Source organism: Bradyrhizobium sp. McL0615 (genome assembly GCF_049993905.1).
GTDB lineage: Bacteria > Pseudomonadota > Alphaproteobacteria > Rhizobiales > Xanthobacteraceae > Bradyrhizobium.
In genome coordinates, this window is the sequence record NZ_CP188254.1 from 2,469,615 (window position 1) to 2,581,213 (window position 111,599).

Sequence of the window (111,599 nt, forward strand, 5' to 3'; positions counted from 1 at the left end):
CGAGAAGGCGCTCGACCATGTCGGCAAGCTGACCGGCAAGGCATTCGGCGATTCGAAGAATCCGCTTCTGGTCTCGGTTCGCTCCGGCGGCCGCGCCTCGATGCCGGGCATGATGGACACCGTGCTCAATCTCGGCCTCAACGACAAGACGGTCGAAGCGCTCGCCGAACTCTCCGGCGATCGCCGCTTCGCCTATGACAGTTATCGCCGCTTCATCACGATGTATTCGGACGTGGTGCTCGGCTTCGAGCATCATCACTTCGAGGACATCCTCGACACCTTCAAGGACGGCCAGGGCTATACGCTCGACACCGATCTCTCCGGCGACGACTGGGTCGAACTGGTCGGCAAGTACAAGGAAGCCGTGGCGCGCGAGACCGGCAAGGATTTCCCGCAGGATCCGCACGAGCAATTGTGGGGCGCGATCGGCGCGGTGTTCTCATCCTGGATGAATGCGCGCGCGGTCACCTACCGCCGCCTGCACGACATCCCGGAATCCTGGGGCACGGCCGTCAACGTCCAGGCCATGGTGTTCGGCAACATGGGCGAGACCTCCGCGACCGGTGTTGCGTTCACGCGAAATCCCTCCACCGGCGAAAGCAAGCTCTACGGCGAATTCCTGATCAACGCGCAGGGTGAGGACGTGGTGGCGGGCATCCGCACGCCGCAGGACATCACCGAGGAAGCGCGCCAGGAATCCGGCTCCGACAAGCCGTCGATGGAAAGCGCGATGCCGGAGGCGTTCAAGGAGCTGACGCGGTTCTACACGCTGCTCGAAAAGCACTACCGCGACATGCAGGACATGGAGTTCACGGTCGAGCAGGGCAAGTTGTGGATGCTGCAGACCCGCGGCGGCAAGCGCACAGCCAAGGCCGCGCTGCGCATCGCGGTCGAACTCGCCAATGAAGGCCTGATCTCGAAAAAGGACGCGGTGATGCGGATCGATCCGGCTTCGCTGGATCAATTGCTGCATCCGACCATCGATCCCGCAGCCAAGCGCGACGTGATCGCGACCGGCCTGCCGGCCTCACCGGGCGCGGCATCGGGCGAGATCGTGTTCTCCTCCGACGAAGCCGCAAAACTGCAGGCCGACGGCCGCAATGTCATTCTGGTGCGGATCGAGACCAGTCCGGAAGACATTCACGGCATGCACGCCGCCGAAGGCATTTTGACCACCCGCGGCGGCATGACCTCGCACGCCGCCGTGGTGGCGCGCGGCATGGGCAAGCCCTGCGTCTCCGGCTGCGGCGCCATTCGCGTCGATTACGGCCGCGGCACCATGAGCATCGGCTCGCGCACCTTCAAGACCGGCGACGTCATCACCATCGACGGCTCGCTGGGCCAGGTGCTGGCCGGCCGCATGCCGATGATCGAACCGAAACTGTCGGGCGAATTCGGCACGCTGATGGGCTGGGCCGATCAGGTTCGCAAACTCGGCGTTCGCGTCAACGCCGACACGCCGGAAGATGCGCGCACCGCCATCAAGTTCGGCGGCGAGGGCATCGGGCTGTGCCGCACCGAGCACATGTTCTTCGAGGAAACCCGCATCCGCACCGTGCGCGAGATGATCCTTTCCGAGGACGAGCAGTCGCGCCGTGCGGCGCTGTCAAAACTGTTGCCGATGCAGCGCGCCGATTTCGTCGAGCTGTTCGAGATCATGAAGGGCCTGCCGGTCACGATCCGTCTGCTGGATCCGCCGCTGCACGAGTTCCTGCCGCACACCCAGGCCGAGATCGAGGAAGTCGCGCGCGCGATGAATACCGATCCGCGCAAGCTTGCCGACCGCGCCCGCGATCTTGCCGAGTTCAATCCAATGTTGGGCTTCCGCGGCTGCCGCCTCGCTATTGCGTATCCTGAGATCGCCGAGATGCAGGCGCGTGCGATCTTCGAAGCGGCGGTTGAAGCCGAAAAGCGCACCGGCAAGGCCGTCGGCCTCGAGGTGATGGTGCCGCTGATCGCGACCAAGGCGGAGTTCGATCTGGTCAAGGCGCGGATCGATGCGATGGCGCAGTCGGTGATGAAGGAGACCGGCAAGAAGCTCGCCTATCAGGTTGGCACCATGATCGAGTTGCCGCGCGCGTGCCTGATGGCCGGCGACGTCGCTCAGACGGCGGAGTTCTTTTCGTTTGGCACCAACGACCTGACCCAGACCACCTACGGCATCAGCCGCGACGACGCCGCAAGCTTCCTCGGCACCTATGTCAGCAAGGGGATCCTGGAAATCGATCCGTTCATCTCGGTCGATCGCGATGGCGTCGGTGAACTGGTGAAGATCGGCGTCACCCGCGGTCGCAAAACGCGGCCCAATCTCAAGGTCGGCATTTGCGGCGAGCATGGCGGCGATCCTGCTTCCGTGGCGTTCTGCCACGAGATCGGGCTCGACTACGTCTCGTGCTCGCCCTATCGCGTGCCGATCGCCCGTCTCGCCGCAGCCCAAGCCGCGCTCGGCAAGACGGTCGCGAGCCAGGCGTAAGCAAAGCGCTCACTATCGACGGATACGACGTTATGCCCGGGCTAGCCCGGGCATTTCGCGTTTTGCGCAGGCGTAAGAGCCGTCATTGCGAGCGCAGCGAAGCAATCCATTCCTCCGTTATGCCGCACGATGGATTGCTTCGCTGCGCTCGCAATGACGGCTGAACGCTTCAGCCCAATAGCGTGAATTGGAACTCGCACGCGAAGTAGCGAGCTTCGCGCGCAGATGCGCATAAATTCTTCATCTTCTTCGTTGACGGGATATTTACCACTTTCATCGCGTGCCTGTTTACCAACACTTCTGATGCGATCCGCGAAAATCACGCGGCCTCTTGCGTGTAACACGCAGGCCACGTCGATTAACTCCCCGGCAACCTAAATTCGATACCAACAAAAAAGATCGAATTGCACGGATGTACTGACGTTCGATCGTGTAAGCGTTGCGTGAGCGTACAATGTTTTTGTTGCGTAGCCAGCCGAAGGGCGCGCGGTTCGCGCTCTTCGGCCTCGGTCTTTGCGTCTTCGCATTGATGCCGACCGAGATCGGATATCAGGATATCGCTTCGCTGCTGGCGCGCCAGCCCGGCGTCGCCGAGCGCTGGCAGAAGCGGGTGTTCTCCTCCGCCGGTACCATCCAGGTCGCAACATTCTCTTTCGGCCGTCCGATCGGAACCTCTTCGCCGCAAACCGCGACCTATCGCCTGGCGAGCCTCGACAATCAGGGCATCGACATCACCGGATCAGTGACGCGCAACCCGATCGTCGCGCCGCCGCCACGTTTTCACGCCGCCGATTTTCCCAAGGTCGACCGTACGCTGAAAGGCGATCGTCTCGTCGTCACGCCGCCGCCTGCGGAAACCGCAAGCCCTACAGAGCGCGCGCCCGCGACCGAGGACCCCGCGACATCGAATTCGTCGGTCAAGGGCGCCAAGACCGCCGAGACGGCGCCGTCCGTCGAGCGTGCGCCGCTCGATCCGGAGCTGCAGGCCGCGCTGAGCGCGCCGCCGCTGGGGCAATTCGATATGTCGCTGTCGCTCGAAACCAGACCGCAGGACGATCTCAAGATTGCTCCGGAAAAGCGCGAGGCCGCGCGCACACCTGCGCCGCCGCGCAATGGTTTCTCCTTCAAGACCTCGAGCCTGTTCTTTGGTTCGTCGCTCGGCTCGCCCGAGAGCATGGAGCGCTGGCGGCCCGGCGAAGAGCCCGTCATCGTGATGCCGGGCGCCGCTCCCGATCCCGACATGAAGGTGATGGCCTCGCTGCCGGTCGATGCCGACGGTCCGGTGCGGGCCGGCGAGATGGGCGAGAGCGTTGCGCCGAAGGGCGAGGTCAATTCCGACAACCAGCGCGCCAAGACGCCGGCGGAACGTCTCGGCCTGTTCGACGACAAGTCGCGCGCCAAGTCGGAGAAGTGCCTGGCTGAAGCCGTCTATTTCGAAGCCCGCGGCGAAGCGGTGCGGGGCCAGATCGCGGTGGCGCAGGTGGTGCTGAACCGCGCCTTCTCCGGCAAATATCCGGAAACCGTGTGCGGCGTGGTCTACCAGAACAAGCACCGCCATTTGGCCTGCCAGTTCACCTTCGCCTGCGACAACAACAAGGACGTCATTCGCGAGCCCGACATGTGGGAGCGCGCGCGGAAGATCGCGAAAGCGATGCTCGACGGCCAGCTCTGGTTGCCGGAAGTCGACAAGTCGACGCACTACCACGCCTATTGGGTGCGGCCGTCCTGGGTCAATGAAATGAAGAAGATGTACAAGACCGGCGTGCACACCTTCTACCGGCCGCGCGCCTGGGGCAACGGCAGTGACGCGCCGAGCTGGGGAAGCCAGGCCGAAACCGCAGCGATCTCCGCCCGGCTCGCCGAAGCCGCACAAAGTTCGGCCGAGCAGGTGAGCGCGAAACGGTAGCTCCGTTGTCGTCCCTGCGAAAGCAGGGACCCATAACCACCGGCGGTGGTTGTTGAAACAAGATCGAACGGCAGGCACTTCCTTAATTCGCGCGGCCGCGGCGTATGGGTCCCTGCGTTCGCAGGGACGACGTCTCGGCGGGGGCTACGCCCACCAAATTGCTCTCATTGCCCTCGCTAATTTTGCAAGGCTGCCCTGCAGCGGAAAATTTTTCTCCGTGGCCCCCTTGGGCTTTTCATGCAATTGCATTAACTCACCGTAACGTTTCGCCTGGCGGTTCCGGGCGCCGATGGTCCAGGGGGAAACATAATGTCAGCAACGACCGGCGACCTCAGTCCATCTTCCGGGCTTGGCACCTGGCGCACCCCGCTCGTCATCATCATCTGTGGATGCCTGATTGCGCTGCTGAGTTTTGGGCCGCGCTCGAGCCTCGGCTTTTTCATCCAGCCGATGGGCCGCGAGTTCGCCTGGGGACGCGACGTCTTCGGCCTCGCGCTGGCGCTGCAGAACCTGTTGTGGGGCCTCGGCCAGCCGATCGCGGGCGCCATCGCCGATCGTTTCGGTATAATGCGGGTGATGATCGTCGGTGCGCTGCTCTATGCCGGCGGTCTGCTCCTGATGCGTTATTCGACGGCGCCGCTGTCGCTCGATCTCGGCGCCGGCGTGCTGATCGGCTTCGGTCTATCCGGCTGTTCGTTCAATCTGGTGCTGTCGGCGTTCAGCAAGCTGTTGCCGCCCGAGAAGCGCGGCTTCGCGCTCGGCGCCGGCACCGCGGCCGGCTCGTTCGGACAATTCCTGTTCGCGCCGTTCGGCGTCGCGATGATCGACAATTTCGGCTGGCAGGCGGCGCTGACGGTGTTCGCTCTCCTGATGCTTTTGATCGTGCCGCTCTCGCTCGCGATCGCGACGCCGCCGTCGACTGCGCCGGCCTCGAACGCGCCCGCCGCGGATCAGCAATCGTTCAAGACTGCGCTGGCGGAGGCGTTCGGCCATCGCTCCTATGTCCTGTTGGTGCTCGGCTTCTTCACCTGCGGCTTCCAACTCGCCTTCATCACCGTGCATCTGCCGGCCTACCTGGCCGATCGCGGAGTTGCCGCGTCGACCGGCGGCTGGGTGGTCGCGGCCATCGGTCTCTTCAACATCATCGGCTCGCTCAGCGTCGGCTGGCTGCAGAACAAATATCCGAAGCGCTATATCCTCTCGATCATCTACCTTGCCCGCGCGCTGTCGATCCTGGCGTTCATCTCGTTTCCGATCACCACCTTCTCGGCGATCGTGTTCGGCGCCGCCACAGGCCTGACCTGGCTCTCGACGGTGCCGCCGACCTCGGCGCTGGTGGCACTGATGTTCGGCACCCGCTGGTTCGCAACGCTTTATGGCTTTGCCTTCGTTAGCCACCAGGTCGGCGGCTTCCTCGGGGTCTTGCTCGGCGGCGTGGTGTTCGAGCAGTTCGGCTCCTACACGCCGATCTGGTGGCTCTCGATCTTCTTCGGCGTGCTGTCGGCGCTGATCAACCTGCCGATCGTCGAAGCGCCGGTCGCGCGCCCGGTTGCACAACCCGCCTGATGCGGTAAACACTCCCGACAGCGAAAAGTCTCGGGAGTATGCCGTGGGTACGTTCAAGGCCATCAGGATCGACAAGGCGGAGAAGGGCACCACCGCCGCGCTGACGCAGTTCGACGAAGCCGAGCTGATGGAAGGCGACGTCACGGTTGCGGTCGAGTGGTCGACGCTGAACTACAAGGATGGCCTGGCGGTCACCGGCCGGGCGCCTGTGGTGCGGCGTTTCCCGATGATCGCCGGTATCGATTTTGCCGGCACCGTCGAACAATCCTCACATCCGGCGTGGAAGGCGGGCGACAAGGTCGTCTGCAACGGCTGGGGCATGGGCGAGACCCATCTCGGTTCCTATGCCGAAAAAGCGCGCGTCAAGGGCGACTGGCTGGTGCGGCTGCCTGACGGCATGTCCACGCGCGAGGCGATGGCGATCGGTACCGCCGGCTATACCGCGATGCTGTCGGTTCTGGCGCTGGAGAAGCAGGGCCTGACGCCCTCGAGCGGCCCTGTCGTGGTGACCGGCGCCGCCGGCGGCGTCGGCTCGGTCGCCACCGCCGTGCTTTCCAGGCTCGGCTACCACGTCATTGCATCCACGGGGCGGGTGTCGGAGGCCGACTACCTCAAGGGGCTCGGCGCCGCCGAGGTGATCGACCGTGCCGAACTCGCCGGGCCCGCCAAGCCGCTGGCGAAGGAACGCTGGGCGGGTGGCGTCGACAGCGTCGGCTCGACCACGCTCGCCAACCTGCTTTCGATGACGAGATATGGCGGGGCAATCGCGGCGTGCGGCCTTGCCGCCGGTATGGATTTGCCGTCCTCGGTCGCCCCGTTTATTTTGCGTGGAGTGTGCCTTCTGGGCATCGATTCCGTGATGTGTCCGCTGCCCCAGCGCAAGCTTGCCTGGAACCGGCTTGCCATCGATTTGGACAAGGGTAAACTGGCTGAAATTACTCAGGAAATTAACCTTGACCAAGTGATTGGAACCGGTGCTCAAATCCTCGCTGGCCAGGTCCGCGGTCGAATCGTGGTAAAAATTTTCTAACGGCGTTCAGACTTTGCCAACCAACCTGCTCCAATGTTGCCACGGTTGGTATGGTAAGCACGGGGTAAAGGTGGGCGCCCGCGCTATTGTAAAGTTGGAGTAGCAGCATGCTTGCGCGTTTGTTTCTGGGGGCCGTTACGGCCGGTGCGATGATCTTTCCTGTGCTGGCCGGGAGCATGAATGCCGACGAGGCGCGCAGGTTCGTGAATGGCAAGGTATTCGCCTTCACGTGCTTTGACGGCACCCGTGGCGCTGGCCGTATCATGGACGATCTTGGCGCGGCTGGTTCTGTCCAGTTCAGCGGCTCGGGCCCGATCCGCCATGTGCGCCTGCCCGGCAACACGCTCCAGATTCGGGGCCAGGCCGTTTGCGCTTCAATCAAGGGTCTTCCGTTCGAGCCGTGCTTCAATCTCGACAAGCGCGACGACCGCTCGTTCCGCGGCTCCGTCTCGGGCATGGGCTTCGCCTATTGCGATTTCCGCCACCAGGGTGCCTCGCAGATGCTGATGGCGCGCTCTGTGGCGCGGCCGCGCTCGCTGCGTCGCGAGGAGCCGTCGCGCGCCGCTGATGCACGCGCCGAAGTGACGGGGCGGGTCGAGACGCCGGCGGTCGAGAGCGCCAGGCTCGAGCCGGTGAAGGCCGAGCCGAAGGTGGAGCAGGTCAAGTCTGAACCGGCCACGTCCGAGAGCGCTCCGGAATTGCGCCGCTCGACCGATTGATCGCGGAAAACCGTTTCCGGGATCGCAACAACCCACCCAGCGATTGAATGGGCGTGCCTCGGTCAGAGTGCCGGTGCCCGGCCGGTGATCAGCGGTCATCCCGGCGATTGGCGCGGCGCGAACCCGTAGTCATACGGGCTGGCGCATTCATGTCCCGGTAGCGAATCTCATTCCAGGTGGTGACCGGCGAAGAAGGCCGGGGGGCGGGCCAACACATGAGATCAATCATGCCGCTGTATTTTTTTCGGATCAGCCACGGCCGCTATGCCGGCGCGTCCGATCAGGGGTCCGAATTTGAAAGCCGCGAGGCCGCCTGGACCGAGATGACCCGGGTCTGCGGCAACCTCCTCGGCAGTCTTTCGCGCGGCTTGAAACAGAACGCCGAATGGCAGATGGAGCTTCTCGACGAAGCCAAGCGGCCGGTTTTCCGGATTCGCCTTGTCGCCGAATCCGTTGGTTAGCTCTCGCCTGCGCCTCCACACCGCGTAATTTTACGGACTCCAAGTTAACCGTCGCTTCGAACCTGATGCGTACGGTTGCCGAATATTCCCGGCGCATCGAAGATTGACGGCAATCCTTCATATTCCACGGCGCCCGTCTCGAACGTTTGAGAGAGCCAGCCATGTCCGCACTTTCCATCCGCGCCAAGGTCATCGCCGTGATCGCATTCATGCTGATCGCGATGTCCGGTATGGGCTTCCTGGCGATCCACAGCATGCAGGTGATCAACGCCCATACGGTGGAAATCGCCTCGAGCTGGCTTCCGAGCGTCCGGGTGTTGGGTGAACTGCGCGCAGACATCAATCTGTTTCGTATTGCGCTCCGCGCGCATGTGATGGCGGAAACGCTGGAGGCGAAGGCCGCCAACGACAAGAGACTGGCCGGCATCCTGGAAAGGATCGCAAAGGATCGCAAGGCTTACGAGCCGATGATTACCTCTCCCGAAGAGCGTTCGATCTACCAGAACTGGGCGAGCGCCTGGGACAAGTACATCACCGGCGTCCAGGAAGTCATCGAGTTGTCGCGCGGGAGTATCGGGCGGATTCCTCATGAGGCGAGCGAAGCGATCTCCAAGAAGGTTGCGGTCATCGCCGCCGAATCCGATACATTCCTCGAGAAGGGCATCAATCTCAACAACACGGGTGCGGACACCGCGACACGGCAGGCCGCTGAAGGTTATAATTTTTCATTCTGGCTCGTATTGAGCATTGTCGCCGCTGTCATCCTCTGCGGCGTCGGCATCGGAATGTATCTGGTCCGCGACCTTTCGAATGGTATCGCTTCCATCGTAAAGCCGATGCAGGCGCTGGGAAGCGGAGACCTCTCCGCCGAAGTGAGGCGACGCGGCGAGAAGACCGAGATCGGCGCCATGGCGGACGCCTTGCAGGTGTTCAAGGATGCGCTGATCGCCAAGAAGGCCGCCGATGAAGCCGCCGCCCGCGATGCCGAAGCCAAGATCGAGCGCGGCCGTCGCGTCGACGGCATCACGCGGGACTTCGAAGCCATGATCGGCGAGATCGTCGAAACCGTGTCGTCAGCCTCGACCGAACTCGAGGCCTCCGCGGGCACGCTGACCGCGACCGCGGAGCGCGCGCAGGAACTCGCCACCACCGTCGCCTCGGCCTCGGAAGAAGCTTCCACCAATGTGCAGTCGGTCGCATCTGCGACGGAGGAAATGGCGTCCTCCGTCAACGAGATCAGCCGGCAGGTGCAGGAATCCGCGCGGATGGCCAGCGACGCGGTGGATCAGGCCTCAAGGACCAACGATCGGGTCGGCGAATTGTCGAAGGCCGCCGCCCGCATCGGCGACGTGATCGAGCTCATCAACAATATCGCGGGCCAGACCAACCTGCTTGCGCTCAACGCCACCATCGAGGCGGCGCGTGCCGGCGAAGCCGGCCGTGGCTTTGCGGTCGTTGCGTCCGAAGTGAAGGCGCTGGCCGAACAGACCGCCAAGGCCACCGGCGAAATCGGACAACAGATCACCGGCATCCAGGCTGCGACCCAGGATTCGGTCGGCGCTATCCAGGAGATCTCGGGCACCATCGGAAAGCTGTCCGAAATTTCCTCCGCGATCGCAGCCGCCGTGGAAGAGCAGGGCGCGGCGACGCAGGAAATCTCCCGCAACGTGCAGCAGGCCGCGCAGGGAACGCAGATGGTCTCCGCCAACATCACCGACGTGCAACGCGGCGCGAGCGAGACGGAGACGGCCTCGTCACACGTTCTCTCCGCAGCGCAGATGCTGTCGGGTGACAGCACCCGCCTCAAGCTCGAGGTCGCCAAATTCCTCGAGTCGGTGCGCGCCGCCTGAAGCTGGACGTCCAACGGCCGCCGGTCGCTTCTGCCCCTTTGAGCATGGCCCCGTCGCGATCGGCGCCAGGCCAATTTGTCTCATCCCTGCGCCCGGCCTTAACATTCTCGGCCCGCACCCACGTGTGCATTTGCGTCATAAGTGTAGATTTTAGCGAAGGTTTTACGTGTTCTCGGTAATCCTACGGACTCGGCGTTAAGACTAATCAGGAAATTCAAACTGTATTGATAGTGCCTCTCAGTTAGGCATTTCCGCGGTCGCAACGGCGCAGACCAAGGATAGGCGGATTTGCGTTGGCCCGAATTGCTTCGATTTTAAGACATTAGGAAACCCTCATGCGTGGCTTTTCCGTTCGTCTCACCCACAAGGTCATGGCAATCGGCATTGTCGGACTGACCGGGCTCCTCGCATTCGGGGCAATCTATCAGGTTGGAAGCTGGTCGCAGGACGCATCGCGTACGATTGCGAACAGCGCGCGGGAAATTTCCGATCTCAGCAAGCAGCTTTCGATCGAAATGCTCGAAGCCCGGCGCAACGAGAAGAATTTTCAGCAGCGCCGCAATGAGACCTACGCGAAATCGCATTCCGAGCTGGTGGTCAAGATCGATCGTGACTTCAGCCGACTGGAAGAGTTGACCAGAGCCACTGGCCTCGGCGCACTTCAGGAAAAAGTCAGGCCCGCGCACGAAGGCTTCAAGAAATATGCCGCCGATTTCGTGAACCTGGTGGGGGCAGAGATCAAGCTAGGCCTCAATGAGACTTTGGGCCTGTCCGGTGCGTTGCGCGGCGCCGTCCATGATATCGAGACTAAGCTCAAGGAGATCGACGATCCGCGTCTGACCAGCTGGATGCTGATGATGCGTCGGAACGAAAAAGACTTCATGCTGCGACGCGACCCGAAATATGTCGCGGAGATCAAGAAATCCGCCGCCGAATTCTCTAAAGCGCTTTCCGCGGTGGCGATTGCTCCCCCGGTCATGGCTGAGATCACCGCGAAATTGGCGACGTACCAGAAAGAGTTTGCGGCATGGGCTGAGACGGCCCAGCAAACCGCGGCTTACGACGACGGCATGATGAAGACGTTTCGGGGCTTTGAACCCTTGATGGTCGAAATCGCGCAGGGCGTCGAGCGGCGCTACAAGGAGGCCGAAGCGACCGAGGCGTCGACGCGCGATGCCGTGAGAAACTGGATGCTGATTGCGTTCGCATTATCCGTGGTCCTGGTATGTGGCCTGTCACTTCTGATCGGCCAATCGATCTCAAAGGCATTGGCCTCGATGGTATCGGCCATGACACGGCTCGCCGGCGGCGATGTCGGGATGGCGATCCCGGGTCTCGGCCGACGCGACGAGATCGGCGAAATGGCCGGCGCGGTCGAGGTGTTCAAGAACAATATGGTTGAAGCCGAGCGGTTGCGCGCGGAGCAGCGCGACGCCGAAGCGCGGCAGGCGGAACAGCGCAAGGCGGACATGCGCGAGCTCGCCAATGCGTTCGAAGGTGCGGTCGGCGAGATCGTCGAGACAGTGTCTTCCGCTTCGACCGAACTTGAAGCCTCTGCCAATACGCTGACGAAGGCGGCTGAACGATCTCAGAGTCTGGCGACGACCGTCGCCGCCGCTTCCGAAGAGGCCTCCACCAATGTGCAGTCGGTGTCCTCGGCCAGCGAGGAGCTGACCTCATCCGTCAACGAAATCAGCCGTCAGGTTCAGGAATCGTCGCGCGTTGCCAGTGAAGCTGTGGACCAGGCGCAGAAGACCAATAGCCGCGTCAGTGAGCTGTCGAAGGCGGCAAGCCGCATCGGCGATGTGGTCGAGCTGATCAATACCATTGCCGGCCAGACCAATTTGCTGGCCTTGAACGCCACGATCGAGGCCGCACGCGCCGGCGAGGCTGGCCGCGGCTTTGCAGTGGTAGCATCCGAGGTGAAGGCACTCGCTGAGCAGACCGCGAAGGCGACCGGCGAGATCAGTCAGCAGATATCGGGCATCCAGGCCGCGACCCAGGATTCGGTGGCGGCGATCAAGGAGATCGGCGACACCATCGGCCGCATGTCGGAGATTTCCTCGACCATTGCCGCCGCCGTAGAAGAGCAGGGCGCGGCAACGCAGGAGATCTCACGCAATATCCAGCATGCCGCAACCGGCACGCAGCAGGTATCCTCCAACATCACGGACGTGCAGCACGGCGCAACCGAGACCGGATCGGCCTCGGCTCAGGTTCATTCGGCGGCGAAATCGCTGTCGAGCGAAAGCAACCGGCTCAAGCTCGAGGTCAGCAAGTTCCTCAACTCGGTCAGGGTAGCCTGATCGCTCGCGGCCGCCCGACTCAACCGGGCGTGAAAAGTGCCTTGCCGCGATTTTTTGAGGCCACGGCCACGGCTTGGGCGATTTGCCCGAAGCTGAACGTGCCGGCAACCGGTGAGCTGATCGCGCCCGACGCGACGAGCGGCGTCAAGCGATCGTACATCGCGGTGATCTTGTCTGATGTGGCGGCGTCGAACCAATTGGCCAGCCAGAATCCGCGGATCGATACATCGCGGAATATCAGGGGTTGTGCGGGGCCGACGAACGGCTTGCCGCTCATCGCACTGTAGAACACCAGAACACCTTTTACCGCCAGACAACCCAGCAGGTTCATCGTCGAGGTATCGGCAACGCCATCGACGGCGAGCGCGATGGGTGCGCCGCCAGTTTCAGTTGCAACCCGCTTGGCGAGATCCGGTCCATCGACCAGCACGACGTCGCCGCCGATCGCCTTGATCTCGGCGACTACATCCTCACGCCGGACCACATTGACGGTCTTCAGGCCAAGCGATTTCGCGATCGCGATCAGCGCCCGACCGACGCCTGAGTTGGCGCTGTTGTGGATGACCCAGGCACCCGATGGCAGCGCGACGTATTCGGTCAGCAGCAGGTAGGCCGTCGCGGGATTGATGCCAAGCATCGCAAGTTGATGGATGTCGCCGCCGGCAAGCGGCCGCAGCCGGCTCCCGTCCGCCTTGATCCGTTCCGCCCATGCGGCGGACGGGTAGGGTACGAGCGTCCGGTCGCCTTCTTTCAGATGCGTGACGCCGCCGCCGACCGCGACGATACGGCCGACGCCTTCCGCTCCCACGATGCTGGGTAGCTTCGGCCGGTACCCGTACCGACCGGAGATCATCAGGAGATCGCTCATGTTAATGGGTGAGGCTTCCAGCGCGATCACCACCTCACCTTCACCAGGCGCTCCGACATCGGGAACGTCGACCAACTTCATCACCTCGGCCGGATTGCCGAACGCCTCGATCTGGATCGCTTTCATGACCATTCTCCCGGTTATGTACTACAAAGTACATAATGGAGATGTGCTGTCAAGCAAGCAGTTTCAAGGCCTGATCAAGCGTGGCACGAACGCGCGCCGCATCGGGCGCATCTTTGGCCAGCACCATCAGCCCGGTATAGATCGCCATGATCGTATGCGCGGTGGCGTCCGGATCGAAACCATCGGCGAATTGCGCGCGATCGGCGCGCAGCCGGTCTTGCAGCAGTTCCTCCAGCTTCCGGTTGAAGCTTTCGATCCGCTTGCGGACTTCCTTTTGCTCGGCCGCGCCGTCGGCCGATGTATTGATCGAAAGGCATCCGCGCTTGCCTTTGACGCCCGAACAGAGCGGGACAAAGCCGGTCAGCCAGCGGTGGACCGCGTCGCGGGCCGACGGGCCGTCGTTGATGATGCGTTCGGCATGGGCGACGATGCGCGCATGATAGCGCTCCAGAACCTTGAGGAACAACGCGTTCTTGTCGCCGAAGGCGGCATAGAGGCTCGGCTTGGCGAGCCCGGTGGCCGCGGTGATGTCGTCGAGCGATGTGCCCTGGAAGCCTTTTTGCCAGAACACATCGCGCGCGAGGTCCAGCGCCTCGTCGGGATCGAAACTGCGCGGTCTTGCCATCTGCCCTATGTACGCGACGCCAGAGAAATCGCAAACCGCACCGGCTTAGCCTGGTTCAGGCGCCGCGACCTGCCTGCGGAACAGGATCCGCTGGTACAGCCAGCCGATCGCCACCAGCACCAGGCCTAAGCACATGAAGGACAGCGCGCGATAGACGCCCGTGAGCGTCGACATGTCGATCAGGAAGGCCTTCAGGATCGTCAGTGCGATGACGATCGCTGACGCCAGCCGCGCGCGCTGCGAGTTGAAGAGAATGCCGATGCCGAGCAGCACGACGCCGAACGCCAGATACGCGATCGAGTAGGTGTATTGCTCGGCGCCGGTGGTCGGTCCGGTGGACAAGATGGGGCCGTGATAGATTCTGCGGATTTCGAACGTCACGTAAGCCAGCGCGAGAATGAGCGAGCCCGCGCGTGTTGGCGTAGGCGACGGGACGGCGGCCCGCCACCGCATAGGACAATAGCAGCGCGAGCACCGCGGGCAGTGCGTAGCCGAGCAGCAGCAGGTTGATAATGGTGCCTCCGACTTCGATCGACCAGAGAACCGGGTTTTCCAGCCCCATCAGCCCGAACAGCGCCGCAAGACCCGCGAATGCCGTGAGCAGGATCGCGCCGGCATTGTGAATGACGCTGCCGGTGCGGATGCGCAGGCGTTCCAGCCCGATCGCCATTGCGAGTGCGACGCAGACCTGCAGCGCAACCTCGGTGAGGTCGGCGCCTCCGCGATAAACGTTCCCATTGTTGACGGCGTGGCGGATTTCCATGAACGCCAGCAGCACCGTGAACAGGATCGCTGCCGCCTCCACGGTTCGTAGCGGCGCATCATCGCCACCACGGCGCAACAAAATGCTGCCGGCCCAGAACGATGCCGCCGGAATGCCGTAGCCCCACAATAGCCAGTTGAAGATCGGCGTCGTGCCGACGGCCTCGCCCACGATGCGCGGATCGTCAGCGATCCGCAGTACCACGATGGCAGCCAGGATCGCGGCCAGCGAGCGCAAGAACGGAATCGGCCGCTGCGTCGAAATCCAGGCGGTACCTGCCGACATCAACGCCAGCGCAATCGTGAGCCAGCCTTTTTCCAGCGCGAAGGTCAGCGCCAGCGCTAGTGCTGCGAGCGAGCCGGTCGCAAACAGCGCGATTGAAGCCTGCAGTCCCGGACGGTCTTCGCGCTTGGCGAGGATCTCGGTCGCGGTGGCATAGGCCGCGGCGAGCGCGACCGCGAGAATCGCGAACGGGATCGAACGATCGAGATGGGCGATGCGGGCGTAGAGTGCGACCAGCAGCGCGAGCGGCGTGAAGACCGCCGCAGCCGACCAGATCACCGGAATGATGGGTCCGACGGAGCGGCCCTGCGCCAGGAAGCCCGCCACACCAAAACCTGCGGCGAAGATCGCGGCCGAAATCAGATGCAGCGACACCGACCCGTCCGTGGCGTTCGGTCCGATGCCCGGCAGCGGGCCGCCGGGCAGCACCAGCATTTCCGAATTGGCGCGAATGGCCCATTCGGCGAATACGACAAACACCAGCGCAGCCGCAGCCCCGACCGCGCCGGCGGCGGCATCGCTGCGCCACGCGACCAGCAGACTGCCGGCCACCAGAAGGCCGAACACGATCATCGCGGTGTCGGCGTGGAAACCGTTCAGCACGATCAAGGTCGCGCCGAGCAGATAGGCCGCGAGCGAACCCGACGAGATCGGCTCGACCTGGCCTTCGTCCGCGGGTGGTCCGAACATGAAGCCGCACACCACCAGCAGCGCGGCGAGAATGAATCCGGCGAGCACATGGAACGCATGCGGGCCGACCATCGACGGACCGCATTGCAGGCAAGGGAAAGTCCACAACAGCGCAAACGCGATAGTGGTGACCGCAAGCCAGCGCCACAGCCTGATGCGCGCCAGGCCGAAAGCGGCAGCCGTGACGATCGCGAGATAAATGTAGAGCGCCCAGAAGTCCGGCTTGCCGGATGAGACCAGGATCGGCGTCGCGAATGCGCCGACGACGCCGAGACCGGCGAGCGCCGGCCCGTGCAGCAGCGCGGCGGCCAGCGTCCCCAGCGCCACCAGTCCCAGCAGGATGAAGGCGGTGGCCGGCACCAGGAAGCCGTACAGCGCATAGGCCGCGTACACCGTGGCAAACGCGACTGCCGTTCCGGCGGCGGTCAGAATGGCCGGGATATTGGCGATCGGCGTTGCTTCGATGGCGGAGATGCTTTCCTTGCGGCGGGTCCATTCGCCGGCCAGCAGCAGGGCCAGTGCGAACAGGCCGCCGAGCATCGTGCGGACGCCGGGGCCGAGCAGGCCGGCCTCGATCGAATAGCGGACCATGAAGAATCCGCCGAGTGCCAGCGTCAGTCCGCCGATCCACACCACCCAGCTGGTGCCGATCGTTTCCTCGAAGCCACGATCGGGCTGTGGCAATAGCGGTGGCGGTGCCGCCGCGCCGCCCGCGGCCTGCTCTGATGTCTCGGACGGCGCAGTGGGCGCGACGGATTCTGTGTCGGGAACGATGGGCGGTGGTGTCGGTGCGGCCGCGCGCGGGATCGGAGGCGGGGTCTGCTCGAACGTGTGAAATGGCGCGAGCGGAGGAGGCACAGGCGCAGCAGCGGCTGCCGGTGCCGCCTGGATTGCCTCCAGGCGCTGGCGCAACTCCGTCACCTGGTTCATGGCCTTCCGTGCGAAGACAAGGGCGACGATCGCAATCACGAGCGCGAAGAAAACGAAGGGGTCGTCGAACATCTAGCCTCCAGGCGGGCGCGTCAAAGCGTTAACCGGCCACGTCCGCAGCCTGGTTGCAATCCTGTGTGCGTCTTTGTCCGCTAAAAGTTCAAATCAAGCCCGTGAGGCGATGTCGCAGGCTCGTGCAAAGCGGATGGTATTTTCGCGCCATCCGCTCAGTTGACGGATGAAGTGGGGCATATGTGAAGTCCTCATCCTCAGGAGCTTGCGAAGCAGGCGTCTCGAAGGATGGCGGCAACGGGACACTCGCGGCCCATCCTTCGAGACGCGCCTTTGGCGCTCCTCAGAATGAGGTTGGGGCAAGTGGATGCAGTTGGAAGCATGACCGTGGCCGGCTCGCTGGCCCTATTCCAGATCAAGCTGGAACGGTCGGCCTTCGACCGTCATGCTGCCGGGGCCCATTTCGTCGAGCGCGCGCAGCATCCGGCCCTCGCGCCCCAGCGCCTTGTCGGCGAGGCTGACGATCAGCCGGTTGGGAGAAGCGATCGGCGAGCGGGCGCGAATTTGCCGCGCGATCTCGATCTCGTCGCGATGCGGATTGAGCATGCAGGCCGCGGCAAAGGCGCTCGCCGTCGAGCGGCTGATGCCGGCATAGCAATGCACCACCATCGGCGCGCTGCGGTCCCAGCTGCGGACGAAATTCAGGACCCTTTCGATATGATGATCTGCCGGCGCGACAAAACCGTCCATCTGCTCGGTGATGTCGTCCATCGACACTCTCAGATGGTTGGCCTCGAGCACCGAAGCCGGGCGCTGCACCTGATCGACATTGGCCATCACGGTGAGGATGTGGCTGGCGCCGGTGGTTCTTACGGTCTCGGGAAGTGCGGCAAGCGAACAGACGTGAAGCATGGCGATCCTTCGAAGCGTTCCCTGGCAGGCTTTGTCGCAATTATAGGCCCGCGGGCGGGTCGGTGAAAGCAGGTTTGCGCAGGGCGATCAACCGAGCAGCAGCTTGAATCGCGCCAAAAACTGCTTCTCGGCGCGAGCTGCGGTCCACGGCGTCAGATAATCGCGCACAGTGGGCTCGGGCAGGCCTGGATCCCGGCCGAACAGGCGCGTGGCCTCGCTTTCCGAAAATCCGGCCAGATGGGTAGCTTCGAGGTAGGCCGCGCCGCGATCGGCCGCCTTGACGGCCTTGGTGATGTCGTCCGCCACCACCGGCGGCAGGCCGAAGCGAATATGGATCGCCGCCAGCAGGCGCTTCTCCACCACCTTGTAGTCGCCGCCGAGCACGGCCTTGAACGGCGAGATCATGTCGCCGATGACATATTCCGGCGCGTCGTGCAGCAGCGCGGCGAGCCGAAAGCGGACGTCGACGCGCGGCATCTGCTCGCGCATGACGGTTTCCACCAGCAGCGTGTGCTGCGCCACCGAGAAAATATGCGCGCCGCTGGTCTGCCCGTTCCAGCGCGCGACGCGTGCCAGCCCGTGCGCGATGTCGGCAATCTCGATATCGAGCGGGGAGGGGTCGAGCAGGTCGAGCCGCCGCCCCGACAGCATCCGCTGCCAGGCGCGGTTGGCGATGCTGGACGATTTGCTTGCCGTTTTTCTTGCCGTCATTTGGTCTTGAGGCGGGGCTTGCGAAGTTTACCGCTGCAGTTCTCGTGGCAGAAGCAGGTGACCAGATGGTCGTTGACCATGCCGGTGGCCTGCATGAAGGCGTAGACGATGGTCGGGCCGACGAATTTGAAGCCGCGCGCGCCTAGCTCCTTTGAAATCTTGATGGAGATCGGCGTCGAGGCCGGTACACTCGCGGTGGTCTTGAACTGGTTGACCTTCGGTTTGCCGTCAACGAAGTCCCAAAGAAACTTAGAGAAACCAGGGCCTTCCTCCATGATCTTCAGATAGCCCTTGGCGCTGTTGACGGCGCCTTCGATCTTGGAACGGTTGCGCACGATGCCGGCGTCGTTCATCAGCGCATGGACTTTCTTTTCGTTGTAGCGGGCGATCTTTTCCGGCTGGAAATCGTCGAACGCCTTGCGGAAGTTTTCGCGCTTGCGCAGGATCGTGATCCACGACAGCCCGGCCTGAAAGCCGTCGAGGATCAGCTTTTCATAGAGCGCGCGGTCGTCATACTCCGGCACGCCCCATTCTGTGTCGTGATAAGCCATATAGAACGGGTCTTCGCCCGGCCATGGGCAGCGTGTTTTGCCGTCGGGGTGCAGGCGCGCGGATCGGCTCATCGGAATTTGCTCATGCGACCGTCTGCTTCGGCGGGATGCGAACGTCGTTCGGGTCGGTCAGCCGGATCGCAAGGCCGCCGGCCGTCAACGCCTGTCCTGCATCGAGCGCGTCCGCGACGCGGTCGATCCGGACCAGCGCGAGGCCATGGCCGCCGGCGGTCGATCCCATGGTGCCGACCTGCTTGTCGCCGCCGAGAACGGTGACCCCGGTTTCCGGCGAGAAGTCTTCGAGCGTAACGCGCACGATGCGCGTGCGCGCGGTGCCGCGATGCTGCATCCGCGACACCACTTCCTGGCCGACATAGCAGCCCTTGTCGAAATCGACGCCGTGCAGGCGATCCATATTGGTCTCGTGCGGAAACGCGTCGCTGTACATGAAATCGAGCCCGCCGCGCGGTACGCCCGTGGCGATGCGATGAGCTTCGTAGGCGTCGCTTTCCACCAGATCGGCGCCGATCAGTTCGGCCACCGTGTGTGTGAGGTCCTCGGGCGCGAGGATGCGCCAGCCCAGCGTCTCATGCCGCGGATCGGCAAAGGCGAGATCCGGCTTCACGGCTGGCTCCCCGTCCCATACCGCCACCACGCCCATATCAGCGGAGATGTTCTCCACCGTCACCTTGGCGCGCAGCTTGTAGAAGCCGAGCTTGTCGGCAAGGCCCTGCGCCAGCGGGAGCGGCACATCGATCAGAAAACCGCCGCCATGGCCGGCGGGAGCTTCGGTGATCAGGAAATCGACCGTAATTTTGCCCTGCGGTGTCAGCAGTGCGCCGAACCGGCCAAGGCCGGGCCGCAGCAGCGTGACGTCTGTGGTGACGAGGCCGTTGAGGAAGGTGCGGGCATCCTCGCCACTGACCTTGACCACGCCCCGGTCCGGAAGAAACGCTGCTTTCATAAGCTAAATCGGCCTCTTTTGACGTTCTCTTGAAGTTCCGGGGGAAACGCGGGTGATGGATACCCCATGCGAAGTTAAGGCGCTAAGGTGCCGCCAACAAGCCCCGCGACAGCCTCGAAGCGGCCGCCCAAGGACGATGAATCAGCGATGAATCAACGATTTGATACCATTCTAAAATCCGGCACCGTGGTCAATCAGGACGGTGAGGGCGTCCGCGATATCGGCATTTCCAATGGCCGGATCGCCGCGATCGGCGGGCTCGGGCAGGCTACCGCCGGCGAGACGATCGACTGCAAGGGGCTACATATTCTGCCCGGCGTGATGGACACCCAGGTGCATTTCCGCGAGCCGGGGCTGACGCAGAAGGAAGACCTCGAGACCGGCTCGCGCAGCGCCGTGATGGGCGGCGTCACCGCGGTGTTCGAGATGCCGAACACCAACCCGCTTACGGTCACCGAGGAGACGTTCACCGCCAAGATCAAGGCCGGACACCATCGCATGCATTGCGATTTTGCGTTCTTTATCGGCGGCACGCGCGAGAACGTTCAGGATTTGCCTGAGCTCGAACGTGCACCGGGCTGCGCTGGCGTCAAGGTATTCATCGGCTCCTCCACCGGCGCGCTGCTGGTCGAGGACGACGAAAGCCTGCGACGGATTTTCAAGGTGATCCGCCGCCGCGCCGCCTTCCATGCCGAGGACGAATACCGCCTCAATGAGCGCAAGCCGCTCCGCATCGAGGGCGACCCGCGTTCGCATCCGGTGTGGCGCGACGAGCCGGCGGCGCTGATCGCGACGCAGCGGCTGGTCAATCTGGCGCGCGAGACCGGAAAACGCATCCACGTGCTGCACATCTCGACCAAACAGGAGATCGAGTATCTGCGCGACCACAAGGACGTCGCGTCCTGCGAGGCGACGCCGCATCATCTCACCTTGGCCGCGCCCGAATGCTACGAGCGGCTCGGCACGCTTGCGCAGATGAACCCGCCGGTGCGCTCGGCCGATCACCGGGAGGGCATCTGGTATGGCATCGAGCAGGGTATCATCGACGTGCTCGGCTCCGACCACGCGCCGCATACGCTGGAGGAAAAGGCCAAGACCTACCCGGCCTCGCCTTCAGGGATGACCGGGGTGCAGACGCTGGTGCCGCTGATGCTCGATCACGTCAACGCCGGACGGCTGTCATTGGCCCGTTTCGTCGATCTCACCAGCGCCGGCCCGGCGCGGCTCTACAACATCGCTCGCAAGGGCCGCATCGCCGCCGGCTATGACGCCGATTTCACCATCGTCGACCTGAAGCGAAGCGAGACCATCACCAACCAATGGGTGGCGTCAAAGGCGGGATGGACGCCTTACGACGGCGTGCGCGTCACCGGTTGGCCGGTCGGCACCTTTGTGCGCGGCCAGCGTGTGATGTGGCAGGGTGAGGTGATGACGCCGTCGACCGGCGAGCCGGTGCGGTTTCTGGAGACGCTGAAGGCGTAGGGGCTGTTTCCGCTCACACGACCGTCGTCACCCGCGAAGGCGGGTGACCTAGTATTCCAGAGACAGTAGCGATTGAATCGAGGAGCCGCGGCGTACTGGGTCATCCGCCTTCGCGGATGACGACAGGGGAGCTTGCAGCTACTGCTTCGCCAGCTTCAGCGAAAACTCGCCATTGCGAACGCGCCCCGACAGACCTTCCGCGAATTTCGCTACCGCATCCTCGCCATAGGTCGAGACCAGTTCGGCCAGCGCCGTGAACAGGCTCGCCTGGGCGAGGCAGTCGCCGTCGACGCCTTCGTGCCGCGCGTCGGCCCAGGCTTCGCTCAAATAGCTCAGCGCAGTCTGCTTCTGCTCGAGGTCGGGAAGCGGGTCGCAGGCGATCGGCGTAGGGGCTGGGCGGCTCATGAAACTCGACGAAATTGGCGCGCGAACCAGGGCGGAACGCGTCGTAACACGACAAGCTGTAGCACGCGGCGGTGATCCGCCTAGACCACATCTTTAGGAAAGGTTAACGGCGGCCCGAATGTGAGGCGGACGGGAAATGGCCGTTTGAACCTCAGGCCCGTCTCCCAGCGGCTCGGATTTCGTCGATGCTTCCCGCAAAATAAAGTGCTTCCGCGGGAAGGTCATCGTGCCATCCATCGAGGATTTCGCGACAGCTGCGAAGCGCATCGGTACGGCTCACGTGAGAACCCGGGCGTTTCGTGTAGGGCTCGGCCACGAAAAATGGCTGCGAGAAGAACGCCTGTAATTTCCACGCCCGTTCCAGCTCGATCGGATCGGTCTCGATGTGCTGATTTTCCTGGGCGGCCCGACTGAGCGCGATTGCCGCGCGCGCCCGCCTGGCGATATCCAGTTCCTCCGCACCCAGCAGGCTGTCATCGAGCAGCCGCGACCGAGCCGTCAACAGGTCAATTCCGGGATAGTTCTTTCGAAGGATCATGTCGCGCGTGAGGTGGATGACGGTGTCGACCGATGCCAGCTTGGCGAGTTTCTCCGTCGTCCAGGGTTGAAGCTCGCCGCCAACAAAGAATGTCTGGACCGATCCCACCGTGCCTTCGCTGTACCCTTCCGCTTTCAGCTCTGCAGCGATCGAGCGATTCTCGTCGAGCGACGGCGGCCAGATCTCCGATGGCGGCGGAAAGAGCATGAACATGGTGACCGGGCGGTCGCCCTTGCTGATCCGGCGTACGATCTCCTCCATCACGACGGTGTTGCCGCTGCCGTACTCGCCGGCAATCGCGACGCTGCCGCCGGCGCGGATTGGACACATCACGTCGATTACCTTGATGCCGGTCTCGACGACCTCATTGGACTGGCGGCCGTCGGTGGTCGCCGCCACGAGCAGCGGAAGCAGCCGGTCGAGCTGCATCTTGTTGATCGGCGCTGTCGACCTGCGGCGCGGATTCAGCACGGTGGCGCCTCGCGGCAGCGCCGGCATTGACGTAGTTGCAATACCGCGCACGAGGCCGCCGCCCGGCCGCTGCATGACCTGAATCGTAACCCCCTGTTTCCGTGCTTCGTCGCTGACAACGAGCTCGCTCATCAGATCCGGCGGCGAGGCCGGGTCGAACAGGGCTTCCACCATGTCGCCGCGGCTCTCGATCAGGCGGCCGATGCGGCTGGCGAAATCATCGGGCAGTCCATTTGCGTGCAGCGTATTGGTGACCATTGTCAGCATCCTTTGTTTCAGGCGGGTGCGTGCAGCGTGCAGACGATTGTTGATGGTCGCGACCGACAGGCCGAGGAACGTTGCGACGTCCTGATGCGAACACTCGTGAACGAAGAACAATGTCGCGGGCTCGCGCAACGAGGCCGGTAGCTCCGAAATGGCGGCGAGCGCGGCGGAGGCCTGGCGCCGCTGCTCCAAAATGCGTTCGGCCGACGGATCGTCGCTCGGCGCGTCCTCGCCCTCGGTCAGCGGCACGGTATGCAACTGTTTCCGGCGCAGCACGCGGAAAGCATGGTGGCGGACAATTCCCCGGAGCCGCCGGGGAAAGCAGAGGGCTCGGCGAGCGTGGCAAGCCCCGACCATGCGGCCACGAAGGCCTCCTGGACGATGTCCTCGGCCTGCTGGAAATCGTGGACCTGGGCCAGCGCTGAGCCGAAGGCAAAATGCTGGAAGCGCCGCGTCAGTTCGACAAAGGCGTCGACGTCGCCCTTCTGCGCCTTGCGAACCAGTCGTTCGTGATCCATCGCCATACCCTCTCACCACAAGGTGCCGGGGAGGGCAGTCTACCTTTGGAGGGGAGCAAAAAAATACTGTCGGGCGGGCGTCCGCCGGACAAACTCAGGAAATGCAGTCCAGAATCGCGCCCGGCGTCGCGCAAACATGCTGTGCGCCGGCCTCGATCAACTCATTCCGGCTGCCGTAGCCGTACAACACGCCGATGCCCTTCATGCCGTTGTTTTTCGCACCGACCATGTCGTGGCTGCGGTCGCCGATCATCAGGGTTTTGGCCGGATCGACCGACACCTCTTTCAACGCGTGTTCCAGCAGGTGTGACTTGTCCGCGCGGGTGCCGTCGAGCTCGGCACCGAACACGCGCTCGAAATGCTGGCGCAGGCCGAAATGGTCGATGATGCGGTCGGCGAACACGTGCGCCTTGCTGGTGGCGACGAACAGCCGGTGACCGGACGCGCGGAGCGTTGTCAGCACGTCGCCGATGCCGTCGTAGACGCGGTTCTCATAGAGGCCGATGTCGGAAAATCGCTCGCGGTAGAGCGCCACCGCGCGATCGGCGTCGCGATCGCCGAGCATCTTCACAAAACTCGAGCGCAGCGGTGGGCCGATGCACCAGGTCAGTTCGTCCTCGGTCGGAATCGTTGGATGATCAAGCTTTTGCAGGGCATATTGAATCGAACGGGTGATGCCCGGCTTCGGGTCCGTCAGCGTTCCGTCGAGGTCGAAATAGATCGTGTCCATGGTTCAATTCGCGTAGCGCGCGGTGAGGTCGCGCGAAATCTTCGAGCCTTCCTCGATATATCGGCGGATCGCGACCGAGGCCGCGGGCGTGCAGGTCCGGTAGGTCTGCTGAAAGCCGTTATAGCCGCGGTTGAAGCCCGCGATCATGCGGGCGCGGCGGTCGCCGGACGGCGTTTCGGCATCGATCAGCGCCTGCATTTCGTTGCGCCATTTCGCCCCTTCATTGGAGCCGCAAATGCCCCGGAGGTAGTGCAGGGTGCCGAGGATCTCGGCCAGCCGCTGCAGTTCGCCGTCAAACGGCGCGGCGGCATCCTGGGCCCGCACGGGGGCCAGATGGCATGCCGAAATGAGGATGAGGGCGGCGAGGGCGTGCTTGAGCATTTGAGCGCCGATATGCCCCCTCAATACGCCCGAGGCAAGGTGGGAGGCCCTCGACGGGACGTCTAGACCAGCTTCCGGGCGGCCTCGATGACCTCCAGGAGGCCGCCGGTGACCTTGAGGTCGCCGAGCCCGTCCGGGGCCAGCCATTTGAAATCGTCGTGCTCGTCGTTCAGGACCGGCTCCCGGGCCGTCCAGCGCGCCGCGAACGACATGATCACATAGTGCCCGCCGCCGCCGGCCGCGGGCAGCACCTCGCGCCAGCCGGCCAGGCCCAGAATCTCGATTCTCAGGCCCGTTTCCTCGTCCACCTCGCGGTGGAGCGCGGTGTGCAGCGATTCGCCGAATTCGACCCGGCCGCCGGGGAACGAGTAGAAGCCCATGCCGGGCGAGCGGGCGCGGCGGACCAGCAGGACCTTGCCGTCGCGGAAAATCGCGCCGCTGACGGCGAGCTGGGGGCGGGTCGGCTGGACGGGGGGAGCCAAGGGGTGATCCGGTACGCAGGGAACTTGCTGCGATCATGCCCGATCGGTTCGCGCAGGTCTAATCCGGCAGGCTGCGGCGAGGCGTAAAACGGTTAGTTCGACATCGCGGCTTCGACGTCATTGTCGGAGTTGCCGTTGATGACGCCACCGGCCAGCGCCACCAGCGGCTTGACCCAGGCGGTGGCCTGTTCGGCCAGCGTGGCGCGGGTCTTGTCCTGCTGGGCCTCGCGCATGGCGTTGCCCACCGCGGTCAGGATCGAGGTCATGGTGGCCGTGAGATTGTCGAAATTGGCACGGACCTTGGGATCGGCGCACTCATAGGCCTCGATCGCGAGGTCGCGGGCCTTGAAGTTGGAGGCCCAGAAATGCTCGGCGTAGGACAGCGGGGTCCAGGTGAGGAAATCCTCCGCGCATTCCGGCATGTCCGGTACCATTTCGAGCAGCATGACGGCTTCGTTGAAATGATTCAGGTAGTCGGTGGCGAGCCCGGTGCGGGGATTGATGTTGGCGGCGCGCAATTGCTCCGCGCGAGCCTGGTCTATACGGCTCGTCGGTGGCGGCATCGGGCGATCGGATCGCGCATCTGTGGTGGCCATTGAGGTCATCTGCCCCACTGTTAACATCTGGGGTTAACACTCGTTGAACAGCGGCTTATCTTGGTCAGATAATGTGCGGACGTTTTGTAATTACCTCTCCACCCGAGGCACTCCGGCAGATTTTCGGCTATCTTGAGCAGCCCAATTTCCCGCCGCGGTATAATATCGCGCCTACTCAGCCCGTTCCGGTTGTTATCCTGGAAAATGGCGGCCGCCATTTTCAGCTGATGCGCTGGGGGCTGATTCCGTCGTGGGTGAAGGATCCCCGTAAATTTACGCTCCTGATCAACGCCCGCTCCGAGACTGTGCGTGAGAAACCGGCGTTCAAGAATGCCATCAAGCGGCGGCGTTGCCTGATACCCGCGGACGGCTATTACGAATGGCAGGATGCCAGCGGCCGCAAGCGGCCGTTTTTCATCCATCGCCGCGACGGCCAACCAGTCGGCTTTGCCGCGCTCGCGGAGACCTGGATGGGGCCGAACGGCGAGGAGACCGACAGCGTTGCCATCGTCACCGCGCCGGCCAGCCGCGACCTCGCAGCGCTGCATCACCGTGTGCCCGTGACGATCGCGCCGGAGGAATTCGAGCGCTGGCTCGACGGCCGCGCGTACGACGCCGATGACATCATGCCGCTGCTGCGCGGACCGGCTGAGGGCGAATTCGCCTGGCACGAGATTTCCACGCGCGTCAACCGCGTCGCCAATGACGACGCGCAACTGCTGCTGCCGATTACCGACGAGGAGCGGGCGGCAGAGGCGCCGAAGCCCGCGAAGGCCGCGCCGCGCAAGGCGATGGTGACGCCGGAGGATGACGGGCAGGGTTCGTTGTTTTGAGGCAGTATTTGTCGGGTGGGCAAAGCGACTTGTCCGCCGTAGCTCGAAGAGCGAAGGCGGAAGCGTGCCCAATGATTGCGCTCGCTGTCAGACCTCATCCTGAGGAGCCGCGTAGCGGCGTCTCGAAGGATGAATGGCACCAGCCGGGCCACATGGTTCGAGACGGCGCTACGCGCCTCCTCACCATGAGGGGTTCAATAGTTGCCCCGGCCTCACTTAAATACGTGCAGCGCGGCGTATTGCAGCAGCATGATGGTCTTGGCATCGACGATGCGGCCGTCCGGTATCATCGCAAGCGCAGCATCGATCGGCAGCTCCAGCACCTCGATGTCCTCGCCTTCCTCTGCGAGGCCGCCGCCGCTGCTGACGCGCATCGCAGCTTCATATTCGGCGACGAAGAAGTGCAGCTTCTCGGTGACGGAGCCCGGGCTCATGAAGGCCTCGAACACCTTGCGCACGTCGTGCAATCGATAACCGATTTCCTCTTCCGCCTCCGCGCGAATCCGCTTTTCGGGCGTCTCGTCGTCGAGCATGCCGGCGGCGGCCTCGATCAGGAGATCGTCATGGCCGGCGAGATAGGCCGGCAGACGGAACTGCCGCGTCAGCACCACCGTGCAGCTTGCGAGATTGTACGGCAGCAGCGTCGCGGCATGACCGCGGTCGAAAACTTCGCGCTTCTGCGTCTGCCATTCGCCGTTGCCGCGGCGGTAGTCGAGCTCGACTTCGTTCAACCGATAATGCCGGTCGGAGAGCACATGGACGTTCTTGACGCGGACACGATCGGAGATGGTCATCGAATTCCTTTTGCCGTCACGGCGTCGGCTCGCGGCCGTCGAGCCATTTGGCGAAAACAATCGTCTGCGCTTCGGCGTAGCCGATCGATTGGTAGAATGCTCCCGCCTTCGCGTTGTCGCGCCGGACCATCAATTGCAGTTTGGCAATGCCGGTCGCACGCAGCCAATCCTCGGCCGCGTTCATGATGGCGCGGCCATAGCCTTTGGCGCGGCGATCCGGATCGGTGGCGACGTAATAGACCCAGCCGCGATGGCCGTCATGGCCGACCATCGCGGTCGCGACGATCGCGTCACGGTCACGGCCGATCAGCACGGTCGAGTGCGGCCCGCGCCGGGCGAACGCGATGTCGGCGGCAGGATCGTTCCACGGCCGCGTCAGGCCGCAGGCCTGCCACAGCGCGATCACCGCGGCCACATCCGCATCTGCGATATCGGCGATGGCGAGTGTCGGAATTGTCTTCGCAGCTGAAACGCTCACAGCACCTTCCCCGGATTCATGATGCCGAGCGGATCGAGCATCGCCTTGATGCTGCGCATCAGTTCGATCGCGACCTTGTCCTTGACGTCGGGCAGTTCGTCGCGCTTGAGCACGCCGATGCCGTGCTCGGCCGAAATCGATCCGCCCATCCGCAGCACGATCGCAAACACCACCTCGCTGACCTCGTGCCAGCGCGACATGAAGTCGGCGGTGTTGCCGCCGATCGGCTGGCTGACATTGTAGTGGATGTTGCCGTCGCCGAGATGGCCGAACGGCACCGGCCGCGAGCCCGGAATGAGTTTTACCACCGCCGCATTGGCTTCCTCGATGAAGGCGGGCACGGCTGCAACCGGCACCGAGATATCGTGCTTGATCGAGCCGCCTTCCGGCTTCTGCGCCGCCGACATCTCATCGCGGAGTTTCCAGAACCCGGCGCGCTGGGAAAGACTCGCCGCGATCACGGCGTCGTCCACGATGCCTTCTTCCATGCCCTTGGCGAGGATGGATTCCAGCGCATCACGGGCGTCGTCGCGCGACGACGACAATTCCATCAGCACGTACCAGGGATGTTTTGTCGTGAGGGGATCGCGAATATCGATGCCGTGACGCAGGCTGAAATCGACCGCGATGTCGGCCAGCAGTTCGAAGCTGGTGAGGCTGCCGGCCGCCTCGTTTTGCGAGATCGACAACAGTTTTAGCGCCTCTGCCGGCGACTTGAGGCCGACATAGGCGGTCTCCACCGCGCGCGGTTTTGGAAACAGTTTTAGCGTCGCGGCGGTGATGATGCCGAGCGTGCCCTCGGCGCCGATGAAGAGGTTGCGCAAATTGTAGCCGGTATTGTCCTTCTTCAGTTTTGACAATCCGTTCAGGATCCGGCCATCCGCGAGCACAACCTCGAGCCCGAGCGCCATTTCGCGCGCCACGCCATACGCCAGCGCCGCCGTGCCGCCCGCATTGGTGGAGAGATTGCCGCCGATGGTGCAGCTTCCTTCCGCGCCGAGCGACAGCGGGAACAGACGATCGACTTCAGCCGCGCGGGCTTGCGCAATCTGCAGCACCACGCCGGCCTCGCAGGTCATGGTGTTGGAGGCGGGATCGATCTCGCGGATCTTGTCGAGCCGTCGCAGCGACACGACGACCTCGCCATGATGCGGGGTCTGTCCGCCGACCAGGCCGGTATTGCCGCCCTGCGGCACCAGCGCGATTTTGTGCGCGCTGGCGAGCTTGCAGATCGCGGACACTTCCGCCGTCGAGCCGGGCCGCAACACCAGAGGCGAGCGGCCGTGAAACAGGTCGCGCTCCTCGGTGACGTAGGGCGCAATATCGGCGGCGTCGGTCACCGCATATTTGTCGCCGACGATGGCGCGAAACTTTGCGATCAGCTCGGGTGGGAGCGGGGGCAAGGAGGCTGGTTTGGCGCCCTGAACGATATTCATTGTCGTCTTCTCTTTTTCTTTCATTCCCGCCTGATCATTCCCGTCCAGCCGCTGCGCGGCGCAACCGGTCGTTGATCGCTTCGCCCAGCCCGTCGTTCGGAATAGGCATGACCGCGATGGTGCCCACATCCTTGCTGTCGAGCGCGCGAAGGTGGCCGAACAGGTTGGCCGCTGCCTCGTCGAGATCGCCGCGCTCCGACAGATTCATCACGATGGAGCCGGCGTCAATTCCCGAAATTGCTCCGAGGCCAAAGGCGAGCAATGCCTCGCCGGGCTCCAGCCGTTGTGCGTTGAGGCGCACTTTCGCGCGCGGCGCGTAATGGGACGCCAGCATGCCCGGCGCCAGCGGTTGTCCGCTGTCGCTCTCGGCGTCCGTGGGGGCTTGCGTCAGCGCGCGGCCCAGCACGCGTTCGATCTCGGCGCGCGGCACGCCGCCGGGGCGCAACAGCATCGGCTCATCGAAGCAGCCGACGATGGTGGATTCGACGCCGACGGCGACTGGCCCGCCATCGACGATCAGGTCGATCCGGCCCGTGAGGTCGCTCTGCACATGGGCGGCCGTGGTCGGGGAGACGTGACCCGAGATGTTCGCCGATGGCGCCACTACCGGGCCGCCGAAGGCTCGCAGGATATCGCGCGCCACCGGGTGGGCCGGGAGCCGGATCGCGATCGTTTCCAACCCGGCGGTGGCAAGGTCGGCCACCGCGCAGCTCGGCGTTTTCGGCAGCACCAGCGTCAGCGGGCCCGGCCAGAATGCCTCGGCCAGCGCGGTTGCAGCGGCGTCAAAGCGCGCGATCTGCCGCGCAGCGGCGATATCGCCGACATGCGCAATCAGCGGATTGAAGGCCGGCCGGCCCTTGGCCTGGTAGATGCGGGCGACCGCGGCCGGATTGGCGGCATCGGCGCCGAGGCCGTAGACGGTCTCTGTCGGGAACGCGACCAGCCCGCCCTCGGCCAGGACACGCGCCGCAGCCGCCACCGCGGCCTCGCCGGCGGGCAAAATCTGGGTTTTCAGGCGAACTTCCACTGTGATTAATTTCCTTAATCCGGCTGCTTGCGGTCGCCGACACCCAAGGCTATAAGCCGCGTTCCAAGTCGGAGTGTGGCTCAGCCCGGTAGAGCACTGCGTTCGGGACGCAGGGGTCGCAGGTTCGAATCCTGCCACTCCGACCATTGGCTTTGCCATTCATTTTTCAGGACTTTTTCTGATTGCTGGCGGTTCCCGAGTCAACCGCCGATTCCCTTACCTAAGCCCAACACAGGTCTGCGTTCCCGCGACGCATGGCGTCCGAGGCTTGCTCGCGTCACCCTCGATCACCATGCCCTAAGACGGGTGCAAAGGAGTTTTCTACGGGGGTGGTTCGTTATCTCGTTGGATCTGCGGTTTCTCATATAAGACCGCGTTCAACAAAGATCGGTGCACCTCGATTTTTCCGTTGTAGCTAATCAGTCCGAGCTTACGAAATTTGTTCAGGAAGAAGCTCACCCGGGACCGGGTCGTTCCGATCATTTCCGCCAAGGTCCCTTGATTGATCGAAGCGTCGATGGGTATCGGCGCTCCATCTTTTCCGAAATTGGCCAGCAGCAGGAGCAGGCGCGCGAGCCGCTTCTCGCTGGAATTGAACAACTGGTCGATCAAATCTTCTTCAACGCGATTGCCGCGGGTTACCAGGTAAGTCACGAAAAGTTCTGCGAATCTGGGTTCCTTGCGGAGCGCCGCCAGCATCACGAGCCGGCCTATGGAGGTGATAACGCATTCATCCATGGCCCTCGCGGTTCCAACGCGAACCGACTGCCCGTGCAGGCATCCCTCGCCAAAAAACTGCCCAGCTTCCAAAAGGCCGACGACTGCTTCTTTGCCTTGCTCGGAAACTACGGTCACCTTGACCTTGCCCGACTGGATATAAAGAATCTGATCGGCCTCTTCGCCTTGCGCGTAGATGATCCGGTTTTTGCGGTACTTCTGTATCGTTTTTCCGGTCCCGACTTTGGCCAGAAAGGCTGCGGGATCGAACTGTCGCTTTGTAGACTTCACTAGCCCCTCCATTGGACTCGCGAATCCCAAATATTAAAAATTGCGTGTGGTGGTCAATATTGACCAGCGGGCCGGGTTTTGGGGCGAGAGGATACCCTGTCTGGGTTCGGTGCCCGGCAATCTGTCACGCGCCCGCCTGGTCCAAACGGGGTGCCTCACATGCAAAGCGCTCACACACTGCCAACCGGTCCGCCGCTTAGCTCACTAGAACGTCCACGCTGTCCGCGCTGCCAGATCCGAACGCACCTGGCCGGCACTGCGCGTGGCCCAGCGGGCTACGAGCTCCGCACTTTCGAGTGCATCAATTGCCATCGTGCCCAACGAACCTTGGTGGTCAACGACCCGATGAGCGGCGACGTAAGTGGGTGGCTCAAAGGTCAGCTTAAATCGCCGAACTAGAATTTGGCAATCACCCTGAGATTAAAAATGGCCTCCGACATAGCCCTCTCACCGCCCCGGGTCCTGTCGACCTCACGATGTGACCGTTGCTCGGGCGTTACCAGGGTGCAACGCATCACGCCTTCGCGACCTGGGTACGAGCATTGGACGCTGCGCTGCGCGAGATGCGGCCACGTTCACGAAAGGCAGGTCGTATCCAGCCCGTCGCAAGCTGAACCCCTCGATTGGTTCGAGAGTGAATTGGTGTCACCGAAATGAGATCCGACAAGCGGAGCAGGAAGAGGGGTACATTCTTGACAGCCGACCAGCTGGAAGAGCAAGCCAATGGGGCAGCCAGTCTTGCAGAGCAATTGCCTGACGGAGAGGCGAGACAGAACGCGCTGCGTAGCGCAGCTCAGTTAAGGGTATACGCTATCATGAAGCGCGCACCCACACCGCAAGCCGCCAAATCGAAATAGTCGATGGTGGGAGGGACGCGCAACGTCGGATTATAGAGCCTTTCTTGTCGGCCCTGATGGTCATATTTTCTCGGCAATCTCTGTGAATGAGCCCCACGACGAAGCGGCAATCGCGGCTGCCAAGCAGTTGGTCAATGGATCTGACATGGAGCTTTGGGAGGGCGCCCGCAAAATCGCTGAGTTCAAGCGAGTGGAAAAACCTGCGCCCTAAACTTCGTTGGTGTCGGCAGGAGGATAGCCCGTCGAAGTCCGATCCTGGTTTTCTTTTTCCAACGCCTCTTGCAACTGCTTCTTGGCCTGGTGGTAGAATTCCTGGTCTTTATCTGGAGGCTCACCGGCTCGCTGCCAGAGTTCGTAAGCCCGCCGCACAACATCCATCTCTTTGGGTGAGGCCATGGCGTCTCGCTAATCTTCCTGCGGCCGGATAACGCCTTTCAGCGGGACCGAGTTCCGGCGTTGTGCTTTGGACATCCCTCGGGATAATTCACACTGTGGATCTGTTCAACGCAGTCGCAGGTTCGAATCGCACTCCGACCATTATATCAACTACTTATGCCAAGGTTCCTGATGGCCAGTGTCTGGAGTTTCTCGATGCATTTATTCGCCATCCTTCTCGCCGCGCTCCTGGCTGTCCCGCCGGCGTTGGCGCAGGTCGCTCCGACCGAGGCCGAATTGCGGGCCTATCGCGGCCTGCATGCCGCCGCCGCCCGTGGCGACGTCGCCGATATCGAAGCGCGGATCGCGGCTGGCGAAAACAAGGAAGCGCTCGACGTGCGTCGTCGCACGCCGCTGCATGTCGCGGTCTATCTGAAGCAGCACGATGCCGCCCGCGCCCTGATTCGGCTCGGCTCCGATCCGAACAAACTGGACATCGACCGCTATGACATCATCACCATTGCAGCGGTCGCCAACGACGTCCCGATGCTCAAGGTCGCGCTTGAAGGCGGCGGCAACCCGAAGGCTGTCACCAGCCGTTATAACGGCACGGCCCTGATTGCGGCCGCTCATCTCGGTCACGTTGAAATCGTGCGGACACTGATCGCTGCCGGCGCGCCGCTCGATCAGGTCAACAATCTGCAATGGACCGCGCTGATCGAAGCGATCGTGCTCGGCGATGGCGGCAACAGCCACACCGAGACCTTGCGCGCGCTGGTCGACGCCGGCGCCAACGTCAATATTCCCGACGGCAGCGGGGCGACGCCGCTCAAGCTCGCGCGAAGCCGCGGTTATCACGACATGGTTGCGATCCTGGAAAAATCCGGCGCGAAGTGACGCATCGCCGCGAAAGCTCTGCGGCTTTCATCTGGTTCGCAAAGCTACTTCCCCGAGCACTCCGCTTCTTCAATCTCCACTTCTTCTGCAATCTGAACGTCGAACCAACCCAGCTCAGTCAATTCGCGAGCTTTCTTTTCGGCGGCCTCGCGACTTTGCCGCTTCAAAACGATGCGGCTCGTACCGTCACGGGCAAAAATGGAATAGGTCATTTCAATTCCTATTCTTCTCATGAAAAGCGAGAGAAGAGGTCGCAGGCATTTTCGCACTGCGACCTCTGAGGCTCAAAATAAGTCGGTAATAAAAACGTCCGATCCGCCGCGCTATAAAAGTATACTGCGCTACGCGGCGTCCATACTGGAGTCATAATTGCTGTTCCAGTGCAGGAACAGTGGCGGTGTTGCGGCGAGGCGACACGATTGCATTGGAAGCGATCCAGGCTTGTCGTCCATGCGCTGTCTGACCTGCTGCGCCTTACGCCAGATTGCCGATTATTGCGCCAGCTGCGCCAATCCCTTCCAGTCGAAGCTGATGCCGTGGCCGGGCCGCATCGGCGCCAATGCCATGCCTTGCTCGAGGACGAGCGGGTGTTCGATATACCGATCGAGTCCGAAGCCATGCGCTTCGAGATAGGAGCGATTTGGACAGGCCGCGAGAAGGTGGACCGTGACGTCGTGTGCGCCGTGGCTGGTGACTGGAAGATTGAACGCTTCTGCGAGCCGCGCGATCTTCATGAAGGCGGTGACGCCGCCGCAGTTGGTGACGTCGGGCTCGGGATAGGACACCGCGCCGGCCGCGATATAGTTCTTGAACTCCCAGAGCGAGCGCAGGTTTTCGCCGGCCGCGATCGGCACGCCGCCGGCAGCCATGATGCGGGCATGGCCGGCAATGTCGTCGGGAATGATCGGCTCTTCGAGCCAGGTAAGGTCGCAGGGTTGCAGGGCGCATGCCGCGCGAATGGCTTCCTCGACCGTCCATTTCATGTTGGCATCCGCCATCAGGGGAAAACCGCTGCCGAGATGTTGGCGCATCGCCTGCACGCGCGCGACGTCGGATGCGAGATCCGCCCGCCCCACCTTCATCTTGATGGCGCGAAAGCCCTTGGCGAGATTGTCGTCGGTTTGCTTGAGAAGGGCGTCGACGGAAAGATCGAGATCGATGCCGCCGGCATAACAGGGCACACGGGCGTCGAAGCCGCCGAGCAGACGAAACAGCGGCAGACCAGCGCGGCGCGCCTTCAGGTCCCACAGGGCAATATCGAGCGCCGACAGCGCCAGCACCGGTGGCCCGCCGCGCCCACCATAATGCAGGCCCCACCAGACATGATGCCAGATCGCCTCGGTGTCGTCGGCTTCCCGGCCTTCGATCAGCTCGGGGATCTCGCGCCTGAGAATGTCGGCAATCGCGCCGCCGTTGCGGCCGACGGTGTAGGTGTAGCCGGTGCCTTCAGTCCCATCCGCATCGCGAACGCGGCATGTCACCAGTTCGAAGGCTGCGATTTCGCCATGTGTGCTGTCGGAGAGGGTAACCGTCAGCGGGATCCGATAGAGCCCGCTCTCGACCGTTTTGATCAATGCCATTGATTTCCACCCGAATTTTCTTAGTGCGTGTTCAGTTGGGAACGCCAATAGGCCGGTTTAGCTCCCTTCCTCTTCCGTCCACTTTACCGTGCTCCCGTTTAACGCACCACGCCAGCACCGCGCGCATGCGTTGCGGCCGCGCGGCGTCGCAGACCTAAAGTTTGCGTAATCTCGTTGCAGCCAAGTGCGTCTGAACCATCTAGGTGACAGGCGGGAGCGTTAAATCCTGCCCTTCAACTGACACCCAGCAGCCGTGCTCAGAAAGGCGAGCTGGGTCCTTTTGAAATATCCCGGTCTGAGAGACGAACAACGACGTCCAGCGAGATCCTAGGAACTTCCGCGAATTGCCGGCGTTTGAAGGGCATGCGTTTGAAGGCCATGAAGAGATATTATTTCGACCTGATCGGGGATGTTCGTGCCAGGGATTTCCTTGGGCATGAATGCGCATCCCGGAAGGAGGCGAGAACGCATGCCAGCTTTATCGCTCACCGCATCGGGACGGAACAGCCCCACTTCGTGAAACCCGGAAATCAAGTGGCGGTGCGAGAGGAAGGTGGAGAGGCCTTCTATCAGGCACCTATTTCTCTGACGAGCCGCACGGGTTTTCACTAATGCCTTTCTACTATTTCGACCTTTTGATTGACGGTCAGCCGAACAATCAAGGCGGCATGATTCTCGAGGATCTTGCCGTCGCGTCTGATCGAGCGGATGCGCTGGCGAGCGAGCTTCGTATTCTCAAGCCGGAGCTCCATTCAAGGAATTGCTCTGTTCGGGTCGTGGACGGGAATGACAACGAAATCTACCGCACGCCGCTGGATCCTATCCCGAACTGGTCGGTGCGTTCGCCTCAAAAGTGATATGGCGTCAGCTTCGCCAGGACGGCCGCAGGCGTTTCTAGATCCCGGCCGTCAGTCCCAATCGGCCGATGCCCGGAAGTTTTAGCGCGGGGCGGCGAACGTCCAGTCCCAGCACCGCGCCCAGGAGATTGATTTCCAGACCTTCGACCCATCCGATGGTGAGACCCAGATAACCTCCGAGGGAAGCGTATGCCCCGGTACCGGAGGGCGTCAGCCCGAACCACTCGCCCCGATAGGGGTAGTCCTTTCCAATGGCGGTCGGCGGCAAGACCGTCTTGAGTTCCGGAACCGCATCCAGCACAGCCTGGACGAAGGTATTGGAGTTCGGTCCCGGCCATGCGTTGTAGTCGCCGTAGCTACGAAACTTGTAGTTCTCGACGACGTGCCGGATTTTGGGAATGAGACGGCTGGCTTCGGGGCCGTCGACGGCGGCAATGGTTTCGGGCGCGGCGCCAAACCAGCGTGCATCGGCGGCGAATCCGTTGGTGCGAATAGGCTCGCCCCAGGCGGTATAGTCATAGCGTGTGTACGTCGAAGCATTCGCCTCCTTGACGACGATCCAGGTGTGGATGGCGAATATCGCCTTCCATCGCACCGTGCGCGCTCCGTAAACCCGGATGATTGCCTCAGTGTGCTGCGACGGCAGCGGTAACAGGCCTGCGCTGGAGCGGTCTGCCGTCTGCCAATTTCCCCGGGATTCGCCAAGCCAGTAGCGCCCGGCCGACACGCCGACCGGGAAAAACACCAACAACAGAAAGATGGCAGCTGATTTGACCAAGGGGAACGCAAGGGGATGAAGTGGAGAGGGCCACCCTGATATAGTTCGCGCCGTCGCTGACGCCATAGCCACCCGTTGACGAGGAGAACGGCGCCACAGCGCTCGGTGATCGAGCGTCGGGTCGGACGGCAGCCATAGCGCACCGAAACGTGATCGAAACCCGCGCCGCAACCCGATGCGCGCAAGCAGATTGCGATGGGCTCCATTGACGCCGCCGCGCGGGGATACGACATATCCCTGTACCGTCGATCCAGGTCACGGTTCAGGAGCAAGCCATGGACGCGCCGCTAAACGTCGATCCCGTCGCCACGCATGATGACAATGAAATCGTACACTGGCTGACCAACGGCACGCGCGATGAGCGCTTCATCGACAATATTTTCGCCGAGCTGTGCATCCGGCTCCAGCAGGCGGGCATTCCCGTCAAACGGGCGTCGCTTCATCTTTTGATCCACCATCCGCAATGGCTCGGCGCCCGGATCATGTGGGCCGACGGGATGCGCGAGGCCGAGATCGCGAGGGTAGACTACGACGTCAGGGAGCGGTCCGAATACATCGGTAGTCCCGCCAATGAAATCCATGACGGCGCCACCGAGGTGCGCGAGAATCTCGAACGCGATGCTTCGCTGGGCCGCAAGCACGCCGTCTACGACGAGATGCGGGCGAAAGGCCTGACCGACTATGTGGCTTGGCCGGTGTACCATACGCTCGGCAAGCGGCATCTCGTGACCTTTGCCACCGACCGGCCAGGTGGCTTCGACGACGCGCATATCGCCGGGCTGTTGAAACTGTTGCCGACTCTCGCACTGGTCAGCGAAATCCGCATGAAGAACCGGCTGGCGCGAACGCTGCTCGAAACCTATGTCGGGTCGCACGCTGGCGAGCTGATTCTGGCCGGCGCCACGAGGCGTGGAAGCGGGACGACGGTACGCGCCGCCATCATGATCTGCGATCTCCGTGACTTCACCAAGATCTCCGACAACTGGCCGCGCGATGACGTCATCGATCTCCTGAATGGCTATTTCGACGCGATGTCGGAGCCGATCGCGCGACATGGCGGGGAAATACTGAAATTCATCGGCGACGGCCTGCTCGCGATTTTTCCGCTCAGCGAACCCAAGGCCTGCGCCAATCTGCTGCATGCCGTGTCCGAAGCCCGTCAGGCCATGACTGCTCTGAACGAAAGCAACAGCGAAACCGGCCGTGCGCCGCTGAATTACGGCATCGGCGTCCACGTCGGGGACGTCATGTACGGCAATATCGGATCACGCGCCCGGCTCGACTTCACCGTCATCGGTCCTGCGGTCAACATGGCTTCGCGTCTCGAAACGCTCACCAAACAATTGGGCAGGCCGGTGCTGCTGTCCCGCGCGTTCGCCGACTCCGTCGAAAGCGATTTCAATCTCGAACGCGTCGGCGAATATCCGGTCCGCGGCTTCAACGATCCGATCGAGATCTTTGCGTATAACGATTAAAGGTCGGGCTATTTCTACAGCGTCATAGCACTCAGACCCTCATCCCGAGGAGCCCGCGAAGCGGGCGTCTCGAAGGATGTAGGCCACAGCTACCGCCTCATGGTTCGCCCGGCGATGCGAAGCATCGTCCGGCGACGCGCGGAGCCTGTCATCGGGCCGCGCTACGCGCGGACCCGTTGGCGCTCTTCACCATGAGGGACTTCGATCTCACGTGCCCTGCTCGGGAAGATCGCCGAGGAGATTTGACAGCTTGACCGCAAGCTTGCGGAGCCGGGCATTCTCTTCGAGCAGCACCGGAATGTTGTCGGCTGCCTGCGGCGCTTCGTCGCCCCGAAGTCCGTCGACTTCGTCGAGCAGGGGCGACAGGGCGGTGAGAAGTTCGTCGTCTTGAGGCGGCGCTTCAATGGCCTGGTGCACGCCATCGTCTTCACGCAGCGGCACGACATTGTCGGTATGTGCGACAATTCGAAAGGTCTCGCGGCGGGCCTGGCTGTCGTGCGGCGGATATTCGATACTCATGACACATTCCTGTTCACAAGGAAGCCCGGGTCGTCGGTTCCACGATGAGCTTTCCATTGAGTCGGCGGCAAATTTGCGTCGGAAAGGCAACAACGATGAGGCTCGGCAGATCGGCCACACGTCCTTTGATTCACACGGCAGATCGAATTAGGCCAAATTTTTGACGTATCGCGAACCATTCTGACGTCCGCGCGGCTGGGGAGCGAGCCATCTTATTTGAGGACGTATCGATGACCGATTTCCTGACCAATGCGGATCACTGGCGCCGGCGCGCGGAATTGACACGGGCGCTGGCTGCGAATGCTGTCAAGGACCAAGGCCGCCTGCTCAAGGTGGCGGAGGAATATGATCGCCTGGCGGCGCTGGCCGAACGGCGGCGAAGCGCTCCGGTCCCGGCCGGTCCCTACGCGCAGGCAAACCAGTCCGAGTAAATCCTCTACAATCGAAAAAAAACGCCGGGAGAAGCGGGCATTTTCGCTTCGCTCGGCGCGTGGCCACGGCCGGGGAGGCGCAGGAATGCGCCGCCAACCCCAGATGTGTGGCCCGTAAAACACAACCGCCGGGCAACGTTCAAAGCATTGTGATCATGCGATTGCAGGGGAATCAACGAATCGCCTAGACCGTTGATGGGGCTGGGAAGCGGAGAGTGTGTATGAGAGTCGCTTCCTTAGAAAGTGTACTGACGGCGGCCACGCTGGTACTGGCCATCGTCATCGTGCTGTGGGGAATCAAGATTTTCCACGGTGTATGAGCAGGGCGAGCTGGCGTCGGACTAGAAACCTCCGGTCAAGAAGAGGTTTGCGACAAAGGCGTCACTTCCGCGGCGGCGGAGGCCTTTTCATTTTGAGTTGCCGACGCATCGTTCGCCGGAGGCTTGTCCCTTCCGACGCGTACCGAGTTTGGTTTACGGCCTGTCGCAAATTAGGCACAGGCCGCGAAAGGCATTGGTTTAAAGTCCGGCATGCATTTTGGTTATTATCTGATGATCGCAGCGCTCGTTCTCATGGGGCTGGAAGTTCTTTACGCGCTTTATCAATTGACCACATTTCTCTAACGCCGTTTCGGGTTCTGCTTGAAGCGGGACCTAGCTCTAGATTGTTGTTTTGACGCGTTTTCCTGACGCGAGCGGGTGTGCAATCCGACGGCACGCTTTGCTCGAAAGCGCCACAAAGCGCACGCGCGGGATGTAGTCCCGGACCGCGGGCGCTTCGAGATTCGCCGCAATCACGCCGCTTTAGCGCCGGGGTCGCTGCCGCGCGATTCCAATTTTAGTCGCAAAATTGCCCGCCGACTCACCTCATTCTCCGCGCGCGACAAGACGACTGGGGGCACGTCTGCATTTTAAAATTGGAGTATCATCATGCGAGTAGACCATCCGCAGCTTAATAGGCGAGACCGACGCGCAGAACCCTCATTTTGGGTTGAGGAACCGACCGACGACGCTCTTTCACTGCTTGAGAATGCCCTTCGCGGGGACGAGCCCGCCCTTCGTCGCGACGAACAGGCCGACGAAGCTCACTCACTGATTGAAGAGAACGCCCGGCTTCGGGAGCTTTTGTCCCAGCTGTCTGACATCATTCGCAAAAACGGCGTTCACCCGAGATAACGCGACGATCCGACCTCGGCCCCGCCCCGGCAAAACGGTTCAACCGCTGCCTTGGGGCGGGGCCGCCGTATTTTTAGATGCTTGAATTTTAAAGCGCCGCCGGCGCAAGCCGCGGCAGATAGCCTGACCGGAATACGCGGCGCATCACGCCAGATGGCAGGCTACGAAATGCCCGTCGCTGCCTTGCTTCAGTTCGGGCGCGCTTTCCCGGCAGCCGGGCTCGGCGATCGGGCAGCGGGTGTGGAAATGACAGCCGCGCGGCGGGTTCATCGGGCTCGGTACGTCCCCCTGCAAACGGATTCGTTTGCGCTTGACCTTCGGGTCCGGCACCGGCACGGCGGAGAGCAGCGCCTGGGTATAGGGATGCTGCGGATGGCGATAGAGATCGCTCGCGTCAGCGAGCTCGACGATCCGCCCGAGATACATCACCGCCACGCGGTCGGAAATATGCTCCACGACGGAGAGATCGTGGGCGACGAACAGATAGGTCAGGTTGAGTTCGGCCTGCAAATCTTCCAACAGGTTGATCACCTGCGCCTGGATCGACACGTCGAGCGCGGAAACCGGCTCGTCGCAGACGATGAACTTCGGCTCGACCGCGAGCGCGCGCGCGATCACGATGCGCTGGCGCTGGCCGCCGGAAAATTCGTGCGGGTAGCGGCGCATGTGCTCGGCCTTCAGCCCGACCTTGACGAGCAGGCTCGCCACGCGTTCATCACGCTCGCTTGCCGAGGAGGTGAGCTCGTGGATGGTGAAGGCTTCGCCAAGGATCGCGCCGACGGTCATGCGCGGATTGAGCGACGCGAACGGGTCCTGGAACACAATCTGCATGTTTCGGCGCATGGCGCGCAGGTCACCGCCGGAAAGACTGCGCATGTCGCGACCGTCAAACACGATCTCGCCTTCGCTGGGTTCGACAAGGCGCAGCACGCAGCGTGCCGTGGTCGACTTGCCGCAACCGGACTCGCCGACCAGCCCGAGTGTCTCGCCGCGATTGACCGCAAACGATACGCCGTCGACCGCGTGAACGCGTCCGACCTCGCGCGACAACAAGCCGCCCTTGATGGCAAAATGCTTCTTCAGGCCGGTGACGCGGAGCAGGGGCTCGCTCATGCGCTCGCTCCTTGCGTCTCTCCGAGGTGACAGGCCATGCGGTGGCCAGGTGCGACGGCGCGCAGAACCGGTTCCTTTTCCGAGCAGAGCGCGAAGGCGAAGCGGCAGCGCGGCGCGAAGCGGCAGCCGGGCGCGGGGTTGATCAGGATCGGCACGGTGCCGCCGATCGCCTCCAGCCGGGTCTTGTGCGCGCTGTCGAGGTCGATGCGCGGGATCGAGCGGATTAACCCTTGCGTGTACGGATGGCGCGGGTTTTCGAACAGGCTGTCGACATCGGCTTCTTCCACCACCTTGCCGGCATACATGACGACGACGCGCTGCGCGGTCTCCGCCACCACGCCCATGGCATGGGTGATCAGCATCACCGCCATGCCGAAGCGGTCCTTCATGTCCTGCAGCAAATCGAGGATTTGCGCCTGGATGGTGACGTCGAGCGCCGTGGTCGGCTCGTCTGCAATGACGAGTTTTGGCTTGCAGGCCAGCGCCATGGCGATCATGACGCGCTGGCGCATGCCGCCCGAGAACTGGTGCGGGTAATCGTGCAGACGGCCGGCGGCATTGGGGATCTGCACCAGCTTGAACATCTCCACCGTGCGGGCGAGCGCGTCCTTGTTGGAGAGGCCCTCGTGGCGGCGAAGCACCTCGGCGACCTGTTCGCCGACAGTGAGCACCGGGTTGAGCGAAGTCATCGGCTCCTGGAAAATGAAACCGATATCCTTGGCCCTGATGTCGTCCAGTTCGTGGCTCGTGAGCGGTACCAGATCGCGGCCCTCGAACAGGATCTGCCCTTCGACGATGCGGCCCGGCGGCATCGCGATCAGCTTCAGGATCGACATGGCGGTGACGGTCTTGCCGCAGCCGGATTCGCCGACCACGCAGAGCGTCTCGCCCTTGTTGATCGCGATGTCGACGCCGTCGACCGCCTGCAGCATGCCGTCGTCGGTGGAGAAGTGCGTCTTCAGGCCCTTGATCTCGAGCAGGGGGGCCATCAGATCACCCGCCTTGCATCGAGCGCGTCGCGCATGCCGTCGCCGATGAAGTTGATGGCGACGACGGCGACGAAGATGGCGCCGCCCGGAAACAGCGCCCAGTGGGCGGCGATGTCGAGAAAGTCCTTGGCGTCGTACAGCAGCCGGCCCCAGGTCGGCACGTCGGGCGGGAAGCCGAGGCCGAGAAAAGACAGGGTCGATTCCGCGATGATGGCGGCGGCGACGTCGATCGTGCCGGCAATGATCACCGGTCCCAGCGCGTTGGGCAGGATGTGGCGCACCACCTGCCGCAGCGGGCTGGCGCCGAGCGCGCGGGCGGCTTCGACAAAATCCTTTTCGCGTAGCGAGAGGAACTGTGCGCGCACCAGGCGGGCGACCGGCATCCAGCGCAGGCCGCCGATCACGAGCACGATCAGGATGAAGATGCCGCCTTCGGGTCCGAACACGGCCTTGAGCCCGTCGCGGAACAGATAGATGAGCAGCAGCAGCAGCGGCAGTTGCGGCAGCGAGAGGAACAGGTCGGTCAGCCACATCAGCGCGTGTCCGAGCGCGCCGCGCGACATGCCGGCGAGCGCGCCGATCACCGTGCCGACGATGACGGCGACCGCCATCGCGGCCAGCCCAACCGCGAGCGAGATCCGTCCGCCGTAGATCATGCGGGCGAGAATATCCTGTCCGAGGTCGTCGGTGCCGAAGGGATGGGCGAGCGAAGGGCCTTCAAGGCGGGCGTTGAAATCGATGTCGTTAATGCTGACGCGCCAGACAAAGGGACCGAACACGACCGCCACGATCAGGACGAGCAGCAGGACCGCGCTGACCACGGCAAGCTTGTGGCGGCGATAGCGCCGCCAGGTCTCGCGCCAGGGCGACCAGGCCGGCCGCCGCTCAGCGGAGGGAGATGCGAGGGTCAAGCCAGCCATAAAGGACATCCGCGATCAGGTTGAAGAGCACGACGAGACAGGCGAAGACGAAAGTCACGGCCATCACGACCGGCGTGTCGTTGGAGAGGATGGATGAGATCAGCAGCGAGCCGATGCCCGGAATCCGAAAAATCTGCTCGGTGACGATGGCGCCGCCGAAAACAGCCGGCATTTGCAGTGCGACCAGGGTGACGACCGGAATCAGGGCGTTGCGCATCGCGTGCTTGACGATCACTCTGGCCTGGCCGAGGCCCTTGGCGCGGGCGGTGGTGACGTAGTCGAGGCGGATCACGTCCAGCATGGCCGAGCGCACGAAGCGGGTCATGGAGGCCGCCTGAAACAGCCCGAGCACCATCACCGGCATGATGGCCTGCCGAACCTGTTCGATCACCCAGCGGAAGCCGGTCGCCTTGATGTCGGTGGTGTAGACGAAAGGCAGCCAGTCCAGCGTGATCGAAAAAAGCAGGATGAATAAGAGGCCAGTGAAGAAGGTCGGCAGCGAAAAGCCGATGAAGGCGAGCGTGTTGGCGATCTGGTCGAAGATCGAGTAGGGCTTGGTCGCGGCATAGACCCCGACCGGTATCGCGATGGCAAGCGCGAGGAGCTGCGCCGAGCCGATCACATAGAGCGTGGCCGGCAGGCGCTGCAGGATCAGCGTGTCGACGTTCATCCGGCTGACGAAGGAAAAGCCCCAGTCGCCCTGCAGCATGGCGGTGATCCAGTGCAGGTAGCGGAGGTAGATCGGATCGTCGAGACCGAACTTGGTCCGAAGCGCCGCCGCTACTTCCGGCGGGACGTTCGGGTTGGTCGCCAATTCGCTGAACGGGTCACCGGGCGCAAGCGCGAGCACGGTGAACAGAACGAGCGAAATCCCGAGCAGGCTCGGAATGGCGATCAGGAGGCGACGCAGGACATACTGACTCATGAGGGAACAATCCCTTCGATGACTATCCCGTCGCCTCCCGGTACCAGTCGAACAGATTGTCGGTTTCGTTGGCCCAGCCGCTGACCACCGGGCGCAGCGTATTGGCGGCCGCTTCCACTTTCAGGCGATGCATCGCGGGGATGAACACGGTGTCCTGCCACATCAGGTCGTTGCACTTGATATAAAGCGCGGCGCGCTTGACCGGGTCGGTTTCATTCTCGGCCGCATCGATTGCCTCGTCGTAATCCTTGTTGACCCAGCGCGGGAAATTCGTGCCCTGCCACTTGTTTTCCTTGGTCGCCACAAAGCGCGAATGATAGCGGCGCATGTGCTGGGCCGGATCCGGCTGGCTCATCGGGATCTGGAACATCTCGAGGTCGGCGTAGAACTTGGCGTAGGTGTCGGGATTGGCGACGTCGGAGGAGAAGAACACCGAGGCGACGACCGACTTCAGCTCTACATCGATGCCAGCCTTCTGGCAGGCCTGCTTGACGATGGCCTGGGTCTTCTGGCGCGGGCCGTTGATCGCGGTCTGGTACAGGAGCTTCAGCTTCTTGCCGTCCTTTTCGCGGATGCCGTCCGCGCCCGCTTTCCATCCGGCATCCTCCAGCAGCTTGGCTGCCTTCTCGATGCTGAATTCCCAGCTCGTGTTCTTCGAGACGAACTGCTCGGGGCCGTTGAGGAAATTGGGCGTGACGCGTCCGGCCCGGCCGTAGATGACTTTCTTGATGGCCTCGCGATCGACCAGCAGCGAAAGCGCCTTGCGCACCGCCGGATCGGAGAACAGCGGATGCTTGGTTTTGATCGAGGAGCGCTCGCCGTCGACCTCGGTATTGGGATCGGTGAAGTTCAGCGCGATGAATTCCGTGTCGCCGCCGACCGCATAGACGGTCTTGCCCTTGCCGCCTTTTTCGAGGCGCAGCAGGACGTCGTCCTCCACCTGGATGTTCCAGCCGAAATCATACTCGCCGCTCTGGATCACGGCGCGCGCGGCCGAGACGGCATCGCCACCGCCCTTCATCTCGATCGTGTCGAAGTGGGGGCGGTTCGGCATGTGGTAGTCAGGATTGATTTCGCCGCGGATCAGATCGCCCGGCCTGAACTCGAGGAATTTGTAGGGACCGGTGCCGACCGGGGAGAGGTTATTCGGCGCCTCGCGGGACTTGGCGCCCTTGTATTCCGCGAACAGGTGCTTGGGGAGGATGGCGTTGGGGGCGCCGACAAAGGCATCGGCCCAGAACGGCGTCGGCTTCTTGAACAGGATCTTGACCGTGAGGTCGTCGACCTTCTCGACTGATATGTCGCGGTAAACGCCGATGGTCACGGTGGCGGTGGCGGGATCGCGGGCGTATTCCCAGTTGAACACCACGTCATCGGCGGTGAAGGGTTTGCCGTCGTGCCACTTCACGCCGGGCTTCAGCTTCCAGGTTACCGACATGCCGTCGGCGGCGAGCCCGCCATTCTGCAGCGAGGGAATTTCGGCCGCGAGAACCAGCTTCATGTTGCCGTCGGGATCCCAGCAGGCGAGCGGCTCATAAAACAGGCGCGAGCCGTCCTGGTCCTTGGTGCCGGTGGCGAAATGCGGATTGAGCAGGGTCGGTCCCTGCCACCACAGCAGCTTCAGCGCGCCGCCGCCGCCGCGCTTGGTCGGCTTGTAGGCGGACGGGCCCTCGGCCAGGGCGACGCCGCCGATGGCCAGAATCTGCGTGGCCATGGGCGCGGTGAGGCCGAAGGCAAGCATCCGCTGAACGAAGCCGCGGCGGTCCATGCGCCCGTCCTTTACCTCGTCGATCATGGTTCGCAGTTCGTGGTCCAGCATCGTCGTCCCCGTCTGGTTCTGATGTTGTTGTCGTGCGCCGCCGGGCGGCAGCGTGGGATGTTTTCACCGACAAGATGGCACACCAAATACCCCGGAGGTCAACGGCTGGCTGTCGACAATCGGCAGAATGGAAGTGGCCAATGATTTTAGCTTGGGCAGAAACGCGCTGCGGCGCACATTGCTTTGGCAATCCGGCGGCCCAGGCGCGCCAAAAGCGCGCGGAATAGCGCTCCGCACTGCAAAAAATTTCGCCAGACCGGTCAAGCCAAAGTCAGGTCAAGTCAGATCCGCGACATGTCCAGTGGTGGGGCGACGCTGTCCGGCAGCGGACTGACATAGGGCGTGCGGGTGGTGCGCTTGTTCAGGTCGGCCTTGGCGGCGGCGATCAGGTCCGGTTCCGTCAGCGCCCGGACGCCGAGCCCCGCCATCGCCTTGGCGGCCTGCACCATGGCCTTGTGGGCGTGCGGGCTCTTGCCCTGCGCCACCACCTGCCAGGTGTGGAACGGGGTACCGATCGCAACCGTCGGGGCATGGACCTGAACGGTGGGGACGACCCAGCTCACATCGCCGACGTCGGTTGAGCCGACCTGCGGATTACGCTTGGCATCCAAGGGCACGATGAAATCGGCCAGCGGCCGGTCGGTCGGATCCATGCCGATCGAGTAATAGACGCTCGTGATATCCTTGTCCGTCAGCGTGGAGCGGATTTTTGCGGCGAAATCCTTGTCGGTCTCGTCGAAATGCGGGGGACCGAGCTCTTCCATGATGCCATGGAGCGCCTGCTCGAGCGGGGTGTTCGGCAATATGTTGGAGACGGCGGAAATGATCTTCATCTCCACTTTGGTTTCGGTCATCAGCGCCGCGCCCTGCGCGATCTTGTGGACGCGTTCCACCAGTTCGTTCATGCCGGGCAGGTCGCGGTCGCGGATCGAATAGCGCACGCGGGCGTGGGCCTGCACCACGTTGGGGGCGATGCCGCCGGTGTCCAGCAGGGCATAATGGACGCGGGCGTCGCTCGGCATGTGCTCGCGCATGTAGTTGACGCCGACATTCATCAGCTCGACCGCATCGAGCGCGCTGCGGCCGAGATGCGGCGAGGCCGCGGCATGCGAGGTGCGCCCGGTGAAGATGAAATCGGCGCGCGTGTTGGCGAGCGACGGCGTCACCACCACTTCCCAGAAGCTCGACGGGTGCCAGGTGATCGCGATGTCGGCGTCTTCGAAGGCGCCATCGCGCACCATAAAGGCTTTCGCCGCGCCGCCTTCTTCCGCGGGGCAGCCGTAATAGCGCACGCGGCCGGGCATCTTGTGTTCGGCAAGCCAGTCCTTTACGGCCGTGGCCGCGAGCAGCGCAGCGGAGCCGAGCAGATTGTGGCCGCAACCATGGCCATGACCGCCGGTCTCCAGCGGGCGAGGTTCGGCCACGCCGGCTTCCTGGCTGAGACCGGGCAGGGCGTCATATTCGCCAAGGAACGCGATCACGGGTCCGCCGTCGCCCCATTCGCCCATCAGGGCGGTGGGAATGCCGGCGACCTGTTCGGTGACGCGAAAACCCTGATGGCGCAGCTCGGCCAGATGTTCGGCGGACGAACGCGCTTCGGTGTAGCAGACCTCGGGCATCGCCCAGACCCGGTCGGCCAAGGCAACGAAGCGCGGCTTGATGGTGTCGACGCCACGCCAGATGTTACTGCGATTATTCATCTTCCGGTTCCCGATGCTGAAGGCTTCTGAGCAATTGTTACCAGCTTCGCCAATCGACGCCAGCGCTCGCGCAGGCAACTGCCATGCCCGTCACAGCTTCATGCCATGCGGCTGGAACAGCCGGCCTTTCTCCACCACCAGCACGACCGCAAGCGCAGCCAGCGTGCAGAGCAGGAAGCCGGTTGCGAACGGCACCAGCGTGCCGTCAAAATCCTGGCCGATGGTGGCGCCGACGCTGATCCCGAGCAACGTGGTGATCGAGCCGTACAGCGAGGCGGCAGTGCCGGCGATATGGCCCTGCGGCTCCATCGCGAGCGCGGTAAAGTTCGAGATCATCAGCCCGAAGGCAAACATCAACAATACCGAGAGCACCATGAACAGGGGCAGCGGCACCATCTGCAGTTTCGCCGCCGCCAGCATGATCGCGGCGATGACCACGTAGCCGATCAGTGCGGCGTGGGAGATCACGCGCATGCCGAGGCGGCCGACGAGGCGGGAATTGACGAAGCCGGCGATGGCGGTGCCGACGGCGACGCCGGCAAACGCGAGCGGGAAATAGTAACCGAGTTGGTAGATGTCGGTGAACACCTGCTGCGCGATGAAGATGTAGGCGAACAGCGAGCCCAGCACGCCGCCGGCCACCAGCGCGTAGCCCAGCGTCTGGCGGTTGGTCACGGTCTGGCGGAACGCATCCAGCACCTGACCGGCGGCGAGCGACCTTCGATTGGCCGGCGCCAGCGTCTCCGGCATGCGCAGCGCGCTCCAGATCAGCGTCACCACGCCGTACAGCATCAATACTACGAAGATGCCGCGCCACTGCGCCAGCAGCAGCACGGCCTGGCCGAACGCGGGCGCCACGATCGGCACCGCAATGAAGATCATCATCGCCAGCGATATCACGCTTGCCATGCGCCGTCCGGCATAGCAGTCACGCACGATCGAAGTGGCGATCACGCGCGTCGCCGAGGTGCAGACACCCTGCAGCGCGCGGGCCAGCAGCAGCGTCTCGAACGAGGGCGCGGCGATCGCAAGCAGACTTGCGATGCAATACACCACCATGCCGCCAATCAGGATCGGCCGCCGCCCGAACCGGTCGGACAGCGGACCCATCACGAACTGGCCGAGGCCAAAGCCTACCAGAAAGACCGACAGCACCATCTGCGGCCGGTTGGCGGAGGTGATGTGGAAGGCGGCGGCGATGTTCGGCAGCGCCGGCAGCATCATGTCCATCGCAAGCGGATTGAGCGCCATAATCGACGCAATCACGATCACGAATTCAGGAAAACCCATCGGGCGGTGGCCTGAAGCGGCCACGGCATCGGCGCTGGTATTGGACAACTAGAAATCCCCTTGTAGCAGGCATTTTACCGGTTCTGTTGCGTTGCACAATCCGCGTTTTGGGAATAGCTGCCTGTCTGGGCCGTGCTTTGAATGGTCCTCTTCCGGCATTGGTCGGCACCATGCTGGCCCAAAGCTAAAGTCGTTGTTCTGACTGGCCGCTTGCTCTATCCCCTAACCGCCAGGCAGCGGCGGTGGACCGCTTCGAACGGAGACAGTGTGTCGGGACAAACCTTGAAGATCGGCACGCGCAAGAGCGTGATGGCGCTGGCGCAGACGGACGGGATCGCGCGGCTGCTGCGCGCGGCCGATCCCGCGCTCGATGTCGAGATCGTCAAGTTCGAAACCCGCGGCGACCAGGACCAGACCAGCAAGCTGCTGCGCCATGGCGGCAAGGGCGGCGCCTTCGTCGCCGAGATCCGCGAAGCGATGCGCGGCGGCCAACTGCAGGCGGCGATGCATTCGCTGAAGGACGTTCCCGGCAACGAGGAGACGCCAAGCCTGATCATCGCGGCGACCCTGCCGCGCGACGCCGCCAACGACGCGCTGGTGCTGCGGCCCGGCCTTTCGCTCGATGCGTTTCGCGCCTCGAAGGGCAACGGTTTCAAGATCGGCACCAACGCGGTGCGCCGCGCGGCGTATCTGCGCCGGCTGTTTCCCGAGGCCACCGTGATCCATTTCCGCGGCGCCGCCGACACGCGCGTCGCAAAACTCGATCGCGGCGACAAGCAGCGGCTGCCCGACGGCGGCGAGGTGGGGCCAGCGGACGCGCTTGTCATGGCGCGGTCAGGGCTGGAGCGGATCGGAATGGCTTCACGTATCGTCCATGACTTTTCGGTTCGCGAGATGCTGCCGGCGGTGGGGCAGGGGATCGTCGCGGTCGAATGCGTCGAGAACGACTGGCTGACGCGCGGGCGGCTGGCGAAGATCGAGGATGCGCAGTCGCGGCTTTGCGCCGAGGCCGAGCGCGAGGTGCTGTGGGTGCTGAACGGCCACTGCAACTCGCCGATCGCCGGCCACGCCACGCTGGCGGGCCGCGAGATGACGCTGACGGCCGCCGTGCTCGATGAAGCCGGCGACCGCTTCATCGAGGTGTCGCGGAGTGGTGTGGCCGACCGGCCGCGCGAACTCGGTCGTGCGATCGGCCTGGAGCTGCTGGACAAGGGTGCAGCCGAGATGATCGCGCGCACACGGCCGGACGAGCATTAGAGTCCGTATTGGGTCATTTTCGTACCTGGACGCGCGCATTTGCGATGTCCGCTTTACCCGGGGAGCAACTTCGTTGACCTCGTGCGTCCCTTCCGAAAAGTGCAATGGCGGTCATCTTCAGGGGCCGATGTCAGACATCCAACGGAGGGGATCTCGTGATATCGGGTGGTTCGATGTCACGTAGTCGATCTCACCGCGCGTAATGCCAATGTCCATAAGCTCGCTGTCCGTCAGGCGGCACAATTCGGTTTGCAGCTTCCGGCGCTTGCGCCACTCCTGAAATGTTTTCCAATATGCCTCGAGAGGACTATAGACCTGCCGGCTTTTAGTTGCGGGGTGCTGCAACTTAATGACCTCATGGATCGTGCTCATCGCGGTCCGTCCTGTTTCGACTTTCACCAGATGAACTTGCCGCACGATGCGCCCGCGCGCTTGACATCCGGCTTACATTTTCCTTACCGGCGGCTTATTCTTTGCGTCCGAAGCGCTCGAGCCCGAGGATCGAAGGCGGCCTGAGGGATCGTCAGTTGCGTTATTTCTTCGAGGAGTACGCATTCGACACCGACCTTCGCGAGCTACATCGCGGGGCGACCCATCTCGCCGCTGCCTTGGCGTTGTTTGGTCGTGTCGCTGAGGCACGGGCTGCGGTAAACGACGGGCTTGCGCTCGATCCCCATTTCACTTGCCATCGTTTTCTTGCCGACCCATTGAGCGACAACCCCATATTCGTCGCTGCCGAAAGGCGCATCTCGGGGGGCATGCGACTGGCCGGGGTGCCGGATAGGTAATGTCTCCAAAGGGACCAGACGGTCCCGCGGTGACGCTGAAAGCGGAAGTCAATTCAGAGCGTCGGCGGCCATGCTACGGGCCGCATCTGCATCATTCACTGGCGCGAAAGCTCAATTCAGAAATGCGGCGGTCGGCGCGGCGGAGCCGCCGGCAAAGTTCGCGGTTGATATTCTGCATCACGATCACATAGCCGTGGATGTCGGCCTTGTAGTACGCGTAGAGGTTTCGGGCGGTGAGCTCGTGCAGGACGGTTTCGGTCTCCGCGACGACGGTGGCTGACCGGTTCTGCATCTCGATCAGCGTCATTTCGCCGAAGAAATCGCCGGGATCGAGATCCGACATCCGGATGGAGCGCCCGAACTCGCCGAGCTTGCTCACCACGAGGTGGCCCGAGTGAACAATGAACATCGAGCGCCCCGGTTCGCCTTCCGCGACGATGGTGGCGCCGGCATCGAAGCTGCGCTCGGCCAGCATCGAGACCAGGAGATCGAGGCTTGCGTCCGAGAGGCCGCCGAAGAAAGGCGTGGCTAGCAAAAATGCTTTCAGGTCGGGCGAGCTGACAGCCATCGGTCCAATATACCCGCGCTCCCGGCGGCGGCAAGTTTGGAGCCAGCTTTCCCGGCCGCGCGTTTGCCGGTATCCTCCAATGGATCGGCAGAAGCGACGGGTGCACGCATGTGTTACGCGTCAGTTCTGGGAGCCACATTGGTCGCAACTGCGGCACTTTTCTCCCTGCCGGCGCAGGCCGGTGAGCGTTACCTCGTCACGCCAGAAGAAATCGGCATCGGCCCGCCGCCGGCGCGCTACACTTGGTTCCGCTGCACTGAGGGGCATGCGGATAATTTCTATCACGGCGCCTGGTATGCGGACAGCCGACCGCGCTTTATCGTGGTCGCGCCTACCGGCCGTATTATCGATACGCCGCCTATCGCGCGAGCCTGCGGACCCATCTCGGCTCGGAGTGACGTCAGCGCGCGCCGTCGTTCCATGCGGGACAGGCACGCTGATCGACGGGGACCAGCCATGCCTTTTAGTTGGTCTTGTCCGGTCAGGCCTTCGCCGATCCCAGCAACACCACGCCCCCGATCAGGATCGCGCACCCGACCACCCGCCATGCCGTGACCCGCTCGCCGAGGATCAGCATGCCGAACATGGCGCCCACCATCATCGACATTTCGCGCGCGGGTGCGACCAGGCTGAGCGGGGCGCCCATCTCGATCGCTGACAGCACGAGGATGTAGGACAACGGCGACAGTGCGCCGACCCCGAAGGCAAGCCACCAGTAGCCCTTCATCTTCTCCCGCGCGCTGGGCAAGTTCGACAGCACGATCGGCAGCATGATGAAGAAGCGCAGCAAATTGGTGACCCAGTCGAGCACGACCGGGTGGATGCCGAGCAGCTTGACGCCGTATCCGTCGACGACCGTGTAGCCCGCGATCAGCGATCCCGTCGCGGTGCCCCAGCGCACGCCATCGAGGCCGCGCGGCCGGCGGAACGCGGAGAGATCGCCCTGCGTGGTGATCAAGCCGATCCCGGCGACGACGGCGAGCAGCCCAAAAATGCCCTGCGTGGTCGGCGTCTCGCGCAGCAGGATGAACGCGCCGATCGACGACAGCAACGGCCCGGTGCCGCGCGCGATCGGATAGACCACCGAGAGGTCGGCGACCTGATAGCCGCGCTGCAGGCAGAGGCTGTAGGCCAGATGAATGCAGGCGCTGAGCACGAGACAGCCGGCGACCGGCAGGTTCCAGTGCAGGTCACCGTAAACCAGCAGCCAGATCATCCACGGCAGATAGACGAGGCAGGCGAACAGATTGTAGGCGAAGACGAAGGTCGGGCCGGCGTCAGCGGCGCGCTTGGAGAGCAGATTCCAGGTGGCGTGGATGAAGGCGGCGAGGACAACAAGGGAGAGTGAGACGAGCGACATGAGACCTCCGTGCCATCTGGCGCGAACAAGATCTCGACATCTCCTCCTCTGGGCTTTTGTCCCTCGGGTGCAGCCGCGGGCTACCGCGGTTTCCGCAACGCTCGGACCGGCGATGGCGGCCTCGCCATCCGGAACCCTAGTTGCCACTCAGTCGATGGAACCCTGATATCCAAGGGAATCAGGTGTGGTCAATCCGGAATTTATGCTGCAGGCGCGCAATGCCGCGCGGATCAGGCGGCCAGATCCTGCAACAGCAGCGATGAGCCGCGAATCAGCACCTTGCGTCCCTGCGCCGTGATGGCGGGCGCATCACCGTTCATAACGGCAAGTTCCAGCGCGATCAGGCCGTCGATCGTGGTGCGGCTCATGCGCGGCAGGCGCGAAGCGGGCGTCCGCAACGCTTTCAAGGCTTCCCACTGGGATGGCGTCAGTTCGTAGTCGAATTCTTCGTTCATGGTGCCTCGGCATTCTTGCAGCGCTTTGCCACAATTCTTGTGGCGCGTATTAGCGAGCGCACGTGAAATTCGTGCGACCGCAACGAGTCGGTATCGCGACGAGCGACGATGCGGCGTCACATCATCGTGTCACTGGAATCAATTGAATGTGTCGAATCACACAGATGGCCGAACAAATACGCTGGCGCAGCTCGTGTGAACATGGGGCGTCAAAAAGACCGCCCAATCGCCGCAACCCTTAAGAGAAAGTTACTAACCAAAGGTAAACGTGCGGGTATTGGGAACACGCCTTCTCGCGCCTGGGGAACGCGTGACAATACCTGTCGCTAAAGCTGAGCTTCGATGGCCACCTTGTCTATCACCGACCAAACTTCGCGAATCTTGTTGTTCCAAAACTCGTAGAAAACATTCTCAGTGAATGAAACTCTCTTCCCGCCGACCTGGAGGCCAAGGAAGGTTCCCTTCGGCGTGCAGTCGAAGCTTAGCCGGCTGGCAATATAAGGTGGATCGGCAATCAGCATCTGGATGTTGAAATGAAGGTCGGGAATTTCATCAAAGTCTCGCTCCAGCATTTCGAGATAACCTGACAAGCCGATCTGCCGGCCGTTGTGGACCGCGTCGTGATGAACGAACTGGCTCAGCATCGCCCAGTCCTGCTTGTTCAGGCAGGCAATGTAGTTTCGATAGAGGTCGGAGAGGTCGGCTTTGGTCACGTAAATGCGCTGCCTTTTTTGCGCGGGGGTAGCTGCCGTAGGGTGGGCAAAGCGAAGCGTGCCCACCATCTTTTTTTACGCTGAGAGAATGGTGGGCACGGCGCAAGTGCGCCTTTGCCCACCCTCCGATTTCTATCCCCGCCGCACGCTCGACCCGCCGTCGACAGGCAGCGTTACACCCGTAATGAAACTCGCTTCGTCGGAGGCGAGGAACAGCGCGGCGTTGGCGACGTCCCAGCCGGTGCCCATCTTGTGGCGCAGCGGAACCTTGGCGTCGCGCTCGGCCTCGACTTCGGCGCGGCTCTTCCCCCATTCGCGCGCGCGGGTGTCGACCGCCATCGGCGTGTTCATCAGGCCCGGCAGGATGACGTTGGCGCGGATGCCGTATTGCGCGTTCTGATAGGCGAGCTGTTCGGTGAAGGCGATCATCGCCGACTTGGTCGCCTTGTAGGCCACATAGGGATAGGTGGTGATCGCGGCCATCGACGAGATGTTGATGATAGCGCCGCTCTTCTGCGCCCGCATGATCGGGATGACGTGCTTGGCGGCCAGCACGCAGCTTTTCAGATTGATCGCTACGCAGCGGTCGAATGCTTCCTCCGAGATGTCGAGCAGTTCGGCATCGCCGCCGGACAGGCTGACGCCGACATTGTTGTGCAGGATGTCGACGCGGCCCCAGCGTCCTTTCGCATCCTCCACCATCGCCTTGAGGTCGGCATTTTTGGTGACGTCCGCCTTGAACGCCGCCGCGGTGCCGTCCTTGGCGGCGATCAGGTCGACGGTCTCCTGGGCGGAGGCCAGATTGTGATCCACGCACAACACTTTTGCGCCTTCGCGCGCAAAAGTCAGCGCGGTGGCGCGGCCGTTGCCGATGCCCTCGCCGGGGCTTTGGCCGGCGCCGACGACGATGGCGACACGATCTTTCAGGCGCATTTCACTCCACTCCCGGGATCGGGTACTGTTTCAGTACCTCTTTGTAGTAGGGTTCGTTGTCCATTTTCATCGTCGCCAGCACGCGGACGACGGCGCAGTAGAAGGCGATGGTGAGCACGAGGTCGACCATGTGCTCATCCGAAAGCTCTTTCTTGATCTCGGCGAACGTCGCATCCGACATCGCAAGTTCGCGCACCATCTCGCGGGCGCCGCGCAGGATGGCTTTTGCCAGCGGCTCGAGCTTTGAGGGCTTGCCGTCGGTCTCGGCCATCAGGGCGGCGATATCGTCGTCGGTGACGCCGAACTCCTTGCCGATCTTCACATGGTGGGTGAACTCGTATTCCGATTTCTCCATCCAGCCGACCTGGAGGATCGCAAGTTCACGCAAGCGCGGGTCGAGCTTGCTGTTGAAGCGGATGTAGCCGCCGACGCCGTTGAAGGCGCGCGCCATGTCGGGCGAATTCACCAGCAGCTTGTGCAGGTTCGTGTTGCGCTTGAGCATGTCGCGGTATTCGGGGGCGACCTGGTCGGCTTCGAGATAGGGCAGGCGGGCCATTTTCTTGTTGTCCTTGCTGGCGATAGTGGATGGGGCTCATTTAGCCGTAGAGCGCTTTATGATCCTGCTCGTAGTTGGCGTAGGAGTCCTTGATGCTGGCCATGTTGAGCAGCATGGTTGCGACCGGCTTGTCGTCTTTCGCGAATACGGTCGTGCGTATCCATGCGCTTTCGGTGCGGCGGCTGCCGCTCAGCGCCACGACCTCACGCTCGGTGGTGTAGGTTTCGCCCGGGAATAGCGGCCCGCTCAGCAGGCGGATTTCCTGATCGGCAAACAGCCCGACCGCCGGTCCCCGGATCGGCAGTTTGTCCTCGCGGGCGCGGTATTGAAACAGCACGCTCAGCATCTCCATGGGGATGATCGCCCGGCCCCACGGGTTCAGTTCCTGCGAATAATAGGCCGAGGGTTCGGTGATGACCTTCAGCTTCTGCGCCAGCGAAAACGGGTAGAGCTCGCCCATGTGCTGGTCGAAATCCATTCTCACCGTCTGGCGGGGCGTCTTCATGCCGACCTTGAGGTCGGCCAGAATGACGGGATCGGCAAGCGGCTTCAGTTCGCCAAGCCGCCGGCTTAATGCCGTTTCCGCCACATCGCCAACCGATGCCGTGCCGCGTAGAATTTCGGTGCCGTCGCGCTTGGTCATGCCGATCGCGCAGACCCTCTCGCCCGGCTTCGGCTTTTCGATATTGGCCTGCACCTCCTCGCCCTCGAAGGCGGGGTTGCGGTAATGTGCCGACAGGCACCCGGTCTCGAACCAGGCCCGGCCCCAGATCCGCTCGCACAGCGGCGCGAACTGGCTGAAATGGGTCGGGCCCTCGATGGTGCCGCCCTGAAAGCCGAGCTTTTGCGCGGTCGCATCGTCGTGGATCGAGGCGTGGGAGTCGTAGACCTGCGCGTGAAGCATCTGCTTGGGACTGCGCCACGGCCCCACCAGCAGATTGCCGCTTTCCAATAGCTCGGTCGTGAACGCCGCTTCTGTCATCCCTGGTGTCCCCCTTTACGCGGAAGCGTTTCAAAGAAGACGGATTTCGGCAAGAGCGATCCACAGGACAGGCGAGATATGTCCTGCGGCCATGAATTCACGCTGGGCACGCATAGCAGAACCGGTGCATTCTGGTCACAATTAGACCGGTTCAAATCACCGGCGGAACGTGCGACGGGGAGCGGACGAATGGCGTTGATGGAAGTTGGGCTGGACGACAAATATCGTCTGGATGCGAAGCGCATATTCCTCTCCGGTACACAGGCGCTGGTTCGACTCCCCATGTTGCAGCGCGAACGCGACCGCGCAGCGGGGCTCAACACGGCCGGTTTCATCTCCGGCTACCGCGGCTCGCCGCTCGGCATGTACGACCACGCGCTGTGGCGCGCCAAAACCTTCCTCAAGCAGCATGACATCGAGTTCGCACCCGGTCTCAACGAGGACCTGGCGGCGACCGCCGTGTGGGGCAGCCAGCAGGTCGGCATGTTCCCCGGGGCCAAGGTCGATGGCGTATTCGGCATCTGGTATGGCAAGGGCCCCGGCGTCGACCGCTCGATGGACGCGCTCAAGCATGCCAACTCGGCCGGCACGTCGCGCAACGGCGGCGTGATCGCGCTGGCCGGCGACGACCATGGCTGCCAGTCCTCGACGCTCGCCCATCAGAGCGAGCAGGTGTTCGCCGCGGCATTGATGCCGGTGGTCAATCCGGCGACGCTGCAGGATTATCTCGATCTCGGCATCCTGGGCTTTGCGCTGTCGCGCTACTCGAGTTGCTGGGTCGGCTTCAAGGCGATTTCCGAGACGGTCGAAAGCTCGGCCTCGATCGTCAGCGATCCCGATCGCATCAAGATCATCATGCCCGATGATTTCGAAATGCCGCCGGGCGGACTTTCGATCCGCTGGCCGGATGCGCCACTGGAGCAGGAGCGGCGGCTGCACGGCCCGAAGATGCAGGCGGTGGCGGCTTTCACGCGCGTCAACCGCTTCGACCGCATCGTGCTGGATTCGAAACCGGCGCGGCTCGGCATCATGGCGACCGGCAAGGCGTATCTGGATCTCCGGCAGGCACTGGCCGACCTCGGTATATCAGACGCCGAGGCGCAGGCGCTGGGGCTGCGCATCTACAAGGTGGCGCTGACCTGGCCGCTGGAGGAGGCAGGCGCAAAGGCGTTCGCGGAAGGCCTGCAGGACGTGCTCGTGGTCGAGGAGAAGCGCGGGTTCATCGAGGACCAGCTTCTGCGCATTCTTTATAATGTCGATGCGTCGAGGCGACCTTCCGTGGTCGGCAAGCGCGACGAGACCGGCGCAATGCTGCTGCCAAGCGAGGGCGAGTTGACGCCGACCATGGTGGCGGCGGCGGTGGTCGCGCGGTTGCGCAGGCTCGGCCACCGCAGCCCAGCGCTGGAGCAGCGTCTGGCAAAACTTGAGGCCTTCGACCGGCCGGCGGAGGGCATTGGCGCCGCAAAGCTGCAGCGCACGCCGTATTTCTGTTCGGGCTGCCCGCACAACACCTCGACAAAGATCCCCGAGGGCAGCCGCGCCATGGCCGGCATTGGCTGTCACGGCATGGCGCTGTCGGTGCCGAACCGCCGCACCCAGACCATCTCGCATATGGGCGCCGAAGGCGTCACCTGGATCGGGCAGGCGCCGTTCACCAATGAACAACACGTGTTCCAGAATTTGGGCGATGGCACCTATACCCATTCCGGCCTGCTGGCGATCCGTGCCGCGGCGGCTTCCGGCGTCAACATCACCTACAAGATTCTTTATAATGACGCCGTGGCGATGACCGGCGGCCAGCCGGCCGAAGGCGGGCTGACGGTTTCGCAGATCGCGCACCAGGTTTCGGCGGAAGGCGCCAAGCGCCTTGTCATCGTCTCGGACGAGCCGGAGAAATACCCCAGCAATTACTTCCCGTCAGGCGCAACCGTTCATCATCGCCGCGAACTCGACGCGGTGCAGAAAGAGCTGCGCGAGGTCAAGGGCCTCACGGTGCTGATCTACGACCAGACCTGCGCGGCGGAAAAGCGCCGCCGCCGCAAGCGCGGCCTCTATCCGGACCCGGCGAAGCGCGTCTTTATCAATGAGCGCGTCTGCGAAGGCTGCGGCGATTGCTCGGCTGTTTCGAACTGCGTCTCGGTACAGCCGCTGGAAACCGAGTTCGGCCGCAAGCGGCGGATCGACCAGTCGAACTGCAACAAGGACTTTTCCTGCATCGAGGGCTTTTGCCCGAGCTTTGTCACCGTGCATGGCGGCAAGCTGAGGAAGGCCAACCGTACGGCAGCCGATCCGTCGGCACTGTTCGCCGATCTGCCGGTCCCGGCCACGCCTGTGCTCGACGGCGCCTACAACATCCTCGTCACCGGGATCGGCGGCACCGGCGTCATCACCATTGGCGCTCTGCTTGGCATGGCCGCCCATGTCGACGGCAAGGCGTGCTCGACGCTCGACTTCACGGGATTATCGCAGAAGAACGGCGCGGTCATGAGCCACGTCCGCATCGCGCCCGAAGCCGACGATCTCGCGACCGTCCGCATCGCGCCGGGCGGGGCCAACCTCATCCTCGGCTGCGACATCGTGGTCGCCACCAGCATCCCGGCGCTGAGCCGGGCCGAGCGCGGTGTGACCCGCGCCATCGTCAATGCCGACCTGCTGCCGACCGCGAGTTTCGTCATCAACCCCGACATCGACTTCGAGGCGGGGACGATGCGGGACTCGCTCAACGGGGCCGTCAGCGCCTCCGATCTCGATATTCTGGACGCCACCGGGCTTGCCACCGCACTGATGGGCGACAGCATCGCCACCAACGCCTTCATGCTTGGCTTTGCTTTCCAGCGCGGCGCGATTCCGCTTTCGCTGGAGGCGATCATGAAGGCGATCGACCTCAATGGCGCGGCGATCGAGATGAACAAGCTGGCGTTCTCCTGGGGCCGGCTCGCCGCACACGACCTGCAGCGCGTCGTCAGCGCCGCGCGCTTCAAGAACTCAGGCGCGGCGCCGGCCAAGCGGACGCTCGACGAGAGCATCGCTTTCCGCGCCAATTTCCTGATCGAGTACCAGAATGAGGCTTATTCGAAGCGCTACCTCGCCAAGGTGGAGCGCGTCCGTGCCGCCGAAGCCGAGGGCTCGCCCGGTTCGCATGACCTCACCGAGGCCTTTGCAAAAGGCCTGTTCAAGCTGATGGCCTACAAGGACGAATACGAAGTCGCCCGGCTCTATTCCGACGGCGAGTTCGCAAAAGCGTTGAAGGAACAGTTCGACGGCGACCCCGGCGTCAAGGTCAGCCTCGCGCCTCCGCTGCTGGCGTCGCGCGACAAGGTGACCGGACATTTGCGCAAGCGCGAGTTCGGTTCCTGGATTTTTCGCGCCTTCGACCTGCTGACGCGGTTCAAGTTCCTGCGCGGAACGGCGTTCGATCCGTTCGGTTACACGACTGAGCGCCGGATGGAACGCGCCTTGCCGGGCGAATATTCCACGATGATGTTCCGCCATCTCGACAAGGCGAAACCGCAGGACTGGCCGCGCCTGGTAGCGCTGGCAAAATCCGCGGAACTCGTTCGCGGCTACGGCCACATCAAGGAAGCCAATGTCGCAAAATTCCGCGGAGAATGCGCGCGCCTGGAAGCCGCGATCGGCCAGCCGGTGGCGCAGGCCGCCGAGTAGGGCTGTTCATCCGGATTGTGGACTTTTCCACAGCCGGGACCAACCATCGTTCATCTTGTGACCGGGAACGGCTGGCATTGTCCGGCCGGCTTCCTACATCAAGGTGTCAGTTTCACCCTTTTGGTAGATTTCAGGAGGCCAGCGATGGGCCTGAAAACGGCTATTGCGACAGCGCTTTGTACAGGGCTCCTGATGTCGGGCAGCGCCGCGCTGGCCGACGAATATCGCGCCGACGAGTTCCTCGGCCTCGATCTTCCTCAGGCCCTGCTCTCGCCGAAGCGACTCGGCCCCGAGACGCAATTCGCTCCGGTCCGTATCGAGGCGAGGACCGATCGCAAGCCGGTGAAGACGGAACGCGTGGTGGTGGCAAAGGAAGCCGCGCCCAAGCCGCAAGTGGCGGAGCAGCGTGTCGAAAAGCCGCGCGCCGCCGCCCGCACCAAGCTGGCGCGGCGTCACAGCAACCCACTCGACGCGCAGGCGCGCGATACGCGCATCCAGACCTGGCCGTGCAAGTCCGGCGGCATCTGCGGCTGGGAGCGGTAGAGATTCGTAACTTCGTAGGGTGGGTTAGCCGAAGGCGTAACCCACCGCTTTGACCTCCCCGCAGAAACACTTTGGTGGGTTACGCTTCGCTAACCCACCCTACGAAGCGACGCGTCCACGTCATCCACCTGTCGTAAAAGCTTCAGCCGCGAGTCAAACTCAACGGGCACACCTTCGTCGTGATTCGACGAGGGTGCTTCGATGCCAATTGCGATACGCGCCGGGCAAGGCTTGAACCAACAAGGCTTGAACCGGCGTCAATGGCTGGTCCGCTCCGCAGCAACATGCGCCGTGGCCGGTCTCGGCAGCCTCGCCAGACCGTATCTCAGCCGCGCCGCGGACCGGCCGCTCATCACCAGCGGCATTCAATCCGGCGACGTCTCGGCCAATTCCGCGGTGATCTGGGCGCGCGCCGACCGGCCGGCGCGGATGCAGGTGGAATGTTCTGTTGTGGAGAGTTTCAAGACCATCATTGGCTCGGCCTCCGCCGAGGCCTTGCCGGCCGGCGATTTCACCTCAAAGGTGCTGCTCGACGGCCTGCCGGCCGGGCAGGATATTTTCTATCGCGTGCGGTTTGAAGATATCGGCGGGCAGGGTCTCGTCGGCGAGACGCAGCTTGGGCATTTGCGTACCGCGCCCGTGACACGAAGCTCGATATCGTTCGCCTGGTCGGGCGATACCACGGGGCAGGGCTGGGGCATCGACGAAAGCCGTGGCGGGATGCGGACATACCGCACCATGCTCGACAACCGTCCGGACTTCTTCATCCATTCCGGCGATCACATCTATGCGGATTGCCCGGTCGAGCGGGAATTGAAGCTGCCCGATGGTGACGTGTGGCGAAACGTCGTCACCGAGGAAAAATCCGTCGTCGCCCACAGCCTCGCCGAGTTCCGCGGCAACTACAAATACAACTGGCTCGACCAGAACTTTCGCGCCTTCCATGCCGCCGTGCCCCTGTTCGCGCAATGGGACGACCACGAGGTCACCAACGATTGGGCGCCGATGGGTACCGCCGATGAGACCGGCTATGCCGAGGACGGCAGCTCGCTTCTGGTGGCGCGAGCGCGCCGCGCGTTCCATGAGTTCATGCCGATGCGGGCCGTGCCCGCCCAAGACGGCCGCATCTATCGCAAGATCGCCTATGGACCGCTGCTCGACGTCTTCATGCTCGACATGCGCAGCTACCGCGATTCCACCTGGAATCAGCGCGACGACCTGAGCGAGACCTGCATCCTGGGTGCTGCGCAACTGGCCTGGCTGAAGCGCGAGCTGGTGGCGTCCGATGCCACCTGGAAAGTGATCGCCGCCGACATGCCGATCGGCCTCTTCAGCGAGGATGGCATCGCGCTCGGCGACGGCCCGCCGGAGCGGCGCGAGCACGAGATCGCCAATCTGCTGTCGTTCATGAAGCGCGCCGGCATCCGCAACACGGTGTGGCTGACCGCCGACATGCATTATACGGCCGCGCACCATTACGACCCGAACCGCGCGGCCTATCAGGATTTCGAACCGTTCTGGGAATTCGTCTCCGGTCCGCTGCATGCGGGCACCTGGGCGCCGGCCCCGCTCGACAACACGTTCGGACCGAAAGCGATGTTCCAGAAGGGCTGCAGCGGCGAGAATCTCGCCCCCTGTTACGGCCTGCAGTTCTTCGGCCGCGTCGATATCGACGGCAAGACCGAAGTGATGACCGTGACGTTGAAGGATGTCGATAACCGGGACCTCTGGTCGGTCGATATCGAGCCCCGCCCGGACGCGCGGCCGGGTCAGATCATGGCGCAGCATATCTGACGTCTTCGACCGCGGGATCGTCGGCACGGAATCCCGGACCAGCTTCCATGTTCGCGCCGCATAGTTCGGACAGGATCACCACGCTGGCGCGGTGGTGTGCAAAACCACATCCCGAAGTTGCGTTAGTTCTTGAACGAGGCGCAGCGGTGGCGCACACTTCGCCTGTCCCGCCCGACCGGAGCCCCGCCATGTTTGTCGCCGACAGCAAGCGCCTGACGCATCAGGGCGCGAAAAAGATCATGGCGACGGCGCTGGAATTGGCCGGCCAGGCCAACATCGCGATCGCCTGTGCCATTGTGGATGCCGGTGGGCATGTGATCCTGATAGAGCGCATGGACGGCGGCCGCTTCCATACCGTGCACTCCTGCACCACCAAGGCGGTTTGCGCCGCGTCAAACCGGCGCCCGACCACGGCCAAAGGCGCGGCCGGTCAGGACCTCGACGTCAGCCATGCGATCGGACTTGCGCTTGCCGCCGGACCGGAACGGTGGACGGCCATGGAAGGCGGCGTGCCGGTGCTGGTCGACCGCGAATGCATCGGCGGCGTCGGCGTCAGCGGCGGTGATTGGGAGACCGATTTGCGGATCGCCAAGCTGGCCGTCGAGTCGATCGGCGCCAAGTGGGAATGACATCGTAGCGCCGGAAGCCAGCTCGGGAATCACATCGTCTTGGGGAGTGCAAAGTGATGGGTGCCGATCCGCTTCGCGTGGCTTGTATCGGGATGGGATGGTGGTCTGACGTTCTGGCGGATGCCATCCAGCGCTCGGGCAAGCTCGAGATCCGCGGCTGCTATACCCGTTCTGAAGAGAAACGCAAAAGCTTCGCGGAAAAATACCGCTGCCGGCCGGCCGCGAGCTACGAGGCGCTGCTGGCCGATGGCGAGATCGAGGCGATCATCAACACGACGCCGAACGATGTGCATCTGGCGACGACCTGCGCGGCCGCAGCCGTCGGCAAGCACGTCTTTCTGGACAAGCCGATCGCCAACAGCATCTCGGATGGCCGCGCCATCACCGAGGCCTGCCGCAAGGCCGGCGTGGTGCTGGCGCTCGGCTATCAGCGGCGGCGCGAAAGCCATTTCCGCACCATCAGGCAGCAGATCGACGCCGGCCGGTTCGGCAAGCTCGTCAACGCCGAGGCGAATATCAGCCGCGATCGCCTCGGCAAGGTCGATCTCTCTTCGTGGCGCTACCAGGCCGCGGGCATGCCCGGCGGCGTGATGCTGCAGATCGGGATCCACTATGCCGACGTGCTGGCCTACCTGATCGGGCCGATCCATTCGGTGCGCGCGCAGTCGGCGCAACTGGTGCTGCCCGGCGACAATCCTGACGTCGCGAGCCTGATCCTGCAGCATGAGAACGGCGCGCTTTCGACGCTGAATGCCAGCTACGCCTCGGCGTCCGAATACTATTTGATGAATGTCTACGGCAAGGACATGACGGCGTTTTACGATTTGCATAACGGGCTCCGGCTGCTCAAGCGCGGCGAAAGCCAGCCCGTCGCGGTGCCCTGCGCGAATAACGATACGCTGGTCGAAGAGCTCGAGGAATTTGCGGCGGCGGCGCGCGGGCAGGGCCGGCACGAGGTCGGGGGCGAGGAGGCGACGCGATCGCTCGCGGTGGTGCGCGCCGGGATTCTCTCGGCGCGTGAGGGGCGCGCGGTCGAGGTCGCGGAAATATTGAACGGCGACGGAAAAATGTGACGGCGCAGCAGCCAAGGATGGGAGCGCGCGTTATGAAGCCTGGCACGGGTGTCTGGAAAGCTTTCGCGGTTGCCATGGTCTTGGTTGGCATCGTCGGGGAGGTAGTCGCGCAGGACTACCCCTCCCGGGCGATCATGGTGGTCGTGCCGTTCCCTCCCGGCGGGGCCAGCGATGTCGTTGCGCGCATCGTTACCAACCAGATGTCAAAAATCCTCGGACAATCCATCATCATCGAGAACGTCAGCGGCGCCGGCGGCACGGTCGGCAGCGCCCGCGTCGCGGCGGCCGCACCCGACGGCTATACATTGCTTGCCGCGGCGATGGGCTCGCATGTCGCCGCGCCCGTGCTGACGCCGAACCTCAAATACGATCCCGTTGCCGATTTCGTGCCAATCGGCTTCACCGCCCATTCCCCGGCGGTCATTATCGCGCGGAAGGATTTTCCGGCAAACGACCTGAAGGAATTCGTCTCGACGCTGCGCCAGCGGGGCGACGCGGTGAAGCAGGCCCATGGCGGCATCGGCGCGTCCTCGCATATGGCGTGCCTTTTGTTCACGGCGGAAATCGGTGCCAAGCCGGCGCTTGTCGCCTATCGCGGTTCAGGCCCGGCCTTGAACGATCTGGTCGGGGGTCACGTCGATTTCATGTGCGAGCAGTCGGTCAGCGTGGCTGAGTCGGTTTTGGCCGGCTCGGTCAAGGCCTTCGCGGTCTCTGCTGCAAAACGCCTCGAAACGCTGCCTGACGTTCCGACCGCGAAGGAGGCCGGCGTCAATTACGAGATGAGCGTCTGGGCAGGGCTGTTTGCGCCGAAAGGCGTTTCGCCCGAAATCATCGCCAGGCTTTCAGACGCGCTCGACCGGGCGCTGGGTGAGGATGTCGTGCGCGAGCGGATTGCCCAGCTCGGCGGCGCGATACCGGCAAAGGACGAACGCAACCCAGCTGCATTCGATCGTTTTGTCCGCTCCGAGATCGCACGCTGGTCACCCATTCTTGCCGCGGCCGGAACAGCGAAATGAGGAGCGCGCGCCCATAAAATTGGCTCAGGGCGTCACCGCGAGATAGCCGCCTACCACCATCAGCACGGAAAGCGCCACCACCACACCGAGCACGGCGGCGATGATCGCAGGCAGCTCATGGGCTGCCAGCCATTGTCGCAACGCCCTTGCCATCGTATCCCTACGCATTCCTAACCCGATCTTGATTTGTCCGCCGCCCGGTGCGCAGATTACTCAATAGCGGCCTATCTCCCCCAAAGAAATACCGTCCGCGCGCCTTTCGCTACGCCTGCGCGGCTTTGTTCTTCCTGGAGTCATCATGGAACATCTGCAGACCCAAGGTATCAGCCTGCCGAGGCTCGGGCTCGGCACCTTCCGCATGCAGGGCGATACCTGCCGCGCCGCGGTCGAAAGCGCGCTGGGGCTAGGCTACCGGCACCTCGACACCGCCGAGATGTACGGCAATGAGGAGGCCATTGGCGCTGCCATGGCCGCGTCAGGTGTTGCCCGCAAGGATCTGCATGTCACCACCAAGGTCTGGAACGAGAACCTGGCGCCGGATGCGATCCGCCGGGCGTTCGATGCATCCCTGAAGAAGCTCCGGCTCGATCATGTCGATCTCTATCTGGTGCACTGGCCGGCGCCGAGGATGAATCTGCCCGCGATGTTCGAGGCGTTGATCAAGCTGAAGGAGGAAGGCCGTACCCGCGCCATCGGCGTCGCCAATTTCAACATTGCGCTCCTGAAAACCGTGGTCGAGGAAATCGGCGCCCCGATCGCCTGCAACCAGGTCGAATACCACGTGATGCTGGACCAGACGCGGCTGCGCCAGTTTCTCACTGCGAAATCGATTCCGCTGGTCGCCTATTGTCCGCTGGCGCAGGGCAGGGTGGCTTCCGACCCCGCGCTTACGGCGATCGGGCGCAAGCACAATGCTACCGCGGCGCAGGTCGCGCTGCGATGGCTGCTCGATCAGGACGGTGTTGCCGCGATCCCGAAAGCCTCGCGAGCAGAAAGCCAACAGGCCAATCTTGACGCGTTGAAGGTGAAACTCGACGATGCGGACAGGAAGGCGATCGCGGCCTTGCCGAAGGACAGGCGGTGTGTAAATCCGGGCTTCGCGCCGGCCTGGGATTGATGCGATTCCTGACTTTTCCGCCGGCCGGAATTCGGGTTTTCGCTACACACGGGCGCGGCTCCAGTCCATACTGGATCGCATCAAAGGGAGGTCTTTCAAATGCGTGAAGCTGTTATCGTTTCCTATGCACGTACCGGGCTGGCGAAGTCCGGCCGCGGCGGGTTCAACATCACCCCGCCGATGTCGATGGCGGCCCACGCCATCAAGCACGCCGTCGAGCGCGCCGGGGTCGAGAAGGAATATGTCGAGGACTGCTATCTCGGCAATTGCGCGCATGGCGCGCCGAATATCGGCCGCCAGGCCGCGTTGCTCGCCGGCATGCCGAAGTCGACTGCGGGTGTTTCCGTCAACCGCTTCTGTTCGTCGGGACTGCAGACCATTGCAATGGCCGCCAACTCGATCCGCTCCGATGGCGCCGACTGCATCGTGGCCGGCGGCGTCGAGAGCATCTCGATCCCCGGCGGCGGCTCGCCCAAGGAATCGATCGATCCTGATTTGCTCAAGGCCGCGCCTGACATCTTCATGGCGATGATCGACACCGCCGATATCGTCGCCGAGCGTTACAAGCTCAGCCGCGAATACCAGGACGAGTACTCGCTGGAATCGCAGCGCCGCATGGCGGCCGCGCAGCAGGCCAACAAGTTCAAGGACGAAATCGTCCCGATGAAGACCAAGATGAAGGTGGTCGACAAGGCGACGAAAGCGGAAAGCATCGTCGACTACACCGTCGACAAGGACGAATGCAACCGGCCCGAAACCACGCTGGAAGGCCTTGCCAAGCTCGAGCCGGTCAAGGGCGCCGGCAAGTTTGTTACCGCCGGCAATGCCAGCCAGCTTTCGGACGGTGCGGCGGCGGTGGTGCTGATGGAAGCCAAGGACGCCGAGAAGCGCGGCCTCAATCCACTCGGCCGTTTCGTCGCCTGGGCGGCGGCGGGCTGCGAGCCGGACGAGATGGGCATCGGCCCGATCTTCGCCGTGCCGAAACTCCTGAAGCGCCACGGCCTGAAGATCGACGATATCGATCTCTGGGAGCTCAACGAAGCCTTCGCCAGCCAGTGCCTCTATTCGCGCGACAAGCTCGGCATCGATCCCGAGAAGTACAATGTCAACGGCGGCTCGATCGCGATCGGCCACCCGTTCGGCATGACCGGCGCGCGTCTCACCGGCCACATCCTGCAGGAAGGCCGCCGGCGCAAGGCCAAGTGGGGCGTCGTCACGATGTGCATCGGCGGCGGCCAGGGCGGTGCAGGCCTGTTCGAGATCTACAGCTGAGAACTTAGGCGCAGTTACGCGCACTATCGACCGCAACAACAAAGAATGGCTCCGTGAGGAGCCATTTTCGTTAGATGCGTACGAATGACGAAAAGCCCTGTTCTGATCGGATCAGAACAGGGCTTCCACGTATTTAGAGCTTAGTGACGATGCCGCTTGATGATCACGACCCGGTCGCGATGACCATGCCATCCGCGATGATAGCCGCGGTCGCGATGGCCACGGAATTCGGCGCGAGCGCCGTAGCCACGATGATGATCGCCGTGATAGCCGCCACGCTTGATAACGACAGTCTCGGCGCTCGCAATCGACGGCGCCGCGATGATGAGTGCGCCAAGTGCGGCGATAACGTATCCAAGCTTCTTCATTCCAATCCTCCTCAATAGATCGAGGATAGAACATCAAATCGCAGCGAACGTTCCCTCGGAACTTGAAGAGAATTCTGAATGGTTATTCAGACACTCATGGTTGCGAGCGAGGGCGTTAGACTTTTGGCCGGTCTGGTCGGATGAGTGGAGCGAAGCGATACCCATCGCGCACCAACACTGGCGTTGATGGGTTTCGCTTCCGCCTTCGCTCGTTGAGCTACGGCGGACAAGTCGCTCTACCCATCCTGCGTAGCGACGCCGGTGGACAGTCAGTTTGAGCTCTGGCGGCCAAACGCGCGCGTCTGCCCACACCGAGATCACCGGCGTCCCCGTTGGCTTTGCGTGGGAAGATGCACGCCCTGCTTGCGGAAAGCCGGAGCCCGGCGCATCATCCGACCCATAAAAAACACAGGGGGAGCGTTGCCATGAGCGAAGTTTCACGCCGTCATTTTCTGAGCCTGACCGGATCGGCCGCTATCGCTGCCGCGTCCGGCGGCGCCAACGCCGCGATGGGGCCGAACGACAAGTTCGACCTCGTGATCAAGGGAGGCGACGTGCTGGACCCCAGCCAGTCGCTCAGGGGCAAGCGCGACATCGGCATTCGCTGGGGCGTGATCGAGGCGGTCGAGAACGATATTCCGGCCGCGCGCGCCGCTAAGACCATCGACGCCTCGGGCAAACTGGTGACGCCCGGCCTGATCGACCTGCATTCCCACGTCTATCCTTACGGCTCGGCGATCGGCATTCCCGCCGACGAACTGGTGCAGGCGCAGGCCACCACCACGGTGGTGTCGGCGGGCGACGCCGGCGTCAACAATCTCGCCGCGCTGCGGCGCTACATCGTGGCGCAATCGCGGGCGCGGATTTACGCCTTCGTCCATATCGCCAATAACGGCCTGTCCGGCTTCCCGGTCGCCGAGCTCTACAACATCGATTATGCGCAAGTGGAAGCCTGCGCGATGGCCCTGGCGGAAAATCCGGATTTCCTGCTCGGCGTAAAAGTGCGGATGTCGGAGAACGTCATCGCCAAGCATGGCGTCGAGCCGCTGAAGCGCGGCATCAAGGCCTGCGAAATGTCCGGCTGGCCGGCCAAGATGATGGTGCATATCGGCGGCGTCGAGACCAAGGAATTGATGTCGGAGATTCTCGATTTGCTGCGGCCGGGCGACGTGCTGACCCATTGCTATTCCGGCGCGCCGAACATCGCCGGCGCCTTCACCAACATCGTGCAGGATGGAAAATTGTTGCCGGCGGCGCTTGCCGCCAAGCAGCGCGGCGTGATCTTCGATGTCGGCCATGGCGGCGGCAGTTTTGATTTCACGGTGGCGGAGGTGGCGATAGCAGGCGGCTGCACGCCCGATACGATCTCCTCCGACATCCACGTCTTTTCCGGCAATACGCCGGGCATGCCATATCTGCCGAACGTCATGAGCAAGTTCATCCCGCTGGGATTTACGGTGGAGCAGGTGGTGGCGATGGCGACCGCGGCGCCGGCGAAAATCATCAACCGCGCGCCGAAGATCGGCACGCTGCAGATCGGCGCGCCCGGCGATGTCGCGATCATGGATCTGGTGGAGGGGCAGACCTCGTTCGTCGACACCCGCAACAACAAGCGCGAGGGCAAGCTGCTGCTCAAGCCCGTGCAAACCGTGATCAACGGCGTGCCGTTCGGCCGGCCGTATCAGTCGCCGTTTGCGGTGCGGTGAGGGAGTGGACTGGATAACGCGAAGGCATGCGAACTGGATGAAGGCTGACCGCGGCCTGTCACCTAGCGTCACGTACGCTTTCGGGGCCAAATGGCAAAACCAGGAAATGCTGCAAGCCGAGTAGATGAAAGATGCAATTTCGAGTAGTTACGCTCAATCTCGAGCAAGATCATAAGCGGTGGAAGGAGCGTCGCCCGCTTATTCTTGAAGGCTTACTGACAATGAAACCAGATGTCATTGCGCTGAACGAGGTGAGTATCGTCGAGCAGTCAGCACGAGAGTTACAGAAGGAGTTAAAATCACTTCTGGGTTCGCATTATAACCTCGTTCAGCAGACGAAGGTCAACGGCCTTGCCGCAATCGAGGGAGAAGCGTTACTAACTCGCTTTGCTATAACCGAAACTGCAAACCTGGACTATCAGACACGAGACATGGTGGCCCAGGTCGTTCGCGTGATCGTTGATGATAGGCCAGTAGATGTTTACGTCACACATCTATACATGTCTCGCGGAGACGACGCGCTGCGACTGTTTCAGGTACAGCAGCTCTTGGCTTGGATCGACGCCCGCAACGATGTTTCGGACTGCATCGTTTGCGGAGATTTCAACGCGACGTTGGATATGCCCTCGGCGGCATTGATGGCGACTAGATTTCAGCCGTCTCAAACTTTGCCTACTGCGTTTACACCACTCGCGGCGGCTGATGGTTCGATATCCCATCCTTATTGGCCGCGGATGGACCGATGCATCGATTACATCTGGACGGCTGGTGCGATCAGGACAGTAGCCAGCGGCGTTTGCTTCAATCGGCCCGCTGCGAGCGATCCGTCGTTGTGGCCATCGGATCATGCGGGGGTTTGGGCAGATTTCGAATTTTGATACGATAAACCCGCGCCGATGTATGAGTGCCGTTTCGTCCTGGTCAGCCTGACGGCCGCTGCGTCCTGATATCGCCGATGATGTCGGCAATGACGGCGCCCATCACCAGGGCGCCGCCGGCGAGCACCCGCAGCGTGGGGTATTCGCCAAATCCAACCCAGATCCAGAACGGCATCAGCGGCGTCTCCAGCGTGGAGATCAGCGCCGCCTGGCCGGACGGCAGCAGGCGCGAGCCGAGGAAGAACAGCGTGAGGCCGAGCGCTACCTGAAAGCATCCGAACATCGCGAGAATGAGCAGGTCGAAGCCCGTGATCGCAGCTATCCCGTGGGCGAAGGGAATGCTGATGACGCTGCCCAGGATGTTCGACAGCGCGGCGGCGGCGACCATCGGCGTACTCCTGTGCCGCCGCACCATGACCGTCATCGCGGCGATCGCCAGCGCCATGAAGCAGGCGAGGGCAATACCGAGAATGTCGGAACCGGCGCGCGCTTGACCTACGATGATGATGACGCCGCAGAGCGCCACGACGCTCGCCAGCATGGTTCGCCGATGGGGAATTTCCTTGAGCCATATCCAGGCCAGTCCGGCCGCGAGGAAAGGGCCTGTCGCGATGATGATGGCGACATTGGATACGTCCGTGAGCTGCAGCGAAGGAATGAAGGCGATCATCGCCAATGTCGAAAACGATGCCACGAGCCAGCCGTTGATGTCGATCCTGGCCAGATCCCGCAAGCCGGCGCGGCCCTGCAACAGCACCATCAAGACCATGATCAGGCCGCCGCCGAACAACCCGCGCCAGAACAGGATGGTCCAGGAATCGTAGGGAAGCAGCCGTGTGAAGAACGGCGCGGTGCTCCAGGCGATAGCGGCGGCGACGACAAGGGCAATACCTAGGCGATGCTGGGCGCGCGTCTCCGTCATGTCGGGATCATGCTGGCCCGAGGCCCCGGCCGAGCAACTTGCCCACGAGATGTGCGGGATTGTCAGGGATGGCGTCGCCCCGCCAGGCAACGTGCTGATCGGTGCGCGCAAGAATGAGTTTGCGGGAACCGGGCGGCTGTGCTTCGCCGGCGGCGATATCGACGACCGCGAACGGCACACCGTTGGCGCGCATCGCGTCCGTCAACGGCGCAATCGTTATATCCTGATCGTAGCGCAACAGCGTGTAGCCCGGCCCGAGTGCATCATAGACCAGCCGTCCATCGGACAGCTTCGCAAGTGGAAGCCGGCAGCCCGGCGTCGAGGATGGCGTGAAATCCGCCATCGTAAAACCCGGTTGCTCGGCGCCGTCATAGACGATGATCGGGGACTGATCGTAGAAATAACCGAAGTTGAGGCCGGCGCAGCAATATTGCTGCACGTTCAGATCATAGGCGGCTTGCCCCACCTGCTTGCGCACGGCGTCGCCTTCCGGCCCCGGCTGTTCGATTTCATCGGGTACGGTGCGGCGCTGGCTCAGCACCTTGCCGGCCATGTCCATGGCAAAGCGCGACACCTGCTCGGTGATGGGAAGGCGCTCGGCCTCGTAGGCATCGAGGATGCCGATGCCCGCCCATCCCTGCAGATGGGCCGCGAGCAGCCATGCGAGGTTGGTGGCGTCCGCGATGCCGGCATTCATGCCGTAGCCGGCATAGGGCATCCACAGATGCGCGGCGTCGCCGCAGATGAAGGCGCGCCCTTTGCGAAAGCGGTCGGCGACGAGGCGGCGGCCGACCCAGTCTTCCTTGCTGAGGATCTCGTATTCGAAATCGGGACCGACGCCGAGGATGGCGCGGATCGAGGCGTCGCGATCGACCGACTCGAAGGTCTCGTCTTCCTTGTTGAGGTGGTTATGGATCAGCCATTTTTCGCGGCCGTCGATCGCAACCATCGTGCCGCAGCGCCGCGGATTGAGCGACAGCGTCATCCATGCCGGTGCGTCCATCAAAGCGAGCAGGCCGGGGGCGTGGATATAGGTCGATTGCACGCGCTGGATGATCGGCGTTCCCTGCAGATTGGCGTCGATCGCCTTGCGCACCAGCGAGCGCGCCCCGTCGCATCCGACGATGAAATCGGCGTGAATCTGCGAGACCGTTCCGGTGTCGAGGTTCCGAACGGTCGCAACGATTCCTTCATCGTGTTCGCTGAAATCCTCGAACGCGGTGCGGTTCAGGATCGCAAGCCCGTCGATGGCTGCCGCGTGGTCGAACAGCACGGGCTCCATGTCGATCTGGTTGATGCGGTGTGGCGGCTCAGCCGTCGGCCAGCCGGTGTCCGGACCGCCGGTCGCGGTATAGCGATCGCGCCGGCAGGGAATCAGGATGCGCGACAGCTCGATGCCTGTTGCGGTGGTGCGGTAGGAGCAATCATTCGGGTAGTCGGCGGGCAGTCCGGTGTTGCGCAACTTATGCGCGAGTCCGAGCCGTCGAAAAATCTCCATCGAACGTGCCGAGACGTGGTTGCATTTCACGCTCGGCGGTTCGCCCGCAGAGCGTGTTTCCACGACGGTGACACGTATTCCCCTGGTTGCAAGGTCCATCGCCAGCGTTAGTCCAACTGGACCGGCGCCGATCACGAGAACACTAGTCATTAACCTGTCGCTCACTTGTTTGTTGATTGCCGGCATGTCGCTTGTTGCCTTTGGACGTTCATGCATTACTGCTAACCACAGAGATCATCGGGGGCCTTGAATGTTTCCGTCTTTCCGGCGTGCCTTTGTCGGTGCCGTTGCTGTCGCCTTGTCGCTGTCATCGTTCGCGATTGATGCAGCAAACGCATATCCTGATCAACCGATCAAGATCATCGTGACGTTTCCGCCCGGCGGGAGTGCCGATATCGTGATCCGCGCCCTGCAGCCCGTGCTGTCGGAGACACTGGGCCAGACGATCATCATCGAGAACAAGTCGGGCGCGGGCGGCAATATCGGGATCGGGGCGGTGGCGAAGGCTGCGCCTGACGGCTACACGCTCGGTGTCGCCGCGGCCGGCGTGCTGACGGTCAATCCCCACCTCAATCCCGCAGCGATGCCGTTCGATCCGATCAAGGATCTGGCGCCGGTGACGATGCTGGCGGAAATCCCGTTCGTGCTGGTGGCTTCGCAGCAGTCGGGCATTAGCTCGATCGCGGATGTGATTGCGAAGGCCAAGGCGGAACCGCAGGGCATGTCGATCGGCCATGGCGGCAACGGCACCGCGATGCACTTGACCTCGGCGCTGTTCAATCAAAAGGCCGGCACCGGAATTCAGTTGATCGCCTATCGCGGCACCGCGCCGGCCTCGGTCGACGTTCTCGCCGGCCACATCCCGCTCGCCGTGCTGGATATCCCCGCGTCCAAGCAGTTGATCAACGATGGCAAGTTGAAAGCGCTCGGCGTCTCCGCCGCAAAACGTGTGGTCTTCCTGCCCGACGTTTCCCCGCTGGCGGAGCAGGGCCTGAGCGAGTTCGAATCCGTCGGCTGGTTCGGCGTCGTCGCGCCTGCCGGCACGCCGCCCGAAATCATCAGCACGCTGAATGCCGCCTTCGTGAAGGCGTTGGGCGATCCCGCCGCGATCGAGAAAATCCGCATCCTCGGCGCCGAACCCGCGCCGACCTCGCCCGAAGATTTCGCAAAATTCATCCAGAGCGAAAGCGCGAAATGGGGCAAGCTGATCGCCGAGACCGGGATCAAGAGCGAATAGGACGCCATAGCCCCGCAGCCGCTGGGCCCAGTCACGGGACGTCCGGCAACGCATTTGATCCCGATCAATGCGGCGGCCCTTTCGCTTCGCGATCATGGCGGGCGAAAGGATTGAGCGTGGCCCGTAGCGAAAGCCTGTCCCATACCGAGAGGCGTCTGAACCGTCCGGTCCGGCCGATCCTGCGCGACGAGGACGGCCGCCTGCCTCACGAAAGCGAGTTTCTCAGGCAACTCGGGATCCGCGTGCGCGAGATGCGCGCGCTGCGCGGCATGTCGCGCCGGGAGCTCGCCCGCCTGTCCGGTCTTTCCGAGCGCTTCGTGGCGCAGATCGAGGCCGGCAAGGGCAATGTCTCGATCGTACGGCTGTTGCGGATCGCGCTGGTGTTTCGCTGCGAATAGCGTGGCGTTGCGAAATTCATTCGCCGAGCCGCCGATCAATCGGCGTTGAGATCAACCTTTTCCCATAAGCCTCTGAACGGGGAAATCAGGCCGCACCGGCCGCCAAATCTGTTTTGTGCCGCGGTCCTCGAACCAGCGGCCACCAAAAATCATGCCTTTCCCATAGTTCGGATATGCGGTTCGCTCGAGAGCGTCTCCCGACGCCATTTGCTTTTCGATGTATGTACAAAATCTCCTGTACGCTCCCGGAGAGTTGAAGCCGTCGATCTCCTCCCAATCGTTGTTCATTTCCCTGTGGTCGTCCAGATTGCTAACCTCTTAACAGAGTTCCGTGCGGGACGGATTTATCGCTCATCCCTGCCAACGGGACCACATGAGGCTGAAGCAAAGGCCTTGCTCATGATCCATGAAAACACACCGGCATTCACCCGACGCGACTTGCTGAACATGATCGGCACGGCAGCCGGCGGTGGCGCCATGTACCAGGCGATGACATCGCTGGGCTTCGCCGCCGAATCAAACTTCTCTGGCCCACCCCAGCTGGCTGGCGCGAAGAAGGGCAGCAGCGTGCTGATTCTCGGCGCCGGACTGGCCGGCATGGTCGCGGCGCTCGAACTGCGCAATGCCGGCTACAAGGTCACGATCCTGGAATACAACCAGCGTGCAGGTGGACGCTGCTGGTCGATACGCGGTGGCGACACCTTCACCGAGCTCGGCGGCGGCGTGCAGCACTGCCGCTTCGCCAAGGGCGAGTACTTCAACGCTGGTCCCTGGCGCATCCCCTACCACCACTATGCCGTGCTTCATTACTGCCGGCAGCTTGGCGTCGCACTCGAACCGTTCGTGCAGGTCAACTACAACGCCTGGGTCCACTCGAGCACGGCCTATGGCGGCAAGCCGCAGCGCTACCGCCATGTGCAGGCCGACTTCCAGGGTCATGTGGCGGAACTGCTGGGCAAGGCCACGCGCCAGGGCAGTCTTGATTCCGTGCTGACACAAGAAGACAAGGAGAAGCTGCTCGAAGGCCTGCGCCGCTGGGGCGCGCTCGATGCCGAGTTTCGCTACCGCGAAGGCATCGCCACCAGCGCCTGGCGCGGCTACGAGATCGATCCCGGCGGAGGCCTGATGCCGTCGGCGAAGCCATCCAAGCCGCTCGAATTCAGCGAGCTGTTGCAGTCCAGGCTGTGGCGCGCTATCGCCGCCGGCCAAGCCTATGAGTTCCAAAGCACCATGTTCCAGCCGGTGGGCGGCATGGACATGATCGCCAAGGCCTTCGCCGGGAAGGTCGGCAACCTCATCCGGTACCAGGCCCGCGTCACCCGCATCGAACAGAACGAACGTGGCGTGACCGTCACTTTTGCGGACGAGGCCCGCGGCGGCGCGCTGCAGCAGGAAAAGGCCGATTGGTGCCTGTGCACCATCCCGCTGTCGATCCTGAGTCAGATCGACATCCAGGTAGGCGCCGCGATGCAGGCCGCCATCAATGCCGTACCCTACGGCTCGTCGATCAAGGTAGGGCTGCAGTTCAAACGGCGGTTCTGGGAGGAGGACGAGCACATCTACGGCGGCATCACCTATACCGACCTGCCGATTTCGCGCATTTCCTACCCCTCCACGCGCTACGGCGCGTCCGGCCCTGCCGTGGTGCTGGGCGCCTACGTGTTCGATGGGCCCAACTCCTTCGAATTCGGCGCGATGGCTCCGGAGGAGCGCGTCCGTCGCGCCGTGGAGGATGGCAGCCAGATCCATCCGCAGTACGCCCACGAGTTCGACAACGGCATGTCAGTGGCTTGGTACCGCGTGCCCGGCAATCACGGCTGCTACGGCAAATGGACCGACGCGCTGAGAGACCAGCACTACAAGGCCCTGTGCCAGGTGGACGGTCGTATTGCGTTGGCCGGCGAGCACGTCTCCCATATCCCCGCGTGGCAGGAAGGCGCTATCCTTTCCTCACTCGACGCAATCCGGCGCCTGCACGCGCGCGCCACCGCTTGATGGCGAGAGCGACCTGACCATGCACATCACCGACCGCAAATGACCATGAACGCGAGCAATATCCCATACTATCTCGCAAGCGCCATTGCCGTTCTGGCAGTGGTTGTCGCCCAGAGTGCCCAGGCGCAAAGCAGCACGCCCACAACCAGCGTCCAGCCCACGTTCTCGGTGGGACCGAAATTCCAGCAGACCACCGGCGAAGCAATCTACCGGTCGCTGTGTCAGGGCTGCCACATGCCGCAGGGCGAGGGCGCCAAAGGTGCCGGCGCCTATCCCCCGCTGGCCCGCAACAAGAAACTCGAAGCCGGCGGCTATGCGGTCTATCTTGTCGTCAACGGTCAACGCGGCATGCCGCCGTTCGGCGAGATGATGACCGATGGTCAGGTCGCCGAGGTCGTGAATTATGTGCGGACGCATTTCGGCAATAACTTCACCGACGCGGTGACCGCAGCCGACGTCAAGCAGGTGCGCCGCTAGGGGAAAAGGGAGAGGCTTATGCAAAAACGGATCATCTTCGCGCTTGCTGCACTGTTGGCGGCATGTCCGGCGGCGCGGGCCGAGATCGTGCGGCATCCGATCCCGAACTCGACCTTTCCGATCGCACAATCTGTCGAGGTCAGAGGCAACGTCACGACCTATTACGTCAGCGGTCAGGTGCCGCCGGTGGTCAACAAGGACGCCGATCCCGCGAGCCTGCAGGCCTATGGTGACACCAAAATCCAGTCGGTCGGCGTGCTGAACCGGATCAAGACCATTCTCGAAGGCCTTGGGCTCACCATGGGCGACGTGGTGAAGATGCAGGTCTTCCTGGTGCACAGCGGCACGGCGCCGATGGACTTCAAAGGCTTCATGGAGGGCTACACCCAGTTCTTCGGCGGCAGCCAGCCGAATCTGCCGGCGCGCTCGGTCGTCGGCGTCGCAGCGCTCGCCAATCCCGGCTTTCTGGTCGAGATCGAGGTGATCGCGGTCAAGGACAACAGCAAATAAGAGGGGGAGAAAGATGCGTAGATCCACAATCTGGAAGCTTCGTCAGGTGTTGCTTTCGGCGACGCTTGCCTCGACATTGATCGCAGCCGCCGTTGCCGACACTTTGACCCCGCAGCAGCAGTTTGCCTACGACATCTACAAGGAACTCGTCGAGATCAACACGGTGACCGCGACCGGCGACACCGCCAAGGCGGCTGAAGCGATGGCGGCGCGGCTTCGTGCGGCTGGCTTTGCGGATGGTGACGTGCAGGTGTTGCAGTCCGCGCCGCGCAAGGGCAACCTTGTGGTGCGGCTGCGCGGTACCGGCGCGCGCAAGCCGATCCTCCTGCTTGCCCATATCGACGTGGTGCCTGCAAATCACGAGGACTGGTCGGTCGATCCGTTTAAGCTGATCGAGAAAGACGGCTATTACTACGGACGCGGTACCGGCGACGACAAATTCATGGCGGCAACCTTCGTTGCCAACATGATCCGCTACAAGAAGGAGGGTTACAAGCCCGACCGCGATATCATCCTGGCCCTTGAGACCGACGAGGAAATCCTCGACCGTAACGAGGTCGGCATCCAGTGGCTGCTGAAGCACCATCGCGATCTGATCGACGCCGAGTTCGCGCTCAACGAAGGAGGCAGCGTCGGGTTGAAGGACGGCAAGCCGATCCGCAACAGCGTTCAGACCTCGGAAAAGGTCTCGGTCAGCTTCCTCTTGGAAGTAAAGAACAAGGGCGGCCATAGCTCGCTGCCCGCAAAGGACAACGCGATCTATCGGCTGGCGGAAGGGCTGGTCCGGCTCTCGAACTTCAGATTCCCGATGAATCTGAACGAGACGACGCGCGCCTATTTCGATCGCACCGCTCAGTTCGAGGGCGAGCAGACCGCCGCCGACATCCGCGCCGCCCTGTCGGACAAGCCCGACCCGGCGTCGCTGTCGTTCGTCCGGCTCGCGGCCAATCCAGTCTACAATGCGCAGCTCCGCACCACCTGCGTGGCGACGATGCTGGAGGGCGGCCACGCCCTGAACGCGCTGCCGCAGCTTGCGACCGCCAAGGTCAATTGCCGGGTCATGCCGGGCGAGCCGGTCGAAGGCGTCAAGGCGGCGCTTGAGAAGGTGCTCGACGACGATCAGATCAAGGTCACCCAGCTCGAAAAGGCAGTCCTGAGCGCGCCCTCGGCCCTGCACGAGGAGATCATGGGTACGATCGGGAAACTGTCGAAGGAATTCTGGCCGACCGCCGTGATCCTTCCCGTCATGAGCGCGGGGGCAACCGACGGCAGCTATCTGCGCAATGCGGGAATTCCGACCTACGGCCATTCCGGTCTCGCGGGCGACATCAACGACGTTCGCGCCCATGGCAAGGACGAGCGCGTTGCCGTGAAATCGTTCTACCAAGGGCAGGAGTATCTCTATCGCCTGGTGAAGATGCTGTCGGGCGGAGCCTGACAAGCCGCCAGCGATGTTGCCACCAGATGCGATCCTTCACAGGGAAGGACCGAGGCGGAAACCCAATATGACCGATGTGAAAAGCGCACGGGGCCTGAGCGCTCAGCTCCGCGCGCGCTTCTCTACATTCGCAATTCGCTCCGGCACGCCAAACTCCTTGCGGCACACTTCGGCGAGTACGGCGACGCCCTCGCGGATCTGTTCCTGCGAGGGGCTGGCGAAGCACAGCCGCAGCCGGCTGCCGGCATAGGCCTTGTCGGTCGACCATTCCGGCCCAGGATTGATGGCGACGCCCGCTGCAAGCGCGGCCTGATAAAGTTTCAGCGTGTCGACATTGTCGGGCAGTTTCACCCACAGGAAGATGCCGCCCTTGGGATCTTCGAATTCGGCCGCGGTGCCGAACTGCTCGTTGAGCGCTTCCATCAGCGTATCGAGCTTGGCGCGCAGGCCGCGCGTCAGTTTCGGCACATGGGTGGAAAAATGCGGTGCGCAATATTCCGCCAGCACCATCTGCTCCAGTGCGCCGCTTCCGGCATCGGTCTTCAGCGCCAGCATCCGTGACGTCATTTCCCAGGGGGCTACGATGAAACCGACCCGCAGTGCTGGCGCGATCGATTTCGAGAACGAGCCGATGTGAATGACGCCGCCGTGCTGGCTCATGGCGTAGATCGCGGGCGGACGTTCGCCTTTCCAGATCAGGTCGGCGTAGCAATCGTCCTCGAAAATCGGCACGCCATATTGCTGCGACAGCTTCAGCATCTCCGCGCGGCGCGTCTCCGGCATGATCGACCCGGTCGGGTTCTGCACGGTCGGAATGGTGTAGATGTATTTTGGCGTGATGCCGCGGCTCTTGTGGTCGGCAAGCGCTGCCGCCAGCGCGTCCATCCGCATGCCCTCGTCATCCAGGGGAATGCCGACCGCCTTGACGCCGAGCCGCGTCAGGCGGTTCAGCGCGCCCTGATAGGTCTCCTGTTCGACCAGCACGGTGTCGCCGCGCGTCAGCAAGGTCTGATTGACGAGATCGAGCGCCTGCAGCGAGCCCGAGACGATCATGATGTCGTCGGCGCCGCAGGCGATGCCGGCGTCGCGCTTGAGTTTTGCGGTGAGGAATTCGCGCAGGGGACGATAACCCTGCGGGCCGCTGGCGAGCCCGTAGGTCGCCAGCGTCTTGCCCTCGCGCCGGAGCACGGCATTGATCGCGTCGATCAGGCCGTCGACCGGAACCTGGTCGGGGTCGTTGTTGCCGCCGACGAAGCTGTATTTGGCAAGGCCCGTCCACCGCGCTGCCGGCGCCGGCAATCCGGCGGGCAGCAATGGCGCAAAATCGAAGGGGGTTGCGGTGGACATGGATATTCACTCCCGTTTTGTTTTTCGTTGAGAGGGTCTTCCGACCCTCCGGCAGGCTGGTTTTTGCAGGCTAGTTCTTCATAACCCTGATCGGCCGCCCCTGGGTGATGAAGGCATAATGCCCGGGTCCAACGCTGCCGACCATCAGCGCCTCGACCGCAGGTTCGGCGATTTCGCCCGTGGCCGCCCAGTCGACCACGAAATTGGCGCCCGTTCCGCCGCGCACGTCATTTGCGGGAATGAAGACTTCGACGGTCGCGAACGGTTTTAGCGCAACCGGCGACTTGAGGTAGCTGTCCACCATCTTGCCTGATGTGTCGAAATAGGCGATCCGCTTCAGCACCAGCGGCCGGGTTTCGGAGGCGTTGTGGACGCTGAGCGTGACCGAAAAATCCGCCCGCAGCTTGCCTTGGCTCATCGAGACGCTGGAATAGACCGGCACATAGAATGCGCCTGCGACGGCGAGATTTTCCGCCGGCACCGCGGTGAGGGAGGCTGCAAAATTTTGTTCGATGGCCCCGGCCTGCGCGCGGGCCGCCGGGCCATACAGGATCGACAGCGCGGCCAGAATCGCGAGAAAAGCCCCCATTCTATGGCTGTGACACATTGCTTGTTTGACCCCTGCGTCGGGACCTCTAGGTTGGGGTAGGGGCAAGATCGGAACCATGCACGAACTTATTCGCGATATCACCTTATGTATCCTGTTCGCCTGGGTGCTCGGCCTGTTGGCGCATTTTTCCCGGCAGCCGCTGATCCTGGCCTACCTTATCGCCGGGTTCCTCATTGGTCCATTCGGCGTGGGCTTGGTCAAGTCCCAGGATTCGATCAACGTCATCTCCGAACTCGGCCTGATCTTCATGCTGTTCATGATCGGGCTGGAAATCGACCTGAAGAAGATCGTGCGCGCCGGCAAGGTCATCCTGTTTGCCGCGGGCGGGCAGTTGATCGGCGGTTGCCTGCTCGGGATATTGTTCTTTATTGGGATCGGCCTGTCGATGGGCGGCGGCCATTTCGACGCGCTCTATCTCTGCGTCGCCTGCGCGCTGTCGAGCACGGTGATCATCGTCAAGGTGCTCTACGAGAAGCGCGAACTCGACACGCTGCCGGGCCGGGTCACGCTCGGCGTGCTGGTGCTGCAGGACATTTTTGCAATCCTGTTCCTGGCGGTGCAGCCGAGCCTCGATAATCTGCAAGTGAGCGTGATCCTGATCTCGATCGCCCGGGTCGGCGTGCTGGTGACGACCGCGCTGGTGCTGAGCCGCTACGTGCTGCCGAGGCTGTTTCACCAGATCGCGCGGCGGCCGGAACTGATCCTGCTCGGCGCGCTGGCCTGGTGCTTCCTGATTGGCGAGATCGCCGAAAAACTGCATCTGTCGCGCGAGATGGGCTCGCTGGTGGCGGGCGTTTCGCTGTCGACCTTCCCCTATGCGCTCGACGTCACGGCCAAGGTGACCACGCTGCGCGACTTCTTCATCACGCTGTTCTTCGTCTCGCTCGGCATGACGATCCCGATCCCGGGAGCGTCGGTGATCGGGCTGGCGCTGATGATTGCGGCGTTTACCGTCGTCAGTCGCGTGGTGACGACGTTCGTGCCGCTCTATCTGATGAAGCAGGGTCTGCGCGCGAGCCTGTTGCCGGCGATCAACCTGGCGCAGATCTCGGAATTCTCGCTGGTCGTCATCCAGACCGGCGTTGCGGCGCATCATATCAGCACCGAGACGTCGAGCGCGGCGTCGTTCGCTTTCGTGGTGCTGGCGGTCTTGAGCACCTTTGTGATGGGCCGCAGCGACCAGGTGACGCGCGGCCTGATCGGTCCCCTGAAGCGGATCGGCCTGCGCGATCTCGATCACAAGCATGACGCCGACGCCGGCCAAGAGGGCGGGCACGGGGAGGCGCGGCGGATCGTCATTCTCGGTTTCTTTCGCGCGGCCAGCGCCCTGTTGAGCGAGATCGAGCGGCGCAGTCCTGATGTGCTCGAACAGATCACCGTGATCGATTTCAATCCGCTGGTGTTCCGCACCTTGACCGACCGCGGGATGCACGTGGTCTATGGCGACATCAGCAGCGTCGATACGCTGGTGCATGCCGGCGTCGGCAAGTCCGAACTGATCATCCTCAGCATCCCGGACTCGCTGTTGAAGGGCGCCGACAACGAAAAGCTGGTCCGGCATGTCCGCTCGCTGAATCCGACCGCCAAGATCGTCGCGACCGCGGAGATTTTGGCCGACGTCAACGATCTCTACGAGGCCGGCGCCGATTACGTCACCGTGACCAGGCTCAGCGACGCCCACGAGCTCTATAAGGTGATCGAGGCCGCGCAAGCCGGGCTGCTGGAGGACAAGCGCGCCGAAACCGACGCGCTGCTCAGCGAGCGCCGCGAGGTGCTGCCGTAGGAGTGAGAAGCGATGGTGCTAGCTTCTCCCTCGCCCCGCTCTTGCGGGGCGAGGGTAGGGTGAGGGGCGCCTCTGCGACGGCGGTGTTCTTCGAAGCACCTGTACCCCCTCACCCGGATCGCAAGTGCGATCCGACCTCTCCCCGCAAGCGGAGCGAGGTTGGGAGTTTGCGATTTCTGACTGGGATGATCACGCGCACAGCGATTACAAACTACTGTCCTGCGCCATCGCCTCGGCAAATGCCGCGCGTCGGCGGGCGATGAAGCCGGCGATCAGGATCGCGGCGACCAATAGCCAAATCGCGACCGCGATCGGGCTCTCGACATAGATCCAGGGATCGCCCTGGCTCAGGAATAGCGCCTCGCGAAAATGCTTCTCGATGTTCGGCCCGAGGATGAGGCCGACCACCAGCGGCGCGAGCTGGAACTTCATCTTGTTGAAGAAATAGCCGAGGACGCCGGCGCCGAGCAGCACCCAGACGTCGAAGATGCTGTTGCGGACGCTGTAGGTGCCGATCACCGACAGCACCAGCAGCAGCGGAATGAACAGATAGTGCGGAATCCGTAAGAGGCTCACCCAGACGCCGACCATCGGGATATTCAGCGCCAACAGCATGACATTGCCGATGTAGGCCGAGGCGATCAGGCCCCAGAAGATTTCCGGATGCTGGGTGATCAACAGCGGCCCGGGCTGAATGCCCTGCACCAGCATGGCCGAGATCATCAGCGCCGCGATCGGCGTGAAGGGAATGCCGAGCGCGAGCAGCGGCACCAGCGAGGCGGTGGCCGCCGAATTGTTGGCGGCTTCCGGGCCGGCGACGCCTTCGATGGCGCCGCTGCCGATTTCCGCGCCGTATTTCGACGTCGCCTTTTCCAGCCGGTAGGAGGCGAACGAGGCCAGCGTCGCTGCAGGCCCGGGCACCAGGCCAAACAAAAAGCCGAGGAACGTGCCGCGCAGCCATGATGGCACCGCGCGTTTCCATTCGGTGCGTGTCGGCAGCAGCTCGCGCATCTTGACCGACTGCGGCTTGTTCGCGGCATGCGCCCGGTCCTCGACCAGCAGCATCAGTTCGGCAAAACCGTAAAGCCCGACCACGACGGGCACCAGCGAGACGCCTTCGGCGAGATCGGGAATTCCAAACGTGAAGCGGGTCTCGCCGGTGACCGCTTCCTGGCCGATGGTCCCGAGCATCAATCCGATCGTCATCGGCAGCAGCGCGGATGCCAGCGTGCCGCCCGATATCCGCGACATCACGACCAGGCCGCCTGCGGTGAGCGCGAAAAATTCCGCAGGCCCGAACAGGATCGCGACCTGGGCGAGATAGGAGGAAAACATCATGACGCCGATGACAGCGAGGGTGCCGCCGATGAAGGAGCCGACGGCGACGATGGTCAGCGTCGCGCCGGCGCGGCCCTTCTTGGCGAGCTGATAGCCGTCGATCGCGGTGACGACGGAAGCGGATTCGCCGGGGATGTTGAGCAGGATCGCGGTGGTCGAGCCGCCATACATCGAGCCGTAGAAGATGCCGGCCATCATGATCAGGCCGGCCGTCGGGTCGAGCGAGAAAGTCAGCGGCAGGATCAGGGCGACGCCGGCGACCGGGCCGAGCCCGGGCAGCACGCCGATCGCGGTCCCTGCGAATGCGCCGACGAAGGCCGCCAGCAAATTGGCCGGCGTCGCCGCAACGCTCAATCCATACAGCAGGCCCTGGAGGGAATTCATTTCATTCTCCTGCCGTCATTCCGGGTTCGACGCTTCGCGTCGCCCCGAAATGACGGGGCGTGTCAAAACAGCCATTGCCGGAACACGCCGCCGGGCATCTGCACTTTCAGAAGCCGGACGAAGAACCACTCGAAGCAGAGCGCAATGACGATGGCGTAGGCTGCGAGCCGCAGCGGCGATCGGCCGGGATCATCCGACAGCAGCCACATGCTGGCGAACAGGAACAGCGCCGAGGCGACCATGTTGCCGACGACCGGCATCACCAGGAAGTAGAGCGCGAACGCGGCGAGCAGCAGGAGCAGCCGGCGAAGATCGCTGCCGGCCGGCAGCGTAAAGATCGCCGGCATCGCTTCGTCGCCGCTGCCACGCCGTTCGAACAGCACCGACAGTCCCGAGATTGCCAGCAGGGCGCCCAGCGCGATCGGAAAGATCGCCGCGCCCGGCTTGTGCCATCGCCCGACCGACAGCGTCTGCCAGGCGTTCGTCACGCAGAGGGCGGACAGCAGCAACGCGAAAAGGGCGGTGATCCGCCGCGCCGAGCCGAGCGAAATACTTCGCACCGGCGTCACTTGTCGTCGTCCAGGAACTTGATGACGTCGCGGAACTTGCCGTCATAGCCGGCCAGTTCCTTTTTCATGTCGTCGCCGAATTTCGGATCCCAGGTGTAGCCGTTGGTCTTCAGGAAATTCTTGAACTCCTCGCTCTCGACGATGACTTTCGAGACCGCGAGCAGCTTTTCCAGCACAGCCTTCGGGAGGCCGTTGGGGGCGATCACGTAATAGCCGACAGGAAAGGTGTCCTTCCACGGCGTCTCGCCGATCGGCTTGGCTTCCGGAAGCAGCTCGTATTTGCCTTCCTGGAACACCGCCAGCACCCGCAGCTTGCCGGCGTCGATCTGGCCTTTCATGCCGGGCGCAAAGCCGGCGGTGCCGTCGACCCGGCCGCCCAGCGCCGCCAGCGTCGCTTCGCCGCCACCGCCGGTAAACGGCACCGTGGCGATGCGCAGGCCCGCCAGCTTGTTGAGTTGCTGGATGGCGATGTCGTTGATGGAGCGCAGCCCGGACACTGAAACCTTCAGCTTGCGCGGGTTGGCCTTGGCTTCAGCGAGGAAGTCGTCGAGCGTCTTCCATCGCGCCTCCGCCGGCACCGCCAGGATGACCGGCAGGTCCGACAGTTTTGCGATCGACTGGTAGTCGTTGGCCGATTTCCAGGCCAGCCCCTTCATTTCGTGCGGCTGGTACGCCAGCGACGAACTGGACCCCAGCCCGATGGTATAACCGTCTGGCGCGGCGCGGATCACCGCGCCGGTGCCGATGGTCGCGGAAGCGCCGGGCTTGTTCTCGACGATGACCTTGACCTTGAGTTGCTTCTCCAGCAGCTCGGCATATTTACGACTGATCGGGTCGGTCGAGCCGCCCGGCGCGTAGGGTACATAGAAGGTGATGTCGCGGGTCGGCCACTCGTCCGCGGCGCGCGAAGGCTGCGATACGCCCGCGACCGCCGCCAGCAGCGTCAATCCGACCCATGCCATCCGACGGAAATTCGATGGACGACGCATCATGTCTCTTCCCCGACGTCTGTTTCTTGTTCTTATGAAGTGACCATGGCGATTGATGCCTGACCTCGTCAATGATTATTGCCATGCCGGTCCGTTGTAGCAGGGCTTCCGTCAAGCCGGCCGGCGACGTTCTGCCCTGCGTATTGACGCTGGCGCAGACCATTGAGTCCGGCTAATGCACTGGCTGCAAATAGCGAGATGTTGGGAAAATGGCCGATACTATCCAGGAAGTTCTGCAAGCCTTTGCCAAGGGTGAACTCGTCGTCGTTACCGACGACGACGATCGCGAGGGCGAGGGCGATCTGATCGTCGCGGCGTCGTTCTGCACGGCGGAAAAGATGGCGTTCATCATCCGCCATACCTCCGGCATCGTCTGCGCACCGATCACCACCGACGACGCCCGCCGGCTGCGGCTCGATCCGATGGTGGCGCATAACGAGTCCAACCACACCACCGCCTTCACGGTGTCGATCGACTACAAGCCCGATGGCGGCACCGGCATTTCGGCGGATGAACGCGCCTCGTGCTGCCGCGCGCTCGCCAATCCCAATGCCGGCGCCAATGATTTTGCCCGGCCCGGTCACATCTTCCCGCTGATCGCGCGCGACGGCGGCGTGCTGCTGCGCTCCGGCCACACTGAGGCGGCGGTCGATCTCTGCAAGCTCTCAGGGCTGCCGCCGGTCGGCGTCATTTCCGAGTTGATGAACGACGACGGCACCGTGATGAAGGGCGAGCAGGTCGCGCGCTTCGCTGCCACCCACAAGCTCAAGCACGTCACGATCGCTGACATGATCGCCTATCGCCAGGCACGCGAGAAGTTGATCGAGCGGGTCGCGACCTTCACCACCGACAGCCCGATCGGGCCGCTGCAGGGTTATGCCTATCGCTCGCCTTTCGACGAGATCGCGCATGCCGCCTTCGTCTATAACGGCATCGGCGACGGCAAGAACGTGCTGACGCGGCTACACAAGCCGAACATCGTCAAGGATCTCTTCACCGGCCCGGCGCGCATGCAGGTCGTGCTGAGCCATTTTCATAAGGCCGGCCGCGGCGTGCTGGTCTATCTGCGCGACGGTGCGGCCGGAGTTCCCGTTCAGCCGGTCGGCGAACAGAAAACCGCGGAGGCCGATCGCAACCGGCAATGGCGCGAAGTCGGCGTCGGTGCCCAGATCTTGCGCGATCTCGGCATCACCTCGATCGTCAACCTCACGTCCTCGGTGCACGACTACAAGGGACTTTCCGGTTTCGGCATCGAGATCGTCTCCAACGAAAAGTTGGAAGGATGATGTGTCTTCATTCCGGGTTCGTGCTATCGCGCGCCCCGGAATGACGTTCAGAACGTTGCGCTTCGGCCGATAGCGCATTAGTTTGTCAACAATTTCCTTGAGAACAGTGATGCGAAAGGGACTTTCATGAGCGTGCGCCCTCAGACCAAGGACAAGCCGGCGGCGGCTTCCTTCCAGTGGGACGATCCGTTCCTGCTCGACGACCAGCTCACCGAAGATGAGCGCATGATCCGCGACACGGCGCGTGCCTATGCGCAGGACAAGTTGTTGCCGCGCATCGTCAAGGCCTATCTCGAAGAGAAGACCGATCGTGAGATCTTCAACGAGATGGGCGAACTCGGCCTGATCGGTATCACGCTGCCGGAGGAATATGGCTGCGCCAATGCGAGCTACGTCGCCTATGGCCTGGTGGCGCGCGAGATCGAGCGCGTCGATTCCGGCTATCGCTCGATGAACTCGGTGCAGTCGTCGCTGGTGATGTATCCGATCTACGCCTATGGCGACGAGAACCAGCGCAAGAAATACCTGCCGAAGCTCGCCACCGGCGAGTGGGTCGGCTGCTTCGGTCTGACCGAGCCGGACGCCGGTTCCGATCCCAACGGCATGAAGACCCGCGCCGAGAAGGTCGCCGACGGCTACCGGCTGACCGGCAGCAAGATGTGGATTTCCAACGCGCCGATCGCCGACGTCTTTGTCGTCTGGGCGAAGTCCGCCGCGCATGACAACCAGATCCGCGGCTTCATTCTCGAAAAGGGCATGAAGGGCCTGTCGGCGCCAAAGATCGGCGGCAAGCTGTCCTTGCGCGCTTCCATCACCGGCGAGATCGTGATGGATGGCGTGGTGGTGCCGGAAGACGCGCTGCTGCCCAACGTGAGCGGCCTGAAGGGCCCGTTCGGCTGCCTCAACCGCGCCCGCTACGGCATTTCCTGGGGCGCGATGGGCGCCGCGGAAGACTGCATGCATCGCGCGCGGCAATACACGCTCGACCGCAAGCAGTTCGGCCGGCCCTTAGCGGCAACCCAACTGGTGCAGAAGAAGCTCGCCGACATGGAGACCGAAATCGCGCTGGGCCTGCAGGCCTCGTTGCGCGTCGGCCGCCTGATGGACGAGGGCAAGATGGCCCCGGAGATGATCTCGATCGTCAAGCGCAACAATTGCGGCAAGGCGCTCGATATCGCCCGCGTGTCCCGCGACATGCACGGCGGCAACGGCATCCAGATCGAGTACCACGTGATGCGGCATACCGCGAATTTGGAAACCGTGAACACCTATGAAGGCACCCACGACGTCCACGCCCTGATCCTGGGCCGAGCGATCACGGGTATTCAGGCGTTTTCGTAACTCCGGTCGCGAGGAAGCCCGGCCGTGCCCTCATTCTCCACTGTCATCGTCCGCGAAGGCGGACGATCCAGTACTCCGGGAGATCTCGTTTCATTTCGAACGTCGGCGATTACTGGATACCCCGCCTTCGCGGGGTATGACGACTGAGGTCGTTTGACCAGTTCGCCGCTTAGGAACTTCTCATGGCCGACAACGACGACATCCCGTTCAACCGAGATTTTCCGCTCAAGCCGGGCGTCGCCGATGAAGCCCGCCCCGGCGTGCGACGCGTCCTCTGCAACAATCCGAGCCCGTTCACCTTCACCGGCACGGTCAGCTACATCGTGGGCAAGGGCAAGGTCGCGATCATCGATCCCGGCCCCGATGACGAGGCGCATGCCAAGGCGCTGCTCGACGCCGTGCGTGGCGAGACCGTGACGCATATTCTGGTCACCCATACCCATCGCGACCACTCGCCGAACACCGCGCGGATCAAGGCTGCCACCGGCGCGCCCGTCTATGCCGAGGGGCCGCACCGCGCCTCGCGGCCGCGCTTCGAGAGCGAGAAGCATAATCCGGAATCCGGCGCCGACCGCGATTTCAGGCCCGATATCGAAGTGAAGAACGGCGATATGATCGAAGGGCAGGGCTGGGCGCTGGAGGCGGTCGCAACGCCGGGCCACACCGCCAATCATCTGGCGTTCGCCTGGCCGGAGCGAAAGATCAACTTCGTCGGCGATCACGTAATGGGCTGGTCGACTTCGATCGTCGCTCCGCCGGACGGTTCGATGATCGACTACATGGCCTCGCTGGCGCGGCTGGAAGCCCGCGACGAGGATCTGTATTTTTCAGGCCACGGGCCGGAAATTCCGGAGGGGCCGCGCTACGTCCGCTTCCTGACCCGGCACCGTCAGGCCCGCGAAGCCTCGATCCTGCATCGCCTCGCCAAGGGCGAGGCGGATATTCCGACCATGGTGCGCGCGATCTATATCGGCCTCGACCCGCGGCTGACCAATGCCGCCGGCTATTCCGTGCTGGCCCATCTGGAAGACCTTGTCACCCGTGGCATCGTGGCGACGGACGGCGATCCCGTGATCGGCGGAACGTACCGGATGGCGTCCTGATTCCAAGACGCGTCAGCGCTCGCTCGCCGAGATGATCTTGCGCCAAGCCTCTGGCGTCAGCGAGTAGGGGCCGGTGGCGCCGGCGTGAAACAGGCGCCATAGCGACGGTTTGATCAATGTCGCGAGCACCGCCAGCACGACCGGCAGCGCGGCGATCGGGTCGCCGTCGACCGGCGTCAATTCCTCGGCCGCATCCTTATAGTCGCCACGGCATCGCAGCGCGGCAATCAGCTCGTGCAGCACCGCGCCGCGCCGCCCGTGCTCCGCCGCGCCCAGCACAGACAGCAGAAGTTGGCGCGAGCGCACGCCGTCTTGCCCGGTCGGCACCGCCGGGGGATGACCGCCCCGGGCGAGTTCGAGCATGGCGCCGACGAGATCGACGCCGGCAATGTGCGCGTTGATCGGCTCGACCAGCCGCGGATTGACGTCGATGACCAGCGGTCCATCACCGGTGACGATGACGTCCATCGAGATGGGCCCATGCCAATCGAGCGCCCGCACCAGCCTCTGCAAATATTCGTCCAGCTTCGGAAGCCGGATGCTTTCCTTCACCGCGGCACCGCCGCCGATGCCCTCGACCACACGCAGGTTGGCGTGATGGGCAACCAGCCGGCCGCGGTCGGCGAGCGCCTGCACCATCGCAAGCGGGCCTGAGGCCTGTGTCTGCACCAACAACTCCTCGGTACCGAGCCCGAGCGCCACCGCTGCGGCGGCGAGTTCGTCCGCCGTGGCGGCGCGGCGGACGCCGGCGCTCGCGGTCGAGATCGCTCGCTTCACGAACACGGGAAACTGCCCGATCGCAGCAAGATCCTCCTTGCTGCGCACGACGACGGAGGCCGGCTGCGGAATGCCGATCGCAAGCAAGGTGCGCCAGGCCTCGATCTTGTCCTGCACGCGGCGCAGCGTGGCGAAATCCGGAACCACGGTCGCCACCTCGAGCCGGCTGCGCTGCGCCGACAGGACCGCCACCTGCTCCTGCGTCGGCAGCAGCACGTCGATGGCGCGCAGCCTGGCGATGCGGTTTGCCGCCGCGAACCAGGCTATCGGGTCGTCGGCGAAGCGCGGCACCCGATGCAGCGCGCGGACATGACGTGTGAAGCGGGTGAGGCAGAACGGCGTCGAGGACAGGATTTCAACGTGGTGACCAAGCGCGCCAAGCCGTGTCGCGACCTGGCGGGAGGTCAGACCGGAACCTTCGCTGAGGAGCACGCGCATGGAGTCATTCCGGATATAGTGGGTTCGGTCTCGCCTCAGGAAGGCGCTAACGCGTCACTTCTTCACCGTCTTCGCCTGCAGTTTGGCCGGCGTTTGCGGCTTCTTCTGCGCTGGCTTGGCGTTGTCGACCGCCGTGTTGATGTCCTCGATCAGCTTGGTCACCCGCGCGGCGTTGCTGCCGAGGTCGCTTTCGAAATAGCGCGATGAGGAGCGGATATCGACGCGCGATTCCTCGCCGTCGGGCGTGATGCGGATCGAGATGTCCTCGCGGAATCCCATGATCGGCGTCCGCGCCACCGCCTCGATGCGGCCGATGCGACGCGGCAGCTGCGGCGGCCGCTCGTCGATCACGAGCCATTTGCGCTTGGTGACCAGCGCCAGCGCCACCTCATAGGCCCGTTGCGGCGGAACTTCGAGCTCCACGGTCTCGATATCGGGATAGGCAATGCGCTGCTGTTCGGCCGAATAGAGCCCGGCATAGACCGCGGAATTGGTGCCGTCGCCGCTGCGCAGCCGCGCCAGCGCCTCGAAGCGCGGCGGATCGATCGGATCGGTGGTGACGTCGTAGATCTTCGGCAGCTTGCGATACTGCAAAGCCAGGTAGGCCGGGTAGGCGAGCAGGACGGTGCTGATCAGGAACGCCAGCAGAATCCGTCCCATGCCGCGCGACCCGTTCTGCCAGATCGCGGCAAAGGCGGCGAGGCCGATCAGGATCGACAGTACGGCGCAACCGAGCGCGCCGAAGAAGGTCGCCAGCGCCGGCTTCATCTCCAGGAAGCCGAAGCGGACGATCAGGATCGAGACCACCACCGCGACCACGGAGAAGATGGCGAGGTTGCGCGACCAGGTGGCGAGGCTGGACACGGGCTCCGACTGGTAGGGAGCGGAAAACCTTCGGGCCATCAGTAAATCTGCCGGGTTGGAGTCCGTCTGGCCGGCGGCGGGCCGGGCTGCAAACTCGCAGCTTGAGACCACGACGGGCCGCGAATTTCAAGGTTCGTGCGCGAAACAAGTCAGGCGCTGCACGTCATGATTGCAACCTTGCCGGTTAACCATCCCTGTAAATTGATTATTAGTTGTACATTGAAGTAGGTCCAACTTTCGTCTACCTCTTGCCGCCGGGTTGTCGTATTTGCCGTTACACGGGACTGTCCTGCACGGGACACGGCGAACACCAACCCTAAGGGGAAACGGCGGGTGTCAGCCGCAAGCGCTGCAGGATGATCTCAACTTCCGGTCCTTGTTGCCGGGCGGAGCCGCAAAGAGCGGTTGCGTCCATCCGGAGTTTCAGGGATCATTCGCATAGGGCGCAATCGGCATACGTCCGCGAGGCTGGTGGATAGCCTCATGGGGGCGAGTGTTCAGTATGAGTGATGCAAAGCACGAAGGATATCTCGGTCCGAACGATCCGGAATATTATGCGCCGCGCGAGCTGAGGGACCGGGCAACCGGCGAGCAGCCGAGCCCGTCGCTCGTGCAGAATAATGATGGATGGCGTCCGCGAATGCCGACGGAAGGACCGTCCTTGCAACCATTTGGCAAGCCTGCACGTCGCCAGGATTCCGAAATTTTCACGAAGGCCGTCGCGCAGGCCATGCAGGAGGCGAGGGACATGGCGCCGGTCGAAGCGCCGTCCGTGCTCCGCGACCTGTCAGGTCGGCGCGCACTGCTTCAGCAGGTCATCCGTTTCTCGATCGCGGTGGCGATTGCGGCGAGCATCGCGACGCTTCTCGTCATGGCGATTCCGTCTTCGCAGCGTCCCGCCGGCCAGGACAGCGCCTCGCTTGCGGCCGCCTGGCAGTCGGTAAAATCGTCGGTCACCCCGGCGCAGCAGCCGGCGCCGCCGCCGAAGCGTACCGCGACCTTGGCCGTGCAGGACGGCAGCGGCTTCGCCAATGATCCCGTGCCGCTCGGAATTCACGTCGGCGCTCCGCCGCCCGGCGCGTTCGTATCCATCAACGGACTGACTACCGGCGCCCGGCTGACGTCCGGCAAGCGTGTCGGCGCCGGCGAATGGCGCGTGCCGGCGACAGAGATTTCAGGCGTGTCGGTCATCCCGCCGGAAGGATTCACCGGCCAGATGCTGGTCACAGCGGAATTGCGTGACGAGGCCGGCGTGGCTCTCACCGGCACCTCCACGCGGTTGACCTGGCAGTCAGCGGCGCCAAGCCTTGCCGCGGTAGCGCCAAGGGTCGCTGCGCCGCCGCCGGTCGTTGCACCGCCGCCAGTTGTCGTGGCACCACCGGTTGCCGTGGCGCCGCCGGTCGCCGTGGCGACGGCCGCGCCGTCGGCGATGCCGGCCTCGCCGCAGGCTGAGGTCGTGCGCAGCCTCGATCCGAGAGAAGTCGCTACCCTGATCAAACGCGGGCAGGAGCTGCTCGCCAGCGGCGACGTCCAGTCGGCGCGGTTGTTGCTGATGCGCGGCGCCGAGGCGCGGGATGCGCGGGCGGCACTGCTCGTCGGCACGACCTATGATCCGGCGCTGCTCAGGCAGATCGGCGCCGACGGTCCGATGGCGGACGTTGCCCAAGCCCGCATGTGGTATCAGCGGGCAAAGGAATGGGGCGAACCCGACGCGCAGCGAAAACTGGAGTCGCTGGCACTGTCGCGCTGATTTCGGCGCGGCGCGTTCGCACGCGCCCGTCAAAGTATTTGAAGTTGTTTTTTGAGTGCTGGAGTTTTTCCATGACGACGCGATACGCTTCCGGCGTGGCGCTTTGCTGCGCTGTCGTGCTGATGTGCGCGACATCGGCCTTCGCCCAAGGTGCTCCTCAGGGCAACAAGGGCGAGGTGGATCCCGCCGCAGTGAGCGACGGACTGAAGGCAATATTCAGCTATTCCGGCGGCAACAAGAGCACGCGCGAACGGCTCAACGCCAACACCGTTACGGTCGTGACGGGCACGATCGGCGGCACCTACGTCCAGTTCGGAGCCGACCTCGCCTCAGTGCTCGACGACGGCGACGAGATGCGCGTGCTGCCGATCGTCGGTCGCGGATCGGTGCAGAGCATCGCGGACATCCTTTTCCTCAAGGGGGTCGATCTCGGCATCATGCGCGCCGACACCCTCGATTACCTGGAAAGGAAGGGCTACACCGGCAACATTCGCGGCCAGTTCGCCTATATCACCAAGCTCTACAACGAGGAGATGCACGTCGTCGCCAAGACGTCGATCAAGAGCCTCGGCGATCTTAACGGCAAGCGCGTCGCCGTCGACCTGCCGAACGGAGGAACGTTCGTCACCGCGATCACGATCTTCGAACGGCTTGGCATCAAGCCGGTCTATGCCTTCATCGAGCAGCGCGTCGCCTATGAAAAGCTGAAGAGCGGCGAACTCGATGCGGTCGTGGCGGTGCAGGGAAGCCCGTCCAAGGCCGTAAGCCAGGTGAAGGGAGACGACCTGCACTTCGTCCCGATCCCCTATAGCGGGCCGCTGCAGAGCGATTATCTGCCGTCCGAGCTCAGGGCGGAGGACTACCCGTCGCTGATCCCGCCCGGCGGCCGTGTCGACACCGTCGCGGTGCCGGCGATCCTGGCCGCCTACAACTGGGGGCCGAAGACCGAGCGATACCGCAAGGTCGAGCATTTCGTGAAAATATTCTTCGACCGCCTGAAGTCGCTGCAGCAGCCGCCGTTCCATCCGAAGTGGAAGGAAGTGGTGTTGAGTGCGCCCTTGAAGGGATGGACGCGCTTTCCGGCGGCCCAGGAATGGCTCGACAGGAATGCTACCGTCGCTTCCGACACGCGCCAGAGGTTCGAGCAGTTCATGGGCGCGCAGGCCCGTGACACCAGCGGACAGGACAAGCGGCCGGCGGAAGACGACGCGGCGCTGTACCAGCAATTCCTGAAGTGGAAGGAAAGCCAGCCGGCCGCCAGCCGCTAGGTCTGCCTGCCGCCACGCCGGGGGCGTCAAAAGGCGCAATTCCGTACGCACCTAAGGAAAAAAGGTCCGCCTTCCTTTGCCGGAGGGCGGCCTTTTTGAATCGCGCGCCGGCTTTGCCTTACGCCGCGGCGTTCGGGAAGCGATAGCTCTTGAACTGTTCGCGCAACGCCGTTTTCAGGATCTTGCCGGTCGCGGTGTGGGGTATGCCGTCGACAAAGGCGACGTCGTCGGGCATCCACCATTTGGCGATCTTGCCGTCCATGAATTTCAGGATGTCCTCGCGGCTCGCTTTCTGGCCCTGCTTGAGCTGGATGATCAGCAGCGGACGCTCGTCCCATTTGGGATGATAGACGCCGATCACAGCGGCTTCCGCGACCGCGGGATGGCCGACCGCGAGGTTTTCCAGGTCGATCGACGAAATCCATTCGCCGCCGGACTTGATGACGTCCTTTGAGCGGTCGGTGATCCGCATATAGCCATGCTCGTCGATAGTCGCGACGTCGCCGGTGTCGAAGAAGCCTTCGTCGTCGAGGATGTTGTTGTCGACCTTGAAATAGGCCTTGGCGACGGCGGGGCCGGCCACCTTGAGACGGCCGAAAGTCTTGCCGTCCCACGGCAGTTCCTTGCCGGCATCGTCGGTGATCTTCATCTCGACGCCGAACGGCGGGTAGCCCTGGGTCTGCAGGATGTCGAGCCGCTCCTCGCCGGCGAGTTCGGCAAACGGCGGCTTCAGCGCGGCGACGGTGCCGATCGGGCTCATCTCGGTCATGCCCCAGGCGTGGCGCACGCGAATGCCCATGTCGACGAACGACTTGATCATCGAGCGCGGCATTGCCGAGCCGCCGCACACCACGCTCTTGAGGTGGGGAAGCTTCAGATTGCCGGCCGCCATGTGGTTGAGCAGCATCAGCCATACGGTCGGCACGCCGGCCGTATGCGTGACCTTTTCGGTGTCGAGCAGTTCATAGACCGACGCGCCGTCGAGCTTGGCGCCCGGCATCACGAGCTTGGTGCCCATCGAAGGCGCGGAGAAGGCGATGCCCCAGCTGTTGGCATGGAACAATGGCACCACCGGCAGCATTGTCTCGGCGGCGCTGGTGCCGAGAGCGTCGACATTGTTGGCCATCAGCCCGTGCAGCACGTTGGACCGGTGCGAATACAACACGCCTTTTGGATCGCCCGTGGTGCCCGAGGTGTAGCACATGGCGGCTGCGGTGTTTTCGTCAAAATCCTTCCATTTGAACTTGCCGTCGGCTTCCGCGATCCAGTCCTCATAGGCGACCGCGTTCTTCAGCGTGGTCTGCGGCATATGCGCCTTGTCGGTCAGCACGATGTAGCGTTCGACGCTGGGCAATTGATCGGCGATCTTTTCCAGGATCGGCACGAAGGTGATGTCGACCATCACCGCGCGGTCCTGCGCATGGTTGATGATCCACGCGATCTGGTCGGGGAACAGCCGCGGATTGACGGTGTGGCAGATCGCGCCGATTCCCATGATGCCGTACCAGGCTTCGAGATGGCGCCAGGTATTCCAGGCGATGGTGGCTATGCGATCACCGAGCTTGATGCCGTCTCGGTCCAGCCGTTGCGATACTTTCAGTGCGCGTGCATGAATTTCGGCGTAATTGGTGCGATGAATAGGCCCTTCGACCGACCGCGTGACGACCTCTTGCGTGCCGTGATACTTCGCCGCGTGTTCGATAATCCGATGGCACAGCAAAGGCCAGTCTTGCATCAATCCGAGCATACGCACTTCCCTCCGATAGCTTGTTCGTTGCCGCACGATCCGCCGACATTACGGGGCGGATCGGTGGGTGGTTCATGGAATTGACATGAACTGTACCGCGCAGAACGCAAGCCGAAAATGGGGTTATGACGCCTTTCGCCGCATCGAACCGGCAATGGTTACCGCTGTAACGGTGGCGCTGCTGCTTGGCATGCCAACCGGGCCGGCCATTGCAGCGAAAGCCTCCCGCCCGGCGCCGTGGGGCGACCTGTTCAGGGATGTTTCGCCAAGAGAACGGGGAGCGGCGCGCCACGCGGCGGTACCGCTGCCGAAGCCGCGCCCGCTCGAGGCGCCTTCAGCCGAGCAAGAGAAACCCGACAAGGAGCAGCAGGCATCTCACCCAAACGGCAAGCCCGCCCAGCAGGCCGCGCCTGCACCGCCGCCCACGCCAGAGCCGTCGGCCTGCCGGCTGGCGCTGACCGACGAAGTCGCCATTGCGCCCAGCATCCCCGACATCAAGGGCGATGGCGGCTGCGGGGGCGAGGATCTGGTGCGGCTGGAGGCGATCGTGCTGCCGGACAAGCGTCGGGTTTCGGTGAAGCCCGCGGCCATTCTGCGCTGCAAGATGGCGGCAGCACTGGCGGACTGGATTCGCAGCGATATCGCGCCGCTGGCGGAGCGCCTCGGCAGCGCCGTCTCCGACCTCGACAATTTCGACTCGTTCGAGTGCCGCGGCCGCAACCGCGTCGTCGGCGCAAAACTCTCCGAGCACGGCCGCGCCAACGCGCTCGATGTTCGCGCCTTCAAGTTCGCCGACGGCAGCACGATCTCGCTGACCGATCGCACCGTGCCGCGGGGATTGCGCGAGAGCGTGCTGCATTCCGCGTGCACGCGGTTCTCGACCGTGCTCGGCCCGGGCTCGGACGGGTACCATGAGGACCACATCCATCTCGACCTGATGGAACGGCGAAACAATTACCGGATCTGCCAGTGGGACGTGTGGGACGCGCTGCCGCAGAAAGCGCCGCTATTGCCGGCCGAGCGGCCCGACGAAGCGCCGCCGCGCGAGGTCGCTGCCAAGCCGGACGACGCCAAATCGGACGCTACCAAGGCTCATGATGCCGAGTCCGAAGCGCAAAAGTCCGATGCCGAAAAATCCGACGAGGCCGAGCCGCCGCGCGAGGAGAAACCTGCAAAGAAAAAGCGCCGGCAAAACCGGCGCTCTTGATCTTCGGCTGTGAAGTAACCGGCGTCGGTTACTGCGGCATCGGGCCACTCTGGCCGCCGCCCTGCAGCGCCATCTTGGAATTGTACGGCGAGTCGCCCTGTTTGGGGGCGAGCACGACGACCACCGTGCCTTGCTTGACCCGGCTGTAGAGGTCGATGACGTCCTCATTGGTCATGCGGATGCAGCCCGACGAGATCGAGGCGCCGATATATTCCGGCTGGTTGGTGCCGTGGATGCGGAACAGGGTGTCCTTGTTGCCCTGGTAAAGGTAGAGCGCGCGGGCGCCGAGCGGATTGTCGACGCCGCCGGGCACCGAGGCAGGCAGGCCTTCGATGCGCTTGTGAATGTCGGCGGTGGGCGTCCATTTCGGCCATTCGGCCATGTTGCCGACCTTGGCGATGCCGGAGAAGGCGAGGGCTTCCTCGCCGACGGTGACGCCATAGCGGATCGCCTTGCCGCTGTCCTGCACCAGATAGAGGTAGTGATTGTCGGAATCGACCACGATGGTGCCGGCCAGTTCCTTGCGGTGATAATCGACGATGGCGCGGCGGAACGGCTCCGCGGGCGGCACGGCAGCGTAGCGCGCCTTGGCGAGCTGGGCCTTGTCGCTCGGCTTGAGGGTGGCTTCAGGGGCGGCCTGATAGGTGGTTGCCGGCATGCAACCAGACAACGCAAGGCCGGCGGCGAGCAGCCCGAAGATTACTTTCAGCGACGACATGGCACACTTTCCAATCGAAAATCCGGCGTTCGCAGCAACAATGTTGCGCCTTAAACGCGACGATTCCATTAAGCGCACTATCCGCAAAAACCGGTAATTATGCCAGCGTTTGCGCGTTCGCTTCGCGTTGCGGGAGCGCGGCTGTGGCTTTTATGCCGCAAATTTTGCGACTTCCGGTTGATTTCTGGGCAGGGGGTACGCCGAGGCCGAAGTGCGGCCGCGTGGGCGCCACCTCACTGCCACAAATATGGATCGGCGGTTAATCCGCGGGTCATGAAGCGCTTGCCAGAATCGGGTTTAGTGCCGCTGGTGCTGGTAGCGTTTTCGGGCGAAGCAGGCACCGGTCCGCGTCCAAAAAACGTCACGACGTGAGATTGCCGCCCAGTTCCGGAGTTGCCCATGTTTTCGGTGTTTGTTCCCTCGGAATCCTCCTTGAAGAAAGTTCCCGCCGCGGATCCGGCGGCGCTGCCGGACAATGCGGTCTGGATCGACCTGCTGAACCCGACGCAGGAGGAGGACCGCGCGGTCGAGCGGCTGGCCGGGATCGCGGTGCCGACCCGGGAGGACATGCAGGAAATCGAGATTTCCAGCCGGCTCTATATCGAGAACAGCGCCCGCTACATGACGGCGACGCTGATGTGCCAATCCGACACCGACATGCCGAAGACCACAGCTGTGACCTTCATCCTGGCCGGTCACCGCCTGGTCACGGTGCGCTACGACGAGCCGAAGCCGTTTGCCCTGGTCGAGCACAAGCTGGCGCGCTCATGCATGCCCGGGATATCTGGCGAAATGGTGCTGATGGAACTGCTGGACGCGGTGATCGACCGCTGCGCCGACATCCTGGAGCGCGCCGGCGCCGAGGTCGATCAGGTCTCCCACGACATTTTCGAACCCGAAAGCGAGCGCCACGGCCAGGCCAAGCGATACTCCCAGATCCTGATCGCGATCGGGCGCAAGGGGGATTTGACCTCCAAGGTCCGGGAGAGTCTGGTCTCGATCGGCCGCGTCGTCACCTTCCTGTCGGCGGTGCTGGAGGGCGCCAAATGGTCCAAGGACATGCGCGAGCAGCTCAAGACCATGCAGCGCGACGTCGTCTCGCTGACCGATCATTCGTCCTATCTCTCCAACAAGATCACCTTCACGCTCGACGCCATGCTCGGTGTCGTCAATCTCGAGCAGAACAACATCATCAAGCTGTTCTCGGTGATGGCCGTCGTCCTGATGCCGCCGACGCTGATCGCCTCGATCTACGGCATGAACTTCAAGATGATGCCGGAACTCGAATGGGCGCACGGCTATCCGATGGCGCTCGTCATGATGCTCATGGCAGCGGTGCTGCCGTACTTTCTCTTCAAGTGGAAGAAGTGGCTGTAAGACAACTGTTCCCGCGGTTCCCGACGTGCGAAAGATCGACTCAACCCCACCGCTAAAATTTGAGCGGTGGACTGAACGAATGGTCGAAACTTGTCTGCGATAACGTGTATCTCAAGCCGCGAGGATCCCATGGTTGAGAAACTCATAATGTCGCCACGTAACGTCATCGATCTTGCGCGCTATCAGCAGGGCCGCGTCGTTGGCAAGGCGCAGGCGTTCTCGACGCGGCTTTGCCGGCACTGCGGTGCAGTGCTGGCGGACGGCGAGAACGAGGACGAGTGTTCGAGCACGTTCAATCTCGACGCGGCGTCCACACTGCGCACGGCGCAACGAAAGCTTTACGCCGAGTGAACGGCGGACTCGAATTAGCGTAGGATGGGTAGAGCGCAGCGAAACCCATCAATCCCTGCGCAGAAAAGTGATGGGTTTCGCTGCGCTCTACCCATCCTACGAAATCTTGTTCGTCGCGCCCTAGACGTGCTGGCCGCCGTTGATATGGATCTCGGCGCCGTTCACGTAGGAGCTGGTTTCCGTACACAGCACATAGATGATCTTGGCGACCTCGTCCGGCGTGCCGAGCCGGTGCATCGGAATCTGCTGCTCGACGATCTTCTCGGTGCCCGGCGACAGGATCGAGGTGTCGATCTCGCCCGGCGCGATCGAGTTGACGCGAACGCCGACGCGGCCGAAGTCGGACGCCATTTCCCGCGTCAGTGAAGCAAGCGCCGCCTTCGAGGTCGCATAGGCGACGCCCGCGAACGGGTGCACGCGCGAGCCCGCGATCGAGGTGACGTTTACCACCGCGCCCTTGGCGTGCTTCAATTCCTCGATCAGGCCGCGCGCCATCATGATCGGCGCAAAGAAGTTGACGCGAAACACGTGGCTCCAGGTTTCGATGTCGGTGTCCATGGTGCTGAGCCGGCCGCCGTTCGCAGCCTTCGGCGAGATCGCGGCGTTGTTGACCAGCGCATGCAGCTCGTCGTTCTCCAGGCGCTTGCGGATCTCCGAAATCGCGCGCGTCGTGTCGGCGTGATCGGCGAGGTCGACCTCGATGTGATCCTCCGGTCCGGCGCCCCACGGGCAGACCTCCGGAAACGCATGCCGCGAGCAGGTGATGACGCGCCAGCCGGCGGAGGAGAAGCGGATCGCAGTGGCGTGGCCGATGCCGCGGCTGGCACCGGTCAAAAGCAGCGTGCGCCGCGGCGCGTTGGATGAAGAGGGCATGCAGGTCTTTCAGCTTTCAACTTGGTCAGGGCGTTTGGCGTCAGGGATAGAGCCTCACCTTCGACCACGCGCCGTCAGGCGCATCGCGGCGGAATTCGATGCGGTCGTGGAGACGGAACGGGCGGTCGTGCCAGAATTCGAAACGTGCGGGGTGAATGCGCCAGCCGCTCCACCCCTGCGGGCGCGGCACGTCGCCGATCATGTGTTTGGCGGCGACCAACGCGATCGCCTGCTCGAAGGCAAAGCGGCTCTCCAGCGGCTGCGACTGCTTGCTGGCCCAGGCGCCGATCTGCGCCTGTTTCGGCCGCGTGGCGAAATAGGCGTCGGCTTCCTCTGATGTCACCGGCGACACGTTGCCGCGGATGCGGACCTGACGGCGCAGCGACTTCCAGTGAAATAGTAAAGCCGCCTTAGGATTTGCGGCGAGTTCGCGGCCCTTCTGGCTGGCGATGTGGCTGTAGAACACGAAGCCATCCGCATCATAGCCCTTCATCAGCACCATCCGGACATCCGGCAGCCCGTCAGGGTCGACGGTCGCCAGCGCCATCGCGTTGGGATCGTTCGGCTCGGACTTCACGGCTTCCGCAAACCATTCGGCGAACAGCGCAAACGGTTCCTCGGCCGCGGTAAAATCACCCGATGTTAACGGTGCCGGGTGTTTGATGGAGGTCGTGTCCGTCATGGCAGGAGTTCCAGTTGCTTACCCTCGCGTCTCAGAGCGCGTTGCAGCCCGGTTACGGGCTCGCCCTATATAGGGCATGGGGACGCATTGGCCTATCGGCGATCGGGCCAGGCGGCGCGGTCATGACGTTGATTTTGATCGGTCTCAGCTCGGGCGGCTGCAGCCTGTCGCGCCCGGACGCCTACGCCAGGATGGAAGCCGCCGACGTCACGGGTACGCTGAGCAAGCAGCCAGCGACGCCGCCGATGCCGACCGAGAGCGATCTTGCCTTTGCACGCACCGCCGCCTCCGACGTGCTGACCAAGGGCGACAAGGATTCCAGCCAACCATGGGAAAACCCGGAGACCGGCGCGCGCGGCTCGGTGACGCCGCTGTCCCAGGCCTATTCGGCGGAAGACGGGCGCACTTGCCGGGATTTTCTGGCAAGCTATGTCAACGGTCGAGCGGAAAGCTGGCTGCAGGGCGCGGCCTGCAAGGCCAACCACGGCCGATGGGAAATCCACACGATCAAGCCCTGGACGCGGGGATAAGGCCAAAAAGGTTTTCATGCGAGCCTGCGAGGTAGTTGCAAAAATGCAACTGGCTCCCCAGATGAAGCCAGAGGGGGCGAATTGCCCTAAGCTTCAACAACAACCGAATTCCCGTGAAGGAGACCTGACGGATGCGCGACCCCTATGAGGTCTTGGGGGTGCCGCGGGGCGCCAGCGCTGCGGCGATCAAGAGTGCCTATCGCAAGCTCGCCAAGAAGCATCACCCGGACAGCAACAAGAACGATCCGAAAGCCGCGGAGCGTTTTTCCGAGATCAACTCGGCCAACGAGATCGTCGGCGACGAGGACAAGCGCAAGCAGTTCGACCGCGGCGAGATCGACGCCGAGGGCAAGCCACGCTTTCAGGGCTTTCCCGGCGGCGACCCGCGCGGCCGCGCCGGCGGGCCGGGCGGCGGCTTCGAGTCCTACAGTTTTCGCACCGGCGGCGGTCCGGGCGGCGCAAGCGGGGCGGGCTTTGAGGATATCCTCAACAGCATGTTCGGCGGCGCGGCCCGGGGCGGACGTCCGGGCGGTGGCCGCACCTTTGAATTCGACACCGGCGGGATCGGCCTCGATCTCGATCTGAACGTTGCGATGACGGTGTCGCTGGAGGAGGCGGTCAAGGGTGGGGAAAAGCGCGTCCGCCTGCCGACCGGCAAGGAGCTCAACGTCAGGATTCCGGCAGGCGTCGTCGCCGGCCAGCAGATCCGGCTGAAGGGGCAGGGCGAAACCGCGCCGGGCCACCCGCCGGGCGATCTCCTGATTACGGTCAGCGTCGCGCCGCATCCTTTCTTCAAGGTCGATGGCAGCGATCTGCGCCTGGATCTGCCCATCGCGCTCTATGAGGCCGTGCTGGGCGGCAAGGTCCGGGTGCCGACGCTCGGCAGCGCGGTGGAGCTGTCGATTCCGAAAAATACTTCCAGCGGCCGCGTCTTTCGCCTCAAGGGCAAGGGCTTGCCCAAGGCGGGAGGAACCGGGGACCTGTTCATCACCACCCGAATTATTCTGCCTGACGGGAACGACGCCGAGCTTGAGGCATTGATGGAAAAGTGGCGCGAGGGCCACCCGTATAACCCGCGCAGCGATTTCGGCTGAGTCGAGTAGTGATTCGGCGGCGATTCGCGGCGTAAAAAGGCTTGTCCAGGGCTTAGGGTCTCGAGGAAAGAATCGGCCTATTTCCCGGAAATCTAAGGGTTTTCTGGAAAAGGGGCGGCCTCGAAAGGGGGACCAGCGCGGTACCAAACCCCGATCGAGGCCGCTTGCGCCGATCGGCGGATCGAGCGCTGCTCATTTTCGCGTGATCACCCGGTGCATTAATGAGACGTACCGGTGTTTTGATTCCAGATTTTCGATGTCAGAATTGGGACAAGACGGCTTGGCGTTGCCTGGCTGCCACTTTTCCTGCCGCAAGCGGATGGATCGAGGCGCAATCGGGCAACACGCCGTCCGGTCGCACTGATCCCGGGTTTCGCTGCGCGTTACCCGGGCTACAGGTTCAGGTCTTCTTCTCCATCTGGTCGTAGACCGCTTGGGCGATCTGGGTCAGCCGCCCCCGGTCAGCGCCGGTGGACACCACGACATACACGACGCCGTCATCGGCCCAGAACAGCGTGCTCTCATTGCCTTCCGCCGCGAATCGCATCTGCGTCGCCTCGGCATCCGATTTTGCGGTGTAGATCGTGAAGCGCTCGCCGGAAGCGCTCTCATACATCATGAAGGATGCCGGACCCGCAGAACCCGGCAACAGCCGCCCGCCGACCAGCTTCAATCCGGCGCCTGCCAGTTCCGGTGCGCGTACGGCCCAGCCGCAGCGCTTGGTCAGCCATTGCTGCAGATGGCTGCGTTCGCTGCCCGGCACCTCGACGGGGTGGCGCACTTCCACCACGTAAAGCCGGTGCGCCTCGATCGCGTTCACCGTCAGGCTTTGAAAGGGGGAGGGCCCTGCCGCAGCGCCGCGCGCGAACCAGCCAACGCTGCCGCCAACGATGAACGCCGCCAGCGTGGCCGCGATCGCGCCGTAGACCCATTTGCGCGGCTGTCGCACCAGCCGTTCGATCTCGAGCCGCTTCGGTACTGCCTCGTCGATCACCGAATCGTATCTGGCATGCAGCGCTTCGGCCATCGTGCGCCACGAATGAACCCGCGCGGCATCGTCGGGATGCGAGGCGAGCCACGCCTCGACATCGCCGCGGCGTTCCGCCGGCAACTCGTTGTCGACGTAAGCATGCAGCTCGTCTTCGGTGACGGGAATGTGGGGATCGGTCATTGTCGTGGTCTCTGTCCATTCCTGGTCTGTCTATGCATCACGCCTGTCACTCGCATCTTCATTTCACCCGCCGCAGCGCCGTGCGTTCGCCCTCGAGCGAAGCTTTGACGTGCGCGCGTGCGCGGGCAAGCCGGGACATTACGGTGCCGATCGGCACGCCCTGGATGTCGGCGACCTCGCGGTAGCTCAGCCCTTCCAGCATCACCAGCAGCAGCACCGAGCGCTGTTCTTCCACCAGCGTCGCCAGCGCGCGGGCGATATCGCGGCCCTCGGCCTCGGTGCCGCTGGCATCCGGGTTGTTGTCGAGCAGCGGCATGAATTGCGGCCGCCGCGCCAGCGACCGCCGCCGGTTCTTGTTCAAATTGGTCAGGATCGTATAGAGCCAGCTTCTGACGTCGCCGCCGAGAAACAGTTTTTCCGAACGCAACGCACGCACCAGCGTATCCTGCACCAGATCGTCGGCGATGTCGGCATCGCGCGCGAGCGCACGTGCATAGCGACGGAGCGCCGGAATCATGGCTTCGACACTTTGACGAAACGCGGTCATCGGCACCAGATTGCAAAGGGTTGCAAAAGTTACGAGGGCGCGAACGCCTTATCGAACATAACACCTAATCGGCTCATCTATTCCAGCCATTGAGGCGCATCGAAAACAGCGTTAATCCGGAAGCAGATTCAGGCTCGACCGCGTCGGAGTGCTGGTGTACCTCCAAGCTCACAGGGACGCGCAATTGGAAAGCAAGATGTCGCAAAAATCAGGTCTGCAGGGCAAACGCAGGGTGATCCTCGGCATCGGCAAAGCGCTCCGATGCGCCCGACAATTCGCTCTTCAATTTGCCGAGCAGGAAATAGCCTGACAGTCCGATGCCAGCGCCCGTGATCTACTACATCCGCCATGGCGAGACGTCGTGGAACGCGGAAGGCAGGCTGCAAGGCACGCAGGACGTTCCGCTGAACGATCTCGGCCGCAAGCAGGCGGCCCATGCCGGCAATGTCCTCGCCGATCTCCTCACGCGCGATGGCTGCGACAAGGCGACGCTGCCGTTCGTCGCAAGTCCGCTGCAGCGGGCGCGGGCCACGATGGAATTGGTGCGTGGCGCGCTGGAGCTGCCGCCGGAAAAATATGCGCTCGACGATCGCCTGCGCGAGATCGGCTACGGCGTCTGGGAGGGCTCGACGCTGGCCGAGATGCAGGCCGCCGATCCCGTGCTCTATGCCAAGCGGCTGACGGCGAAATGGACGATGGCGCCGGAAGGCGGCGAAACCTACGCGCAAGTGCAGGCTCGGATGCGCGAGTGGTACGATTCCGTCGATAGCGACACCGTCGCCGTGGCCCATGGCGGCACGGCGCGGGCGCTGATGGTGGCGCTCGGCATCGAAACGCCAGCCAGCGCCGCCGACCTCCTGATCGAGCAGGGCGCGGTTTATGTGTTCCGCGACGGCGGTTTGCGGAAGTATAGTTAAGGGCGGCGCCCACCGCCGTCATTCCGGGATGGTCCGAAGGACCAGACCCGGAATCTCGAGATTCCGGGTTCGATGCTTCGCATCGCCCCGGAATGACGGTTGCCGGTTCGACCGCCGCGCGTTACGACAAGTCAGAATTGACTTACTTTGGCGAGCAAATAGCGCAAATGTCCCACAACACCTTCGGCCACCTGTTCCGGGTCACGACCTTCGGCGAGAGCCACGGGATCGCGATCGGCTGCGTGGTCGACGGCTGCCCGCCGCTGATCCCGCTGACATCAGAAGATATCCAGCACGATCTGGATCGCCGCCGTCCGGGACAATCGCGCTTCACCACCCAGCGCCAGGAGCCGGACGCCGTAAAGATCCTGTCCGGCGTGATGGCGCATCCCGAGACCGGCGTGCAGGTGACGACGGGGACGCCGATCGCGCTGTTGATCGAGAACACCGATCAGCGCTCCAAGGACTATTCCGAGATCAAGGACAAGTTTCGTCCGGGGCATGCCGACTTCACCTACGAGGCCAAATACGGTCTGCGCGATTATCGCGGCGGCGGGCGCTCGTCGGCGCGCGAGACGGCTACGCGCGTCGCCGCCGGCGCCGTCGCGCGCAAAATTCTCCCCGACGTAAAAGTGCGCGGCGCGCTGGTGCAGATGGGCCCGCACAAGATCGACCGCGACAAATGGGATTGGGACGAGATCGCGCGCAATCCGTTCTTCTGCCCGGACAAGGACAAGGCCGCGTTCTTCGAGCAGTATCTCGACGGCATCCGCAAGAGCGGCTCCTCGATCGGCGCCGTGATCGAAGTGGTGGCCGAAGGCGTGCCGCCGGGATGGGGCGCGCCGATCTATGCCAAGCTCGACGGCGAACTGGCGGCGGCGATGATGAGCATCAACGCCGTGAAGGGCGTCGAGATCGGCGCAGGCTTTGGCGCCGCCGAATTGTCGGGCGAGGAAAACGCCGACGAGATGCGCACCGGCAACAACGGCACGCGCTTCCTGTCCAATAATGCCGGCGGCGTGCTCGGCGGCATCTCGACCGGCCAGCCGGTGGTGGTGCGCTTTGCGGTGAAGCCGACCTCGTCGATCCTGTCGCCGCGCAAGACGGTGGATCGCGCCGGCGCCGACACCGACATCATGACCAAAGGCCGCCACGACCCCTGTGTCGGCATCCGCGCGGTGCCGGTCGGCGAGGCGATGATGGCCTGCGTGCTGGCCGATCATTTTCTCCGGCACCGCGGCCAGGTCGGCGGGTAGATTTTGTGGCGCGGATTAGCGTTCAGCGCCGCGTCAGTCTTTCGGGCCCTGATCTGTTTGTGAATTTGACAACAGGCACTGCCGAACTGGTGTCGAGGTCCGCTGACTATCATCAATCGATGCTGCTTACACTGCCGGAGCTGGGCGAGATCGTCAGCGGCGCCTTGCTGGCGTGCGAGAATAAGGATCTGAGTGAGATTCAAGTTAGAGACCTCACGTTGAGAGTGGACGCTCGGCTGGAACGTACTCCCAAAAGCATCCTGCAGAGGCTGTTCTTTCCATTCGTCTTGCGGCGACAAATGATTGTTGTGTTCCGATCCAACGCAATGCAACTGGATGCAGTTGTCGGCCGCGCGACGTTCACGGCTGCACTGAAGGAGTTGTCAGATTTGCTCTCGGCTTAGCGAGAAGAGCGTTGGCAGGGGACGCGTGAAAACGTAGGGCGGATTACGCTAACGCTAATCCGCCCTACGGCTCCCTCACTGCATCGCGTCTGCAATCTTCTCCGCCGTCATCAGGACCGGGAAATTGGTGTTGGCGCACGGCACCACCGGGAAGATCGAGGCGTCGACCACGCGCAAACCCTGCACGCCCTTGACGCGGCCCTGGGTGTCGACGACCGCCATCGGATCGTCGGGGCGGCCCATCCGGCATGAGCAGGAGGCGTGCCACACGCCGATCGCCGCCTTGCGCACGAAGGCTTCGAGTGCCTCGTCGTCGCTCATCACCTGCTCGAACGTAAAACCTTCGACGACGAAATTGTCGATCATGTAGTGGCGCAGCGCCGCCGGCCCGTCCATCAGCTTTGCGGCGATGGCAGTGAGAATCCTGTTCTTGGTGTTGACCACCCCGATCTTGCGCACGCGGTCGGAATAGGCGGCCGGGAATGGCTTGTCGGTCACCGCCTTGAGCGGCGCGCTCATCTGCAAGCCCGCCATCTTGCGAAAGCCGCTCATCAGTCGGTCGAGATCGCGCCGGTCCGACAACAGGTTGAACTCGACAATCGGCTCTTCCCGCGGGTCGCGTGAGGAGAGTTTTACCTGACCGGTCTCCGAATAGGTCTTGTTGACGAAGGTGAGCAGTGAGCCGATCTGCTCGCCGACCGCATGCCAGGCCGACTTGGTGATGACGACGACGAACATGTCGCCGGCGGGAATGCCCGGAAGCCCCGAGGAATAGCGCAGTCCCATCTGCATGTGACGTCTGGTGTGCGCGTTCATGCGCGCGCCACGACGGACAAACGAGGACAGCGAGATGGAGGGGTGGTCCATCAGGCGCTGGCCGACGCCCGCGAGGCCCGCCAGCACCGGAATGCCCATGTCTCTCAGGTGTCCGACCGGTCCGATGCCGGCGCGCAACAAATGCGTTGGCGAATGTATAGCGCCGCACGAGAGGATGATTTCGCGGCCGCGGAACTCCTGCTCGCGGCCATCGACGAGTGCCTTGACGCCGACGCATTGCGTGCCTTCGAACAGCAGCTCCTTCACCTGCGTCTTGGTCGATATGGTCAGGTTGGCGCGCTGGCGTGTGGCGCGATCGAGATAGCCCATGGCGGCCGAGACCCGTTGCTCGTCCTGATTGGAGTGCGTCACCGGAAAATAGCCGTCGACAAACTCGCCGTTCTGGTCGGGCAGGAACTTGAAGCCGGCTTGCTTGCAGGCCTCGGCCATCGCCTGCGAATGCTTGGTCCAATGCGCTTGCGGAATACGGCGGACGGGAATGCGCCCATCCTTGCCATGGAACGGTCCGTCGAAATCGAGGTCGTGCTCGACCTTCTTGAAATAGGGCAGCACGTCGTCCCAGCTCCAGCTCGTGGCGCCGCGCGCTTCCCACTCATTGTAATCCGTCGGCGCGCCGCGATTGGCCATCTGGCCGTTGATCGAAGACCCGCCACCCAGCACGCGCGCCTGCTCATATTTCCGTAAGGGCGGCCTGGCCTCGTCGGGATTGTTGTGACTGACAACCTGGGTCGTGACCTTGAGTTCGGTCCAATGGAAGCGCGGATCGAAATACGCTGTTCCCGGATAGCTGTCGCGAATCTCTGCTGGTTCGTTGCCCGGCGGCGTGTCCTGGCCGGCTTCGCAGAGCAGGACTTTATTGGCACTTTTGGCAGAGAGGCGGTGGGCCATGACCGAGCCCGCGGACCCTCCGCCAACGATGATGAAGTCGTACACTTTGACGTTTCCTTTTGTTTTATATCGTCAGGCTAGCGCAGCTCTGCCACCGGGTCACGCCACCTGTCGTGGTAGCGTGTGCTTGACCTTTCATGGGGTTGCGCGGCAAATACCGGCGTCATGGATGCATCGAAGCTGCAGGAATTGACCGACTGGCTGATCGACGGCGGGAGATCCGCGGCCAGCCCGATCCGGTTCATGGCCGAGTGCTGCGAACGGATGGTCGCGGCGGGGCTGCCGCTCTGGCGTATCGGCGTCTTCGTCCGCACGCTGCATCCCGAGATCTATGGCCGCAATTTCATCTGGAAGCCGGGCTCCGAGGTCGAGACCGGCACGGTGGACTACCATATCCTGGAGTCACCGGAATTTCACACCAGCCCGTTGAAGATCGTTTTCCAGCAGGGGCTGGAGGTTCGGGTCCGGACCGATGATATCAGGAGCAGCGGTTTTCCGATCGTCGATGAACTTCGCGCCGAAGGCGTCACGGATTATATCGCGCTGCCGCTGCCCTTTGTCGGCGGCACGGTGAATGCCTCGAGCTGGACCACGAAACAGCCGGGCGGATTTACGGAAGAACAATTGGCGGCGCTGCGAAGGGTCGTGACGCCGCTGGCGCGGGTGATCGAGATCATCAGCCTCACTCGCACCGCGGCGAGCCTGCTGGATACCTATGTCGGCAACCGCGCCGGCGAACGCATCCTCGGCGGCCAGATCAGGCGCGGTCATACCGAGACCATGAATGCCGCGATCTGGCTGTCCGACCTGCGCGGCTTCACCTCGCTGTCCGATCGCGTGCCGGCGGAAACCGTGGTCGACGTCCTGAACAATTACTTCGACTGCCAGGTTACCGCGATCCGGAATCATGGCGGCGAAGTGCTGAAATATATGGGTGACGGCCTGCTCGCGGTTTTCCCGATCGATGAATATGTCGGCGACGAGGAACAGGTTTGTTCGCGCGTGCTCGAAGCCGCCCAGGAATCCCGCGCCAGCGTCGCCGACTTGCAATATCCGATCGGCGACGCCGTCGAACGGTTTCGCTTCGGCGTCGCGCTGCATGTCGGGCGAATTCTCTACGGCAATATCGGCGGCGGCAACCGGCTCGACTTCACCTGCATCGGACCTGCGGTGAACCTCGCAGCACGGCTGGAAAAGATCGCCAGCCAGACCAGGCGCACCATCGTGGCATCGGAAGGATTTGCCGGCTTCTGTCGGGGAGGCTGGAGCGATCTCGGCGAGTTTCCAGTTGCCGGCTTCGCCAAGGCCGCGCGCGTCTACGGCCTGGCCGACGAAACCTCGGCGAACTGAGGGCGGTGGCCGCCCGTCACTTCTTCGCACACTCCTTCGAACCGGGCTTCGCCTCCGCGCATTTCGGCTTCTGGGCAGCCGTATAAACGATGACAGGCTGTGTTCGCGGATGATGCCGATGCACGACAGGCCGGCCGATTGTCGTTACCGGCTTGACCACCGTATGGGTGCGAACAGCCGGATTGACGCGAACAACTGGATTGACGCGATCAACCGGCGCAACGTGAACAGGAGCCACGCGAACGACCGGCGCCGGGGCGACGCGGACAACAGGCGCGACATAGGTGCCGGCCATCGCCGGCGTTGAGATCAGCAGCAATGTGGTAGCGACGATTTTCCTCATAGCCTTGTTGTTACTCCAATTTGAACGGCAGCAAGTAGCTCCCGGCGCGGCCGGCGTCGGTCGCGCGTGTTGGTCTCGACAATGTCCGTGGTGAAGACCGCGACCACAGGGTCAGCGGCGATGGGCTCGTATCATGGTCTTATGGATCTGTTTCCCGGTGATGCGACAATCCATCGTGAGTAGTAAATACAAACCACATGGACGTAAAGTCGTCGTTGACCGCTGCTGCGCTGCGCTTCATCCGGGCTACGGGAAATCATTCTTCCGGCTCGGTCGTGAACAGGAGCGGGTAGCCCTTGGCGCGGCCGGCGTCGGTGGCGCGCGTCGCCTTGGTCTCGGCGACGTCCTTGGTGAACACGGCGACGACGCAGACGCCGCGGCGGTGCGCCGTGATCATCACCTTGTGGGCCTGATCCTCGGTCATAC

The 111,599-nt window shown here is 63.2% G+C and carries 108 protein-coding genes, 1 tRNA gene and 1 pseudogene (2 of these 110 cut by a window edge); 50 read left to right on the forward strand and 60 right to left on the reverse strand.

The annotated features are described in order from the left end of the window. Positions 1–2,473 carry the 3' portion of a pyruvate, phosphate dikinase gene (gene ppdK / locus ACPPVP_RS11870; RefSeq protein ID WP_426534320.1) on the forward strand. Its footprint begins 413 nt before the window's first position, so the window shows 2,473 of its 2,886 coding nt (coding positions 414–2,886); its start codon lies off the left edge, out of view; the stop codon is at positions 2,471–2,473. Positions 2,474–2,514: 41 nt separating this feature from the next. Here the strand turns inward: ppdK and ACPPVP_RS11875 are convergent, their stop codons facing one another. Then, positions 2,515–2,796 carry a hypothetical protein gene (locus tag ACPPVP_RS11875; protein WP_426534322.1) on the reverse strand — a complete coding sequence of 94 codons (282 nt, stop codon included), beginning with the start codon at positions 2,794–2,796 and terminating at the stop codon, positions 2,515–2,517. Between the two features lie 131 nt (positions 2,797–2,927). On the opposite strand from ACPPVP_RS11875, the gene ACPPVP_RS11880 reads away from it, so the two are divergent. The 7 genes from ACPPVP_RS11880 to ACPPVP_RS11910 all read left to right on the forward strand — a co-directional run bounded on the left by ACPPVP_RS11880 (position 2,928) and on the right by ACPPVP_RS11910 (position 12,311). Next, positions 2,928–4,379 carry a cell wall hydrolase gene (locus tag ACPPVP_RS11880; protein WP_426534324.1) on the forward strand — a complete coding sequence of 484 codons (1,452 nt, stop codon included), beginning with the start codon at positions 2,928–2,930 and terminating at the stop codon, positions 4,377–4,379. Between the two features lie 309 nt (positions 4,380–4,688). Beyond that, complete coding sequence (locus ACPPVP_RS11885) at positions 4,689–5,945, forward strand: MFS transporter (protein WP_426534326.1); 1,257 nt, start codon at positions 4,689–4,691, stop codon at positions 5,943–5,945. A gap of 43 nt (positions 5,946–5,988) precedes the next feature. Beyond that, on the forward strand, positions 5,989–6,975 hold the full coding sequence (locus ACPPVP_RS11890) for an MDR family oxidoreductase (RefSeq protein WP_426534328.1): 987 nt from the start codon (positions 5,989–5,991) through the stop codon (positions 6,973–6,975). A 107-nt stretch (positions 6,976–7,082) separates the two neighbouring features. Beyond that, positions 7,083–7,694 (forward strand): hypothetical protein, encoded by a 612-nt coding sequence (locus tag ACPPVP_RS11895; RefSeq protein ID WP_426534330.1) that lies wholly within the window; start codon positions 7,083–7,085, stop codon positions 7,692–7,694. A gap of 227 nt (positions 7,695–7,921) precedes the next feature. Further along, positions 7,922–8,155, forward strand: coding sequence for a DUF6894 family protein (locus tag ACPPVP_RS11900; protein ID WP_426537806.1), 234 nt, complete (start codon positions 7,922–7,924; stop codon positions 8,153–8,155). A gap of 161 nt (positions 8,156–8,316) precedes the next feature. Further along, the gene (locus tag ACPPVP_RS11905) at positions 8,317–10,005 is read left to right on the forward strand and encodes a methyl-accepting chemotaxis protein (RefSeq protein ID WP_426534332.1); all 1,689 of its coding nucleotides are present in this window, start codon (positions 8,317–8,319) and stop codon (positions 10,003–10,005) included. A 335-nt stretch (positions 10,006–10,340) separates the two neighbouring features. Further along, a complete protein-coding gene (locus ACPPVP_RS11910; protein WP_426534334.1) occupies positions 10,341–12,311 on the forward strand; it encodes a methyl-accepting chemotaxis protein in 1,971 nt (656 codons plus the stop codon). Between the two features lie 19 nt (positions 12,312–12,330). On the opposite strand, the gene ACPPVP_RS11915 is transcribed toward ACPPVP_RS11910, so the two are convergent. The 7 genes and pseudogenes from ACPPVP_RS11915 to ACPPVP_RS11945 all read right to left on the reverse strand — a co-directional run bounded on the left by ACPPVP_RS11915 (position 12,331) and on the right by ACPPVP_RS11945 (position 19,745). Continuing rightward, positions 12,331–13,305 (reverse strand): zinc-dependent alcohol dehydrogenase family protein, encoded by a 975-nt coding sequence (locus tag ACPPVP_RS11915; RefSeq protein ID WP_426534336.1) that lies wholly within the window; start codon positions 13,303–13,305, stop codon positions 12,331–12,333. Between the two features lie 49 nt (positions 13,306–13,354). Next, positions 13,355–13,930, reverse strand: coding sequence for a TetR/AcrR family transcriptional regulator (locus ACPPVP_RS11920; RefSeq protein ID WP_426534338.1), 576 nt, complete (start codon positions 13,928–13,930; stop codon positions 13,355–13,357). A gap of 45 nt (positions 13,931–13,975) precedes the next feature. Continuing rightward, a pseudogene (locus ACPPVP_RS11925) lies at positions 13,976–16,667 on the reverse strand (DUF2339 domain-containing protein). A gap of 345 nt (positions 16,668–17,012) precedes the next feature. Beyond that, positions 17,013–17,519 carry a tyrosine phosphatase family protein gene (locus ACPPVP_RS11930; RefSeq protein WP_426534340.1) on the reverse strand — a complete coding sequence of 169 codons (507 nt, stop codon included), beginning with the start codon at positions 17,517–17,519 and terminating at the stop codon, positions 17,013–17,015. 87 nt (positions 17,520–17,606) lie between these two features. Further along, positions 17,607–18,230, reverse strand: coding sequence for a hydrolase (locus tag ACPPVP_RS11935; RefSeq protein ID WP_426534342.1), 624 nt, complete (start codon positions 18,228–18,230; stop codon positions 17,607–17,609). Continuing rightward, a complete protein-coding gene (locus tag ACPPVP_RS11940) occupies positions 18,227–18,853 on the reverse strand; it encodes a DNA-3-methyladenine glycosylase I (RefSeq protein WP_426534344.1) in 627 nt (208 codons plus the stop codon). The genes ACPPVP_RS11935 and ACPPVP_RS11940 overlap by 4 nt, the downstream gene beginning before the upstream one ends. A gap of 10 nt (positions 18,854–18,863) precedes the next feature. Next, complete coding sequence (locus ACPPVP_RS11945; protein WP_426534346.1) at positions 18,864–19,745, reverse strand: YgfZ/GcvT domain-containing protein; 882 nt, start codon at positions 19,743–19,745, stop codon at positions 18,864–18,866. A gap of 147 nt (positions 19,746–19,892) precedes the next feature. Here ACPPVP_RS11945 and ACPPVP_RS11950 point away from each other — a divergent pair, with 147 nt between their 5' ends. Next, a complete protein-coding gene (locus ACPPVP_RS11950) occupies positions 19,893–21,227 on the forward strand; it encodes a dihydroorotase (protein ID WP_426534348.1) in 1,335 nt (444 codons plus the stop codon). 138 nt (positions 21,228–21,365) lie between these two features. Here ACPPVP_RS11950 and ACPPVP_RS11955 read toward each other — a convergent pair whose 3' ends face one another. From ACPPVP_RS11955 to ACPPVP_RS11985, 7 genes are all read right to left on the reverse strand, one after another. Further along, positions 21,366–21,632 (reverse strand): hypothetical protein, encoded by a 267-nt coding sequence (locus ACPPVP_RS11955; RefSeq protein ID WP_426534350.1) that lies wholly within the window; start codon positions 21,630–21,632, stop codon positions 21,366–21,368. Positions 21,633–21,783: 151 nt separating this feature from the next. Beyond that, a complete protein-coding gene (locus ACPPVP_RS11960; protein WP_426534352.1) occupies positions 21,784–23,154 on the reverse strand; it encodes a sigma factor-like helix-turn-helix DNA-binding protein in 1,371 nt (456 codons plus the stop codon). After that, the gene (locus tag ACPPVP_RS11965) at positions 23,145–23,423 is read right to left on the reverse strand and encodes an RNA polymerase sigma factor (RefSeq protein WP_426534354.1); all 279 of its coding nucleotides are present in this window, start codon (positions 23,421–23,423) and stop codon (positions 23,145–23,147) included. The genes ACPPVP_RS11960 and ACPPVP_RS11965 overlap by 10 nt, the downstream gene beginning before the upstream one ends. Positions 23,424–23,517: 94 nt before the next feature. Beyond that, entirely contained in the window at positions 23,518–24,153 is a 636-nt protein-coding gene (locus ACPPVP_RS11970) for an HAD family hydrolase (RefSeq protein ID WP_426534356.1), read from the reverse strand. Between the two features lie 3 nt (positions 24,154–24,156). Then, a complete protein-coding gene (locus ACPPVP_RS11975) occupies positions 24,157–24,534 on the reverse strand; it encodes a TIGR02301 family protein (RefSeq protein WP_426534358.1) in 378 nt (125 codons plus the stop codon). A gap of 62 nt (positions 24,535–24,596) precedes the next feature. Next, positions 24,597–25,016 carry an NUDIX hydrolase gene (locus ACPPVP_RS11980; protein WP_426534360.1) on the reverse strand — a complete coding sequence of 140 codons (420 nt, stop codon included), beginning with the start codon at positions 25,014–25,016 and terminating at the stop codon, positions 24,597–24,599. Between the two features lie 92 nt (positions 25,017–25,108). Next, positions 25,109–25,621: a hypothetical protein gene (locus ACPPVP_RS11985; protein WP_426534362.1), complete on the reverse strand. Its 513-nt coding sequence runs from the start codon at positions 25,619–25,621 to the stop codon at positions 25,109–25,111. Positions 25,622–25,683: 62 nt separating this feature from the next. Here ACPPVP_RS11985 and ACPPVP_RS11990 point away from each other — a divergent pair, with 62 nt between their 5' ends. After that, entirely contained in the window at positions 25,684–26,445 is a 762-nt protein-coding gene (locus ACPPVP_RS11990) for an SOS response-associated peptidase (protein WP_426534364.1), read from the forward strand. A gap of 212 nt (positions 26,446–26,657) precedes the next feature. Here ACPPVP_RS11990 and ACPPVP_RS11995 read toward each other — a convergent pair whose 3' ends face one another. From ACPPVP_RS11995 to ACPPVP_RS12010, 4 genes are read right to left on the reverse strand one after another with little or no spacing between them, the layout of a single operon-like run. Next, positions 26,658–27,239 (reverse strand): GDP-mannose pyrophosphatase, encoded by a 582-nt coding sequence (locus ACPPVP_RS11995; protein ID WP_426534366.1) that lies wholly within the window; start codon positions 27,237–27,239, stop codon positions 26,658–26,660. Positions 27,240–27,255: 16 nt separating this feature from the next. Then, on the reverse strand, positions 27,256–27,717 hold the full coding sequence (locus ACPPVP_RS12000; RefSeq protein WP_426534368.1) for a GNAT family acetyltransferase: 462 nt from the start codon (positions 27,715–27,717) through the stop codon (positions 27,256–27,258). After that, positions 27,714–29,153 (reverse strand): FAD-binding oxidoreductase, encoded by a 1,440-nt coding sequence (locus tag ACPPVP_RS12005; RefSeq protein WP_426534370.1) that lies wholly within the window; start codon positions 29,151–29,153, stop codon positions 27,714–27,716. The genes ACPPVP_RS12000 and ACPPVP_RS12005 overlap by 4 nt, the downstream gene beginning before the upstream one ends. Before the next feature lie 34 nt (positions 29,154–29,187). After that, positions 29,188–30,180, reverse strand: coding sequence for an L-threonylcarbamoyladenylate synthase (locus ACPPVP_RS12010; protein WP_426534372.1), 993 nt, complete (start codon positions 30,178–30,180; stop codon positions 29,188–29,190). Between the two features lie 69 nt (positions 30,181–30,249). Between ACPPVP_RS12010 and ACPPVP_RS12015 the strand changes: the two genes are divergently transcribed. Next, a tRNA-Pro gene (locus ACPPVP_RS12015) sits at positions 30,250–30,326 on the forward strand. A 175-nt stretch (positions 30,327–30,501) separates the two neighbouring features. On the opposite strand, the gene ACPPVP_RS12020 is transcribed toward ACPPVP_RS12015, so the two are convergent. Together ACPPVP_RS12020 and ACPPVP_RS12025 are read right to left on the reverse strand one after the other, a co-directional pair. After that, positions 30,502–31,200, reverse strand: coding sequence for a Crp/Fnr family transcriptional regulator (locus ACPPVP_RS12020; protein WP_426534374.1), 699 nt, complete (start codon positions 31,198–31,200; stop codon positions 30,502–30,504). A 1,052-nt stretch (positions 31,201–32,252) separates the two neighbouring features. Beyond that, positions 32,253–32,441, reverse strand: coding sequence for a DUF2934 domain-containing protein (locus tag ACPPVP_RS12025; protein ID WP_426534376.1), 189 nt, complete (start codon positions 32,439–32,441; stop codon positions 32,253–32,255). Between the two features lie 195 nt (positions 32,442–32,636). Between ACPPVP_RS12025 and ACPPVP_RS12030 the strand changes: the two genes are divergently transcribed. After that, entirely contained in the window at positions 32,637–33,317 is a 681-nt protein-coding gene (locus tag ACPPVP_RS12030) for an ankyrin repeat domain-containing protein (protein WP_426534378.1), read from the forward strand. 44 nt (positions 33,318–33,361) lie between these two features. Here ACPPVP_RS12030 and ACPPVP_RS12035 read toward each other — a convergent pair whose 3' ends face one another. Together ACPPVP_RS12035 and ACPPVP_RS12040 are read right to left on the reverse strand one after the other, a co-directional pair. After that, on the reverse strand, positions 33,362–33,529 hold the full coding sequence (locus tag ACPPVP_RS12035) for a hypothetical protein (RefSeq protein WP_426534380.1): 168 nt from the start codon (positions 33,527–33,529) through the stop codon (positions 33,362–33,364). 279 nt (positions 33,530–33,808) lie between these two features. Beyond that, positions 33,809–34,897, reverse strand: coding sequence for a mandelate racemase/muconate lactonizing enzyme family protein (locus ACPPVP_RS12040; RefSeq protein WP_426534382.1), 1,089 nt, complete (start codon positions 34,895–34,897; stop codon positions 33,809–33,811). A gap of 378 nt (positions 34,898–35,275) precedes the next feature. Between ACPPVP_RS12040 and ACPPVP_RS12045 the strand changes: the two genes are divergently transcribed. Both ACPPVP_RS12045 and ACPPVP_RS12050 read left to right on the forward strand, forming a co-directional pair. Further along, a complete protein-coding gene (locus ACPPVP_RS12045; protein WP_426537808.1) occupies positions 35,276–35,509 on the forward strand; it encodes a DUF6894 family protein in 234 nt (77 codons plus the stop codon). Next, entirely contained in the window at positions 35,509–35,754 is a 246-nt protein-coding gene (locus tag ACPPVP_RS12050) for a DUF6894 family protein (protein ID WP_426534384.1), read from the forward strand. Before ACPPVP_RS12045 ends, ACPPVP_RS12050 begins: the two co-directional genes overlap by 1 nt. 37 nt (positions 35,755–35,791) lie before the next feature. Here the strand turns inward: ACPPVP_RS12050 and ACPPVP_RS12055 are convergent, their stop codons facing one another. Continuing rightward, the gene (locus ACPPVP_RS12055; RefSeq protein WP_426534386.1) at positions 35,792–36,532 is read right to left on the reverse strand and encodes a DUF3750 domain-containing protein; all 741 of its coding nucleotides are present in this window, start codon (positions 36,530–36,532) and stop codon (positions 35,792–35,794) included. 275 nt (positions 36,533–36,807) lie between these two features. Between ACPPVP_RS12055 and ACPPVP_RS12060 the strand changes: the two genes are divergently transcribed. Continuing rightward, the gene (locus tag ACPPVP_RS12060; protein WP_426534388.1) at positions 36,808–38,007 is read left to right on the forward strand and encodes an adenylate/guanylate cyclase domain-containing protein; all 1,200 of its coding nucleotides are present in this window, start codon (positions 36,808–36,810) and stop codon (positions 38,005–38,007) included. A gap of 207 nt (positions 38,008–38,214) precedes the next feature. On the opposite strand, the gene ACPPVP_RS12065 is transcribed toward ACPPVP_RS12060, so the two are convergent. Then, the gene (locus ACPPVP_RS12065) at positions 38,215–38,526 is read right to left on the reverse strand and encodes a hypothetical protein (RefSeq protein WP_426534390.1); all 312 of its coding nucleotides are present in this window, start codon (positions 38,524–38,526) and stop codon (positions 38,215–38,217) included. A 230-nt stretch (positions 38,527–38,756) separates the two neighbouring features. Between ACPPVP_RS12065 and ACPPVP_RS12070 the strand changes: the two genes are divergently transcribed. Beyond that, positions 38,757–38,957: a hypothetical protein gene (locus ACPPVP_RS12070; protein WP_426534392.1), complete on the forward strand. Its 201-nt coding sequence runs from the start codon at positions 38,757–38,759 to the stop codon at positions 38,955–38,957. Positions 38,958–40,276: 1,319 nt separating this feature from the next. On the opposite strand, the gene ACPPVP_RS12075 is transcribed toward ACPPVP_RS12070, so the two are convergent. The 7 genes from ACPPVP_RS12075 to ACPPVP_RS12105 form a co-directional block, all read right to left on the reverse strand. Further along, positions 40,277–41,245: an ABC transporter ATP-binding protein gene (locus ACPPVP_RS12075; protein WP_426534394.1), complete on the reverse strand. Its 969-nt coding sequence runs from the start codon at positions 41,243–41,245 to the stop codon at positions 40,277–40,279. Continuing rightward, positions 41,242–42,234 (reverse strand): ABC transporter ATP-binding protein, encoded by a 993-nt coding sequence (locus ACPPVP_RS12080; protein WP_426534396.1) that lies wholly within the window; start codon positions 42,232–42,234, stop codon positions 41,242–41,244. Before ACPPVP_RS12080 ends, ACPPVP_RS12075 begins: the two co-directional genes overlap by 4 nt. Continuing rightward, complete coding sequence (locus tag ACPPVP_RS12085; protein ID WP_426534398.1) at positions 42,234–43,154, reverse strand: ABC transporter permease; 921 nt, start codon at positions 43,152–43,154, stop codon at positions 42,234–42,236. The genes ACPPVP_RS12080 and ACPPVP_RS12085 overlap by 1 nt, the downstream gene beginning before the upstream one ends. Beyond that, positions 43,120–44,079: an ABC transporter permease gene (locus ACPPVP_RS12090; protein ID WP_426534400.1), complete on the reverse strand. Its 960-nt coding sequence runs from the start codon at positions 44,077–44,079 to the stop codon at positions 43,120–43,122. The genes ACPPVP_RS12085 and ACPPVP_RS12090 overlap by 35 nt, the downstream gene beginning before the upstream one ends. Before the next feature lie 22 nt (positions 44,080–44,101). Continuing rightward, positions 44,102–45,898, reverse strand: coding sequence for a peptide ABC transporter substrate-binding protein (locus ACPPVP_RS12095; RefSeq protein ID WP_426534402.1), 1,797 nt, complete (start codon positions 45,896–45,898; stop codon positions 44,102–44,104). Positions 45,899–46,179: 281 nt separating this feature from the next. Then, entirely contained in the window at positions 46,180–47,598 is a 1,419-nt protein-coding gene (locus ACPPVP_RS12100; protein WP_426534404.1) for a M20 family metallopeptidase, read from the reverse strand. 90 nt (positions 47,599–47,688) lie between these two features. After that, entirely contained in the window at positions 47,689–48,888 is a 1,200-nt protein-coding gene (locus tag ACPPVP_RS12105) for a multidrug effflux MFS transporter (protein ID WP_426537810.1), read from the reverse strand. 309 nt (positions 48,889–49,197) lie between these two features. On the opposite strand from ACPPVP_RS12105, the gene hemC reads away from it, so the two are divergent. Continuing rightward, complete coding sequence (hemC, locus tag ACPPVP_RS12110; protein WP_426537812.1) at positions 49,198–50,145, forward strand: hydroxymethylbilane synthase; 948 nt, start codon at positions 49,198–49,200, stop codon at positions 50,143–50,145. Positions 50,146–50,262: 117 nt separating this feature from the next. On the opposite strand, the gene ACPPVP_RS12115 is transcribed toward hemC, so the two are convergent. Next, positions 50,263–50,517, reverse strand: coding sequence for a DUF1127 domain-containing protein (locus tag ACPPVP_RS12115; protein WP_426534406.1), 255 nt, complete (start codon positions 50,515–50,517; stop codon positions 50,263–50,265). A 155-nt stretch (positions 50,518–50,672) separates the two neighbouring features. Between ACPPVP_RS12115 and ACPPVP_RS12120 the strand changes: the two genes are divergently transcribed. Next, the gene (locus ACPPVP_RS12120; RefSeq protein ID WP_426534408.1) at positions 50,673–50,933 is read left to right on the forward strand and encodes a hypothetical protein; all 261 of its coding nucleotides are present in this window, start codon (positions 50,673–50,675) and stop codon (positions 50,931–50,933) included. A 91-nt stretch (positions 50,934–51,024) separates the two neighbouring features. Here ACPPVP_RS12120 and ACPPVP_RS12125 read toward each other — a convergent pair whose 3' ends face one another. The 7 genes from ACPPVP_RS12125 to ACPPVP_RS12155 form a co-directional block, all read right to left on the reverse strand. Next, positions 51,025–51,501, reverse strand: coding sequence for a cyclic nucleotide-binding domain-containing protein (locus ACPPVP_RS12125; protein ID WP_426534410.1), 477 nt, complete (start codon positions 51,499–51,501; stop codon positions 51,025–51,027). Between the two features lie 481 nt (positions 51,502–51,982). Further along, positions 51,983–52,861 (reverse strand): DMT family transporter, encoded by an 879-nt coding sequence (locus tag ACPPVP_RS12130; protein ID WP_426534412.1) that lies wholly within the window; start codon positions 52,859–52,861, stop codon positions 51,983–51,985. A 230-nt stretch (positions 52,862–53,091) separates the two neighbouring features. Further along, the gene (locus ACPPVP_RS12135; protein WP_426534414.1) at positions 53,092–53,316 is read right to left on the reverse strand and encodes a hypothetical protein; all 225 of its coding nucleotides are present in this window, start codon (positions 53,314–53,316) and stop codon (positions 53,092–53,094) included. Between the two features lie 326 nt (positions 53,317–53,642). Further along, complete coding sequence (locus ACPPVP_RS12140) at positions 53,643–54,029, reverse strand: ester cyclase (protein ID WP_426537814.1); 387 nt, start codon at positions 54,027–54,029, stop codon at positions 53,643–53,645. Positions 54,030–54,161: 132 nt separating this feature from the next. Then, on the reverse strand, positions 54,162–54,962 hold the full coding sequence (locus tag ACPPVP_RS12145; protein WP_426534416.1) for an SDR family NAD(P)-dependent oxidoreductase: 801 nt from the start codon (positions 54,960–54,962) through the stop codon (positions 54,162–54,164). Between the two features lies 1 nt (position 54,963). Continuing rightward, positions 54,964–55,518: a carboxymuconolactone decarboxylase family protein gene (locus tag ACPPVP_RS12150; protein WP_426534418.1), complete on the reverse strand. Its 555-nt coding sequence runs from the start codon at positions 55,516–55,518 to the stop codon at positions 54,964–54,966. A 40-nt stretch (positions 55,519–55,558) separates the two neighbouring features. Then, the gene (locus tag ACPPVP_RS12155) at positions 55,559–56,500 is read right to left on the reverse strand and encodes a hypothetical protein (protein WP_426534420.1); all 942 of its coding nucleotides are present in this window, start codon (positions 56,498–56,500) and stop codon (positions 55,559–55,561) included. A gap of 189 nt (positions 56,501–56,689) precedes the next feature. On the opposite strand from ACPPVP_RS12155, the gene ACPPVP_RS12160 reads away from it, so the two are divergent. The 6 genes from ACPPVP_RS12160 (at position 56,690) to ACPPVP_RS12185 (ending at position 65,218) form a co-directional block, all read left to right on the forward strand. Further along, positions 56,690–60,163, forward strand: coding sequence for an indolepyruvate ferredoxin oxidoreductase family protein (locus ACPPVP_RS12160; RefSeq protein ID WP_426534422.1), 3,474 nt, complete (start codon positions 56,690–56,692; stop codon positions 60,161–60,163). A 144-nt stretch (positions 60,164–60,307) separates the two neighbouring features. Next, positions 60,308–60,706: a hypothetical protein gene (locus ACPPVP_RS12165; protein WP_426534424.1), complete on the forward strand. Its 399-nt coding sequence runs from the start codon at positions 60,308–60,310 to the stop codon at positions 60,704–60,706. A 201-nt stretch (positions 60,707–60,907) separates the two neighbouring features. After that, a complete protein-coding gene (locus tag ACPPVP_RS12170) occupies positions 60,908–62,500 on the forward strand; it encodes an alkaline phosphatase D family protein (protein WP_426534426.1) in 1,593 nt (530 codons plus the stop codon). 188 nt (positions 62,501–62,688) lie between these two features. Then, positions 62,689–63,129 carry a GlcG/HbpS family heme-binding protein gene (locus tag ACPPVP_RS12175; protein WP_426534428.1) on the forward strand — a complete coding sequence of 147 codons (441 nt, stop codon included), beginning with the start codon at positions 62,689–62,691 and terminating at the stop codon, positions 63,127–63,129. 56 nt (positions 63,130–63,185) lie between these two features. Further along, positions 63,186–64,202 carry a Gfo/Idh/MocA family protein gene (locus ACPPVP_RS12180; RefSeq protein ID WP_426534430.1) on the forward strand — a complete coding sequence of 339 codons (1,017 nt, stop codon included), beginning with the start codon at positions 63,186–63,188 and terminating at the stop codon, positions 64,200–64,202. 32 nt (positions 64,203–64,234) lie between these two features. Further along, positions 64,235–65,218: a tripartite tricarboxylate transporter substrate-binding protein gene (locus ACPPVP_RS12185; RefSeq protein ID WP_426534432.1), complete on the forward strand. Its 984-nt coding sequence runs from the start codon at positions 64,235–64,237 to the stop codon at positions 65,216–65,218. Between the two features lie 24 nt (positions 65,219–65,242). Here the strand turns inward: ACPPVP_RS12185 and ACPPVP_RS12190 are convergent, their stop codons facing one another. Further along, positions 65,243–65,386 (reverse strand): hypothetical protein, encoded by a 144-nt coding sequence (locus tag ACPPVP_RS12190; protein WP_426534434.1) that lies wholly within the window; start codon positions 65,384–65,386, stop codon positions 65,243–65,245. Between the two features lie 130 nt (positions 65,387–65,516). On the opposite strand from ACPPVP_RS12190, the gene ACPPVP_RS12195 reads away from it, so the two are divergent. After that, positions 65,517–66,335, forward strand: coding sequence for an aldo/keto reductase (locus tag ACPPVP_RS12195; RefSeq protein WP_426534436.1), 819 nt, complete (start codon positions 65,517–65,519; stop codon positions 66,333–66,335). 99 nt (positions 66,336–66,434) lie between these two features. Then, the gene (locus ACPPVP_RS12200) at positions 66,435–67,607 is read left to right on the forward strand and encodes an acetyl-CoA C-acyltransferase (RefSeq protein ID WP_426534438.1); all 1,173 of its coding nucleotides are present in this window, start codon (positions 66,435–66,437) and stop codon (positions 67,605–67,607) included. A 140-nt stretch (positions 67,608–67,747) separates the two neighbouring features. Here ACPPVP_RS12200 and ACPPVP_RS12205 read toward each other — a convergent pair whose 3' ends face one another. Continuing rightward, on the reverse strand, positions 67,748–67,975 hold the full coding sequence (locus tag ACPPVP_RS12205; RefSeq protein WP_426534440.1) for a hypothetical protein: 228 nt from the start codon (positions 67,973–67,975) through the stop codon (positions 67,748–67,750). A gap of 425 nt (positions 67,976–68,400) precedes the next feature. Between ACPPVP_RS12205 and ACPPVP_RS12210 the strand changes: the two genes are divergently transcribed. Both ACPPVP_RS12210 and ACPPVP_RS12215 read left to right on the forward strand, forming a co-directional pair. After that, positions 68,401–69,681: an amidohydrolase family protein gene (locus ACPPVP_RS12210; protein ID WP_426534442.1), complete on the forward strand. Its 1,281-nt coding sequence runs from the start codon at positions 68,401–68,403 to the stop codon at positions 69,679–69,681. Positions 69,682–69,812: 131 nt separating this feature from the next. Beyond that, a complete protein-coding gene (locus ACPPVP_RS12215; RefSeq protein WP_426534443.1) occupies positions 69,813–70,559 on the forward strand; it encodes an endonuclease/exonuclease/phosphatase family protein in 747 nt (248 codons plus the stop codon). A gap of 43 nt (positions 70,560–70,602) precedes the next feature. Here the strand turns inward: ACPPVP_RS12215 and ACPPVP_RS12220 are convergent, their stop codons facing one another. Both ACPPVP_RS12220 and ACPPVP_RS12225 read right to left on the reverse strand, forming a co-directional pair. Beyond that, positions 70,603–71,481: a DMT family transporter gene (locus ACPPVP_RS12220; RefSeq protein ID WP_426534445.1), complete on the reverse strand. Its 879-nt coding sequence runs from the start codon at positions 71,479–71,481 to the stop codon at positions 70,603–70,605. A 7-nt stretch (positions 71,482–71,488) separates the two neighbouring features. Then, complete coding sequence (locus ACPPVP_RS12225; protein ID WP_426534447.1) at positions 71,489–73,129, reverse strand: FAD-dependent oxidoreductase; 1,641 nt, start codon at positions 73,127–73,129, stop codon at positions 71,489–71,491. 100 nt (positions 73,130–73,229) lie between these two features. Here ACPPVP_RS12225 and ACPPVP_RS12230 point away from each other — a divergent pair, with 100 nt between their 5' ends. The 6 genes from ACPPVP_RS12230 to ACPPVP_RS12255 all read left to right on the forward strand — a co-directional run bounded on the left by ACPPVP_RS12230 (position 73,230) and on the right by ACPPVP_RS12255 (position 79,034). Then, on the forward strand, positions 73,230–74,216 hold the full coding sequence (locus ACPPVP_RS12230) for a Bug family tripartite tricarboxylate transporter substrate binding protein (RefSeq protein WP_426534449.1): 987 nt from the start codon (positions 73,230–73,232) through the stop codon (positions 74,214–74,216). 116 nt (positions 74,217–74,332) lie between these two features. Continuing rightward, positions 74,333–74,614 (forward strand): helix-turn-helix domain-containing protein, encoded by a 282-nt coding sequence (locus tag ACPPVP_RS12235; protein ID WP_426534451.1) that lies wholly within the window; start codon positions 74,333–74,335, stop codon positions 74,612–74,614. 399 nt (positions 74,615–75,013) lie between these two features. Continuing rightward, complete coding sequence (locus tag ACPPVP_RS12240; RefSeq protein WP_426534453.1) at positions 75,014–76,609, forward strand: flavin monoamine oxidase family protein; 1,596 nt, start codon at positions 75,014–75,016, stop codon at positions 76,607–76,609. 45 nt (positions 76,610–76,654) lie between these two features. Next, the gene (locus ACPPVP_RS12245) at positions 76,655–77,086 is read left to right on the forward strand and encodes a c-type cytochrome (RefSeq protein WP_426534455.1); all 432 of its coding nucleotides are present in this window, start codon (positions 76,655–76,657) and stop codon (positions 77,084–77,086) included. An 18-nt stretch (positions 77,087–77,104) separates the two neighbouring features. Next, complete coding sequence (locus tag ACPPVP_RS12250; RefSeq protein WP_426534457.1) at positions 77,105–77,596, forward strand: RidA family protein; 492 nt, start codon at positions 77,105–77,107, stop codon at positions 77,594–77,596. Positions 77,597–77,609: 13 nt separating this feature from the next. After that, positions 77,610–79,034 (forward strand): M20/M25/M40 family metallo-hydrolase, encoded by a 1,425-nt coding sequence (locus ACPPVP_RS12255; protein ID WP_426534459.1) that lies wholly within the window; start codon positions 77,610–77,612, stop codon positions 79,032–79,034. 102 nt (positions 79,035–79,136) lie between these two features. On the opposite strand, the gene ACPPVP_RS12260 is transcribed toward ACPPVP_RS12255, so the two are convergent. Beyond that, a complete protein-coding gene (locus ACPPVP_RS12260) occupies positions 79,137–80,381 on the reverse strand; it encodes a PLP-dependent aminotransferase family protein (RefSeq protein WP_426534461.1) in 1,245 nt (414 codons plus the stop codon). A 70-nt stretch (positions 80,382–80,451) separates the two neighbouring features. Further along, the gene (locus ACPPVP_RS12265; RefSeq protein WP_426534463.1) at positions 80,452–80,970 is read right to left on the reverse strand and encodes a DUF3124 domain-containing protein; all 519 of its coding nucleotides are present in this window, start codon (positions 80,968–80,970) and stop codon (positions 80,452–80,454) included. A gap of 76 nt (positions 80,971–81,046) precedes the next feature. On the opposite strand from ACPPVP_RS12265, the gene ACPPVP_RS12270 reads away from it, so the two are divergent. After that, positions 81,047–82,774, forward strand: coding sequence for a cation:proton antiporter (locus tag ACPPVP_RS12270; protein WP_426534465.1), 1,728 nt, complete (start codon positions 81,047–81,049; stop codon positions 82,772–82,774). Positions 82,775–82,978: 204 nt separating this feature from the next. Here the strand turns inward: ACPPVP_RS12270 and ACPPVP_RS12275 are convergent, their stop codons facing one another. The 3 genes from ACPPVP_RS12275 to ACPPVP_RS12285 form a co-directional block, all read right to left on the reverse strand. After that, a complete protein-coding gene (locus ACPPVP_RS12275) occupies positions 82,979–84,496 on the reverse strand; it encodes a tripartite tricarboxylate transporter permease (RefSeq protein ID WP_426534467.1) in 1,518 nt (505 codons plus the stop codon). A 62-nt stretch (positions 84,497–84,558) separates the two neighbouring features. Next, positions 84,559–85,056: a tripartite tricarboxylate transporter TctB family protein gene (locus tag ACPPVP_RS12280; RefSeq protein ID WP_426534469.1), complete on the reverse strand. Its 498-nt coding sequence runs from the start codon at positions 85,054–85,056 to the stop codon at positions 84,559–84,561. Positions 85,057–85,061: 5 nt separating this feature from the next. Then, positions 85,062–86,057, reverse strand: coding sequence for a Bug family tripartite tricarboxylate transporter substrate binding protein (locus tag ACPPVP_RS12285; protein ID WP_426534471.1), 996 nt, complete (start codon positions 86,055–86,057; stop codon positions 85,062–85,064). Positions 86,058–86,263: 206 nt separating this feature from the next. Here ACPPVP_RS12285 and ribB point away from each other — a divergent pair, with 206 nt between their 5' ends. The 3 genes from ribB (at position 86,264) to ACPPVP_RS12300 (ending at position 89,784) form a co-directional block, all read left to right on the forward strand. Continuing rightward, the gene (gene ribB / locus ACPPVP_RS12290; protein ID WP_426534473.1) at positions 86,264–87,340 is read left to right on the forward strand and encodes a 3,4-dihydroxy-2-butanone-4-phosphate synthase; all 1,077 of its coding nucleotides are present in this window, start codon (positions 86,264–86,266) and stop codon (positions 87,338–87,340) included. Positions 87,341–87,466: 126 nt separating this feature from the next. Beyond that, positions 87,467–88,681 (forward strand): acyl-CoA dehydrogenase, encoded by a 1,215-nt coding sequence (locus tag ACPPVP_RS12295; RefSeq protein ID WP_426534475.1) that lies wholly within the window; start codon positions 87,467–87,469, stop codon positions 88,679–88,681. A gap of 182 nt (positions 88,682–88,863) precedes the next feature. Continuing rightward, the gene (locus ACPPVP_RS12300) at positions 88,864–89,784 is read left to right on the forward strand and encodes an MBL fold metallo-hydrolase (protein WP_426534477.1); all 921 of its coding nucleotides are present in this window, start codon (positions 88,864–88,866) and stop codon (positions 89,782–89,784) included. Between the two features lie 12 nt (positions 89,785–89,796). Here ACPPVP_RS12300 and ACPPVP_RS12305 read toward each other — a convergent pair whose 3' ends face one another. Both ACPPVP_RS12305 and ACPPVP_RS12310 read right to left on the reverse strand, forming a co-directional pair. Beyond that, positions 89,797–90,999, reverse strand: coding sequence for an ATP-grasp domain-containing protein (locus tag ACPPVP_RS12305; protein WP_426534479.1), 1,203 nt, complete (start codon positions 90,997–90,999; stop codon positions 89,797–89,799). Positions 91,000–91,053: 54 nt separating this feature from the next. Next, on the reverse strand, positions 91,054–91,902 hold the full coding sequence (locus ACPPVP_RS12310; RefSeq protein ID WP_426534481.1) for a DUF1499 domain-containing protein: 849 nt from the start codon (positions 91,900–91,902) through the stop codon (positions 91,054–91,056). A 463-nt stretch (positions 91,903–92,365) separates the two neighbouring features. Between ACPPVP_RS12310 and ACPPVP_RS12315 the strand changes: the two genes are divergently transcribed. Together ACPPVP_RS12315 and ACPPVP_RS12320 are read left to right on the forward strand one after the other, a co-directional pair. Beyond that, positions 92,366–93,613, forward strand: a complete 1,248-nt coding sequence (locus tag ACPPVP_RS12315; protein ID WP_426534483.1) for a hypothetical protein — start codon at positions 92,366–92,368, stop codon at positions 93,611–93,613. 71 nt (positions 93,614–93,684) lie between these two features. Next, positions 93,685–94,881 (forward strand): TAXI family TRAP transporter solute-binding subunit, encoded by a 1,197-nt coding sequence (locus ACPPVP_RS12320; RefSeq protein ID WP_426534485.1) that lies wholly within the window; start codon positions 93,685–93,687, stop codon positions 94,879–94,881. 118 nt (positions 94,882–94,999) lie between these two features. Here the strand turns inward: ACPPVP_RS12320 and ACPPVP_RS12325 are convergent, their stop codons facing one another. Next, on the reverse strand, positions 95,000–96,628 hold the full coding sequence (locus ACPPVP_RS12325) for a fatty-acid--CoA ligase (RefSeq protein ID WP_426534487.1): 1,629 nt from the start codon (positions 96,626–96,628) through the stop codon (positions 95,000–95,002). Positions 96,629–96,713: 85 nt separating this feature from the next. Here ACPPVP_RS12325 and ACPPVP_RS12330 point away from each other — a divergent pair, with 85 nt between their 5' ends. Then, on the forward strand, positions 96,714–97,835 hold the full coding sequence (locus ACPPVP_RS12330) for an extensin family protein (RefSeq protein ID WP_426534489.1): 1,122 nt from the start codon (positions 96,714–96,716) through the stop codon (positions 97,833–97,835). Positions 97,836–97,863: 28 nt separating this feature from the next. Here the strand turns inward: ACPPVP_RS12330 and ACPPVP_RS12335 are convergent, their stop codons facing one another. Then, on the reverse strand, positions 97,864–98,553 hold the full coding sequence (locus ACPPVP_RS12335; protein ID WP_426534491.1) for a L,D-transpeptidase: 690 nt from the start codon (positions 98,551–98,553) through the stop codon (positions 97,864–97,866). A 399-nt stretch (positions 98,554–98,952) separates the two neighbouring features. Between ACPPVP_RS12335 and ACPPVP_RS12340 the strand changes: the two genes are divergently transcribed. Further along, complete coding sequence (locus tag ACPPVP_RS12340) at positions 98,953–99,930, forward strand: magnesium transporter CorA family protein (RefSeq protein WP_426534493.1); 978 nt, start codon at positions 98,953–98,955, stop codon at positions 99,928–99,930. Positions 99,931–100,059: 129 nt separating this feature from the next. Next, the gene (locus ACPPVP_RS12345; RefSeq protein WP_426534495.1) at positions 100,060–100,281 is read left to right on the forward strand and encodes a hypothetical protein; all 222 of its coding nucleotides are present in this window, start codon (positions 100,060–100,062) and stop codon (positions 100,279–100,281) included. A 120-nt stretch (positions 100,282–100,401) separates the two neighbouring features. Here the strand turns inward: ACPPVP_RS12345 and ACPPVP_RS12350 are convergent, their stop codons facing one another. Together ACPPVP_RS12350 and pdxH are read right to left on the reverse strand one after the other, a co-directional pair. Further along, entirely contained in the window at positions 100,402–101,154 is a 753-nt protein-coding gene (locus ACPPVP_RS12350; protein ID WP_426534497.1) for an SDR family NAD(P)-dependent oxidoreductase, read from the reverse strand. 40 nt (positions 101,155–101,194) lie between these two features. Further along, complete coding sequence (pdxH, locus tag ACPPVP_RS12355) at positions 101,195–101,836, reverse strand: pyridoxamine 5'-phosphate oxidase (protein WP_426534499.1); 642 nt, start codon at positions 101,834–101,836, stop codon at positions 101,195–101,197. 122 nt (positions 101,837–101,958) lie between these two features. Between pdxH and ACPPVP_RS12360 the strand changes: the two genes are divergently transcribed. Together ACPPVP_RS12360 and ACPPVP_RS12365 are read left to right on the forward strand one after the other, a co-directional pair. Beyond that, the gene (locus ACPPVP_RS12360) at positions 101,959–102,366 is read left to right on the forward strand and encodes an RT0821/Lpp0805 family surface protein (protein ID WP_426534501.1); all 408 of its coding nucleotides are present in this window, start codon (positions 101,959–101,961) and stop codon (positions 102,364–102,366) included. A gap of 131 nt (positions 102,367–102,497) precedes the next feature. Next, positions 102,498–103,460, forward strand: coding sequence for a DnaJ C-terminal domain-containing protein (locus ACPPVP_RS12365; RefSeq protein WP_426534503.1), 963 nt, complete (start codon positions 102,498–102,500; stop codon positions 103,458–103,460). 400 nt (positions 103,461–103,860) lie between these two features. On the opposite strand, the gene ACPPVP_RS12370 is transcribed toward ACPPVP_RS12365, so the two are convergent. Both ACPPVP_RS12370 and ACPPVP_RS12375 read right to left on the reverse strand, forming a co-directional pair. Next, positions 103,861–104,631, reverse strand: a complete 771-nt coding sequence (locus ACPPVP_RS12370; protein WP_426534505.1) for an anti-sigma factor family protein — start codon at positions 104,629–104,631, stop codon at positions 103,861–103,863. Between the two features lie 58 nt (positions 104,632–104,689). Beyond that, positions 104,690–105,178 (reverse strand): RNA polymerase sigma factor, encoded by a 489-nt coding sequence (locus tag ACPPVP_RS12375; RefSeq protein ID WP_426534507.1) that lies wholly within the window; start codon positions 105,176–105,178, stop codon positions 104,690–104,692. A gap of 184 nt (positions 105,179–105,362) precedes the next feature. Here ACPPVP_RS12375 and ACPPVP_RS12380 point away from each other — a divergent pair, with 184 nt between their 5' ends. The 4 genes from ACPPVP_RS12380 (at position 105,363) to ACPPVP_RS12395 (ending at position 107,755) form a co-directional block, all read left to right on the forward strand. Continuing rightward, on the forward strand, positions 105,363–105,488 hold the full coding sequence (locus ACPPVP_RS12380; protein WP_426534509.1) for a hypothetical protein: 126 nt from the start codon (positions 105,363–105,365) through the stop codon (positions 105,486–105,488). 7 nt (positions 105,489–105,495) lie between these two features. After that, a complete protein-coding gene (locus ACPPVP_RS12385; RefSeq protein WP_426534511.1) occupies positions 105,496–106,095 on the forward strand; it encodes a histidine phosphatase family protein in 600 nt (199 codons plus the stop codon). A gap of 167 nt (positions 106,096–106,262) precedes the next feature. Beyond that, positions 106,263–107,351, forward strand: a complete 1,089-nt coding sequence (gene aroC / locus ACPPVP_RS12390; RefSeq protein ID WP_426534513.1) for a chorismate synthase — start codon at positions 106,263–106,265, stop codon at positions 107,349–107,351. Between the two features lie 5 nt (positions 107,352–107,356). Next, positions 107,357–107,755 (forward strand): hypothetical protein, encoded by a 399-nt coding sequence (locus ACPPVP_RS12395; RefSeq protein WP_426534515.1) that lies wholly within the window; start codon positions 107,357–107,359, stop codon positions 107,753–107,755. 75 nt (positions 107,756–107,830) lie between these two features. Here ACPPVP_RS12395 and ACPPVP_RS12400 read toward each other — a convergent pair whose 3' ends face one another. After that, entirely contained in the window at positions 107,831–109,525 is a 1,695-nt protein-coding gene (locus tag ACPPVP_RS12400) for a GMC family oxidoreductase (RefSeq protein WP_426534517.1), read from the reverse strand. Between the two features lie 120 nt (positions 109,526–109,645). Between ACPPVP_RS12400 and ACPPVP_RS12405 the strand changes: the two genes are divergently transcribed. Beyond that, positions 109,646–110,830 carry an adenylate/guanylate cyclase domain-containing protein gene (locus tag ACPPVP_RS12405; RefSeq protein WP_426534519.1) on the forward strand — a complete coding sequence of 395 codons (1,185 nt, stop codon included), beginning with the start codon at positions 109,646–109,648 and terminating at the stop codon, positions 110,828–110,830. 16 nt (positions 110,831–110,846) lie between these two features. Here ACPPVP_RS12405 and ACPPVP_RS12410 read toward each other — a convergent pair whose 3' ends face one another. Both ACPPVP_RS12410 and clpS read right to left on the reverse strand, forming a co-directional pair. Beyond that, positions 110,847–111,173, reverse strand: a complete 327-nt coding sequence (locus tag ACPPVP_RS12410; protein WP_426534521.1) for a hypothetical protein — start codon at positions 111,171–111,173, stop codon at positions 110,847–110,849. A 256-nt stretch (positions 111,174–111,429) separates the two neighbouring features. Beyond that, positions 111,430–111,599, reverse strand: partial view of an ATP-dependent Clp protease adapter ClpS gene (gene clpS, locus ACPPVP_RS12415; RefSeq protein ID WP_426534523.1) — the 3' portion only. 136 nt of this gene lie beyond the right edge of the window; 170 of the gene's 306 nt are visible here — the last part of the coding sequence; its start codon lies beyond the right edge, outside the window; it ends in the stop codon at positions 111,430–111,432.

What these genes read in the sequence shown, in the direction of transcription:
- ACPPVP_RS12250 (WP_426534457.1), top strand. Translation starts at nt 77,105, where the DNA reads ATGCAAAAACGGATCATCTTCGCGCTTGCTGCACTGTTGGCGGCATGT.
- ACPPVP_RS12170 (WP_426534426.1), top strand. Translation starts at nt 60,908, where the DNA reads ATGCCAATTGCGATACGCGCCGGGCAAGGCTTGAACCAACAAGGCTTG.
- ACPPVP_RS12330 (WP_426534489.1), top strand. Translation starts at nt 96,714, where the DNA reads ATGAACTGTACCGCGCAGAACGCAAGCCGAAAATGGGGTTATGACGCC.
- ACPPVP_RS12295 (WP_426534475.1), top strand. Translation starts at nt 87,467, where the DNA reads ATGAGCGTGCGCCCTCAGACCAAGGACAAGCCGGCGGCGGCTTCCTTC.
- ACPPVP_RS12005 (WP_426534370.1), bottom strand. Translation starts at nt 29,153, where the DNA reads ATGAATATCGTTCAGGGCGCCAAACCAGCCTCCTTGCCCCCGCTCCCA.
- ACPPVP_RS12075 (WP_426534394.1), bottom strand. Translation starts at nt 41,245, where the DNA reads ATGAGCGAGCCCCTGCTCCGCGTCACCGGCCTGAAGAAGCATTTTGCC.
- ACPPVP_RS11975 (WP_426534358.1), bottom strand. Translation starts at nt 24,534, where the DNA reads ATGCTCAAGCACGCCCTCGCCGCCCTCATCCTCATTTCGGCATGCCAT.
- ACPPVP_RS11985 (WP_426534362.1), bottom strand. Translation starts at nt 25,621, where the DNA reads ATGACCTCAATGGCCACCACAGATGCGCGATCCGATCGCCCGATGCCG.
- ACPPVP_RS12060 (WP_426534388.1), top strand. Translation starts at nt 36,808, where the DNA reads ATGGACGCGCCGCTAAACGTCGATCCCGTCGCCACGCATGATGACAAT.
- ACPPVP_RS11940 (WP_426534344.1), bottom strand. Translation starts at nt 18,853, where the DNA reads ATGAGCCGATCCGCGCGCCTGCACCCCGACGGCAAAACACGCTGCCCA.
- pdxH (WP_426534499.1), bottom strand. Translation starts at nt 101,836, where the DNA reads ATGACGGACACGACCTCCATCAAACACCCGGCACCGTTAACATCGGGT.
- ACPPVP_RS12320 (WP_426534485.1), top strand. Translation starts at nt 93,685, where the DNA reads ATGACGACGCGATACGCTTCCGGCGTGGCGCTTTGCTGCGCTGTCGTG.
- ACPPVP_RS12160 (WP_426534422.1), top strand. Translation starts at nt 56,690, where the DNA reads ATGGCGTTGATGGAAGTTGGGCTGGACGACAAATATCGTCTGGATGCG.
- ACPPVP_RS12300 (WP_426534477.1), top strand. Translation starts at nt 88,864, where the DNA reads ATGGCCGACAACGACGACATCCCGTTCAACCGAGATTTTCCGCTCAAG.
- ACPPVP_RS12155 (WP_426534420.1), bottom strand. Translation starts at nt 56,500, where the DNA reads ATGACAGAAGCGGCGTTCACGACCGAGCTATTGGAAAGCGGCAATCTG.
- ACPPVP_RS12175 (WP_426534428.1), top strand. Translation starts at nt 62,689, where the DNA reads ATGTTTGTCGCCGACAGCAAGCGCCTGACGCATCAGGGCGCGAAAAAG.
- ACPPVP_RS12195 (WP_426534436.1), top strand. Translation starts at nt 65,517, where the DNA reads ATGGAACATCTGCAGACCCAAGGTATCAGCCTGCCGAGGCTCGGGCTC.
- ACPPVP_RS12230 (WP_426534449.1), top strand. Translation starts at nt 73,230, where the DNA reads ATGTTTCCGTCTTTCCGGCGTGCCTTTGTCGGTGCCGTTGCTGTCGCC.
- ACPPVP_RS11935 (WP_426534342.1), bottom strand. Translation starts at nt 18,230, where the DNA reads ATGACGGCAAGAAAAACGGCAAGCAAATCGTCCAGCATCGCCAACCGC.
- ACPPVP_RS12020 (WP_426534374.1), bottom strand. Translation starts at nt 31,200, where the DNA reads ATGGAGGGGCTAGTGAAGTCTACAAAGCGACAGTTCGATCCCGCAGCC.
- ACPPVP_RS12365 (WP_426534503.1), top strand. Translation starts at nt 102,498, where the DNA reads ATGCGCGACCCCTATGAGGTCTTGGGGGTGCCGCGGGGCGCCAGCGCT.
- ACPPVP_RS12105 (WP_426537810.1), bottom strand. Translation starts at nt 48,888, where the DNA reads ATGGGTTTTCCTGAATTCGTGATCGTGATTGCGTCGATTATGGCGCTC.
- ACPPVP_RS12360 (WP_426534501.1), top strand. Translation starts at nt 101,959, where the DNA reads ATGACGTTGATTTTGATCGGTCTCAGCTCGGGCGGCTGCAGCCTGTCG.
- ACPPVP_RS11900 (WP_426537806.1), top strand. Translation starts at nt 7,922, where the DNA reads ATGCCGCTGTATTTTTTTCGGATCAGCCACGGCCGCTATGCCGGCGCG.
- ACPPVP_RS12340 (WP_426534493.1), top strand. Translation starts at nt 98,953, where the DNA reads ATGTTTTCGGTGTTTGTTCCCTCGGAATCCTCCTTGAAGAAAGTTCCC.
- ACPPVP_RS12115 (WP_426534406.1), bottom strand. Translation starts at nt 50,517, where the DNA reads ATGAGCACGATCCATGAGGTCATTAAGTTGCAGCACCCCGCAACTAAA.
- ACPPVP_RS12080 (WP_426534396.1), bottom strand. Translation starts at nt 42,234, where the DNA reads ATGGCCCCCCTGCTCGAGATCAAGGGCCTGAAGACGCACTTCTCCACC.
- ACPPVP_RS12350 (WP_426534497.1), bottom strand. Translation starts at nt 101,154, where the DNA reads ATGCCCTCTTCATCCAACGCGCCGCGGCGCACGCTGCTTTTGACCGGT.
- ACPPVP_RS11920 (WP_426534338.1), bottom strand. Translation starts at nt 13,930, where the DNA reads ATGGCAAGACCGCGCAGTTTCGATCCCGACGAGGCGCTGGACCTCGCG.
- ACPPVP_RS12260 (WP_426534461.1), bottom strand. Translation starts at nt 80,381, where the DNA reads ATGTCCACCGCAACCCCCTTCGATTTTGCGCCATTGCTGCCCGCCGGA.
- ACPPVP_RS12255 (WP_426534459.1), top strand. Translation starts at nt 77,610, where the DNA reads ATGCGTAGATCCACAATCTGGAAGCTTCGTCAGGTGTTGCTTTCGGCG.
- ACPPVP_RS11945 (WP_426534346.1), bottom strand. Translation starts at nt 19,745, where the DNA reads ATGAAAGCAGCGTTTCTTCCGGACCGGGGCGTGGTCAAGGTCAGTGGC.
- ACPPVP_RS11880 (WP_426534324.1), top strand. Translation starts at nt 2,928, where the DNA reads ATGTTTTTGTTGCGTAGCCAGCCGAAGGGCGCGCGGTTCGCGCTCTTC.
- ACPPVP_RS12035 (WP_426534380.1), bottom strand. Translation starts at nt 33,529, where the DNA reads ATGACCTATTCCATTTTTGCCCGTGACGGTACGAGCCGCATCGTTTTG.
- ACPPVP_RS12310 (WP_426534481.1), bottom strand. Translation starts at nt 91,902, where the DNA reads ATGGCCCGAAGGTTTTCCGCTCCCTACCAGTCGGAGCCCGTGTCCAGC.
- ACPPVP_RS12165 (WP_426534424.1), top strand. Translation starts at nt 60,308, where the DNA reads ATGGGCCTGAAAACGGCTATTGCGACAGCGCTTTGTACAGGGCTCCTG.
- ACPPVP_RS12370 (WP_426534505.1), bottom strand. Translation starts at nt 104,631, where the DNA reads ATGACCGATCCCCACATTCCCGTCACCGAAGACGAGCTGCATGCTTAC.
- ACPPVP_RS12090 (WP_426534400.1), bottom strand. Translation starts at nt 44,079, where the DNA reads ATGAGTCAGTATGTCCTGCGTCGCCTCCTGATCGCCATTCCGAGCCTG.
- ACPPVP_RS12045 (WP_426537808.1), top strand. Translation starts at nt 35,276, where the DNA reads ATGAAGAGATATTATTTCGACCTGATCGGGGATGTTCGTGCCAGGGAT.
- ACPPVP_RS12410 (WP_426534521.1), bottom strand. Translation starts at nt 111,173, where the DNA reads ATGAGGAAAATCGTCGCTACCACATTGCTGCTGATCTCAACGCCGGCG.
- ACPPVP_RS11970 (WP_426534356.1), bottom strand. Translation starts at nt 24,153, where the DNA reads ATGGACACGATCTATTTCGACCTCGACGGAACGCTGACGGACCCGAAG.
- ACPPVP_RS12070 (WP_426534392.1), top strand. Translation starts at nt 38,757, where the DNA reads ATGACCGATTTCCTGACCAATGCGGATCACTGGCGCCGGCGCGCGGAA.
- ACPPVP_RS11915 (WP_426534336.1), bottom strand. Translation starts at nt 13,305, where the DNA reads ATGAAAGCGATCCAGATCGAGGCGTTCGGCAATCCGGCCGAGGTGATG.
- ACPPVP_RS12145 (WP_426534416.1), bottom strand. Translation starts at nt 54,962, where the DNA reads ATGCGCCTGAAAGATCGTGTCGCCATCGTCGTCGGCGCCGGCCAAAGC.
- ACPPVP_RS12270 (WP_426534465.1), top strand. Translation starts at nt 81,047, where the DNA reads ATGCACGAACTTATTCGCGATATCACCTTATGTATCCTGTTCGCCTGG.
- ACPPVP_RS11995 (WP_426534366.1), bottom strand. Translation starts at nt 27,239, where the DNA reads ATGACCATCTCCGATCGTGTCCGCGTCAAGAACGTCCATGTGCTCTCC.
- ACPPVP_RS12405 (WP_426534519.1), top strand. Translation starts at nt 109,646, where the DNA reads ATGGATGCATCGAAGCTGCAGGAATTGACCGACTGGCTGATCGACGGC.
- ACPPVP_RS11955 (WP_426534350.1), bottom strand. Translation starts at nt 21,632, where the DNA reads ATGAGCCGCCCAGCCCCTACGCCGATCGCCTGCGACCCGCTTCCCGAC.
- ACPPVP_RS12245 (WP_426534455.1), top strand. Translation starts at nt 76,655, where the DNA reads ATGAACGCGAGCAATATCCCATACTATCTCGCAAGCGCCATTGCCGTT.
- ACPPVP_RS12215 (WP_426534443.1), top strand. Translation starts at nt 69,813, where the DNA reads ATGCAATTTCGAGTAGTTACGCTCAATCTCGAGCAAGATCATAAGCGG.
- ACPPVP_RS12135 (WP_426534414.1), bottom strand. Translation starts at nt 53,316, where the DNA reads ATGAACGAAGAATTCGACTACGAACTGACGCCATCCCAGTGGGAAGCC.
- ACPPVP_RS12285 (WP_426534471.1), bottom strand. Translation starts at nt 86,057, where the DNA reads ATGATGCGTCGTCCATCGAATTTCCGTCGGATGGCATGGGTCGGATTG.
- ACPPVP_RS11965 (WP_426534354.1), bottom strand. Translation starts at nt 23,423, where the DNA reads ATGGATCACGAACGACTGGTTCGCAAGGCGCAGAAGGGCGACGTCGAC.
- hemC (WP_426537812.1), top strand. Translation starts at nt 49,198, where the DNA reads ATGGCGCTGGCGCAGACGGACGGGATCGCGCGGCTGCTGCGCGCGGCC.
- ACPPVP_RS12150 (WP_426534418.1), bottom strand. Translation starts at nt 55,518, where the DNA reads ATGGCCCGCCTGCCCTATCTCGAAGCCGACCAGGTCGCCCCCGAATAC.
- ACPPVP_RS12025 (WP_426534376.1), bottom strand. Translation starts at nt 32,441, where the DNA reads ATGGCCTCACCCAAAGAGATGGATGTTGTGCGGCGGGCTTACGAACTC.
- ACPPVP_RS12030 (WP_426534378.1), top strand. Translation starts at nt 32,637, where the DNA reads ATGCATTTATTCGCCATCCTTCTCGCCGCGCTCCTGGCTGTCCCGCCG.
- ACPPVP_RS11990 (WP_426534364.1), top strand. Translation starts at nt 25,684, where the DNA reads ATGTGCGGACGTTTTGTAATTACCTCTCCACCCGAGGCACTCCGGCAG.
- ACPPVP_RS12185 (WP_426534432.1), top strand. Translation starts at nt 64,235, where the DNA reads ATGAAGCCTGGCACGGGTGTCTGGAAAGCTTTCGCGGTTGCCATGGTC.
- ACPPVP_RS12200 (WP_426534438.1), top strand. Translation starts at nt 66,435, where the DNA reads ATGCGTGAAGCTGTTATCGTTTCCTATGCACGTACCGGGCTGGCGAAG.
- ribB (WP_426534473.1), top strand. Translation starts at nt 86,264, where the DNA reads ATGGCCGATACTATCCAGGAAGTTCTGCAAGCCTTTGCCAAGGGTGAA.
- ACPPVP_RS12085 (WP_426534398.1), bottom strand. Translation starts at nt 43,154, where the DNA reads ATGGCTGGCTTGACCCTCGCATCTCCCTCCGCTGAGCGGCGGCCGGCC.
- ACPPVP_RS12240 (WP_426534453.1), top strand. Translation starts at nt 75,014, where the DNA reads ATGATCCATGAAAACACACCGGCATTCACCCGACGCGACTTGCTGAAC.
- ACPPVP_RS12180 (WP_426534430.1), top strand. Translation starts at nt 63,186, where the DNA reads ATGGGTGCCGATCCGCTTCGCGTGGCTTGTATCGGGATGGGATGGTGG.
- ACPPVP_RS12275 (WP_426534467.1), bottom strand. Translation starts at nt 84,496, where the DNA reads ATGAATTCCCTCCAGGGCCTGCTGTATGGATTGAGCGTTGCGGCGACG.
- ACPPVP_RS12335 (WP_426534491.1), bottom strand. Translation starts at nt 98,553, where the DNA reads ATGTCGTCGCTGAAAGTAATCTTCGGGCTGCTCGCCGCCGGCCTTGCG.
- ACPPVP_RS12325 (WP_426534487.1), bottom strand. Translation starts at nt 96,628, where the DNA reads ATGCTCGGATTGATGCAAGACTGGCCTTTGCTGTGCCATCGGATTATC.
- ACPPVP_RS11905 (WP_426534332.1), top strand. Translation starts at nt 8,317, where the DNA reads ATGTCCGCACTTTCCATCCGCGCCAAGGTCATCGCCGTGATCGCATTC.
- ACPPVP_RS12190 (WP_426534434.1), bottom strand. Translation starts at nt 65,386, where the DNA reads ATGCGTAGGGATACGATGGCAAGGGCGTTGCGACAATGGCTGGCAGCC.
- aroC (WP_426534513.1), top strand. Translation starts at nt 106,263, where the DNA reads ATGTCCCACAACACCTTCGGCCACCTGTTCCGGGTCACGACCTTCGGC.
- ACPPVP_RS12220 (WP_426534445.1), bottom strand. Translation starts at nt 71,481, where the DNA reads ATGACGGAGACGCGCGCCCAGCATCGCCTAGGTATTGCCCTTGTCGTC.
- ACPPVP_RS12065 (WP_426534390.1), bottom strand. Translation starts at nt 38,526, where the DNA reads ATGAGTATCGAATATCCGCCGCACGACAGCCAGGCCCGCCGCGAGACC.
- ACPPVP_RS12210 (WP_426534442.1), top strand. Translation starts at nt 68,401, where the DNA reads ATGAGCGAAGTTTCACGCCGTCATTTTCTGAGCCTGACCGGATCGGCC.
- ACPPVP_RS12040 (WP_426534382.1), bottom strand. Translation starts at nt 34,897, where the DNA reads ATGGCATTGATCAAAACGGTCGAGAGCGGGCTCTATCGGATCCCGCTG.
- ACPPVP_RS12125 (WP_426534410.1), bottom strand. Translation starts at nt 51,501, where the DNA reads ATGGCTGTCAGCTCGCCCGACCTGAAAGCATTTTTGCTAGCCACGCCT.
- ACPPVP_RS11930 (WP_426534340.1), bottom strand. Translation starts at nt 17,519, where the DNA reads ATGCTTCACGTCTGTTCGCTTGCCGCACTTCCCGAGACCGTAAGAACC.
- ACPPVP_RS12050 (WP_426534384.1), top strand. Translation starts at nt 35,509, where the DNA reads ATGCCTTTCTACTATTTCGACCTTTTGATTGACGGTCAGCCGAACAAT.
- ACPPVP_RS11895 (WP_426534330.1), top strand. Translation starts at nt 7,083, where the DNA reads ATGCTTGCGCGTTTGTTTCTGGGGGCCGTTACGGCCGGTGCGATGATC.
- ACPPVP_RS12225 (WP_426534447.1), bottom strand. Translation starts at nt 73,129, where the DNA reads ATGACTAGTGTTCTCGTGATCGGCGCCGGTCCAGTTGGACTAACGCTG.
- ACPPVP_RS11910 (WP_426534334.1), top strand. Translation starts at nt 10,341, where the DNA reads ATGCGTGGCTTTTCCGTTCGTCTCACCCACAAGGTCATGGCAATCGGC.
- ACPPVP_RS12315 (WP_426534483.1), top strand. Translation starts at nt 92,366, where the DNA reads ATGAGTGATGCAAAGCACGAAGGATATCTCGGTCCGAACGATCCGGAA.
- ACPPVP_RS11885 (WP_426534326.1), top strand. Translation starts at nt 4,689, where the DNA reads ATGTCAGCAACGACCGGCGACCTCAGTCCATCTTCCGGGCTTGGCACC.
- ACPPVP_RS12095 (WP_426534402.1), bottom strand. Translation starts at nt 45,898, where the DNA reads ATGCTGGACCACGAACTGCGAACCATGATCGACGAGGTAAAGGACGGG.
- ACPPVP_RS12205 (WP_426534440.1), bottom strand. Translation starts at nt 67,975, where the DNA reads ATGAAGAAGCTTGGATACGTTATCGCCGCACTTGGCGCACTCATCATC.
- ACPPVP_RS12305 (WP_426534479.1), bottom strand. Translation starts at nt 90,999, where the DNA reads ATGCGCGTGCTCCTCAGCGAAGGTTCCGGTCTGACCTCCCGCCAGGTC.
- ACPPVP_RS12345 (WP_426534495.1), top strand. Translation starts at nt 100,060, where the DNA reads ATGGTTGAGAAACTCATAATGTCGCCACGTAACGTCATCGATCTTGCG.
- ACPPVP_RS12100 (WP_426534404.1), bottom strand. Translation starts at nt 47,598, where the DNA reads ATGAATAATCGCAGTAACATCTGGCGTGGCGTCGACACCATCAAGCCG.
- ACPPVP_RS12130 (WP_426534412.1), bottom strand. Translation starts at nt 52,861, where the DNA reads ATGTCGCTCGTCTCACTCTCCCTTGTTGTCCTCGCCGCCTTCATCCAC.
- ACPPVP_RS12385 (WP_426534511.1), top strand. Translation starts at nt 105,496, where the DNA reads ATGCCAGCGCCCGTGATCTACTACATCCGCCATGGCGAGACGTCGTGG.
- ACPPVP_RS11950 (WP_426534348.1), top strand. Translation starts at nt 19,893, where the DNA reads ATGAATCAACGATTTGATACCATTCTAAAATCCGGCACCGTGGTCAAT.
- ACPPVP_RS12375 (WP_426534507.1), bottom strand. Translation starts at nt 105,178, where the DNA reads ATGACCGCGTTTCGTCAAAGTGTCGAAGCCATGATTCCGGCGCTCCGT.
- ACPPVP_RS12265 (WP_426534463.1), bottom strand. Translation starts at nt 80,970, where the DNA reads ATGGGGGCTTTTCTCGCGATTCTGGCCGCGCTGTCGATCCTGTATGGC.